Annotated in this window: 107 protein-coding genes and 1 riboswitch (2 of these 108 cut by a window edge); of the genes, 50 read left to right on the forward strand and 57 right to left on the reverse strand. The window is 67.7% G+C overall.

Annotated features, from left to right (window positions below):
- On the forward strand, nucleotides 1-404 hold the final stretch of the coding sequence (locus ASE75_RS01900; protein ID WP_055929230.1) for a hypothetical protein. It extends 751 nt beyond the left edge of the window; only the last 404 of its 1155 coding nucleotides appear in the window; its start codon lies beyond the left edge, outside the window; it ends in the stop codon at nucleotides 402-404.
- A 52-nt stretch (nucleotides 405-456) separates the two neighbouring features.
- Here the strand turns inward: ASE75_RS01900 and ASE75_RS01905 are convergent, their stop codons facing one another.
- The 7 genes from ASE75_RS01905 to ASE75_RS01935 all read right to left on the reverse strand — a co-directional run bounded on the left by ASE75_RS01905 (nucleotide 457) and on the right by ASE75_RS01935 (nucleotide 7199).
- On the reverse strand, nucleotides 457-768 hold the full coding sequence (locus ASE75_RS01905) for a hypothetical protein (RefSeq protein WP_055927963.1): 312 nt from the start codon (nucleotides 766-768) through the stop codon (nucleotides 457-459).
- 171 nt (nucleotides 769-939) lie between these two features.
- Nucleotides 940-1743, reverse strand: a complete 804-nt coding sequence (locus tag ASE75_RS01910; RefSeq protein ID WP_235512473.1) for a transporter — start codon at nucleotides 1741-1743, stop codon at nucleotides 940-942.
- Entirely contained in the window at nucleotides 1740-2510 is a 771-nt protein-coding gene (gene xth, locus ASE75_RS01915; RefSeq protein WP_055927967.1) for an exodeoxyribonuclease III, read from the reverse strand. Before xth ends, ASE75_RS01910 begins: the two co-directional genes overlap by 4 nt.
- A gap of 1 nt (nucleotide 2511) precedes the next feature.
- Nucleotides 2512-2850, reverse strand: coding sequence for an iron-sulfur cluster insertion protein ErpA (gene erpA / locus ASE75_RS01920; protein WP_055927969.1), 339 nt, complete (start codon nucleotides 2848-2850; stop codon nucleotides 2512-2514).
- A gap of 58 nt (nucleotides 2851-2908) precedes the next feature.
- The gene (locus ASE75_RS01925; RefSeq protein WP_443025281.1) at nucleotides 2909-3736 is read right to left on the reverse strand and encodes a M23 family metallopeptidase; all 828 of its coding nucleotides are present in this window, start codon (nucleotides 3734-3736) and stop codon (nucleotides 2909-2911) included.
- Nucleotides 3737-4071: 335 nt separating this feature from the next.
- Entirely contained in the window at nucleotides 4072-4530 is a 459-nt protein-coding gene (locus tag ASE75_RS01930) for a peroxiredoxin (protein ID WP_200922305.1), read from the reverse strand.
- Nucleotides 4527-7199 (reverse strand): bifunctional [glutamine synthetase] adenylyltransferase/[glutamine synthetase]-adenylyl-L-tyrosine phosphorylase, encoded by a 2673-nt coding sequence (locus ASE75_RS01935; RefSeq protein ID WP_055927972.1) that lies wholly within the window; start codon nucleotides 7197-7199, stop codon nucleotides 4527-4529. Before ASE75_RS01935 ends, ASE75_RS01930 begins: the two co-directional genes overlap by 4 nt.
- Before the next feature lie 80 nt (nucleotides 7200-7279).
- Here ASE75_RS01935 and ASE75_RS15315 point away from each other — a divergent pair, with 80 nt between their 5' ends.
- Nucleotides 7280-7462 carry a hypothetical protein gene (locus ASE75_RS15315; protein ID WP_156340049.1) on the forward strand — a complete coding sequence of 61 codons (183 nt, stop codon included), beginning with the start codon at nucleotides 7280-7282 and terminating at the stop codon, nucleotides 7460-7462.
- Nucleotides 7463-7491: 29 nt separating this feature from the next.
- Here the strand turns inward: ASE75_RS15315 and ASE75_RS01940 are convergent, their stop codons facing one another.
- The 3 genes from ASE75_RS01940 to ASE75_RS01950 all read right to left on the reverse strand — a co-directional run bounded on the left by ASE75_RS01940 (nucleotide 7492) and on the right by ASE75_RS01950 (nucleotide 9214).
- Entirely contained in the window at nucleotides 7492-8127 is a 636-nt protein-coding gene (locus ASE75_RS01940) for a sigma-70 family RNA polymerase sigma factor (RefSeq protein WP_055927976.1), read from the reverse strand.
- A 99-nt stretch (nucleotides 8128-8226) separates the two neighbouring features.
- The gene (locus tag ASE75_RS15715) at nucleotides 8227-8364 is read right to left on the reverse strand and encodes a hypothetical protein (protein ID WP_055927979.1); all 138 of its coding nucleotides are present in this window, start codon (nucleotides 8362-8364) and stop codon (nucleotides 8227-8229) included.
- A gap of 46 nt (nucleotides 8365-8410) precedes the next feature.
- Complete coding sequence (locus ASE75_RS01950; protein WP_055927982.1) at nucleotides 8411-9214, reverse strand: response regulator; 804 nt, start codon at nucleotides 9212-9214, stop codon at nucleotides 8411-8413.
- Nucleotides 9215-9409: 195 nt separating this feature from the next.
- Between ASE75_RS01950 and ASE75_RS15815 the strand changes: the two genes are divergently transcribed.
- The 3 genes from ASE75_RS15815 (at nucleotide 9410) to ASE75_RS01965 (ending at nucleotide 11629) form a co-directional block, all read left to right on the forward strand.
- A complete protein-coding gene (locus tag ASE75_RS15815) occupies nucleotides 9410-9628 on the forward strand; it encodes a NepR family anti-sigma factor (protein ID WP_055927985.1) in 219 nt (72 codons plus the stop codon).
- An 11-nt stretch (nucleotides 9629-9639) separates the two neighbouring features.
- On the forward strand, nucleotides 9640-11223 hold the full coding sequence (locus ASE75_RS01960) for a sensor histidine kinase (RefSeq protein ID WP_055927988.1): 1584 nt from the start codon (nucleotides 9640-9642) through the stop codon (nucleotides 11221-11223).
- Nucleotides 11224-11494: 271 nt separating this feature from the next.
- Nucleotides 11495-11629 carry an entericidin A/B family lipoprotein gene (locus ASE75_RS01965; protein WP_055927992.1) on the forward strand — a complete coding sequence of 45 codons (135 nt, stop codon included), beginning with the start codon at nucleotides 11495-11497 and terminating at the stop codon, nucleotides 11627-11629.
- A 103-nt stretch (nucleotides 11630-11732) separates the two neighbouring features.
- Here ASE75_RS01965 and tatC read toward each other — a convergent pair whose 3' ends face one another.
- From tatC to ASE75_RS01990, 5 genes are all read right to left on the reverse strand, one after another.
- Nucleotides 11733-12500, reverse strand: coding sequence for a twin-arginine translocase subunit TatC (gene tatC / locus ASE75_RS01970; RefSeq protein WP_443025287.1), 768 nt, complete (start codon nucleotides 12498-12500; stop codon nucleotides 11733-11735).
- Nucleotides 12494-12898 (reverse strand): Sec-independent protein translocase protein TatB, encoded by a 405-nt coding sequence (tatB, locus tag ASE75_RS16095; RefSeq protein ID WP_055928003.1) that lies wholly within the window; start codon nucleotides 12896-12898, stop codon nucleotides 12494-12496. The genes tatC and tatB overlap by 7 nt, the downstream gene beginning before the upstream one ends.
- A 35-nt stretch (nucleotides 12899-12933) precedes the next feature.
- The gene (locus tag ASE75_RS01980; RefSeq protein ID WP_055928006.1) at nucleotides 12934-13170 is read right to left on the reverse strand and encodes a twin-arginine translocase TatA/TatE family subunit; all 237 of its coding nucleotides are present in this window, start codon (nucleotides 13168-13170) and stop codon (nucleotides 12934-12936) included.
- A 118-nt stretch (nucleotides 13171-13288) separates the two neighbouring features.
- Nucleotides 13289-13867, reverse strand: coding sequence for an SMC-Scp complex subunit ScpB (gene scpB / locus ASE75_RS01985; protein ID WP_055928011.1), 579 nt, complete (start codon nucleotides 13865-13867; stop codon nucleotides 13289-13291).
- On the reverse strand, nucleotides 13864-14589 hold the full coding sequence (locus ASE75_RS01990; protein ID WP_055928013.1) for a segregation and condensation protein A: 726 nt from the start codon (nucleotides 14587-14589) through the stop codon (nucleotides 13864-13866). Before ASE75_RS01990 ends, scpB begins: the two co-directional genes overlap by 4 nt.
- Nucleotides 14590-14796: 207 nt before the next feature.
- On the opposite strand from ASE75_RS01990, the gene ASE75_RS01995 reads away from it, so the two are divergent.
- Complete coding sequence (locus ASE75_RS01995) at nucleotides 14797-15105, forward strand: hypothetical protein (RefSeq protein WP_055928017.1); 309 nt, start codon at nucleotides 14797-14799, stop codon at nucleotides 15103-15105.
- A 127-nt stretch (nucleotides 15106-15232) separates the two neighbouring features.
- Here the strand turns inward: ASE75_RS01995 and ASE75_RS02000 are convergent, their stop codons facing one another.
- On the reverse strand, nucleotides 15233-16246 hold the full coding sequence (locus tag ASE75_RS02000) for a polyprenyl synthetase family protein (protein WP_055928020.1): 1014 nt from the start codon (nucleotides 16244-16246) through the stop codon (nucleotides 15233-15235).
- Between the two features lie 129 nt (nucleotides 16247-16375).
- Between ASE75_RS02000 and ASE75_RS02005 the strand changes: the two genes are divergently transcribed.
- Nucleotides 16376-16654, forward strand: a complete 279-nt coding sequence (locus tag ASE75_RS02005) for a chorismate mutase (RefSeq protein ID WP_055928023.1) — start codon at nucleotides 16376-16378, stop codon at nucleotides 16652-16654.
- 90 nt (nucleotides 16655-16744) lie between these two features.
- Here ASE75_RS02005 and ASE75_RS02010 read toward each other — a convergent pair whose 3' ends face one another.
- From ASE75_RS02010 to ASE75_RS02020, 3 genes are all read right to left on the reverse strand, one after another.
- A complete protein-coding gene (locus ASE75_RS02010) occupies nucleotides 16745-17419 on the reverse strand; it encodes a hypothetical protein (protein WP_055928026.1) in 675 nt (224 codons plus the stop codon).
- Between the two features lie 7 nt (nucleotides 17420-17426).
- The gene (locus ASE75_RS02015; protein WP_055928029.1) at nucleotides 17427-17753 is read right to left on the reverse strand and encodes a DUF6481 family protein; all 327 of its coding nucleotides are present in this window, start codon (nucleotides 17751-17753) and stop codon (nucleotides 17427-17429) included.
- Nucleotides 17754-17898: 145 nt separating this feature from the next.
- Nucleotides 17899-18627 carry an arylesterase gene (locus tag ASE75_RS02020; protein ID WP_235512474.1) on the reverse strand — a complete coding sequence of 243 codons (729 nt, stop codon included), beginning with the start codon at nucleotides 18625-18627 and terminating at the stop codon, nucleotides 17899-17901.
- A 43-nt stretch (nucleotides 18628-18670) separates the two neighbouring features.
- Between ASE75_RS02020 and ASE75_RS02025 the strand changes: the two genes are divergently transcribed.
- The 4 genes from ASE75_RS02025 (at nucleotide 18671) to metE (ending at nucleotide 25281) form a co-directional block, all read left to right on the forward strand.
- A complete protein-coding gene (locus tag ASE75_RS02025) occupies nucleotides 18671-19369 on the forward strand; it encodes an ABC transporter ATP-binding protein (protein WP_235512475.1) in 699 nt (232 codons plus the stop codon).
- Nucleotides 19366-21861: an ABC transporter permease gene (locus ASE75_RS02030; RefSeq protein WP_055928032.1), complete on the forward strand. Its 2496-nt coding sequence runs from the start codon at nucleotides 19366-19368 to the stop codon at nucleotides 21859-21861. Before ASE75_RS02025 ends, ASE75_RS02030 begins: the two co-directional genes overlap by 4 nt.
- Before the next feature lie 70 nt (nucleotides 21862-21931).
- A complete protein-coding gene (locus tag ASE75_RS02035) occupies nucleotides 21932-22546 on the forward strand; it encodes a class I SAM-dependent methyltransferase (RefSeq protein ID WP_055928035.1) in 615 nt (204 codons plus the stop codon).
- A gap of 52 nt (nucleotides 22547-22598) precedes the next feature.
- A riboswitch (cobalamin riboswitch) is annotated at nucleotides 22599-22833 on the forward strand.
- 117 nt (nucleotides 22834-22950) lie between these two features.
- The gene (gene metE / locus ASE75_RS02040; RefSeq protein ID WP_055928039.1) at nucleotides 22951-25281 is read left to right on the forward strand and encodes a 5-methyltetrahydropteroyltriglutamate--homocysteine S-methyltransferase; all 2331 of its coding nucleotides are present in this window, start codon (nucleotides 22951-22953) and stop codon (nucleotides 25279-25281) included.
- A gap of 61 nt (nucleotides 25282-25342) precedes the next feature.
- Here metE and ASE75_RS15990 read toward each other — a convergent pair whose 3' ends face one another.
- Nucleotides 25343-25756: a FecR/PupR family sigma factor regulator gene (locus tag ASE75_RS15990; protein WP_327196304.1), complete on the reverse strand. Its 414-nt coding sequence runs from the start codon at nucleotides 25754-25756 to the stop codon at nucleotides 25343-25345.
- A 180-nt stretch (nucleotides 25757-25936) separates the two neighbouring features.
- Nucleotides 25937-26566, reverse strand: a complete 630-nt coding sequence (locus ASE75_RS02050; protein WP_055929244.1) for a glutathione S-transferase — start codon at nucleotides 26564-26566, stop codon at nucleotides 25937-25939.
- A 154-nt stretch (nucleotides 26567-26720) separates the two neighbouring features.
- Here ASE75_RS02050 and ASE75_RS02055 point away from each other — a divergent pair, with 154 nt between their 5' ends.
- From ASE75_RS02055 to ASE75_RS02070, 4 genes are all read left to right on the forward strand, one after another.
- Complete coding sequence (locus ASE75_RS02055; RefSeq protein ID WP_200922294.1) at nucleotides 26721-28352, forward strand: Na+/H+ antiporter; 1632 nt, start codon at nucleotides 26721-26723, stop codon at nucleotides 28350-28352.
- A 106-nt stretch (nucleotides 28353-28458) separates the two neighbouring features.
- A complete protein-coding gene (locus ASE75_RS02060; protein WP_055929251.1) occupies nucleotides 28459-28881 on the forward strand; it encodes a VOC family protein in 423 nt (140 codons plus the stop codon).
- Nucleotides 28882-29017: 136 nt separating this feature from the next.
- Nucleotides 29018-29368 (forward strand): hypothetical protein, encoded by a 351-nt coding sequence (locus ASE75_RS02065; protein WP_055928044.1) that lies wholly within the window; start codon nucleotides 29018-29020, stop codon nucleotides 29366-29368.
- Between the two features lie 46 nt (nucleotides 29369-29414).
- The gene (locus tag ASE75_RS02070) at nucleotides 29415-30122 is read left to right on the forward strand and encodes an NAD-dependent deacylase (RefSeq protein ID WP_055928047.1); all 708 of its coding nucleotides are present in this window, start codon (nucleotides 29415-29417) and stop codon (nucleotides 30120-30122) included.
- Between the two features lie 265 nt (nucleotides 30123-30387).
- Here the strand turns inward: ASE75_RS02070 and era are convergent, their stop codons facing one another.
- The 3 genes from era to lepB form a co-directional block, all read right to left on the reverse strand.
- Nucleotides 30388-31284: a GTPase Era gene (gene era, locus ASE75_RS02075; RefSeq protein ID WP_055928050.1), complete on the reverse strand. Its 897-nt coding sequence runs from the start codon at nucleotides 31282-31284 to the stop codon at nucleotides 30388-30390.
- Between the two features lie 238 nt (nucleotides 31285-31522).
- A complete protein-coding gene (gene rnc, locus ASE75_RS02080; protein ID WP_055929254.1) occupies nucleotides 31523-32188 on the reverse strand; it encodes a ribonuclease III in 666 nt (221 codons plus the stop codon).
- Nucleotides 32185-32988, reverse strand: coding sequence for a signal peptidase I (lepB, locus tag ASE75_RS02085; RefSeq protein ID WP_055928054.1), 804 nt, complete (start codon nucleotides 32986-32988; stop codon nucleotides 32185-32187). The genes rnc and lepB overlap by 4 nt, the downstream gene beginning before the upstream one ends.
- Before the next feature lie 176 nt (nucleotides 32989-33164).
- Here lepB and pgi point away from each other — a divergent pair, with 176 nt between their 5' ends.
- The gene (pgi, locus tag ASE75_RS02090; protein ID WP_055928057.1) at nucleotides 33165-34655 is read left to right on the forward strand and encodes a glucose-6-phosphate isomerase; all 1491 of its coding nucleotides are present in this window, start codon (nucleotides 33165-33167) and stop codon (nucleotides 34653-34655) included.
- 322 nt (nucleotides 34656-34977) lie between these two features.
- Nucleotides 34978-36324, forward strand: coding sequence for a glutathione-disulfide reductase (gene gorA, locus ASE75_RS02095; RefSeq protein ID WP_055928060.1), 1347 nt, complete (start codon nucleotides 34978-34980; stop codon nucleotides 36322-36324).
- A gap of 205 nt (nucleotides 36325-36529) precedes the next feature.
- Here the strand turns inward: gorA and ASE75_RS02100 are convergent, their stop codons facing one another.
- A complete protein-coding gene (locus ASE75_RS02100) occupies nucleotides 36530-37300 on the reverse strand; it encodes an enoyl-CoA hydratase/isomerase family protein (RefSeq protein WP_055928062.1) in 771 nt (256 codons plus the stop codon).
- 268 nt (nucleotides 37301-37568) lie between these two features.
- Here ASE75_RS02100 and ASE75_RS02105 point away from each other — a divergent pair, with 268 nt between their 5' ends.
- The 6 genes from ASE75_RS02105 to ASE75_RS02130 all read left to right on the forward strand — a co-directional run bounded on the left by ASE75_RS02105 (nucleotide 37569) and on the right by ASE75_RS02130 (nucleotide 45893).
- A complete protein-coding gene (locus tag ASE75_RS02105) occupies nucleotides 37569-38639 on the forward strand; it encodes a LacI family DNA-binding transcriptional regulator (protein WP_082463799.1) in 1071 nt (356 codons plus the stop codon).
- The gene (locus ASE75_RS02110) at nucleotides 38636-41578 is read left to right on the forward strand and encodes a TonB-dependent receptor (RefSeq protein WP_235512476.1); all 2943 of its coding nucleotides are present in this window, start codon (nucleotides 38636-38638) and stop codon (nucleotides 41576-41578) included. The genes ASE75_RS02105 and ASE75_RS02110 overlap by 4 nt, the downstream gene beginning before the upstream one ends.
- 78 nt (nucleotides 41579-41656) lie before the next feature.
- Nucleotides 41657-43081 carry a glucoamylase family protein gene (locus ASE75_RS02115; RefSeq protein ID WP_055928065.1) on the forward strand — a complete coding sequence of 475 codons (1425 nt, stop codon included), beginning with the start codon at nucleotides 41657-41659 and terminating at the stop codon, nucleotides 43079-43081.
- Nucleotides 43078-43800 (forward strand): alpha/beta hydrolase-fold protein, encoded by a 723-nt coding sequence (locus ASE75_RS02120; protein WP_156340053.1) that lies wholly within the window; start codon nucleotides 43078-43080, stop codon nucleotides 43798-43800. Before ASE75_RS02115 ends, ASE75_RS02120 begins: the two co-directional genes overlap by 4 nt.
- Nucleotides 43801-43872: 72 nt before the next feature.
- Nucleotides 43873-45069 (forward strand): acetyl-CoA C-acyltransferase, encoded by a 1197-nt coding sequence (locus tag ASE75_RS02125; protein ID WP_055928072.1) that lies wholly within the window; start codon nucleotides 43873-43875, stop codon nucleotides 45067-45069.
- A 44-nt stretch (nucleotides 45070-45113) separates the two neighbouring features.
- Nucleotides 45114-45893: an SDR family NAD(P)-dependent oxidoreductase gene (locus tag ASE75_RS02130; RefSeq protein ID WP_055928074.1), complete on the forward strand. Its 780-nt coding sequence runs from the start codon at nucleotides 45114-45116 to the stop codon at nucleotides 45891-45893.
- Between the two features lie 3 nt (nucleotides 45894-45896).
- On the opposite strand, the gene ASE75_RS02135 is transcribed toward ASE75_RS02130, so the two are convergent.
- From ASE75_RS02135 to ASE75_RS02150, 4 genes are all read right to left on the reverse strand, one after another.
- Nucleotides 45897-48293 (reverse strand): hypothetical protein, encoded by a 2397-nt coding sequence (locus ASE75_RS02135; RefSeq protein ID WP_055928077.1) that lies wholly within the window; start codon nucleotides 48291-48293, stop codon nucleotides 45897-45899.
- A 68-nt stretch (nucleotides 48294-48361) separates the two neighbouring features.
- Nucleotides 48362-49744: a dihydrolipoamide acetyltransferase family protein gene (locus tag ASE75_RS02140; RefSeq protein ID WP_055928080.1), complete on the reverse strand. Its 1383-nt coding sequence runs from the start codon at nucleotides 49742-49744 to the stop codon at nucleotides 48362-48364.
- On the reverse strand, nucleotides 49744-50751 hold the full coding sequence (locus ASE75_RS02145; protein ID WP_055929260.1) for an alpha-ketoacid dehydrogenase subunit beta: 1008 nt from the start codon (nucleotides 50749-50751) through the stop codon (nucleotides 49744-49746). The genes ASE75_RS02140 and ASE75_RS02145 overlap by 1 nt, the downstream gene beginning before the upstream one ends.
- A 62-nt stretch (nucleotides 50752-50813) precedes the next feature.
- The gene (locus tag ASE75_RS02150; RefSeq protein ID WP_055928083.1) at nucleotides 50814-52115 is read right to left on the reverse strand and encodes a thiamine pyrophosphate-dependent enzyme; all 1302 of its coding nucleotides are present in this window, start codon (nucleotides 52113-52115) and stop codon (nucleotides 50814-50816) included.
- A gap of 209 nt (nucleotides 52116-52324) precedes the next feature.
- Between ASE75_RS02150 and ASE75_RS02155 the strand changes: the two genes are divergently transcribed.
- Together ASE75_RS02155 and ASE75_RS02160 are read left to right on the forward strand one after the other, a co-directional pair.
- Nucleotides 52325-52741, forward strand: coding sequence for a GtrA family protein (locus ASE75_RS02155; protein ID WP_162233697.1), 417 nt, complete (start codon nucleotides 52325-52327; stop codon nucleotides 52739-52741).
- 51 nt (nucleotides 52742-52792) lie between these two features.
- Nucleotides 52793-53515 carry an ImuA family protein gene (locus ASE75_RS02160; protein ID WP_055928088.1) on the forward strand — a complete coding sequence of 241 codons (723 nt, stop codon included), beginning with the start codon at nucleotides 52793-52795 and terminating at the stop codon, nucleotides 53513-53515.
- Nucleotides 53516-53800: 285 nt separating this feature from the next.
- Here ASE75_RS02160 and treF read toward each other — a convergent pair whose 3' ends face one another.
- From treF to ASE75_RS02175, 3 genes are all read right to left on the reverse strand, one after another.
- Entirely contained in the window at nucleotides 53801-55405 is a 1605-nt protein-coding gene (gene treF, locus ASE75_RS02165; RefSeq protein WP_082463736.1) for an alpha,alpha-trehalase TreF, read from the reverse strand.
- Nucleotides 55402-56409, reverse strand: a complete 1008-nt coding sequence (locus ASE75_RS02170; protein ID WP_055928091.1) for a fumarylacetoacetate hydrolase family protein — start codon at nucleotides 56407-56409, stop codon at nucleotides 55402-55404. Before ASE75_RS02170 ends, treF begins: the two co-directional genes overlap by 4 nt.
- A gap of 215 nt (nucleotides 56410-56624) precedes the next feature.
- The gene (locus ASE75_RS02175) at nucleotides 56625-57107 is read right to left on the reverse strand and encodes a hypothetical protein (protein WP_055928092.1); all 483 of its coding nucleotides are present in this window, start codon (nucleotides 57105-57107) and stop codon (nucleotides 56625-56627) included.
- Nucleotides 57108-57305: 198 nt separating this feature from the next.
- Here ASE75_RS02175 and purB point away from each other — a divergent pair, with 198 nt between their 5' ends.
- Nucleotides 57306-58622, forward strand: coding sequence for an adenylosuccinate lyase (purB, locus tag ASE75_RS02180; protein ID WP_055928093.1), 1317 nt, complete (start codon nucleotides 57306-57308; stop codon nucleotides 58620-58622).
- A 4-nt stretch (nucleotides 58623-58626) separates the two neighbouring features.
- Nucleotides 58627-59484: a formyltetrahydrofolate deformylase gene (gene purU, locus ASE75_RS02185; RefSeq protein ID WP_235512477.1), complete on the forward strand. Its 858-nt coding sequence runs from the start codon at nucleotides 58627-58629 to the stop codon at nucleotides 59482-59484.
- A gap of 11 nt (nucleotides 59485-59495) precedes the next feature.
- Here purU and ASE75_RS02190 read toward each other — a convergent pair whose 3' ends face one another.
- The 7 genes from ASE75_RS02190 to ASE75_RS02220 are packed head-to-tail and all read right to left on the reverse strand — an operon-like array spanning nucleotide 59496 to nucleotide 73468.
- Nucleotides 59496-62396 carry a PAS domain-containing protein gene (locus ASE75_RS02190; RefSeq protein ID WP_055928095.1) on the reverse strand — a complete coding sequence of 967 codons (2901 nt, stop codon included), beginning with the start codon at nucleotides 62394-62396 and terminating at the stop codon, nucleotides 59496-59498.
- 57 nt (nucleotides 62397-62453) lie between these two features.
- Nucleotides 62454-64343 carry a glycogen debranching protein GlgX gene (gene glgX / locus ASE75_RS02195; RefSeq protein ID WP_082463800.1) on the reverse strand — a complete coding sequence of 630 codons (1890 nt, stop codon included), beginning with the start codon at nucleotides 64341-64343 and terminating at the stop codon, nucleotides 62454-62456.
- 52 nt (nucleotides 64344-64395) lie between these two features.
- On the reverse strand, nucleotides 64396-66024 hold the full coding sequence (locus ASE75_RS02200; RefSeq protein WP_055928097.1) for an alpha-D-glucose phosphate-specific phosphoglucomutase: 1629 nt from the start codon (nucleotides 66022-66024) through the stop codon (nucleotides 64396-64398).
- The gene (gene glgA / locus ASE75_RS02205) at nucleotides 66021-67487 is read right to left on the reverse strand and encodes a glycogen synthase GlgA (RefSeq protein WP_055928101.1); all 1467 of its coding nucleotides are present in this window, start codon (nucleotides 67485-67487) and stop codon (nucleotides 66021-66023) included. The genes ASE75_RS02200 and glgA overlap by 4 nt, the downstream gene beginning before the upstream one ends.
- Entirely contained in the window at nucleotides 67484-68746 is a 1263-nt protein-coding gene (glgC, locus tag ASE75_RS02210; RefSeq protein ID WP_055928104.1) for a glucose-1-phosphate adenylyltransferase, read from the reverse strand. The genes glgA and glgC overlap by 4 nt, the downstream gene beginning before the upstream one ends.
- Nucleotides 68747-68780: 34 nt before the next feature.
- The gene (gene glgB, locus ASE75_RS02215) at nucleotides 68781-70949 is read right to left on the reverse strand and encodes a 1,4-alpha-glucan branching protein GlgB (protein WP_055928107.1); all 2169 of its coding nucleotides are present in this window, start codon (nucleotides 70947-70949) and stop codon (nucleotides 68781-68783) included.
- Nucleotides 70946-73468, reverse strand: a complete 2523-nt coding sequence (locus ASE75_RS02220; protein ID WP_235512478.1) for a glycogen/starch/alpha-glucan phosphorylase — start codon at nucleotides 73466-73468, stop codon at nucleotides 70946-70948. Before ASE75_RS02220 ends, glgB begins: the two co-directional genes overlap by 4 nt.
- Nucleotides 73469-73511: 43 nt before the next feature.
- Between ASE75_RS02220 and ASE75_RS02225 the strand changes: the two genes are divergently transcribed.
- The 4 genes from ASE75_RS02225 to ASE75_RS02240 all read left to right on the forward strand — a co-directional run bounded on the left by ASE75_RS02225 (nucleotide 73512) and on the right by ASE75_RS02240 (nucleotide 77640).
- Nucleotides 73512-74357: an HpcH/HpaI aldolase/citrate lyase family protein gene (locus ASE75_RS02225; protein ID WP_055928110.1), complete on the forward strand. Its 846-nt coding sequence runs from the start codon at nucleotides 73512-73514 to the stop codon at nucleotides 74355-74357.
- Between the two features lie 84 nt (nucleotides 74358-74441).
- Nucleotides 74442-75728 (forward strand): MFS transporter, encoded by a 1287-nt coding sequence (locus ASE75_RS02230; RefSeq protein ID WP_055928113.1) that lies wholly within the window; start codon nucleotides 74442-74444, stop codon nucleotides 75726-75728.
- A 70-nt stretch (nucleotides 75729-75798) separates the two neighbouring features.
- Nucleotides 75799-76662 (forward strand): SMP-30/gluconolactonase/LRE family protein, encoded by an 864-nt coding sequence (locus tag ASE75_RS02235; protein WP_055928116.1) that lies wholly within the window; start codon nucleotides 75799-75801, stop codon nucleotides 76660-76662.
- 45 nt (nucleotides 76663-76707) lie between these two features.
- Nucleotides 76708-77640: a glutaminase gene (locus ASE75_RS02240; protein WP_055928119.1), complete on the forward strand. Its 933-nt coding sequence runs from the start codon at nucleotides 76708-76710 to the stop codon at nucleotides 77638-77640.
- Between the two features lie 6 nt (nucleotides 77641-77646).
- On the opposite strand, the gene ASE75_RS02245 is transcribed toward ASE75_RS02240, so the two are convergent.
- The 7 genes from ASE75_RS02245 to ASE75_RS02275 form a co-directional block, all read right to left on the reverse strand.
- Nucleotides 77647-79740, reverse strand: a complete 2094-nt coding sequence (locus tag ASE75_RS02245) for an AsmA family protein (RefSeq protein ID WP_055929269.1) — start codon at nucleotides 79738-79740, stop codon at nucleotides 77647-77649.
- A gap of 112 nt (nucleotides 79741-79852) precedes the next feature.
- Nucleotides 79853-80824 (reverse strand): FAD:protein FMN transferase, encoded by a 972-nt coding sequence (locus ASE75_RS02250; protein ID WP_235512479.1) that lies wholly within the window; start codon nucleotides 80822-80824, stop codon nucleotides 79853-79855.
- 10 nt (nucleotides 80825-80834) lie between these two features.
- Complete coding sequence (locus tag ASE75_RS02255; protein ID WP_055928122.1) at nucleotides 80835-81674, reverse strand: DUF4198 domain-containing protein; 840 nt, start codon at nucleotides 81672-81674, stop codon at nucleotides 80835-80837.
- A gap of 11 nt (nucleotides 81675-81685) precedes the next feature.
- Nucleotides 81686-82180 carry a DUF2271 domain-containing protein gene (locus tag ASE75_RS02260; RefSeq protein ID WP_055928125.1) on the reverse strand — a complete coding sequence of 165 codons (495 nt, stop codon included), beginning with the start codon at nucleotides 82178-82180 and terminating at the stop codon, nucleotides 81686-81688.
- 14 nt (nucleotides 82181-82194) lie between these two features.
- The gene (locus ASE75_RS02265; protein ID WP_268796011.1) at nucleotides 82195-82845 is read right to left on the reverse strand and encodes a PepSY-associated TM helix domain-containing protein; all 651 of its coding nucleotides are present in this window, start codon (nucleotides 82843-82845) and stop codon (nucleotides 82195-82197) included.
- A 314-nt stretch (nucleotides 82846-83159) separates the two neighbouring features.
- A complete protein-coding gene (locus ASE75_RS02270) occupies nucleotides 83160-84113 on the reverse strand; it encodes an isopenicillin N synthase family dioxygenase (protein WP_055928128.1) in 954 nt (317 codons plus the stop codon).
- A 115-nt stretch (nucleotides 84114-84228) separates the two neighbouring features.
- Nucleotides 84229-84726 carry a hypothetical protein gene (locus tag ASE75_RS02275; protein WP_055928130.1) on the reverse strand — a complete coding sequence of 166 codons (498 nt, stop codon included), beginning with the start codon at nucleotides 84724-84726 and terminating at the stop codon, nucleotides 84229-84231.
- Nucleotides 84727-84838: 112 nt separating this feature from the next.
- On the opposite strand from ASE75_RS02275, the gene ASE75_RS02280 reads away from it, so the two are divergent.
- The 3 genes from ASE75_RS02280 (at nucleotide 84839) to ASE75_RS02290 (ending at nucleotide 87598) form a co-directional block, all read left to right on the forward strand.
- Entirely contained in the window at nucleotides 84839-86110 is a 1272-nt protein-coding gene (locus ASE75_RS02280) for a multidrug effflux MFS transporter (RefSeq protein ID WP_055929284.1), read from the forward strand.
- A gap of 78 nt (nucleotides 86111-86188) precedes the next feature.
- On the forward strand, nucleotides 86189-86530 hold the full coding sequence (locus tag ASE75_RS02285) for a hypothetical protein (protein ID WP_055929287.1): 342 nt from the start codon (nucleotides 86189-86191) through the stop codon (nucleotides 86528-86530).
- Nucleotides 86531-86998: 468 nt separating this feature from the next.
- Nucleotides 86999-87598 (forward strand): outer membrane protein, encoded by a 600-nt coding sequence (locus ASE75_RS02290; protein WP_055928133.1) that lies wholly within the window; start codon nucleotides 86999-87001, stop codon nucleotides 87596-87598.
- 102 nt (nucleotides 87599-87700) lie between these two features.
- On the opposite strand, the gene ASE75_RS02295 is transcribed toward ASE75_RS02290, so the two are convergent.
- The 8 genes from ASE75_RS02295 to ASE75_RS02325 form a co-directional block, all read right to left on the reverse strand.
- Nucleotides 87701-88054, reverse strand: a complete 354-nt coding sequence (locus ASE75_RS02295; protein ID WP_055928135.1) for a HesB/IscA family protein — start codon at nucleotides 88052-88054, stop codon at nucleotides 87701-87703.
- Nucleotides 88054-88515, reverse strand: a complete 462-nt coding sequence (locus ASE75_RS02300; RefSeq protein ID WP_055928138.1) for a DUF59 domain-containing protein — start codon at nucleotides 88513-88515, stop codon at nucleotides 88054-88056. Before ASE75_RS02300 ends, ASE75_RS02295 begins: the two co-directional genes overlap by 1 nt.
- The gene (locus ASE75_RS02305) at nucleotides 88512-89723 is read right to left on the reverse strand and encodes an aminotransferase class V-fold PLP-dependent enzyme (RefSeq protein WP_055928142.1); all 1212 of its coding nucleotides are present in this window, start codon (nucleotides 89721-89723) and stop codon (nucleotides 88512-88514) included. Before ASE75_RS02305 ends, ASE75_RS02300 begins: the two co-directional genes overlap by 4 nt.
- Before the next feature lie 172 nt (nucleotides 89724-89895).
- Nucleotides 89896-90990, reverse strand: coding sequence for a SufD family Fe-S cluster assembly protein (locus tag ASE75_RS02310; protein WP_055928145.1), 1095 nt, complete (start codon nucleotides 90988-90990; stop codon nucleotides 89896-89898).
- Nucleotides 90991-91133: 143 nt separating this feature from the next.
- A complete protein-coding gene (gene sufC / locus ASE75_RS02315) occupies nucleotides 91134-91877 on the reverse strand; it encodes a Fe-S cluster assembly ATPase SufC (protein ID WP_055928148.1) in 744 nt (247 codons plus the stop codon).
- 3 nt (nucleotides 91878-91880) lie between these two features.
- Nucleotides 91881-92204 carry a hypothetical protein gene (locus tag ASE75_RS15320; protein WP_156340057.1) on the reverse strand — a complete coding sequence of 108 codons (324 nt, stop codon included), beginning with the start codon at nucleotides 92202-92204 and terminating at the stop codon, nucleotides 91881-91883.
- Nucleotides 92201-93691, reverse strand: coding sequence for a Fe-S cluster assembly protein SufB (gene sufB / locus ASE75_RS02320; protein ID WP_055928151.1), 1491 nt, complete (start codon nucleotides 93689-93691; stop codon nucleotides 92201-92203). The genes ASE75_RS15320 and sufB overlap by 4 nt, the downstream gene beginning before the upstream one ends.
- Nucleotide 93692: 1 nt before the next feature.
- A complete protein-coding gene (locus tag ASE75_RS02325; protein ID WP_055928154.1) occupies nucleotides 93693-94172 on the reverse strand; it encodes an SUF system Fe-S cluster assembly regulator in 480 nt (159 codons plus the stop codon).
- Between the two features lie 275 nt (nucleotides 94173-94447).
- Here ASE75_RS02325 and ASE75_RS02330 point away from each other — a divergent pair, with 275 nt between their 5' ends.
- The 4 genes from ASE75_RS02330 to ASE75_RS02345 all read left to right on the forward strand — a co-directional run bounded on the left by ASE75_RS02330 (nucleotide 94448) and on the right by ASE75_RS02345 (nucleotide 99253).
- The gene (locus tag ASE75_RS02330) at nucleotides 94448-95494 is read left to right on the forward strand and encodes a quinone-dependent dihydroorotate dehydrogenase (RefSeq protein ID WP_055928158.1); all 1047 of its coding nucleotides are present in this window, start codon (nucleotides 94448-94450) and stop codon (nucleotides 95492-95494) included.
- 42 nt (nucleotides 95495-95536) lie between these two features.
- Entirely contained in the window at nucleotides 95537-97219 is a 1683-nt protein-coding gene (ggt, locus tag ASE75_RS02335; RefSeq protein ID WP_055928160.1) for a gamma-glutamyltransferase, read from the forward strand.
- A 68-nt stretch (nucleotides 97220-97287) separates the two neighbouring features.
- On the forward strand, nucleotides 97288-99069 hold the full coding sequence (locus ASE75_RS02340; protein ID WP_055928163.1) for an AMP-dependent synthetase/ligase: 1782 nt from the start codon (nucleotides 97288-97290) through the stop codon (nucleotides 99067-99069).
- Nucleotides 99062-99253: a hypothetical protein gene (locus ASE75_RS02345; RefSeq protein WP_055928165.1), complete on the forward strand. Its 192-nt coding sequence runs from the start codon at nucleotides 99062-99064 to the stop codon at nucleotides 99251-99253. The genes ASE75_RS02340 and ASE75_RS02345 overlap by 8 nt, the downstream gene beginning before the upstream one ends.
- A gap of 125 nt (nucleotides 99254-99378) precedes the next feature.
- Here ASE75_RS02345 and ASE75_RS02350 read toward each other — a convergent pair whose 3' ends face one another.
- Nucleotides 99379-102297, reverse strand: coding sequence for a M16 family metallopeptidase (locus tag ASE75_RS02350; RefSeq protein WP_055928168.1), 2919 nt, complete (start codon nucleotides 102295-102297; stop codon nucleotides 99379-99381).
- A gap of 167 nt (nucleotides 102298-102464) precedes the next feature.
- On the opposite strand from ASE75_RS02350, the gene ASE75_RS02355 reads away from it, so the two are divergent.
- From ASE75_RS02355 to miaB, 8 genes are all read left to right on the forward strand, one after another.
- The gene (locus tag ASE75_RS02355; RefSeq protein ID WP_235512480.1) at nucleotides 102465-103322 is read left to right on the forward strand and encodes an aspartyl/asparaginyl beta-hydroxylase domain-containing protein; all 858 of its coding nucleotides are present in this window, start codon (nucleotides 102465-102467) and stop codon (nucleotides 103320-103322) included.
- A 99-nt stretch (nucleotides 103323-103421) separates the two neighbouring features.
- Nucleotides 103422-103997 (forward strand): NifU family protein, encoded by a 576-nt coding sequence (locus ASE75_RS02360; protein WP_055929290.1) that lies wholly within the window; start codon nucleotides 103422-103424, stop codon nucleotides 103995-103997.
- Entirely contained in the window at nucleotides 103997-104590 is a 594-nt protein-coding gene (locus ASE75_RS02365) for a malonic semialdehyde reductase (protein WP_055928172.1), read from the forward strand. The genes ASE75_RS02360 and ASE75_RS02365 overlap by 1 nt, the downstream gene beginning before the upstream one ends.
- A 44-nt stretch (nucleotides 104591-104634) precedes the next feature.
- Nucleotides 104635-105258 carry a tRNA (adenosine(37)-N6)-threonylcarbamoyltransferase complex dimerization subunit type 1 TsaB gene (tsaB, locus tag ASE75_RS02370; protein ID WP_055928175.1) on the forward strand — a complete coding sequence of 208 codons (624 nt, stop codon included), beginning with the start codon at nucleotides 104635-104637 and terminating at the stop codon, nucleotides 105256-105258.
- A 17-nt stretch (nucleotides 105259-105275) separates the two neighbouring features.
- Complete coding sequence (locus ASE75_RS02375) at nucleotides 105276-105728, forward strand: GNAT family N-acetyltransferase (RefSeq protein ID WP_235512481.1); 453 nt, start codon at nucleotides 105276-105278, stop codon at nucleotides 105726-105728.
- Nucleotides 105729-105827: 99 nt separating this feature from the next.
- Nucleotides 105828-106250 (forward strand): Fur family transcriptional regulator, encoded by a 423-nt coding sequence (locus ASE75_RS02380; RefSeq protein ID WP_055928181.1) that lies wholly within the window; start codon nucleotides 105828-105830, stop codon nucleotides 106248-106250.
- A 214-nt stretch (nucleotides 106251-106464) separates the two neighbouring features.
- Entirely contained in the window at nucleotides 106465-107181 is a 717-nt protein-coding gene (locus ASE75_RS02385; RefSeq protein ID WP_055928183.1) for a lysophospholipid acyltransferase family protein, read from the forward strand.
- Nucleotides 107182-107202: 21 nt separating this feature from the next.
- Nucleotides 107203-108540: a tRNA (N6-isopentenyl adenosine(37)-C2)-methylthiotransferase MiaB gene (gene miaB / locus ASE75_RS02390; RefSeq protein ID WP_200922307.1), complete on the forward strand. Its 1338-nt coding sequence runs from the start codon at nucleotides 107203-107205 to the stop codon at nucleotides 108538-108540.
- 19 nt (nucleotides 108541-108559) lie between these two features.
- On the opposite strand, the gene ASE75_RS02395 is transcribed toward miaB, so the two are convergent.
- Entirely contained in the window at nucleotides 108560-108748 is a 189-nt protein-coding gene (locus tag ASE75_RS02395) for a hypothetical protein (protein ID WP_055928185.1), read from the reverse strand.
- 160 nt (nucleotides 108749-108908) lie between these two features.
- Here ASE75_RS02395 and ASE75_RS02400 point away from each other — a divergent pair, with 160 nt between their 5' ends.
- The 4 genes from ASE75_RS02400 (at nucleotide 108909) to ASE75_RS02415 (ending at nucleotide 112797) form a co-directional block, all read left to right on the forward strand.
- Nucleotides 108909-109910, forward strand: coding sequence for a PhoH family protein (locus tag ASE75_RS02400; RefSeq protein WP_055928188.1), 1002 nt, complete (start codon nucleotides 108909-108911; stop codon nucleotides 109908-109910).
- A gap of 52 nt (nucleotides 109911-109962) precedes the next feature.
- Nucleotides 109963-110472 carry an rRNA maturation RNase YbeY gene (ybeY, locus tag ASE75_RS02405; protein WP_055929297.1) on the forward strand — a complete coding sequence of 170 codons (510 nt, stop codon included), beginning with the start codon at nucleotides 109963-109965 and terminating at the stop codon, nucleotides 110470-110472.
- Nucleotides 110473-110480: 8 nt separating this feature from the next.
- On the forward strand, nucleotides 110481-111389 hold the full coding sequence (locus tag ASE75_RS02410) for a hemolysin family protein (protein WP_055928191.1): 909 nt from the start codon (nucleotides 110481-110483) through the stop codon (nucleotides 111387-111389).
- A 79-nt stretch (nucleotides 111390-111468) separates the two neighbouring features.
- On the forward strand, nucleotides 111469-112797 hold the full coding sequence (locus ASE75_RS02415) for a PQQ-dependent sugar dehydrogenase (RefSeq protein WP_055928199.1): 1329 nt from the start codon (nucleotides 111469-111471) through the stop codon (nucleotides 112795-112797).
- A gap of 147 nt (nucleotides 112798-112944) precedes the next feature.
- Here ASE75_RS02415 and ASE75_RS02420 read toward each other — a convergent pair whose 3' ends face one another.
- A protein-coding gene (locus ASE75_RS02420) for an SspB family protein (RefSeq protein WP_055928202.1) crosses the window boundary here: on the reverse strand, nucleotides 112945-113037 show its 3' portion. The gene runs 393 nt beyond the window's last position; the window shows 93 of its 486 coding nt (coding positions 394-486); its start codon lies off the right edge, out of view; its stop codon occupies nucleotides 112945-112947.

The following is a 113037-nucleotide window of genomic DNA, read 5'->3' on the forward strand; positions in this document are numbered from 1 at the left end:
AGCCGATCGTGTTCAACGACCTGATCCGCATCGCCGAGCTGGACGGGCGTCCGGTCGCGTTCATGATTACCCTGCCCGACCTGAACGAGGCGATCGCGCCGCTGAAGGGCAGCCTGTTGCCGTTCGGCTGGGCGAAATTGCTGTTGTGGCTGCGCAAGCCGAAGGTGCGGACGGTGCGCGTGCCGCTGATGGGCGTGGTGAAGGACTTGCAGGCCTCGCGGATGGCGAGCCAACTGGCCTTCATGCTGATCGAATCGATCCGGGTGAACTCGAACGTGCATTATGGCGCCACCCGCGCCGAAATCGGCTGGATCCTCGATGACAACCAGGGGATGCGCTCGATCGCCGACACGATCGATAGCCGGCGGAACAAGGTCTACACGATCTACGGTCGCGATCTGTGATCGGGCGGGGTGTGTCGGCACGGATGCCGATACGCCCCGCCACCGGCCACGGTCAGCGTGCGTCGTCCACGATCGCGAGGCGCGATCCGGTCACCGCGCGGCGGAACTTGCTGGCATAATCGTTCGGCTCGACACCCAGCCGCCGCCATTCGGCCCCGGTCTTGCAGCTCTTGCCCGTGATGTACGTGCCGGTCGCAGTCGTTTGGAAACAATAGCGTACAGGCTTGGCAGCGATGCTGGCGGTAGCGACCTCGGGCTTCACGACCGTCTCGGCGGATGCCCCGGTGGCGGCGAAGACAGCGACGGCCGCACCGATCGAGAGGATCGAGGCGCGGGCGGCTTGGGCGACGAACGACTTGGCCATGATGGAAATCCTTTGCTGTAGCACCGGACATCAACGTCCGTATCCTGGCTACTGCATTAGTCGTGCCATACAGTCGGATCGTGCAATATCAATGACTTGGCAAATCGCGTCGTGGGAAATGGCACCGAATCCCATGGCCCTGCACCAGAATGTGGCGCATCTTGCCAGCCGTCAGAACCGGCGGGCGATCCCGGCATAGATCCGCGCATCCGGCGTGTCGTCGTTCAGGCCGGTTGCCCCGCCGATATCGAACTGGAGATCGGGGCCGGCCTTCCAGCCGAACGACAGCGCCGCCTGCGTCATGGTCGCCGGCTCGACCGGGTCGTCGTCGCGCGCCACCGCCAGTTCCAGTTCGACGTCCACGCTGCGCGTCAGGTCGATGTCGATCCCCGCCACGCCGCCATAGGCCAGATGCCGACCGCGCCCGCCGCTGTTGGCCGCCGCGTCCACCTCTGACGTGAATTGCAGGTTCACCGCCTCCGACAGATCGTAGGTGACCGGCACGAGCACCCCCGTGCTCCACGTTCCGTTGCCCGGCGGCCGCCGCCCGATCGGCAGGCCGACATAGGGCAGGACCGCGATCGACAGCCCCTCGCCATCCGGCGCGCGCAGGCTGGCCTTCAGCCCCAGCCGTGCATCGCCGACACCAGCGGTCGCATCGACCTTGCCGGCCTTGCGATCGCGTTGCCGGACGAAGGGCGACCATGTCACCTGCGCCTCGACCCGGTCGGTCAGGCCCAGCCGGACCCCGGTCGTGCCGAACATCAGCGTGTCGCTGCGGGTGCCGTCGCCATCGTCGCGGGTCCAGTCGGCAAGGCCGGTTTCGACCGATACCCGCCCCGGCGCGATCGTGCAGGCGGGCGTACCCAGACCGGGTCGTTCCGGGCAATAGTCGCGGTCCTGCGCCAGACACGGCGTCGCCAGTCCCGCGGTCGCGATCACCGCAAGCCGCAACCAGCGACCCGCCTTGGTCACCGCAGACGGACCCAGGTCGGCGCGTGGTCGCTCGCCTTTTCGCGCCCCCGGTGCGCCTTGTCGACACCGGCATCGGCCATCCGGTCGGCCGCCTGCGGACTGAGCAGCAGATGGTCGATGCGGAACCCCGCATCACGCTGCCACGCCCCCGCCTGATAATCCCAGAACGTCCAGACGCCGCCGGTCGGGTAGCGCGTGCGCAGCGCATCGGTCCACCCCTGCGCCACCAGCCGGCGATAGCCCTGACGGCTTTCGGGCTGCATCAGCGCGTCGTCCTGCATCGCGCGCACCGAATAGGTGTCGTCGTCGTTCGGGATGACGTTGTAGTCGCCGGCCAGCACCACCGGCACTTCCTCCTCCAGCAGGACGGCCGCCCGCGCGCGCAGCCGGTCGATCCAGCGCAGCTTGTAATCGAACTTCGGCCCGGGTTGCGGATTGCCGTTGGGCAGATAGATCGAGGCGACGACCAGGCCGTCGACCTCGGCCTCCAGATAGCGGCTGTGCTCGTCCTCCGGCTCGCCGGCAAGGCCGCGCTGGCGCTCGACCGGATCGGTGCCCCGCGCCAGTACCGCGACGCCGTTGAACCCCTTCTGCCCATGCCACAGCGCGCCATAGCCGGCAGCGCGGATATCGGCTTCGGGAAAGGTTTCGTCGCTGGATTTCAGTTCCTGGAGACAGACGATATCCGGCTGTTCCTCGGTCAGATATTCCAGCAGCCGGGGCAGGCGCGCCTTGATGCCGTTGACGTTGTAGCTGACGATCTTCACGTCAGACCGCGAAGCTGGAGCCACAGCCACACCCGCTGGCCGCATTCGGGTTTTCGACCTTGAACGCCGCGCCGCCGAGCGATTCGACGTAATCGACCGCACATCCCCGCACCAGATCCAGGCTGATGCTGTCGACGACCAGACGGACGCCATCGGTTTCGGCGACGCTGTCGTCGGCGTCCACCGCATCGGCGAACCCGAACTTGTACTGGAAGCCGGAACAACCGCCGCCGTCGACGGACAGGCGCAGGATGGCGGGCTTACCCTGCTTTACCGCGATCGCGGCGACGCGCGCCGCGGCGGACGGAGTCAGGGTGATGTCGGATGCTGATGTGGCCATGACTGAAGATAGGCGCGCGCGCCGTGCTGGGCAACCGTGCGCATGGTGTTCCCGGCCGTCAGTCCTGCGATGCCTCGGTGGAAATCGGGATCGTCCGCAGCGTGCGGTCCTGCGCGGCCAGCAGATAGTCGGCGGTGGTCAGGAAGGGGATCGGGTTCACGGCATGGCCGTCGATCCGGACTTCATAATGCAGGTGGCTTCCGGTCGAACGGCCAGTGGACCCCATCAGGCCGATCAGCTGCCCGCGCTTGACGCGGGTGTTGGGCTGGACCAGCAGCTTGGACATGTGGCCGTAGCGGGTGGCGATACCCTTGCCATGGTTGATCTCGACCATATTGCCGTACCCGCCGCGACGGCCGGATTCGGCGATGATCCCGTCGGCGGTGGCATAGATCGGCGTGCCGACCGGACCGGGAATGTCGACGCCGGCATGCATCGCGGCAGTGCCGCGGAACGGGTCGGACCGGATGCCGAAATTGCTGGTGAACTTCATCGCGTTGACCGGCTGCACCGACGGAATGGCAATGACGCCCTTCTGCAGGGAATCCAGCTTTTTCCAGGTCATGAACAGCGACCGGAACTGCTCGTCGGCGCGCAGGTCGACCTCTGTCGCGGAACCGGCCGTCGCCGCGCTGGTCGCGGCCTCGAACGGACCACCGATCGCCCTGGCTGCCGGCGAATGGCCGTCGCCGACGGTCTTTCCGGTCCGCGCATGGACATCATCGGCGACCGGGGTCAGGCGACCGTCGGCCGTCGGGCGGACGGGGGCGGCAATCCCGCCGCGCACGTCGTCGGCGGCCTGGGCGGCACCGCCCATCGACAATCCGACCATCGCGATACCGGCGGCAACCGCCAGCCGCTTCCCGATCGACGAACCGGACCGCAAGGCCCTGGCTTCAGGTCCGGTCGAAGCGTCGTCAGTCGGAAACAAGGCGCGGATGGCAGAAGCGGTGTGCGTGAAAATGACCATGGATCCCCGGCAAAATCGTCGCGCCGCACGATCCGATCGACCGTGCGCCACCAGAAAAGTCGGTCTTGAGTAGCAGCCCCACCGCATCCCAGACGTTGTCAGACTAATGGCCAGATCGGGTGGCATCCCGCAACCCGTGGCGGCGTGTCCCGCGCTGGACCGCCTGCCAGCCGCGCCGAGCCGTTTAACCATGGCTGAACACGGGATCACCGCGCGCGCAGGCCGGCATCCGAATCGTTTGCAGGCACCGGTCAGGCGGCGGTCGCGTGGTCCAGCACGGCCTGCGCGTGGCCCGGCACCTTCACCTTGCGCCAGGCCCTGGTGCACACGCCGTCGACGAACAGGAACGTCGCCCGCTCGATCCCCATATAGGTCTTGCCGTACATCGACTTCTCAACCCAGACGCCGAACGCGTCGCAGGCCGCGCCACTCTCGTCGCTGAGCAGTTCGACCGACAGGTCGTGCTTGGCGGAAAACTTCGCGTGCGCGCGCGGCGGATCCTTCGACACGCCGACGACGCGGATGCCGGCGGCGGCGAAATCCGCGGCCAGTGCGGTGAAATCCAGCGCCTCGCGGGTGCAGCCGCTGGTGTCGTCCTTCGGATAGAAATACACCACCGTCCGGCCGGTGCCGAGCGCCGCTGTATCGAACGCCGCGCCGTCGGCCGTCGCGACCTGCACCGCCGGCATGTGCTCACCCTCGATCATCATGGTCCCCTTGCCACCATCGCCCATATTCGCGACACCTCCTGCCGCGTCGATTCCAGCGTGGCAACCACCGCGTCCCAATCGGCCAGTCCCAGCGCGCGCGCGATCAGGACGCGGGTGGCGGGCGTCGGCGGCTGCGCATCGGGTGCGACGAGGCGCAGCGTCACCAGCAGCCGGGTCAGCACCGCATGGGCGGCCACCAGCGTCGGCGGCAGCAGCCCGGCCGACACCAGCGCGTCGATCGCCCGGCCCAGATGCGGGTCGAAGCCGGCGCGATGCGTCAGCTGGACGACATGGACCGCGAACTCCAGGTCGACCAGACCACCGGGCAACAGCTTGGCATCGAGGCTGCCGAGCGGCGGCTTGTGCGCGGCCATCTCCGCCCGCATCGCCGCCGCCTCGGCCGCAACATCCCGTGCCGGTCGCGCACCGCCCAGCACGTCGTCGACGATCGCCGCCACCGCGCCCCGCGCGGCCGGCGTCCCGAACACCGGCCGCGCGCGCGTCAGCGCCATATGCTCCCACGTCCAGGCATCCGCGCGCTGATACCGCGCAAAGGAATCGAGCGACACGACCAGCGGACCTTGCGTGCCCGACGGGCGCAGCCGCGTGTCGATGTCGTAGAGCGGCCCGGCGGCGGTCGCGACCGACAATGCCGCCGTCACCCGCTGCGCCAGCCGGTTATAGTAGAGCGTCGCGCCAAGCGGCTTGGCCCCGTCCGATTCACACGCGAAATCGCCGGTGAACAGATAGATGAGATCAAGGTCCGACGCATGGCTGAGCGCCGCGCCGCCCATCCGTCCCAGCGCCAGGATCACGAACTCGCTGTCCAGCACCCGTCCATGGACCGCGGCGAAATCGTCAATCGTTGCCTGCACCAGCACCGCGATCGCCGCCTCGGCCAGCCTCGCATAGCCGCCGGCCACGTCCAGCGGGTCGGCCGTGCCGGCGACGATCTGCACGCCCAGTGCAAAGCGTTTTTCCGCCACCACGCGACGGACATGGTCGAGCAACGTCTCATAGGATTGACCGGCGTCGCCCTGCCGCATGTCCGCCGCCAGCCGCTCGACCGAAGCGACGGGGTCGAAGGCGCTGGCGTCGATCAGTCCGTCGAGCAACGCGGGGCGTCGCCCGAGCAGGTCGGCCAGCGGCGGCGCATGGCTCAGGATCGCCGCCAGGATCGTCGCCAGCCCGGGCCGTGCCTCCAGCAGGCGCAGGACGTTGATCGCGCTCGGCAACCGCTCCAGCACCCGGTCCAGCCGCACCAGCGCGGCCGCCGGGTCGGCCGCACCGCCAAGCGCGGTCATCAGATCGGGCAACACCGCCTCCAGCGCCTCCTGCGCCGCGACGCTGCGCAGCGCGGGATAGCGCCCGGTCCGCCACGCCGCGACCCGCTGACCCGCGCCTGGCGCGTCGGCAAATCCGGCGGCGGCCAGCGTCGCCTCCAGCTGCACCGGATCGCGCGACAGGCCCGGCCGCTCCTCCCCGTCCAGCGCGTCGTAGATCCGCCCGGTCGCGGTCACATGCGGTTCAAGCACTGCGAGCAGCGCGGGACCATCCGTCAGCCCGTGCAGCCGCGCCACCCGGTCGAGCGCGGCCCCCGTCGGCAGCGCGTGCGTCTGACGATCGTCGATCATCTGCACCCGGTGCTCGATCGTTCGCAACAGGGTGTAGGCATCGGTCAGCGCCGCCGAATCGTCCGGCGCGATCCGCCCCGCCGCCGCCAGCCGCATCAGCGCGTCGCGGGTCGCGGGCGCGCGCAGCGCCACGTCGCGGCCACCATGGATCAACTGGTGGATCTGCGCATAGAATTCGACCTCGCGGATCCCGCCGCGTCCGCGCTTCAGGTCGTAGCCCGGTCCGAACACCTGCCCCTGCGCGTGGTGGTCGCGAATCCGGCGCGATATGCCGCGAATCTCGCGCACCGCCCCGAAATCCAGCGCACGACGCCAGACGAACGGGCGCACCGCGTCAAGGAACCCCTGCCCCAGCGTGCGGTCGCCGGCGGCGGCGCGGGCGCGGATGAACGCCGCGCGTTCCCATGGCAGCGCCTGCGATTCATAATAGCTGATCGCCGCGTCCACCGGCAGCACGATCGGCGTGATTTCGGGCGAGGGCCGCAGCCGCAGGTCGACGCGCAGCACATAGCCGTCACCGTCGCGCGCCTGCAGCAGTTCGACGACCCGCTTGCCGATACGAACCGCCGCCGCCTCCGGCTCCTCGCGCGGGCGGCGCGGCAGCGTGGCCGGGTCGAACACAAGGATCGGGTCGATATCCGACGAATAATTCAGTTCGCCGCTGCCCTGTTTGCCCAGCGCGATCGCGGCAAATCCCGTCGCATCGGCATCCGGCGTCCGTTCGGCGATCGCCGCGCGGATGGCCATGTCGAGCGCGGTATCGGCAAAGTCGGTCAGTGCGGCGGTGACCTGCGTCAGGTCCAGCAGCCCCGCCAGATCGCCGATCGCGACCGTGAGCGCGACCCGCCGACGCGCCAGCCGCAGGCGGCGACCAACGGGGGCATCGGCCAGTGCCGGATCGAATATCGCAACCGCCTGCCCGGCCAGCATCGCCGTGGCGACATCCGGTTCCCGGTCGAGCAGCGTCGCGAGAAACGGAGCCTCCGCCCGCGTGCGGCGGATCGCGTCGGCGATCAGCGGATCGGGGCGTGTCATCGAACCCGATTCCGGGCGAGCGCGGAACTTATGTCAAGTCGAAACTGCAACATTTGCCGCGCTCGGCCGTTCTGACCGGTATGACGACGTGCCCGCCTTCTCCGACCCGCAGCCCCGGCAAGGAAAGCTATGTCGTGCGTCGGCCACAGGTGGGCGACCTGCTCGGCGCGACGCTCTGCAATGCCTATGTCGCGGTCGAGGGACTGCCCGAGGACATGGCGCGTGCGATAGCCAGGCTGGACCGTCTCCCCGCTCGACACTGACGGCGGAGCTGTACCTGAAGCACCCGCGATCAACGTTCCCGGCTGAGATGCTCGACTTCACCCATGATCGTGTCGAGCACGCTGCGACTCTTGTCTACCTCATGGCTGCGACGTGACGGCAGCGAGCCGTCATTCATCAGGGTTTCCAGCGCGACCCGCCCCCGGGCGACCCGGCTCTTGATCGTGCCGACCGCCACGTTGCAGATTTCCGCCGCCTCCTCATAGGCGAAGCCACCGGCACCAACCAGAATCAACGCCTCGCGCTGTGGCTGCGGCAGATGCATCAGCGCGCGCTGCATATCGCCCAGTTCGACGTGCCGGTCCTGGCTCGCCGGCGCGGCCAGAATCCGGTCGGCGACCAGATCGTCCCACTCGCCCTTGAACCGCGCCCGGCGCATCTGCGACAGGTACAGGTTGCGCAGGATGATGAAGGTCCAGGCCCGCATGTTGGTGCCGGCCTGAAACCGCTTGCGCGCGGCCCATGCCTTCAACAACGTTTCCTGCACCAGATCATCGGCAAGATCGCGGCTGCCCGACAACGAGCGGCCGAACGCGCGCAGGTGCGGAATGACCTGTGCGAGCTGTGTCTTGAATTCGGGATCGGACAGCGAGACATGCTCGGGCACCTCGGTGCGCTCGCCGTCTTCTTGCTCCAGTTCAGTCATGTAAATCCGATCAACCGGGACGGTACAAGACGCGTTGCGTCCGGTCGCTGCATACGCGCGACCGGACGAAAGCGCCAGCTTCGACGTCCCTTCAGAAACTTACCGGAGCAGCAGTACCGCGAAGATCGCGATCACGAGCACCAGCGAGATGGGCAGGATATAACGGGTCACATGGGTAGATGCCCCTGCACGCGCATCCTTGCCGTCGACATGGACGGGTGGTTCTGAGTTTGCCATTTCTGCTCAACCCCTGAAAAGCCGTTATGGGTCCGTCATTATCGCATCACACAGCCGGAACGGTCGCCTGATCGAAGAACAACGCCTGGCTGATCGCCGCCTTCACCGTCGACCGCTGGAACGGCTTGGTGATGAGGAAGGTCGGCTCGGGCCGCTCGCCGGTCAGCAGTCGTTCCGGGAAGGCGGTGATGAAGATCACCGGCACTTCGAACTTGGCGAGGATGTCCTTCACGGCATCGATGCCCGAGCTGTCGTCGGCCAGCTGGATGTCGGCCAGCACCAGACCGGGGCGGTCCTCCATGGCCAGCGCAACCGCTTCGTCGCGGGTCACCGCCACGCCGGTCACGTCATGGCCAAGGTCACGGACGATCGTCTCGATGTCCATCGCGATGATCGGCTCGTCCTCGATGATGAGGACACGGGCGCGGGTCTGGTTCTCGATTTCCGACAGGGCCTCGGTCACCAGTTGCTCGACTTCCTGCGAATCGACCTCGATCAGATACGCGGCGTCCTCCGGCGTGAAACCCTCCATCGCCGTCAGCAGCAGCGCCTGCCGCGACAACGGCGTCATCCGTGCCAGCCGTGCGCGGGCAACAGCCTCCTGCCCCTCGGCCGTGCCGTCGTCGTCCTGCGCGGTTTCGTCGTAATTCGCGGAAGTCCAGATCGCCTGGAACATCCGGTACAGGCCAAGCCGCGGATCGACATCGCGCGGAAACTCCTCCGGCGCGGCCACGATCGCCTCAAGCGTCGCCCGGACATACCGGTCACCCTGCGTCTGGCTGCCGGTCAGCGCGCGGGCGTACCGCCGCAGGAAAGGGAGATGTGGTGCGAGTTTCTGTCCAAGCGACATGACGTACGGAGACTCCCTGGGATGTTCTTGACGACCATGTGCGCGGCACCGGCCGTGGTTTCAATGCGTTTGCAGAAAAACCGACCCCGGCATGGACCGGTGCGGATTTTTCATGTGATGCCGGAACCAACGAGACGCTTTTTGGTTTCACCTGCATAATTTTGTGCAACAGACGCGCAGATCACAGGTGTTTTATTGTTTGCCGTCGTGGGCCGCCGGATCGGCGGCAGCGACGCCAGGGGGATTACCAGTTTGGTTCAGCAATCGACGGACCGGGCGAAGACGGGCACCAGGCCCGCAAAGGTCCAGAGCAAGGATCGCGACATGGGCGCGGCCTTGCGATCCATCTATGAAAAGACCGTCGACGAAACCGTCCCCGCCGAAATGCTCGACCTCCTGGGCAAGCTCGATTAACCCTTCCCGTCATGACCAGTGACGCCGAACCGGGCCGTACGCCAGCCGTACCGCCGACGCTACTTGCGCGACTGCCCACCGGCGCAAAACTCTTCCTGATCCTCAGCGCCGCGCTACTGCCGCTGGCGCTGATCGCCATCGTCGCGACGTTCCAGACCAGCCGGGTCGCCGATGCCGAGGCGCGCGCCCGCCTGCGCGTCGCCGCCGACGAGAGCGCACGCGCGATAGCCATTGAACTGATCGGCGACATGACCTCACTGCGATCGGCCGTGAAGGCGCTGACCGCCGACCGGGGTGACGCCCCGAGTTGCGCGCGCGTTCAGGGCGTGTTCGCGCAGCAGGCGGCAACCGGCACCCGTTTCGTCATCACCGACGCCACCGGACGCGCGCTATGCGGCACCCCGCTGCCCGTCAACGTGAACCTGCCAGATGAAGCACATCCGATCGTCGGCACCATTGCCGAGGACGACGGACTGGTACTGGGCCTCACCGGCCCGCCCGGCGCACCGCGCGCCCGTGCGTTTTTCCCGCGGTCGTTCCTTGCCAGGCTGGGCGCGCCGAGCAGCCGGGCCATCGTCTACAGCCAGACCCTGACGCTGGGCGAGAACACGCTGGTGCTGGAGGATATTCCGGGCGTCCAGCCGTTCGATCGCATGGAAACGATGCAGACCGAGATCGGCATCGCCGGCCTGACCCTGCGCACCAGCATCCGCAGCGCGCCGATCACCTCCTCGCTGGTCGTCGCGATGCTGCTGCCACTGCTGATGTGGGCCGCCGCCGTCGGGATCGGATGGTTCGTCGTCGACCACCTGCTCATCCGTCCGCTTCGCCGCCTGCGCACCGATGTCGCCAACTACACACCGGGCGAAGTGATCGACCCCGGCAAGGGTGGCGCGCTGCCGGCGCACGAGATCCGCGAACTGGGCGATACCTTTCGCGCGATCAGCCACACCGTCGCCCTGCACGAGGCGGGTCTGGCCGAGGGACTGATCCGCCAGACCAAGCTGACGCGCGAAGTGCATCACCGCGTGAAGAACAACCTCCAGGTCATTTCCAGCCTCATCAATTTTCACTCGCGCGGCGCCCCCACGCCGGAGGCGGTCGCTGCCTATGCCTCGATCCAGCGGCGTGTCGACGCGCTGGCGGTCGTGCACCGCAACCATTTCGCCGAGATGGAGGACAATCGCGGCCTCAACCTGCGGTCGGTGCTGGGCGAACTGGCCTCCAACATCCGCGCGACCGCGCCCGACGAGGCGCACGGCCTTGGCATCGTCCTCGATGTCGAACCCTATATGGTCAACCAGGATGTCGCGGTCGCCGTCGCATTCCTCGTGACCGAGACGATCGAACTGGCGATGAGCTGCGATCCCACCGCGCAGATCCGCGTGGCGGTGAAAAGCGGCGATGTCGAGGGTCGGGCGCTGTTGCGGGTCATATCGCGCTCGCTGGTCGAAAGCGACTCGCTGCGCGATTTCGTCCAGCGTCGCTATGGTCGCGTCATGGAGGGGCTGTCCCGCCAGTTGCGATCCAAACTGCACCACGATCCGCTGACCGGGGCCTATGAAATCTCGGTCGCCGTCGTCGGCCACGCCTGATCGCCGAAAATGCGTAGCGCGATGGAACCGACTTCAACATGCGACGTTTGATACTTCGGATAGCGACCTTATGCCCCCCCGCTCCGCTATCCGCTCATAAGGCTCGGAAGCGCTGACCCTCCCCCCCCCCGGTGGCGCTTCCGGGCCTTTCACGTTTCAGACAGGTGTATGCGACGATCCGTGTGGCCGCGAACAGCGGAACCATCTCGGATACGGATCATTCTGTCCGGGACTGTTCGTCATCGTGACCGAACGTGTTCAGGAGGTTCTCATGCGTAAACTGGTAGCTATCGCCGTCGTCACCGGTGCCCTGTTGGTCAGCGCCTGCAACACCGTCGAGGGTGTCGGCAAGGACGTGAAGTCGGCTGGTGACACCGTCGCCAAGACCGCAGGCGACGCCAAGTAAGACGCAAGGCTGAAAGGCCAAGGAAAAGGGCACCAGTCGAAAGACCGGTGCCCTTTTTCATGTCTGCGAACGTGCAAAGAAGACGTTTGTCGCCGATGCCAAATTATTCAACGATCTCAAGCGCCTTGATCCTGGCGCGCTTGCGCTCGGTGAACCAGATCCCGACCAGCGCCAGTTCGTAGAGGATGCACAACGGGATCGCGAGCAGCAGCTGCGACCCGATATCCGGCGGCGTCAGCACAGCGGCGATCGCGAATGCGCCGACGATGGCATAGCGACGCGCACCGATCAGCTGTTTCCGCGTGACGATACCCGCGCGCTCCAGCAGCATCAGCAGCACCGGCAGCAGGAACGCCGCGCCGAAGCCGAACAGGAACTGCATGATGAAATCGAGATAGTTGCCGACACCGGGCAATGCCTCGCGCTTCACGCCGCCGACCATGCCGTCGAAGCCGAGCAGGAAGTGCAGCGCCATCGGCACCGCAACGAAATACGCCATCGCCGCCCCCATCCCGAACAGCACCGGCGTGGCAAACAGGAACGGCAGCACCGCCCGCTTTTCCTGACGGTACAGGCCGGGGGCGACGAACTGCCACAATTGCGTGGCGATGACCGGAAACGCGATCATCATCGCCGCGAAGAACGCGACCTTCACCTGCACGAAGAACGCTTCGAAAATCTGGGTATAGATCAGCGTTCCTTGCCCCGCGGCCAGCAGCGGCTGGACGAGGAACCCGAAAATCTGTTCGGAAAACGTCATCGCCACCGCGAACGCGACGACCAGCGCGGCCAGCGAGAACAGCAGGCGCTTGCGCAGTTCGATCAGGTGATCGAGGAGCGGCGCGCGGCTTTCGTCGAGTTCGCTCACGATGCGGCCCCTTCGCCGGGATGGGGAGTGGAGGCCGCCGCGGCGGTCACGACCGGCTTTTCGACCATGACCGGCGTGCCGGTGCCGGCCGTGTCGCTGGCCGGATCATCCGCCTTTTCCAGCGAAACCTTCGTTGCCGCACCATCAGCGGCGACACCGTCGGACGGCGCGTGTTCGGCCATGATCCGGGCATTTTCGGCGGCCCAGCGCTTTTCCATTTCCTCCAGCTCGGCCTCGCGCACCATGGCGTCGAAGCCGGAACGGAACTGGTGCGACACCGCCCGTGCCTTCCCCACCCAATAGCCGACGACCCGCATCGCCTTGGGCAGATCCTTCGGCCCGATCACGAGCAGGGCGATGACGGCGACGAGCAACAGCTCGGACGGCGCGATATTGAACATTCAGGCGAGCCGGTCAGCCGTTACCGAACCGTCGCTCAGCGATCGTCGCGGACGCGGTTGCCGTCGCGATCGAACGCCGGATCGGCCGTCTTCTGCGCCTCGATCCGCGATGCCGGCTTGGTCGTGTCGTCGTCGTGCTCGGCCATGCCCTTCTTGAAGTTCTTCACGCCCTTGGCGACATCGCCCATCAGGCTGGAGAAACGACCGCCGCCAAGCAACAGGATCGCGACGACGGCGAGGACGAGCAGATGGATGGGGCTGAAACCGCCCATGGCAATTCTCCTGATTATGCGTCCTATCTAGGGCACGCACCGATGACCGGCAATGGTCGTCATGTCCCGCAGATACGCGGACGCGACCGCTTTGGACGTCGCAGTTTACAGTTCGGCGTCACCGTGCGTCATCATCGTCCGCCGCCAGCGCCGCCTGCTCCAGCGAGAGGTCGACCGGATCGAGCAGCCCGGCGGCGCGCAGGTCGTCGATGCCGGGCAGATCGCGACGGCTGGCCAGCCCGAAATGGTCGAGAAACGCCGGCGCGGTCGCGTAGGTCAGCGGCCGCCCCGGCAGTTCGCGGCGACCGGCGGGGCGGATCCATCCCGCCTCCATCAGCACGTCCAGCGTCCCCCTGGCCACCGCGACGCCGCGAATGGCCTCGATCTCGGCGCGGGTGACGGGTTCGTGATAGGCGATGATCGCCAGCGTCTCGATCCCCGCACGGCTCAGGCGGCGCACCTCCTCGCGATCGCGGCGCAGGATGTGGGCCATGTCGGGCGCGGTCTGGAAATGCCAGCGATCGCCGCGCCGGACGAGCTGGATCCCGCGCGGGCCATAATCGCGCGCCAGCACGTCCAGCGCCGCGCGGATGTCACCATCCCCTACATGGGCGCGGATCGTTTCGATCGTCGCCGGTTCGGCGGCGGCGAACACGACGGCCTCGACCGCACGAACGAAAGGGTCGGGCGGCGTCACGGCAAGGCACGCAGATACAGCGGCGCGAACGGTCCCGCCTGCCGCAATTCGACCCGCCCCTGCCGCGCCAGTTCCAGTGCGGCCAGAAAGCTCGACGCCAGCGCCGATGTCCGCAGGGCCGCGGCACCATCCGGCAGGAAGGTCGCGATCACGGCCCAGTCGATCGTCGTCTCCAGCAACGCCGACACCCGCTCCAGCGCGGTTTCCAGCGTCATGACCTGTCGGTCGCGGACCAGATGCATGACCGGCCGCGTCCGTGCGCTGACCCGGCCATAGGCGGCGATCAGGTCATAGATTTCGGCGGTCCACGTCACCTGCCGCACCATGCGCAACCCCTCCGCCGCCCCGCGCGGGAAGACGTCGCGCCCGGTGCGGTCGCGCGCCATCAGACGCGCCCCCGCCTCGCGCATCGCCGCCAGCCGTTCGAGCCGGTGCTGCAACCGCAACGCCAGATCCTCGGGGTCCGGCTCCTGTAGCGGATCGCGCGGCAACAGCAGCGCAGACTTCAGATAGGCGAGCCACGCCGCCATCACCAGGTAATCCGCCGCCAGTTCCAGCCGCAACGCCGCCGCCCGTTCGACATAGGCGAGATATTGTTCGACCAGTTGCAGGATCGAGATCGCACGCAGATCGACCTTCTGCCCGCGCGCCAGGGCCAGCAGCAGGTCGAGCGGCCCTTCCCACCCATCCAGGTCCAGCGTCAGCGTTTCCGGCTCGGTCATGCCCGGATCATAGCAGCGGCGGCGGCAGCGTCACGCCCCGTAGGCGACGCCGCACGCATCCGCCGGCCGCAAGCCCCCGGCGGATGCGTGCGGCGCAATCACCGTCGCCTCCTTTGCAATTGCCGCATATGCTGCACCGCAATAAGTATACAAACGAAGTTCGGCACGGCCGGGCCACCGCACCTTTATCCGATCCGGAGAACGACCATGCGCAAGACCCTGACCCTTCTCGCTACCGCAGCAGCCGCCCTGACCTCGACCATCGGCATGGCCCAGTCGACCTCGGATCAGACGGCCCCGAAGCAGTTCGTGCATGAGGGCAAGACCTATGTCTACACGACCGCGATGAAGGACGGCCGCACCGTGATCGACGGCCATCGCCTGCCGGATCGCGCCCCCTTCCACCTGGTCGTTCGCAACAACCGCGTCAGCGGCATGTCGGGTGGCATCCCCGTGTCGTTCCCGGTCGCGCAGGCCAAGGGTGCCGCCAGCGGCGTGGCGACCATCGCCAACTGATCCCGGGCGCGGGGCAGGCCCCACCCGGACGGGTGGTGCCTGCCCCGACCTGTGACGGCAGATACGGAAAAAGCCGGCCTTGCAAGAGGCCGGCTTTTTCGTGTTCGCCTGCGCTGCGTCGAAAAAGTCAGTAAGCCCGGGCGACCGCGAACTCCACCGCCTCGATCATCGCGTCCTTGGCCTTGCCATTGGCAAAGCCGGCGATCGCGTCGATCGCGCGCGCGCCATAGTGCCGGGCGCGGGCCAGCGTGTCGGCGACCGAGTGCGTCGCCTGCACCAGCGTGATCGCGTGGGCGAAATCGGCATCGGAATCACGCCGTCCCTCGACCGCGTCCTTCCAGAACTGGCGATCCTCGGCGTTGCCGCGCGCATAGGCGAGAATGACGGGCAGCGTCATCTTGCCCTCGCGGAAGTCGTCGCCGGCGTCCTTGCCCATCGTACCCGCGTCCGACACATAGTCGATCGCATCGTCGACCAGCTGGAACGCGATGCCCAGATTGCGGCCATAGGCGTCGAGCGCGGCTTCCTCCGATTCGGGCCGCTCGGCGACGACCGCGGCAATGCGGCAGGCGGCGGCGAACAGCGCGGCGGTCTTGGCGCCGATGATGTCGAGATAGCGATCCTCGTGCAGGTCGATCCGGCGCGCGGCGGTCAGCTGGTTGACCTCGCCCTCCGCGATCACGGCCGATGCGTTCGACAGGATCTTCAGCACCTTGTTGCTGCCGTCCTCGACCATCAGTTCGAAGCTGCGGCTGAACAGGAAGTCGCCGACCAGCACGCTGGCCGGATTGCCCCATATGATGTTGGCGGTGCGCTTGCCTCGGCGCAGGTCGGATCCGTCGACCACGTCGTCGTGCAACAGCGTGGCGGTGTGGATGAACTCGACCGAGGCGGCGAGCCGGTGGTGGCGCGTGCCGGTATAGCCCAGCAGCCGCGCGCTCGCGAGCGTCAGCATCGGCCGCATCCGCTTGCCCCCGCCGGCAATCAGGTGACCGGCCAGTTCGGGAATCAACGGGATCTGCGACTGCATGCGGTCGAGGATGACCGCATTGACCATGTTCATGTCGCCGGCGACAAGCTGCACCATCGGCTCAAGCGACGGTTGCGGCCGGGGATCTATGCGGTGGACGGTGGCGGTCATCTCGTGGGCGGCTCTGGCCGCAAGTGCCGCCAAACGCAAGCCTCGGGCTTGCCGATCCGACGTTACGGCATCAAAAGACCGCCGACGCGCGCCGAAGACCGGCCGAACGACGAGTGAGGAACCCGCGCCATGGCCGACGATGTGCTCAAGGGATATCGGCAGAGCATCGACAATATCGACGCCGCGCTCGTGTTCCTGCTGGCCGAACGGTTCAAGGTGACGCAGGCGGTCGGGCGTCACAAGGCGCAGTCGGGCCTGCCGCCCGCCGACCCCAATCGCGAGGAAAACCAGATCGCCCGCCTCCGCAAGCTGGCCGAGGATGCCGATCTGGACCCGGAGTTCTCGGAAAAATTTCTGCGCTTCATCATCGACGAGGTGATTCGCCACCACGAAAAGCTGCGGGAATAGCGGCGGTCCGTCACCCGGATTCGAGCGACCCCCGTTTTTCCGCGCGGGGATATTCCGCATGCGTGATGGCAGGGTCCTGCGACCCCGGTGTTACTCAGGCTTCGTCGCGAACCACAGGATGTGTCGTTGCCCGGTTCCCTTGCCGCTGGACCGCACCACGACCTCTTCGACCGCGAACCCGGCATCGCCCAGCCGGCGCGTGAAGGCCGCATCCGCGCCGGCCGACCAGATCGCCAGCACACCCCCCGGCCGCAACGCGCGTCGCGCCGCCGCCAGTCCGGCCAGCCCGTACAGCCGGTTGTTGGCCGTCTGGGTCAGGCCGTCGGGGCCGTTGTCGACATCCAGCAGGATCGCGTCATAGGCCAATGCCGACGCGGCGATCGTCGCCCGCACATCCTCGACCCGGATCGCGACGCGGGGGTCGTCGAGACAGCCGGCGAACACCGCCGCCATCGGCCCGCGCCCCCAGTCGACGACCTGCGGCACGAGTTCGGCGACGGTCACCGCCGCCCCCTGCCCCAGCCCGGCCAGCGCGGCGCGCAGGGTAAAGCCCATGCCAAGCCCGCCGATCAGCATCGCTGGATCGGAACGGGCCGGCATCCGGTCGATGGCCATGGTGGCCAATGCCTCCTCGGACCCGCGCACCCGGCTGTTCATCAGCTCGTTCGCGCCCAGCATGATCGAGAATTCGGCCCCCCGCTGGATCAGCCGGAGCGAACCGCCGCCGGGAAGGTCGGCGGTGTCGATCAGGACGCGCGGGACCATCGGCCGCTTACTTGCGCTTCTTGCGCGCCGCGTACTTGGCGTCGCGAATCGCCTTCTTCTCGGCCTCGGTCAGCTCGGGCTTCATCGCCGCCTTCTTGGCTTCCTCGGCGGCGATCGCGGCGGCCTTCTTCTCCGCCTTGGCGGTTTCCTCGGCCTCGCGCTTGGCGCGACGCTTCTCGATCTCGGCGGCCTCGCGCGCCTCCTTGGCGGCCAGACGCTCGGCGGCGACGGCCGGGTCGATCTGCGGCTTGGCCTTCAGCTTTTCCAGCGCCTTCTGCTTGGCCTGTGCGGCGAGGGCAGCGCGTTCCTGAAACGTGGGATCCTTGAAGCTCATCTTGGCGTAACAACTCCTGGCGAACGGTGCGCCGCCGCGACCCAGTGTCACAGGCAATCCGTCGTTCGCAAATGATGGAAGAGCGGCGCGTATAGCCGAACCGGCGCAAAACCGCAAAGGCGGCGCACACCGGCCGCCACGCCCGCTACATCGTGGGCATACCCCCGCCAAGCGGCGCGGCGGTCGCCAGCCTCGGCGCCAGCAATGGCGTGACCCGGTCCGCGATCCGCGCCGCGCCGGTCGCGTTGGGATGGACCCGGTCGGCCTGCATCAGCGCGGGATTGCCGATCACCCCCTCCAGCACGAACGGGTACAGCGCGGCGTCGTAGCGTTTCGCGAGGTCCGGCCAGATCGAATCGAACGCGGCGGTATAGTCCGCGCCCAGATTGGGCGGCGCGCGCATGCCCGTCAGCACCACCGGAATCCCCCGCGCCTTCAGCACGTCCAGCATCGCGGTCATGTTCGCGCGTGTCTCGGCCGGCGATATCTGGCGCAGCACGTCGTTGCCGCCAAGACCCAGCAGGACGAGGTCGGGCTTGCGCGTCATGTTGTCGAGCGTGAAGGCCAGCCGCTGGCGACCGGCGGCGCTGGTATCGCCCGACACGCCGGCGTTGACGACCGTGGCGTTCACGCCCCCACGCCGCAACCGGTCCTGAATCGCGTCGGGCAGGCTGGCACCGGGCGCAAGGCCGTAACCGGCATACAGGCTGTCCCCGAACGCCAGCACCAGCCGCTCGGGCGCGCGCGGACGCGCCGCGCGGGGTGTGGTCGATCCGGCAGCGGCGTTCGTCGTCGGCGCGGCCTCCGGCGGGGCGATCGACGGCGCGCGATTGCACGCCGCCAGCAACACCGCTTGGAGAAGCGTCGCCGCCACCACATATCGCATCGGTCCACGCTCCAACGATTGCATCCTCATCATGGTCGATTCCGTTTCCGGCGATATGGTCATCGCCGCCCGTAATGTCACGCTGACGCTGGGGACCGGTCCGTCGCCGACCACGATCCTGAAGGGGATCGACCTGGATATCGCGCGCGGCACCAGCGTCGCGCTGCTCGGGGCCTCGGGGTCGGGCAAATCGTCGCTGATGGCGGTTCTGTCGGGACTTGAACAGGCCAGCGGCGGCAGCGTGATGGTCACCGGTCTCGATTTCGGCACCCTGGACGAGGACGCGCTGGCCCGCGCGCGGCGCGGCCGGATCGGCATCGTGCTGCAGGCCTTTCACCTGTTGCCGACGATGACCGCGCGCGAAAATGTCGCGGTGCCGATGGAACTGGCCGGCATGGCCGACGCCTTCGCGCGCGCAGACGCCGAGCTGGAATCGGTGGGCCTCGGCCACCGCCTGAATCACTATCCCTCGCAACTGTCGGGCGGCGAGCAGCAGCGCGTGGCCATCGCCCGCGCACTTGGCCCGCGCCCGGCCCTGGTCTTCGCCGACGAGCCGACCGGCAATCTTGATGCCGCCACCGGCGCGGCGGTGATGGACCTGCTGTTCGACCGGCGCGCGGCCACGGGCGCGACGCTGGTCGTCATCACCCACGACCCGTCGCTGGCCGCGCGCTGCGACCGGGTGGTGACGCTGGGCGATGGCGTGATCGTGTCGGATACGCCCTCGTGAGCGGTTGGCGGCTGGCCTGGGTGCTGGCGCGGCGTGAATTGTCACTGCGGTTCCGGGGCCTGCGGCTCCTGCTCGCCTGCCTGTTCCTCGGCGTTGGCGCGCTGGCGGTGATCGGCAGCCTGACCGACGCGATCGGCGGCGAGCTGGCCGCGCGGGGCCGCAGCCTGCTGGGCGGCGATGTCGAGTTCGCAGCATCGCAGCGCCCCGCCGACGCGGCCGAACGCGCGGCGATGGCGCGGCTCGGCACCGTGTCCGAAACCGTGCGGATGCAGGCGATGGCTGTTGGCTCCACGGGCCAGACCGTGCCGATCACGCTGAAGGGCGTCGACGCCGCCTATCCGCTCTACGGCGCGCTGACGCTGGCCGATGGCCGGACGGTGCGCGCGCCCGATGCGGCGACGGCGTGGATTGCGCCCGCGCTGTCCGAACGGCTTGCCGTCCGCCCCGGTCAGTCGATCCGCATCGGCACTGCGACCTTCCAGATCGGCGGGATCATCGCGGGCGAACCCGACCGGCTGAGCGAGGGCTTCTCGCTTGGTCCCGTTGCGATCCTCTCTCTGCCCGGCATCGCCCGCACCGGCCTGATCCAGCCCGGCAGCCTGTACGAGAGCAAATACCGCATCCACACCGCGTACACCCCCGACAGCGCGGTCGACGCGATCAAGGCCGCCTTCCCCGCCGGCGGATGGGAAACCAGGACTCGCGACCGCGCCTCCCCCGCCGCGGCGCGCTTTATAGACCGGATAGGCCAATTCCTGCTGCTGGTCGGCCTGTCCGCGCTGGTCATCGCCGGGATCGGCGTCGGCAACGGCGTGTCGTCCTATCTCGCCGCGCGCCGTCAGAGCATCGCCGCGCTCAAGGTGCTGGGCGCGACCTCGGGCCTGATCGCGCGGGTCTATATCCTCCAGATCGGCGTCGTCGCGCTGCTCGGCATCGCCGCCGGGCTGGTCGCGGGTGCGATGGCGGTGCCGCTGATCGTGACGCTCGCGGGCGATGTCCTGCCGGTGGCGCCGTCCTTCGCGGTGCAGCCGGTGCCGTTGCTGCTCGCGGCGGTCTACGGCCTGCTGATCGCGCTGGCCTTCACCGCACCCGCACTGGTCGCGGCGGGGCATGTGCCCGCCGCCGGGCTGCTGCGTGGCGGGTTCGACCGGGTGCAGGCCCCGTGGCGACGCACCGCGCCATGGGTCGGCGGCGCTGGCATGGCGATCGTCGCGCTGGCGCTGGCCACCGCGCCACAGCCGTTGCTGAGCGCGGGGTTCCTTGCTGCCGTCGCCGGCGTCCTCGCGCTGCTCGCCGGGTTCGGCTGGGTCGTGCGGAAAACCGCCGCCAGCGTCCCCCGCCCCCGCGCGCCGTTGCTGCGCCTCGCGGTCGCGGCCCTACACCGGCCGGGCGCGCGGACGGGGACTTTGGTCGTGGCGCTCGGCCTCGGTCTCACACTGTTCGTGCTGCTGGCCGGCATCCGCACCAGCATCGACGCGAACATCGCCCGGACGGTACCAGCCCGCGCGCCCGCGCTGTTCGCGCTCGACGTGCCACCCCAGCGCGAGGCGGAGTTTCGCCGTACCGTCACGGGCATCGTCCCGCAGGCGGTGGTCCGCACCGTCCCCGCGATGCGCGGCACCATCACCGGCTACGGCACCACCCGCGTCGCCGACCTGAAGGTGCTGCCCGAGGGCGCATGGGCGCTGCGCGGCGAGCGCGGCCTGACCTATTCGGCCACCCTGCCAGAGGGCAGCGAGATCGCCGCCGGCCGCTGGTGGCCGCAGGGCTATGCCGGCCCGCCCCTGGTGTCGATCGACGAGAAGCTGGCTCAGGCGCTCGACCTGAAAATCGGCGATCCGCTCCGCTACAGCCTGCTTGGTATCGAGCGAACCGCGCGGATCGCGTCGTTCCGGCGGATCAAGTGGGACACGCTGGGCTTCAACTTCGTCATGGTGTTCTCGCCCAACGCGATCCGCGACGCGCCGCACAATCTGGCCGCGACGATAGACCTTCCAAAAGGCCGCGAAGGCGCGGTGATGCGCGCGCTGCTGCCGCGCTTCCCGTCCGTGTCCGTCATCGAGGTTCGCGGCGTGATCGGCCAGATCCGCGATATCGTCAGCCAGATGGCGACCGCGATCACCGCCGCCGCCTCGGTCGCGATCCTGGCGGGCATCGCGGTGCTGATCGGCGCGCTGGCGGCGGCGCGCGAGGCACGGACCTATGACGGCGTCATCCTGCGCACGCTGGGCGCAACACGCGCGCAGGTGCTGGGCGTGCATATGCTCGAATACGCCTTCCTCAGCCTTGCACTCGCGATACTGGCGCTGGTGCTGGGCCTCGGCGGCGCATGGTACGTCGTGACCGCCCTGTTCCAGTTCGAATGGCTGCCCGACTACGCCGTCGTCTTCGCCACGCTGGCCGCCGGAGCCAGCCTGACCCTGGTCATCGGCCTGATCGGCGCCTGGCCGATCCTCTCGGCCCGCCCGGCGCGTGCCCTGCGGCAGTTGTAGGCGCGTCGGCAACTCGTCGTTAACCATCCCCTGCCACAGTCGCCTCCGACAGTTCAGGAGCATTGCCGACATGACCGTGCCCGTAAATCCTGCCGATTTCACCGGGGCGGCGAGTCCGATCGGCGACGACGAGGCCGTAAATGCGGCGTTGCGCCTGCTGGCGTCCGGCTTCACCCGACGAGACGATGTCGCCACGCTGATCCGGGCGGGTGGCGTCGGAATAGAGCTGGGCGTCGCGGCCGGTGACTTTTCCGAACGTATCCTCAACCGGTCGCAGATCAGGTATCTCTACAGTATCGATATGTGGGCCGGCGATCGGGGACACGGCGTCGACCAGTACAAGGAGGCGGTCCGCCGACTTCACCCGCACCGGGATCGCAACGCCCTGCTCCGGATGCGGTTCGACGAGGCTCTGGACCTGTTCGACGGCCAATCGCTCGATTTCATCTATGTTGACGGCTATGCCCATACCGGTGAGGAAAACGGCCGGACATTTGACGACTGGTATCCCAAGCTGAAGCATGGCGGGATTATCGCCGGCGACGATTATCACAGCGACTGGCCGCTGGTCATGGCCGCGGTCAACGAATTTATCCGCCGGAACGAACTCGTCCTCCACGTCATCCAGTGCCAGGAAAATGCATGGAACTCGATGTATCCGACATGGTTCGCGATGAAGCCGTGACCGTCATATAAAGAAATCTTTATATCTCGCTTGACCCGCCCCGGCCTTTGCGCGACGTATGCGTCGTCGAGGTTCTCCGGGCGTATCAACGCGCGGAGCTAAGACGGGAAGCCGGTGCGGCCGCAGCCTCTTTCAGGGGCGTCGGGCCAAGGCCGGCGCTGCCCCCGCAACTGTATGCGGCGAGCGGCGGCCGATACGTGTCACTGGTGGCGGAAACGCTGCCGGGAAGGCCAGGCCGACCGCACCGACCCGTGAGCCAGGAGACCTGCCCCGACAGATACCGTCCTTCCGGCGGGGTGCCCGGTCTTGGTCGTCTGTTCGTCGTCGCGTACCCCTTGCAGCGTCCGCGCGATCGCTGGCGCTCGGGCCTGGTCGTCCCGCCCCATTCATCGGGGTAATGAACAATGACCGTCACCGTCGCCACACTGGGTTTCCCGCGCATCGGCCCGCGCCGCGAACTCAAGCACGCCCTCGAACGCTATTGGGCCGGCACCACCGCGCAGGCCGATCTGCTCGCCACCGCCGCCGACCTGCGCGCCGCCAACTGGGCGCGGCAGCAGGCGCTGGGCGCGGACTGGTTGCCATCGGCCGATTTCTCGCTGTACGACCACGTCCTCGACACCAGCCTGATGCTGGGCGCCATCCCCGACCGCTATGCCGCCGCCGATGGTCAGGCCGGTCTCGACACCTATTTCGCGATGGCGCGCGGGTCGTCGCGTGGCGGGGACACGTCCTGCGCCCATGGCGCGTCGGGCACCACCGCGCTGGAAATGACCAAGTGGTTCGACACCAACTATCACTACATGGTCCCCGAACTGGTCGCGGGGCAGCGACTGGCGTTGACGTCCGAAAAGATCGTCGATGCGTACCGCGAGGCGAAGGCGCTGGGGCATGAGACGCGCCCCGTCCTGCTCGGCCCGGTCACCTGGCTGACGCTGGCCAAGGGGCGCGACGTCGATCCGTTCGATTTCCTCGATTCCGTCCTGGGCATCTACGCCGCCGTGCTGGGGCAGCTTGCCCATGCCGGCGCGCAATGGGTGCAGATCGACGAACCCTGCCTCGTCCTCGACCTCGACGATCGCCAGCGCGCGGCGCTCGAACTGGCCTATGAGCGCCTGTCGCGCGGTGGCCCCAAGCTGATGCTGACGACCTATTTCGGGCCGCTCGCCGACAATCTGTCGCTCGCGCTCGGCCTGCCGGTTGCGGGGCTGCACGTCGATCTGGTGCGCGGTGCCGACCAGCTCGACGCGGTGCTGGCCGCCGCCCCTGCCGACCTGCTGCTGTCGCTGGGCGTGATCGACGGTCGCAACGTCTGGCGCGCCGACCTGCCCGCGCTGCTCGACCGGCTGGAGCCGGTGGCGGCGACCCGCGACATCGTGCTCGCGCCGTCCTGCTCGCTGCTGCATGTGCCGGTCGACCTCGCGCTCGACACCGCGATCGACCCGGAGGTGACGCAGTGGCTGGCGTTCGCGGTGCAGAAGATCGCCGAACTCGCCACGCTGAGGCAGGCGCTGAACGACGGCCGCGACAGCGTCGCCGATACGCTCGCCGCATCCGCCACCGCCGCCGCCAACCGGCGCACCGCCGCCCGCATCCATGATCCGGCGGTCGCCGCCCGCCTCGCCGCGACCACGCCGGCGATGCGCGACCGGGGTGCGAGCCACGCCACGCGGCAGGCGGCGCAAGCCGTCGCACTCGGCCTGCCCGCCTTCCCGACCACCACGATTGGCTCCTTCCCGCAGACGGCCGAGGTCCGCCGCGCGCGCGCCGATCACGCCGCCGGCCGGATCGACGATGCCGCCTATGCCGCCTTCCTGCGCGCCGAAACCGCCCGCGCGGTCGCGTGGCAGGAGGAGGCCGGCCTCGACATGCTGGTGCACGGCGAGTTCGAGCGCAACGACATGGTCCAGTATTTCGGCGAACAGCTGTCGGGCTTCGTCTTCACCCGCGCCGGCTGGGTCCAGTCCTATGGCTCGCGCTGCGTCCGGCCGCCGATCCTGTACGGCGACGTGTCGCGGCCTGCGCCCATGACGGTCGACTGGTGGCGTTATGCACAGGGGCTGACCGACCGGCCGATGAAGGGGATGCTGACCGGCCCGGTCACGATCCTGAACTGGTCGTTCGTGCGCGACGACCAGCCACGCGAGGACAGCTGTCGCCAGATCGCGCTGGCGATCCGCGACGAGGTGCGCGACCTGGAGGCTGCCGGCGCGCGCGCGATCCAGATCGACGAGGCGGCACTCCGCGAGGGGCTGCCGCTGAGTCACCGCGACTGGCAGGCGTATCTCGACTGGGCGGTCGACTGTTTCCGGCTGTGCGCCGCCGGGGTCGGCCATGCGACCCAGATCCACACCCACATGTGCTATTCGGAGTTCAACGCCATCCTGCCGTCGATCGGCGCGATGGATGCCGACGTCATCTCGATCGAAACCGCCCGGTCGCAGATGGAACTGCTCGCCGCGTTCGCCGGCTATCGCTACCCAAGCGCGGTTGGTCCGGGCGTCTACGACATCCATTCGGCGCGCGTGCCGGGGGTCGAGGAAATGGTCCGGCTGCTGACGCTGGCGCAGGCGCATCTGTCGCCCGACCAGATCTGGGTGAACCCCGATTGCGGGCTGAAGACGCGGCGGTGGGCGGAGGTGCGCCCCGCGATCGCGGCGATGGTGGAGGCTGCGCGGACCCTGCGCGGCCGGACGGCGAAGGCGACATGGCAACCCGCCGAAACGGTCGCCTGAACACCGAACGGGGGCCGGCCACGCGGTCGGCTCCCGTTTCAGAACGCCGCCAGGGCCGGATTTACCCCGCGCGGGTCGTGGTGTCGGTCCGGTCCACGGCCCGATCCATGGCCCGATCCATGGCGACCGGTCGCGCAGAGCCAGTACCGATCAGCCCGACCGCCGCCGCCGCGACCGCCATCGCCACGGCGGCGGCGGCGGCGACCACGGCGAAGCGGGGGCGATCGGTCGCCAACCGCCGCCGCACCGCCGCCCGCACCGCCTGAACCGCCGGATCGTCCCGGTCGCCGCAGTCCCGCTCCAGCCCGGTCGACGCCCGCGAAATGGTCTTCCACGCGCGCGCATGACGGGGGTCGGCGGCCTCCCACCGGGCGAAGGCCAGCCGATCTTCCGGTGTCACGTCCTCGACATGGAGCCGCGCATACCAGTCCGCCGCAGCCATCGTCACCGCCGTATCGTCCGCTGCGGGGGTCACGCGATCGGCCGCACGAGGGGATTTGGTAACCGTCATGATGATGGATTCAGCCGCGCTGGGATGGTGGGGCCACGATCGAGCGCCACGGGTCGGGCGTGCGTGTCTGAAGAGCGGGGAGAACGACGGGCCGTCGCATCCGTTCCGCATCGCCCCGTCCTTGTCGACCTCGCCCCGCCCGCATCAATCCGCCGGAAACAGCCGGGGCGCGTCGCCGGGTTGCCATGGCGGCACGCGGACCATGATCCGGGCGAAGGCGTCGGACGCCACGAACCGGGCGAGCCAGCCCTGTACGCCCGCCAGCGCCTGCGCGCCGAACCACGCCGGGTCGACCCCGGCGAACTGCCGCACGAACGGCAGGATGGCCGCATCGGCCAGCCCCGGCCGGTCACCGCCCAGATGTGGCGCCCCGCGCAACCGGTCGTCGACCGGCGCGAGCAGGTCCAGCGCCGCCTGCCGATGGACCACCGCGTCGACGCCGTACCGGTCGGCATATTTATACCGGTCGAGGTGATGCTTGAACGCGCCATCGTTCGCCGCGACCGCCGCCGGATCGTCGCACCGCAGCCAGCCCGCCGGATCGCCCTGCGCCAGCGCCCAGCGCATGATCGCCAGGCTCTGGTCGATCACATATCCATCGGGCAGCACCAGCACCGGCACCGTCGCCTTGGGGGACGCCGCCAGCATCGCCGCGGGCTTGGCGCGCAGGACGACCTCGCGCCATTCCACGCGCACGCCGCTCGCCAGCACGGCCAGTCGCGCGCGCATCGCATAGGGGCACCGACGAAACGAATAGAGGACCGGAAGCGTCATGGCCGGTCCCCTATCAAATCCGGTCCGGCTTCGCGCGGTCGATGCACGATGCGACGAGCCATGATTGCGCGAAAAACCGGCCCCGCCGGTCGACGGATCGACCCCCGCCATGCAAATACCCCCGCCTGCCCACCGGACCGGAGACACGAACGCCTTGGAATCCCTCTCGATCGTCCTCGTCCTGTTGCTGGCCGTCGTCGTCAGCGGGGCCGTCTCGCGCATGTTGCCGGTCGGCGTGCCGACACCGCTGGTGCAGATCGCGCTTGGCGCGGGTCTGGGCCTCGCCGCCGACCTGCGCGTCGAACTTGATCCCGAACTGTTCCTGCTGCTGTTCCTGCCGCCGCTGCTGTTCCTCGACGGGTGGCGGATCCCGAAGGACGAGTTGCTCAAGGACGTGTCGACGGTCGTTGAACTGGCGCTCGGGCTTGTCCTGCTCACGGTGGTGGGCATGGGCCTGTTCATCCACTGGATGATCCCGGCGATGCCGCTGGCGGTCGCCTTCGCGCTCGCCGCCGTCGTCTCCCCGACCGACCCGATCGCGGTGTCGGCCATCGCCGCGCGCGTGCCGATCCCCAAGCGGATGATGCACATCCTGGAGGGCGAATCGCTGCTCAACGACGCATCCGGCCTTGTCTGCCTGCGGTTTGCGATCGCGGCGGCGCTGACCGGCAGTTTCTCGCTGGCGCAGGCCGGGCTGACCTTTGCCTGGCTGGCGATCGGCGGGCTGCTGGTCGGCATTGCCGTCACGCTGACCATCACCCGGATCAAGGCGTGGGTGTCGCGCCGCTTCGGCGAGGATACGGGGTCGCAGATCCTCATCAGCCTGCTGATCCCGTTCGCCGCCTATATCCTGGCCGAACACCTCCGCTGTTCAGGCATCCTCGCGGCGGTCGCCGCTGGCGTGACGATGACCTATGCCGAGATTTCGCGGCAGGCGCTGGCCGCCACCCGGATGCGCCGCAATTCGGTGTGGGACACGATCCAGTTCGCGCTGAACGGCATCATCTTCGTGCTGCTCGGCGAACAGCTGCCCGCGATCCTGCTGGTCGCCAGGGACACGGTCAAGCTGACCAACCACGTCAGTCCGTGGTGGCTGGGTGTCTATGTGCTGGCGATCACCGCCGCGCTCGCGCTGCTGCGCTTCGTCTGGGTGTGGGTGTCGTTCCGCCTGACCCTGCTGCGCGGGCGGGAAGATATACCCCTGCGCCGCCCCGACCTGCGGCTGGTCGGGGCGATGTCGTTCGCCGGCGTGCGCGGCGCGATCACGCTGGCGGGCGTGCTGACGATCCCGCTGACACTGGCCGACGGCACGCCGTTTCCCGCGCGCGACCTGGCCATCGCGCTGGCCGCCGGCGTCATCATCGTGTCGCTGGTCGCCGCCAGCATCGGCCTGCCGCTGCTGCTGCGCGGGCTGACCATGCCGGCCGAACCGTCGCGACAGGCGGAGGAGGATCAGGCGCGCATCGCCACCGCCCGCGCCGGTATCCAGGCGGTCGAGCGGGCGCAGCACGACCGCGCGGAGCGCCGCGACGACGCCGACATGGTCGAGGCCGCCGCCGCCCGGATCACCGACCTGTACCGCGAACGCATCGAAAGCCGGAACCCCGACGGCAGCGCCCGCACCGCCCGCCGCCACGACCAGATCGAGCGCGACCTGCGCCTCGCCGGCGTCCGCGCCGAACGCAACGCCCTGTTCGCCATGCTGCGCGACCGCCAGATCGGCAGCGCGATCGCCCAGAAAATGATCCGCGAACTCGATCTGCTGGAGACGCGGTACCGGGGGTGAGGGGTGCGATCGTCGACCCATGGGGATGACGGAAAACGCCGAAGCGCGCATGATCGGCAACACCGGCCGAATCGGCCGCCGCCGTCATGCCGCGAGGAGCACGTCGATGCCCAAGAGGATCTTCATCAACCTGCCGGTCGCCGACGTCGCTGCATCGACGGCCTTTTACGAAGCGATCGGCTTCGAAAGGAACGACCGGTTCAGCAACGAGCAGGCATCCTCGATGGTCTGGTCGGATTCGATCCACGTCATGCTGCTCGCCAAGCCCTTTTTCGCAACATTCACCGAAAAGACGATCGTCAATGCGACGACGAGCACAACCGGACATTATGCGCTGTCATTCGACAGTCGCGACGCGGTGGATGCGATCGCATCGGCGGCGGTCGCAGCGGGCGGACGAGAGGTGCACGGGCCTCAGGATCTGGGGTTCATGTACAGCCGGGCCTTCGAGGATCCCGATGGTCACGGCTTCGGCCCGTTCTGGATGGACCCTGCTGCCGCGCATGGCGGCCCGCCGGACCAGGGCTAAGGCGATACCCCGCCGAAACAACGTCCGGCCACCCACCCCATCCTCTCATCCGACACCATCGTCATCCTCGCCGGGGCGGGCATTTCAGCCTGGTGGCGGACGTTGACATGGTTCGATTGTTTCAGTCTGATGCGGCATGGCCGGGGGACTGAATTCCAAGCGCAAGAAGCGCACGATAGCGGGCGCCGTGACGGTGGATGGCGTGGCACTCGACTGGACATTGGTCAGCGAGCCACAGTGGAGCAACAGCGGCGATGGCTACAAGGGGTTGTGTATCGCGGTAAGGGTAGCCGCCGAGGCTCGCCGGGAACTTGTGATCGAATATCCTTATCCCACCGACCGCGATGGCCGTCCGCTGCCCGTGCCACAGCGTCCGACCGTGACCCCGAAACTGGTCGAGAAGGACATACGGTTAGCCCTCGAAGAAGGCTGGGATCTTTCGTCTCGTGGAAAAGCGTTCATCTTTTACCCCGGGAACGCCCGCTAACCCACCGCCACTTCCGTGCGATCCGCAAATCCACTAACCCTCCCCAATGCGTGACATCGAAAATATCGTCGTCCTCACCGGGGCCGGCATTTCCGCCGAAAGCGGTCTTGCGACCTTCCGGGGACCGGACGGGTTGTGGGAGGGGCACCGGGTCGAGGACGTGTGCACGCCTGAGGCGTTGGCGGCCAATCCGGCGCTGGTTCACCGCTTCTACGACGCCCGGCGCGCGGCGCTGGCGCAGGTTCGGCCGAACGCCGCGCATGACGCGCTGGCCCGGCTCGACCGCGTCTGGACGGGCGACCTGCTGATCGTCACGCAGAATGTCGACGATCTGCACGAGCGCGCCGGGGCCACGCGGATGCTGCACATGCACGGCGAATTGCTGTCGGCGCTGTGCGCGGCGTGCGGCACGCGGATGCCGTGGGCGGGCGACATGCACGACCGGCTGACCTGTCCCGCCTGCGCGGCCCCGGCGCTGCGGCCCGACATCGTGTTCTTCGGCGAAATGCCGTACCAGATGGAGCGGATCGACGCCGCCATCGCGACGTGCGACCTGTTCGTGTCGATCGGCACGTCGGGCGCGGTCTATCCGGCGGCGGGGTTCGTGCGGACCGCGCGGCATCATGGCGCGGCGACGCTGGAACTGAACCTCGATCCCTCGGCCAGCAGTATCTATTTCGACCGCACCCGGATCGGCCCGGCCGGCACGCTGGTGCCGGCGTGGGTGAATGAGATGCTGGGCGGAATAGCGTGACATGCCCCCCGTCATTGCGAGCACAAGCGAAGCAATCCAGAGCCACGGGCAAGACGCCCTGGATTGCTTCGCTTGTGCTCGCAATGACGGGTAAGGCGGATAAGCGCTGGCAATGTTGGAAATCGCGCGGCAGACCCATTGACTATGACGCCCGCGCCAGCCCTTTACCGCTCCACCAACGCCCGCATCACCCATCCCCGTCCCGAAGTTGACGAAACGACACCGTCTCTGATGCAGGTCGTCAACTTCGCGCCCGCAAACGCCCTCAGTCGACCCAGTCCAGCCCGATATCGCGGAACACCTGACGGTCCTCGTCCCAGCCGGGCTTCACCTTCACATGCAGGTACAGGTGCACCGGCCGGTCCATCAGCGCGGTCAGCTGCGCCCGCGCGCGCGCGCCGATTTCGCGGATCCGCGCGCCGCCCTTGCCCAGGATGATCGCGCGCTGGGTCGGCCGCTCGACCAGGATCTGCTGGTGGATCTCGACCGATCCGTCCTGCCGCTCGGCATAGGATTCGGTTTCGACCGTGCTGGCATAAGGCAGTTCGGCGTGCAGTTGCAGATAGATCTGCTCGCGCGTCACTTCGGCGGCCATGCTGCGTTCGGTCGCGTCGGACACCTGATCCTCGGGATAGTGCCACGGGCCGACCGGCATCTGGTCGGCCAGCGCGCGCTTCAGCTCGGGCAGGCCGTCGCCGGTGTGCGCGCTGACGAACCACGTCTCGACGAACGGGACCAGCGCGTTCAGCCGCTCGGCATGGAGCAGCAATTTGGCCTTGTCGGCCAGGTCGACCTTGTTCAGGATCAGGTGCTTCGGCTCGGGCCGGTCCTTCAGCGACTCGGCGATGTCGGTGACCTTCGCGCCAAGCCCGCCCTTGGCATCGACCACCAGCGCCAGCACATCGGCCCCTTCCGCCCCGCCCCACGCGGCGGCGACCATGGCGCGGTCCAGCCGGCGCTTCGGCTCGAAGATACCGGGCGTATCGACCAGCAGCAACTGGGTGTCGCCCTCGATCGCGACACCCATCAGGCGGACCCGCGTCGTCTGCGCCTTGGGACTGACGATCGCCACCTTCTGGCCGACCAGCGCGTTGACGAGGGTGGACTTGCCAGCGTTGGGCGCACCGACGATCGCGACAAGGCCGCATTTCTGTTCGTTCATGGGCAAAGGCGATGGCGGATTATGGGGGGAAGGACAAGGGTGCGGGGGGTGTGGGCAGCCTCCCGTTCGTCCTGAGTAGGGGCTGAGCGCAGTCGAAGCCCCGTATCGAAGGACAGGTTGGGACGGACAGGCCGCCCATACTCCCCATCCTTCGATACGCCGTATCGATACGCGGCTGCGCCGCTACTCAACGGCTACTCAGGACGAACGGGGTGAAGGAACCCGGAAGCTGGAGGAACTACCCCTCCAGCTTCGCCAGCAGCGCCTTCGCCGCCGCCGTCTCCGCCTCCTGCTTGCTCGCCCCCGTCGCCTGCGCCTCGGCCTGCTTGCCGATCGTCACCGCGACCGTGAAGCGTGGCGCATGATGCGGGCCCGACCGTTCGATGATCGCATATTCGGGCGGGCGGCGGTTGTGCGACGCTGCCCATTCCTGCAACGCCGACTTGGGATGCTGCGGGGCCTTGCCGCCCTTCTTCACCCGGTCGCCCCAGCGCGCGCGGACGAAGGCGCGGGCCGCGTCCAGCCCCGCCTCGCGGTACCACGCGCCGATCAGCGCCTCCATCACGTCACCCAGCACATTGTCGCTGTTCGACGCGCCGTCGTCGCGCGCCTGCTTGCCCAGCCGCAGGTGCACCGGCACGCCGACCTCGCGCGCGATCTCGGCACAGACCGCCCCGGTGACCAGCGCGTTGAAGCGTTTGGACAACTGCCCCTCCGGCTCGTCGCCGAACGTCTCGTACAGCCATTCGGCGACGATCAACCCCAGCACCCGGTCGCCCAGAAACTCCAGCCGTTCATAGGTCTCGACCGCCTGGCTGCCATGCGTCAGCGCGCGGGCATAGGGGGCAAGGTCGGCGGGCGTCCGGCCGAACAGGCCGGTCAGCCATGTCGAAAGATCGCTCAGAACCCCTCTCCGATCCGGCTCCACCGCGCGGCACTGAACCACGTCCACGGCAACAGCCCCGCGCTGCCGTCGGTCGAGAAGAAATTGACGACCGCCTTGCCCTCCAGATGGTCCATCGGCACCATGCCCATGCCGGCGGGCGGCGCGAACCGGCTGTCGCCGCTGTCGTCGCGGTTGTCACCCATCACGAATACATGTCCCGCCGGCACGGTATAGATTTCGGTGTCGTCGCGGTCGGGCAGCTCGGCCTGATCGAGCACGAAATAGCTGCGCCCGTTCGGCAACGTCTCCCGGAACCGCGGATAGCGGCAGATGGCGACGCCCGCAGCATCCACGTCCTGAAACGGCGCGACGCACAATTTGGCATCAAAATTGGGGGTGAGCGGCAGGGTGAAATCGGCGACCCGCTGTTTCGGAATGGCCTTGCCGTTCAGGAACACCTGCCCCTGCCGCATCTGCACCGTATCGCCGGGCAGGCCGATCACCCGCTTGATGACGTCATGGTCCTGCACGACGGGCGCGCGGAACACGACCACGTCGCCCGGCGTCGGGTCGCGCCCCAAAATCCGGCCGGGGATCAGCGGCACCCCCCAGGGCAGCGACCAGCGCGAATAGCCGTAATTCCATTTCGACACGAACAGGTAGTCGCCGATCAGCAGGCGCGGCAGCATCGATTCGGACGGGATGCTGAACGGCGCGAACACGAAGCTGCGCAGGACGAAGATGAACAGCGCCAGCTTCAGCAGGAAGCGCAGAGTTTCCGACGTCTCGGACCGGGCGGGCGATTTGGATCTGGCCATGATCGCGCGGTTTGCTGGGGCGCGGGTCCGGCGTCAAGCAGGGGCTGAAATGCGCCCGATCGTGCCGGCCCTGTGCAACATTGTTACGAGCCGACGTGTTGACGCCTGCGTAAAGTGGCAATTCCCTGCCCGCCTCGCTAACGCGCGAGCGGAACGCCTTCCCCGGAGACACGCGCATGACCGCCGACTGGACCGCCATCGAAGCCCTGCCCGCCACCAAGCTGGTCGACCTGTTCGACCAGGACAGCAATCGCCTGTCGATGCTCAGCCTCGACGTCGCGGGCATCCATTTCGACTGGTCGAAGACGCATCTGACGAAGGACGCCGTGACCGCGTTCGAGGCGCTGGCCAAGGCGCAGGGGCTGGCGGCCAAGCGCGAGGCGCTGTTCTCCGGCGCGCACATCAACGTGACCGAGGATCGCGCGGTCGAACACACCGCCGAACGCGGTGAGGGCGCACCCGACAGCGTGGCCCGCGCGCGCGCCTTCCATCAGCGGATGCGCACGCTGATCGACGCGATCGAGGCCGAGGCGCTTGGGCCGATCCGCCACATCCTGCACGTCGGCATCGGCGGATCGGCGCTTGGCCCCGACCTGCTGATCGACGCGCTGGGTCGCGAGGACAAACGCTACGACGTGGCGATCGTCGCCAATATCGACGGCGTCGCGCTGGAGGATGCGTTCGCGCGCTTCGATCCCGCCGCCACGTTGCTGGTGGTCGCGTCCAAGACCTTCACCACGACCGAGACGATCCTGAACGCGACGTCGGCGCTGCAATGGATGACCGAGCACGGCGTCGAGGATCCGTATGGCAAGGTCATCGCGCTGACCGCCGCGCCCGACAAGGCAGTCGAATGGGGCGTCGACGAAACCCGCGTCCTGCCTTTTTCCGAAAGCGTCGGCGGGCGCTATTCGCTCTGGTCGTCGATCGGTTTCCCGGCCGCCTTGGCGCTCGGCTGGGACGCGTTCGAGGAACTGCTGGAGGGTGCGGGCGAAATGGATCGCCATTTCCGCCTGACCGCGCTGCACGAGAACGCGCCCGCGCTCGCCGCCTTCGCCGACCTTTACTATACGCAGGTTCGGCACGCCGAGACGCGCGCGACCTTCGCCTATGACCAGCGGCTGAAGCTGCTGCCGAGCTATCTGCAACAGCTGGAAATGGAATCGAACGGCAAGGGCGTGACCGTCGACGGCGATCCCGTCGGTCGCCCGACCGCGCCGATCACCTGGGGCGGCGTCGGGACCGAGGCGCAGCACGCGGTGTTCCAGCTGCTGCATCAGGGCACGCACCTGGTCCCCGTCGAGTTCGTCGCGGTGATCGAGGGCGGCGACACGCTGGCCGAGGAGCATCACCGCCAGCTGCTGCTGAACGCGTTCGCGCAAGGCGCGGCGCTGATGAAGGGCAAGCAGGTCAGCGATCCGGCGCGCAGCTATACCGGCGACCGCCCGTCGTCGACCTTGCTGCTCGACCAGCTTGACCCCCGCACGCTGGGCGCGCTCATCGCCTTCTACGAACAGCGCACCTTCGTCAGCGCGGTCCTGCTCGGCATCAACGCGTTCGACCAGTTCGGCGTCGAGCTGGGCAAGGAAATGGCCAAGGCGGCGGGCGAAGGCGGCCAGTCCTTCGACCCGTCCACCGAGGATCTGATCGCCCGCGCCTTCGGGTAGGAGCTTTTCCGCTTCCCACCCCAGGCACTTCCCCGGCGAAGGCCGGGGTCCATTCGGGGTCCATTTGGGAGACGTTGCGTAACGACGGACATAGCGCCGTTACATCTGCATTCCCAATTGGACCCCGGCCTCCGCCGGGGAGGTAACTAGAGACGCATCCTCCACGTTTCCCCGCGCAGGCGGGAGAACAGACAAAGCTTACGTCAGCTTCCCATCCGATCACACTGATCGAAGCCCCGGCCTTGTCCCGCCCCGCCCCCTGCCCCAAATGGCGCACCTATGACGGGGCACCATGACCCCACCGACACCGGGATAGCGACACATGACCTATGACTATGACCTGTTCGTCATCGGTGCCGGCTCCGGCGGCACCCGCGCGGCGCGCGTCTCTGCCGCGTACGGCGCGCGTGTTGCGGTGGCGGAGGAATACCGGGTCGGCGGCACCTGCGTCATTCGCGGCTGCGTGCCCAAGAAGCTGCTCATCTATGGCGCGCATTTCGCCGAGGATCTGAAGGACGCCAAGCGGTTCGGCTGGAACGTGCCCGAACAGCCCGATTTCAGCTGGTCCGTCCTGCGCGACAATGTGATGGAGGAGGTCGACCGGATCAATGGGGCCTACACCAACACCCTGAACAGCAACGGCGTCGACATCATCCTGTCGCGCGCGGTCGTCACCGGCCCCAACGAGGTCACGCTGAGCGACGGGCGGAAAGTCACCGCCGAGCGCATCCTGATCGCGGTCGGCGCGCATCCCGCCATCCCCGACTGCCCGGGGGCCGAACACGGCATCACCTCGAACGAGGTGTTCCATCTCGACACCATCCCGAAGCGGATCCTGATCGCCGGTGCCGGCTATATCGCCAACGAGTTCGCCGGCATCTTTCACCAGTTCGGCGCGCACGTCATCCTCATCAACCGGACCGACGTGATCCTGCGCGGCTATGACGAGAGCATCCGCGACCGCCTGCTCCAGATCTCGATGACCAAGGGGCTGGAGTTCCGCTTCAACGCCGGGTTCGAGGGGATCGACAAGGGCGAGGACGGGTGCCTGACCGTCCGCATGAAGGGGCATGAGCCGGCGGTCGTCGACATGGTGATGTTCGCCACCGGCCGCATCCCCAACACCACCGGCCTGGGGCTGGACAGCGCCGGCGTCGAACTGGACGCGAACGGCGCGGTCATCGTCAACGAAGACAACCAGTCGACCTGCCCCAGCATCTATGCTGTCGGCGACGTGACCAACCGGGTGCAGCTCACGCCCGTGGCGATCCGCGAGGGACAGGCGTTCGCCGACAACACCTATGGCGGCAAGTCGGTGCGGGTCGATTACGACAACATCCCCGCCGCCGTCTTCAGCCACCCGCCGATGGCCGGCGTCGGCATGACCGAGGCGCAGGCGCGCCAGACGCTGGGGTCGGTGAAGGTCTATACCAGCGACTTCCGCCCGATGAAGAACGTGCTGGCGGGGCGCAACGAACGCGCGTTGTACAAGATGATCTGCGACGGCGACACCGACCGGATCGTCGGCCTGCACATGATCGGCCCCGACGTGCCCGAAATCCTCCAGGCCGCCGCCATCGCGGTCAAGGCGCGGCTGACCAAGGCCGATTTCGACGCGACCATCGCGCTGCACCCGACGATGGCCGAGGAACTGGTGCTGATGCGGTGAGGGGAAGCCCCCTCACCCGTTCATCCTGAGCAGGGGCTTGAGCGAAGGCAAAGCCCGTCCTGAGCGCCTGCCTTGGCAGGCAGTCGAAGGAACCCGTATCGAAGGACAGGCCCAGCGCAACAACCTGTCCTTCGATACGCCGCTTCGACAAGCTCGGCAGCTATTCAGGACGAACGGACTGTGCGGCAGCACCCCAAATCCCCCCTCACCGCCCGACGAACCGCCCCGGCCGCCGTTCCGCTACCGCGCGCACCCCTTCGGCAAAATCCTCGGTCGTCTGCAACCACGCCTGCTCCGCCAGTTCGTGGTCGGTCTGCGCCAGCACCAGCGCGTGCAGGTCGCCACGCATCGTCGCGCGCGTCGACCCCACCGCCAGTGGCGCGCCGGCCGCGATCTCGCGCGCCAGCCCCAACGCGGTATCGTATAGCGCATCCGCGTCCACGACCGCGTCGGCCAGCCCCCAGGCCGCCGCCTCATCGCCACGGATCCGCCGCGCGGTCAGCGCCATCAGCAGCGCGCGCTGCCGGCCGATCACGCGCTCCAGCACCGCCGAAATGCCAAAGCCGGGGTGGAAGCCGATCTGCACGAAGTTCGCCACGAAGCGCGCCGCCGGCGTCGCCACGCGAAAATCGGCGACCAGCGCCAGTCCGAGGCCCGCCCCCACCGCCGCGCCCTGTACGGCCGCCACCACCGGCGTCTTCACCGCGAACAGCCGCGCGGCGGCGACATAGAAGGGGTTGCGCGCGCCCGGCACCACGCCGTCCTCCACCGGGTTCGCGTTGACCAGATCGGCCCCCGCGCAGAACACCCGCCCCTCCGACCGCAGCAGGATCGCGCGCACCGCCGGGTCGGCATCGGCCGCATCGAACGCCGCGCCGATCGCCGCGATCATCGCCAGCGTCGCGTGATTGTGGGCCGGGTTCGCAAAGGTGACGATCGCCACATGCCCGTCGATCATGGTGGTAACGCTGTGCATGGCGGCTCCCGGTTCGTTCCCGCCACCCGGCGGGGGTCGCCGCCGACCCTGCCGAAAAGCCCGACGCCCGGAAAGCGGCAAAACCGTTGCAGGCGAGCAACGCTGCTCATCAAAGTGACAGGATGCCGCATTTTCGGGCTTGGCGCGCGGCCATGGAACCGGTTACGCAGACTCCATGGAAACGGTTACACACGCAACCCAGCGTGAGGCCCGGATCCATCACCGCGCGAAAAAATGCGGTGTCAGGAGAGGGATGCAGGACGCGGCCATGGCCACCGCCACGATCAGAGATGTCGCGCGCCACGCCGCCGTTTCGGTCGCGTCGGCCAGCCGCGCGCTGAACGGCCACGCCAGCGTCGCGCCGGGCACCCGCGACCGGGTGATCGCCGCCGCCACCGCGCTCGATTATGTCCCCCATCTCGGCGCGCGGAGCCTGTCGACCCGGCGATCCAATTCGATCGGCGTCGTCCTGCCCGACCTGTTCGGCGAGTTTTTTTCCGAGGTCATTCGCGGTCTCGACTTCGCCGCGCACCGGCGCGGGCTGCAATTGCTGCTGTCCAACATGCACGGCGCGACCGATGAGACCGCCACCGCGATCCGGGCGATGCGCGGCCGGGTCGACGGACTCATCATCATGTCGCCAGAGGCCGATGGCGCGTTCCTGGACCGCCACCTGCCGCTCGGCCTGCCCACCGTCGTCCTGAACGGACGCGGCGGCACCACGGGCCAGCCCGGCGGCCATGCCGGTATCGGCATTGACGGGCGGGCGGGGGCGGCGGCCGCCGCGCGGCATCTGGTCGCGCAGGGCTGCACCCGGCTGGCCCATGTCCGCGGACCGCACGGCAATGCCGATGCCGACGACCGCGCCGACGCCTTCCGCGCGACCGTCGCCGCCCTGTTGCCGACACCCGTGCGCGTGTTCGACGGCGATTTCGGCGAACAGTCGGGCATCGACGCGGCCGAAGCGATCGTGGCTGCGCGCGGCGGCGGCGAGGTGATCGACGGCATCTTCTGCGCCAACGACATCATGGCGATCGGCTGCATGAGCACGCTGGTGCGCGCCGGCGTATCGGTGCCGCATGACATCGCCATCGTCGGCTTCGACGACGTGCCGGTCGCGCATTACGTCACGCCCGGCCTGACATCGCTTGGCGTCGACATGGCGGCGCTGGGCGAACGTACGCTCGACCTGCTGGTCGCCGCGATCACGCAGGCGACGCCGATCGCGGCCACGCCGGAGCTACTAATTCCATCGCTCGTCGTTCGCGCCTCCAGCGCTCGGCGACCGGAAGACATGACGACACATCCGGGCCACCGGGAAAAGGGGAGACTGAAATGAAGACCTTCGGCACCATGGGCTTGCGCGCCGCGCTGGCCGCGACGACCATTCTTGGCGGCACCGCGCTGCTCAGCACCCCCGTACAGGCCCAGACCACCACCGCGTCGATCCGCGGTCAGGTGCGCGACGCCGCCGGGGCCGCCGTCTCGGGCGCGGCCGTCACGGCGGTCAACGCCGGCACCAACCAGACGGTGCGCGCGACGACCGACGCCAGCGGTCGTTACACGCTGAACGGCGTGCGCCCGGCGCAATACACCATCACCATCACCGGTCCAGGCGGCGAAACCTTTTCGAAGGCGATCGTGGTCGGCATCGGCCAGTCCGCCAGCCTCGACGCGACGCTGGGGGTAGCCGAGCCGACGACGACGGCGGCGACCGATGGCGGCGTGGCCGCGGACGAAGGCGGCGACATCGTCGTCACCGGCAGCCGCCTGGTCGAAACCAAGACCTCCGAAATCGCCACCAACGTCAGCCAGGCGCAGATCCGCAGCCTGCCGCAGACCGACCGCAACTTCCTGTCGTTCGCAGCACTCGCCCCCGGCGTGCGCTACAATGACAGCGAGACGGACAAGAGCTTTTCGGCCGGCGCTTCTTCTGCATCGCAGGTCAACGTCTTCGTCGACGGCGTCTCCCTGAAGAACAAGCTGCGCGAGGGCGGCGTCGCCGGCCAGCAGAACAGCCGCGGCAACCCGTTCGGCCAGCTGGCCGTGCAGGAGTTCCGCGTCCTGACGCAGAACTACAAGGCTGAATACGAGCAGGCCGGCTCCGCAATCATCACCTCGGTCACCAAGTCGGGCACCAACGAGTTCCACGGAGAAGTCTTCGGTCAGTATACCGACAAGAGCCTGACCCAGAAGGCGTATTTCGACAAGCAACTCAACCGCCCGGAGCCGGCGTTCGAGCGCAAGCAGTACGGCATCGCGCTGGGTGGCCCGATCATCAAGGACAAGCTGTTTTTCTTCGGCACCTATGAGGGCAACGATCAGGATCGTGCGTTCAACGTGCAGTCCAACGCGACCGCCGCACAGCGCGCCAATTTCGCCACCATCACCGGCCGCCAGATCAGCGACTATGAAGGCGCGTTCGTCAGCCCGTTCCGCGGCGATTTCTACTTCGGCAAGCTGACCTTCACGCCGGATTCGAACCAGGTGTTCGACCTGTCGTACAGCCGCCGCACCGAAACCGACATTCAGGGTTTCGGCGGCGAAACCGCCTATTCGGCGGCCGAAAACAAGATCAACACGGTCGACACCTATCTGTTCAAGTGGACCTACACCGGCACCGATTTCGTCAACGAGGTCAACGTCAACTATCTGAACTACAAGTTCAATCCGACGTCGTTGAACCCCGATCTGCCGGCGTTTGCCTATCAGGGTCTCATCACCTTCGGCGGCAAGGATTCGACCCGTCGCGAGGTGCAGCAGAGCTACACGCTGCGCGACGACGTGACCTGGACGAAGTTCGATGGCCACACGATCAAGGTCGGCGCGCGTGTCGAGGTGACCGACATCGAGTTCAACAACCAGTCCTATATCCAGCCACGCTACGATTTCCGTACCGAGGTCGACAACAACCTGACCATCGCCTTCCCGGCGGAGGCGCGTCTGGGCCTTGGCAACGGCCGCATCTTCGGATCGAACACCCAGCTTGGCTTCTATGCGCAGGATGACTGGGACGCGACCGACAAGCTGCAGCTGAACATCGGTCTGCGCTATGACTATGAGTTCAACGGCTTCAACAACGACTACGTCACGCCGCCAGCCGCGGCGGCAACGCTGCGGTCGCTGCCCTCGACCTATTATTTCAACCCGGAAGACTATATCTCGACCGGCAAGAACCGGTCACCGTTCAAATACGCCTTCGCACCGCGCTTCGGCTTTTCGTATGATCTGAATGACGATCAGCGCACCGTGATCTTCGGCGGTCTGGGACGCTATTACGACCGCAACAACTTCAACAACACGGTCGACGAACTGAGTCGCACGATCAACCCGATCGGCGTGTTCCGCTTCTCGGCGAACGGCGCACCGCGCAGCGGCCTGCCGACGGTCGCGTGGAACCCCAGCTACCTGACCCGCGACGGCCTGCTGGCACTGGCCTCCACCTCGACGCAGGGGCTGCCCGAACTGTTCGCGGTGAAGAACGACGCGAAGCCCCCGGTCAACGATCAGGTCAGCCTCGGCATCCGTCAGAAGGTCGGCATGTTCCAAGCGGCACTGACCGCATCCTACCAGCGTGGTCGCAACGGCTATACCAACATCTTCGCCACCCGGCAGAACAACGGACTTGGCAATTGCTGCAACACCGCCAGCGCGGTCGCCAACGGGTATTCCAACGTCATCGTCGGCTATGACGGCCTCGATACCCGCTACAAGGCGATCTACTTCACGCTGGACAAGAACTACACCCAGTCGAGCGGCTGGGGCATGAACATCGCCTATACCTTCGGCAAGGCGGAGAAGAATGGCGGCGACCTGTTCAGCCTCGATGGCCTCACGCCGGACGCCTATGGCTGGCGGCCAAGCCCCGGCGACGAGCGTCACCGGGTCGTGTTCTCCGGCATCGTCGACCTGCCGGCCAACTTCCAGCTGTCGACGCTAACCACGCTGGGGTCGGGTGCGGCCTATGCCGTGACCGATGCCACCGCCGGCTTCGACGCCGGCCAGCTCCGTCAGACCAGCGCCTATCCGCTGAAGAACTGCATCAAGGGCCTGTTCGCCTTCTGCGAAGTCAACGTAACGCTGGCCAACAAGACCAAGATCTTCGGCAACCACGAGGTCGAGCTGGCGGTCGACGTGCTGAACGCGTTCAACAACAAGAACTTCAGCGGCTTCGATGGCTTCTTCAGCGCTACCGACCCGCTGGTCCGCAGCGAGATTGGCACCAGCACGATCACCCTGCCCCGCCGCATCCAGTTCCGCGCCGGGTACCGCTTCTAGTCCGCGTTTTGGGGCGGGCAGGCTTCGGCCCGCCCGCCCCTTTTTTGTTCTGCGTAAATCCCAAGGAGCCAGCCCGCCATGACCGATCATGCGACCAGCCGGCGTCGATTTCTCTCTACCACCGCCCTCGGCCTCGCCACGCTCGCCAGTGGCTGCGCGACCACGCGCACGACCCCGGCCGGCCAAGCCACCACCCCCGACCTGATGACCGACATTCAGGAGCGCGCGTTCCGCTTTTTCTGGGACACTACCGACCCCGAGATGGGTCTGGCGCTCGATCGCTGGCCCACCCCCAGCTTTTCCTCGATCGCCGCGATCGGCTTCGCGCTCACCGCCTATCCGATCGGCGTCACCCACGGCTGGATCACCCGCGATCAGGCCCGCGCCCGGACGCTGACCACGCTGCGTTTCCTCGGCACCGCACCGATGGGCGATGGCGCGACCGGGTTCAGCGGCTACAAGGGCTTCTTCTACCACTTCCTCGGCGTGACCAAGGGCCAGCGGTTCGCGCGCTGCGAACTGTCGACCATCGACACCACGCTGTTGCTGGGCGGCGTCCTGTTCGCGCAAAGCTGGTTCGACGGCGCGGACGCGGGCGAGGCGGAGATCCGCGCGATCGCCGAACGGCTGTACGCTGCGGTCGAATGGGACTGGGCCGTGCCGCGGCCGCCGTTCGTCTCGATGGGCTGGCACCCCGAAACCGGCTTCATCAAGAGCGACTGGAATATCTACAACGAGGGGATGCTGCTCTACATCCTGGCGCTGGCCTCGCCGACGCACCCGCTGCCGCCGTCGACCTGGCGCGCGCTGACGCAGGCGTTCGAGCAGAGCTGGTCGACCACATGGGGCGAACCCCACCTCGCCTTCGCACCGATGTTCGGTCACCAGTACAGCCATTTGTGGCTAGATTTCAAAGGCATCCGCGATCCCTATATCGCGTCCAAGGGCATCGACTATTTCGAGAATACTCGTCGCGCGACCCATGCCCAGCGCGCCTATGCCATCGCCAATCCCGGCGGCTGGCGCGATTACGGGCAGGACATCTGGGGCTTGACCGCCTGCGACGGTCCCGGTGACTTCAAGGAGATGATCGGCGGCAAGGAACGATCGTTCTTCAGCTATTCCGCGCGCGGCCCCGGCGAGCGCGACGACGGCACCATCGCGCCGACCGCCGCGCTTGGCTCGATCGCCTTCGCCCCCGACATCGTCGAACCGGCGGCGAAGGCGATGCACGCGCGCTATGGCCAGGGCATCTACGGCAAATACGGGTTCTTCGACGCGTTCAACCCGACGCTGACCGCCACTACCGATCCCTTGCGCCACGGCAGGATCGTCCCCGGCGTCGGCTGGGTCGACACGGACTATCTCGGCATCGACCAGGGGCCGATCGTCTGCGGGATCGAGAACTGGCGCACGGGGCTGGTGTGGAAGACGATGCGGAAGAACCCGCACATCCGCCGCGGCCTCGAACGCGCGGGCTTCACCGGCGGGTGGTTGTCATGAGGACCATGCTGGCGCTCGCCCTCGCCCTCTCGACGCCGGCCGCCGCACAAAGCACGGAAGGGACGCAGACCGCGCAAGCCCCCGTGCGGGCCGGCGACTATGCCTACCAGCTGTTCGTGCCGCGCGGATACGCCGCGATGCCCCGGCAGCAATGGCCGCTGGTCATCTTCCTCCACGGCTCCGGCGAGCGCGGGTCGGACATCGAGAAGGTCAAGGTCAACGGCCCGCCGAAGATCATCGCGCGGCACCCCGGCGCGCCCTTCCTGATGATTGCCCCGCAACTGGAGGAGGGTGGTGACTGGGATCAGGTGAAGCTCGAACGCCTGCTGACCCGCATCCGCAAGGACTACCGCGTCGACGCGTCCCGCATCTACCTGACCGGCCTGTCGCGCGGCGGCCATGGCAGCTGGGCCTGGGCCACCGCCCGCCCCGACCTGTTCGCGGCCGTCGTGCCGGTTGCGGGGCGCGGCGATCCGGCCAGGGCCTGCGCGCTGAAGGACATGCCCGTCTGGGCGCTGCACGGCGACAATGACGATATCGTGCGGCCGGTCGGTAGCTTTGCGATGGTCGAGGCGATCCGCGCCTGCCCCGGCCTGACCGTCCAGCCGCGCCTGACGCTGTACCCGGCCACCAACCACGGGTCGTGGGAACCGGCCTATGACGAGGATGCGCTCTGGCGCTGGCTGCTGGAACAGCGGCGGGCGGTGCCGGCGCGGTAAGCACACCCCCTATCCTCCGCCTACCCACCACGCTACAGGCATAGCCATACCCGATTTTCGAAAGGCCATGTCATGCGTGAAGCCGCCATCGTGTCCACCGCCCGTACCGCTATCGGCAAGGCGTATCGCGGCGCGTTCAACGCGACCGAAGCTCCGGTGCTCGCCGGCCATGTCATGAACGCCGCAGTCGACCGGGCCGGCATCGACCCCGCGCGCATCGACGAGGTGTTCTGGGGCGTCGGCAACCAGTGGGGGACGCAAGGGGGCAATGCCGGCCGCATGGCGGTGTTCGCGGGCGCGCTGCCGCAATCGGTGCCCGCCTTCACGCTTGATCGCAAATGCGGGTCCGGCCTGACCGCGATCGCGATGGCCGCGCGCTCGATCATTTGCGACGAGGTCGACGTGGCGCTGGCCGGTGGGATGGAGTCGATCAGCTATACCGTCACGAAAGATGCGCCGCGCTACGTCAACCAGAGCGTCCTGGCGCACGAACCCGCCGCCTATATCCCGATGATCGAAACGGCGGAGATCGTCGCCGATCGCTATGGCATCACCCGCGAGGCGCAGGACGCCTATGCCGCGACCAGCCAGCAACGCGCCGCCGCCGGCCTCGCCAACGGGGCGTTCGCCGAGGAAATCGTGCCCATCACCGTCGAGCGGGCGCTGTTCGACAAGGCCGGCACCCGCACCGGCTGCGAAACCCTGACGCTGACTGAGGACGAGGGCATCCGCGCCGGCACCACGGTCGAGGGACTCGCCGGCCTGAAGACCGTCTGGCCCGGCGGCGACTTCACCACCGCCGGCCGCCACGTCACCGCCGGCAACGCCAGCCAGTTGTCGGACGGGGCGTCGGCTCAGATCCTGATGGACCGCGCCACGGCGGAGGCCGAAGGCAAGGATATCCTCGGCATCTATCGCGGGTTCCAGGCGGCCGGTTGCGCACCCGACGAAATGGGCATCGGCCCGGTCTTTGCTATCCCGAAGCTGCTTGCCCGCGCCGGCCTGTCGGTCGCCGATATCGGCCTGTGGGAACTGAACGAAGCGTTCGCGTCGCAATGCCTCTATTGCCGCGACCATCTCGGCATCGACCCCGAGACATACAACGTCAACGGCGGCGCGATCGCGGTCGGCCACCCGTTCGGCATGACCGGCAGCCGGCTGGTCGGCCATGCGCTGATCGAGGGGCGCAAGCGCGGCGTCCGCTATGTCGTGGTGTCGATGTGCACCGCCGGCGGCATGGGCGCGGCGGGGCTGTTCGAGATCGTATAGCACGGCGCATTGCCAGTCCGCGACCATCGGCGCAGGGTGACGCGATGACCACGACCCTCATCACCGGTGCCTCGGCCGGCCTTGGCGAAGGCTTCGCGACCACGTTAGCCGCACGCGGCGACACGCTGATCCTCACCGCCCGCCGCGCCGACCGGCTGGAGGTGCTGGCCGCCCGGCTGCGCGCGACCCACGGCGTGTCGGTGACGGTCATCCCCACCGACCTGGCTGATCCCGCCGCGCCCGCCGACCTGACGGCCGCCATCGCCGCCGCCGGCCTGTCGGTCGACCTGCTCGTCAACAACGCCGGCTATGGCGCGCGCGGGGATTTCGCCGATCTGGACGGCGCGATGCAGACGGGGATGATCGACCTCAACTGCCGCGCGCTGGTCGCCCTGTCGCATGCGGTCCTGCCGGCGATGATCGCGAAGCGGGCCGGCGGCATCCTGAACGTCGCGTCGATCGCCGCGTTTCAGCCGGGGCCGTGGATGAGCGTCTATTACGCGACCAAGGCGTTCGTCCTCAGCTTTTCCGAGGGATTGCACGAGGAGGTGAAGCACCACGGCGTCCACGTCTCCGCGCTCTGCCCCGGCCCCACCCGCACCGAATTCGCCGACGTCGCGGGCATGGCCGACAGCGCCCTGTTCCAGCGCTTCGCCAGCGACAGCGACGCGGTGGTGCGCGACGGCCTGGCCGCCATCGCCGCAAACCGCGCGGTGGCGGTGTCAGGCCGGATGAACGCGCTGACGGCCGGTGGTGTGCGCTTCATGCCTCGCGGTGTCGCGCGGCGTCTGGCCGGACGGTTGCAGCGCGCCCGCCAGCGTTAGGGTTCAGGCCGCCCGTCGCGCTGGCGCGGCCGACGCCACACCGGCCGCCGCGCCATGCCGCAACACCAGCGGTCGGAACACCATCACCAACGCCAGCGGATCAGGGGCGGGCGGTGGCGGCACCATCACCAGCGCGCCCTCGCCCGCCCGGAACACACCGGTGCCGACCTCGTCCATCTCGTCCAGCACCGGCCGGGTCTCGTCTGCCCGCCACGTCGTCGCGGTGTCGATATCAGCCACCCGCTGGAACGCGATCGACTCGATCTGCACCATCTCGCAGACCGCGCCAAGCTGGACGCCGGGCACGAACTGCCCCGCCCCCACCGGCACGACCAGCCGGTAATAGCCGTCGATCGTCGGCCATGCCGTCATTGGCACCACACCCTGATCGTTGCTCCCCAGCAACAGGACCGGCACCTCAAACCCGCCGACCTCGAAATCCTCGCCGCGCAGATCCAGTCCGAAGCGCAGGCTGGACAGCATCATCATCGACAGCGGCAACCCCTTCCCCTGGATTTCGCCGGCGACATACATCCGCCGCTCCTCATCGACATAGCCGATCCCGCGCCGGCGCAGGCCCGCCTCCGCAACTGTCGGGTCGAACAGCCGGCTGACCTGATCGGTGCCCAGATTGGCGTCGTAATCGAACGTCTCGAACAGTTTGAGCTCGTCCGCGCCCGGCAGAAAGAACAGGCGCGCCAGCGTGGCCGATGCCGCCTGAACGCGCGCGTCCAGCGTGTCCGACCGCGCCGGCCAGTGGATGCCGTCCGTCGCCGTCCGCACATAATCCATGCACGCCGCCTGTACCGCCTCGCGCACCGCGCTGGTCCGTCCCTTGCCGTCGACCGCCTCGCGCAGCGGCGTGCCGTCGGCCGCGAAGTCGGTGGTCGACCCTTGCGCCACGTTGCACAATTGTTCGAGGATCACGACCGCCGACGACATCGCGTGCAGCACCCGACATTCGTGATGGCGGGTATCGAGCATGCCGCGCTTGTCCAGACCCGTGACCTGCTCTTCACGCAACAGCAGATACCGGCCCGACACGTCCAGACCGAACCGGTCGTGCAGCACGGGGGTCAGCAGGTTCTGCGCCGATCCGTTGTACCCCAGGTCGACGAGCATGATCGCATCGCCCTCGGCCACGCCGGCGCGACGCAGATGCGCCATCAACCGGTCGCCCGCCTGACGACTGCGCTTCAGGATCTTCGCCCGCGTCTCGCCGCGGGCGATGAAGCGGGTAAACGCGATACGATCGGCGGCCAGATCGCTACCCTTGACGACCTTGGCGATTTCCGGCGCGAACAGGGAGACCTGCCGGGCAAGCGCCGAAAGCGGCATCACCTCCAGCCGCTCCTGCACGAACGCCTCCAACGCGGCGGCATCCTGAATACCCGCCCTCGCCGCGACCAGCCGGCTGATCTCGACCGGCCGCGCGCCCGCATCGGGGAACAGCGCATCGAACGCCAGGAACGGCAGATATCCGTCGCGCATCATGAACAGCGGACGGACCGGCTTCCCCAGCCGCGCCGACAGCGTATCGACCTCTTGTTTCAGCCATAGCGCGAAGCTGTGCATCGCCGGCCCGAGCACGTCATGGCCCAGCACATAGGCCGGGTCGTCATCAACACGCAGCGCGATGGCGGATCGGTGCGGCTGACAGGTCGGCACATCCTGTTGCACGCGCGCATTCGTCATCACCGCGACCGCCGCTTCCTGCCGCAGCCGCGTCATGACACCGGGTGCGAACTGCCGGAAATGCACTGCGTTCAGCCCGTGCGCCGATGCCGCGTCATGATCCGCCGCGCGGTTGTCGCCGATGTGCAGGACCGCTTGCGGTGCGACACCCACCACGTCCAGCACGATATCGAACAGGCCGCTCCCCTTGGCGACGCCGTGCGCGGCCGACACGAAGACATGGTCGATCATCGCCAGCACATCGGCCCCGGCCGCGGCGGCGATATGCGCGCGCAATTGTGCCTCGGTCATGTACATGTCGCTGACGATGATGATCGTCAGCCCGCGCCGCTTCGCCTCCGTCATCAGCGCGACGACCGGCGTGAAGGCAAAGGCGTGATCGGCCTCATGCGCCAGTTCGCGCGCCACCAGCGCGTCGATCGCGGCCGCGTCGACGCGCGGGTGCAGGCGGCGATAGATGTCGGACAGCAGCACTTCGCCGCGCCCGCGCGCCGCCTGCTGCTTTGCCGCCGCCTCTTCCGCCCACATCCGCGGCTGCATCGCGCCGCCGGGATGGTCGATACAGGCAAAGACGTCGCGCGGCGCGTGGGTCGTCCGCCAGATCAGCGTGTCGAAACAGTCGAGCGACAGGACGCGCAGGCCCGGCGGCGCGCGGTCCAGCAGGGTGGCGATCTCAGCCCCACCCACCGTCAGTTTCATCGCCATCCCGCGTCGTCCCGGTTCGTTAGTCCGAACCGGGTATCAACGAGATTGGTTAGCCGATGGTTAAAGCATCAATCGGCAAACAGCAGCACAGGGGTTTCCAGATAGCGTTTCAACGCCTGGACGAAACTTGCCGCATCCCAGCCATCGACGACCCGGTGATCGCAGCTGATCGACAGGTTCATCAGCTTGGCGCGGCGGATCTCGTCGCCCCGCCCGGTAAATACCGGCCGCTCGATGATCCGGTTCGGGCCGATGATCGCGACTTCGGGGCGGTTGATGACCGGCGTCGTCGCGATCCCGCCCAGCGGCCCCAGCGAGGTGATGGTCAGCGTGGACCCCGACAGTTCGGCGCTGGTCGCCTTGCCGGTCCGCGCGGCCTCCGCCAGTCGGCCGATCTCGGTCGCGAGCTGCCAGACGTTGCGGTCCTGCGCGTCGCGGATCACCGGCACCATCAGCCCGGCATCGGTCTGCGTCGCCATGCCCAGATGGATGCTGCCGGCCCGGGTCACCACGCCAGCCTCGTCATCGTAGCGCGCGTTCAGCATTGGGAAGTCGGGGATCGTCCTGCAGATTGCGGCGATCAGCAGCGGCAGCATCGTCAGCTTCGGCCGCGCGCCCCGGTGATCGTTCAGGTCGGCGCGCATCGCCTCCAGCGCGGTGACGTCGATCTCGTCGACATAGGTGAAATGCGGGATCGCCCGCTTCGACGCGGCCATGTTCTCGGCGATCCGCCGCCGCATGCCGATGACCCGCACCGGCTCATCCGGGCGCGCGCGCGACGTTTGCGGCGCGTGATACCCTTGCGCCGATCCATAGCGCAGATACGCATCCAGATCGGCATGCCGCACCCGCTCGCCATCGGTCTTCACCGTGGCCAGGTCGATCCCCAGGTCGCGCGCACGGGCACGAACGGCGGGCGAAGCGAGCACCTTAAGTTCCTCCCCGGCACGGGGAGGGGGACCATCCGCAGGATGGTGGAGGGGCGCTTCCACAGGGGCTTTCGTTTGTGCTGCATGCTCGGGCACAGCGATAGGGGGAACAGCCTGTGGCTCCCCCCCTCCACCACCAGCTTCGCTGGCGGTCCCCCTCCCCGTGCCGGGGAGGATCTGCGCCTCCTCGACCCCAGGGTTCTCCGCCTCATACTGCTCGGCCGTCTCGGCCTGCGCATCCGTCGGCGGCGCGGCGATCACCTCGCCCGACCCGGCATCGGCATCCGTCTCGATCACGACCAGCGCGGCACCGATCGACACCTGGTCGCCGACCTCGCCCGCCAGTTCGACCACCACGCCCGACACCGGCGACTCCATCTCGACGGTCGCCTTGTCGGTCATCATGTCCGCGATCTGCTGGTCTTCCTCGACGCGGTCGCCGACGGCCACATGCCACGCGACGATCTCGGCCTCGGAAATGCCCTCGCCAATGTCGGGCAGCTTGAAGGTGAAGCGAGCCATTATGCGTCCTTCATCAATGTCTTGAGGGCCTCGCCGATGCGGACCGGCCCGGGAAAATATGCCCATTCCAGGCTGTGCGGATACGGCGTGTCGAACCCGGTCACGCGCGCGATCGGGGCCTCCAGATGATAGAAGCACCGCTCCTGCACCAGCGCCGACAGCTCGGCGCCGAACCCGCCGGTCCGCGTCGCCTCGTGCACGATCATGCAGCGGCCGGTCTTCTTCACCGACGCCTCGATCGTCTCGATGTCCAGCGGCACCAGCGTGCGCAGGTCGATGATTTCGGCATCGACGCCCGAGTCCTCGACCACCGCCGCGCAGACATGGACCATCGTCCCGTATGCCAGGATCGTCACCGCATCCCCGGCCCGGACGATGTTCGCCTTGCCCAGCTCGATCCGGTAATACCCCTCCGGCACCGCACCGCCCGGATGCTTCGACCAGTTCTGCGCCGGCCGGTCCCAATGCCCGTCGAACGGCCCGTTGTAGATCCGCTTCGGCTCGAAAAACAGAACCGGGTCATTGTCCTCGATCGACGCGATCAGCAGGCCCTTGGCGTCGTAGGGTGTCGCCGGGATGACCGTCTTGACGCCCGATACATGGGTGAAGATCCCCTCCGGCGACTGGCTGTGCGTCTGCCCGCCAAAGATACCGCCGCCGAACGGCGACCGCACCGTCAGCGGCGCGGTGAACTCGCCCGCCGAGCGATAGCGCAGCCGCGCCGCCTCCGACACCAACTGGTCGAGTGCCGGATAGATGTAATCGGCGAACTGGATTTCCGGCACCGGGCGCAGGCCGTATGCGCCCATGCCGACCGCCACGCCGATGATCCCGCATTCGGTGATCGGCGTGTCGAACACGCGGGTCTTGCCGTATTTCGCCTGCAGGCCGGCGGTGGCGCGGAACACGCCGCCGAAAAAGCCGACATCCTCGCCCATCACGATCATGGCCGGGTCGCGCGCCATCATGACGTCCATCGCCGAATTGATCGCCTGGATCATCGTCATGCGGGTGGTGGGTTGGGTCTCGGGTTGCATGTCTGTCGTCTCGCTCATCGTCCCCACCGCGTTCATGCTTTTCGATCCCACGGCCGACCGCTCGCGGTTTCCTCGGCCAGCATCTGCGCCTGCTGCTCGCGCAAGTGCCACGGCATTTCCTCGAACACGCCGTCGAACAGCGTGTCGAGCGGCTGATGCAGCCCGTGGCCGAGGATGCCGTTCTTCTCGGCCTCCTTCTGCGCCGCCTTGACCTGCTCGGCGCACTCGCGGTCCTGCGCGGCGTGGGCGGCCTCGTCCCACTCACGACACGCGACCAGATGATCCTTCAACCGCTTGATCGGGTCGCCCAGCGGCCACGCCGTCGCCTCGTTCGCGCTGCGATATTGCGACGGATCATCCGACGTGGAATGCCCCTCCGCGCGGTAGGTGAAATGCTCGATCAGCGTCGGCCCCTGGTTGGTCCGCGCGCGTTCCGCCGCCCACTGCGTCGCGGCATAGACCGCCAGCGCATCATTGCCGTCGACCCTGAGGCCGGCGATCCCATAACCGATCGCCCGCGCGGCAAAGGTCGTCGCCTCCGCGCCGGCGAACCCTGAAAAGCTGGAAATCGCCCACTGGTTGTTGACGACGTTCATGATTACCGGCGCGCGGTAGACGCTGGCGAAGGTGCAGGCGGAGTGAAAATCGCCTTCCGCGGTCGATCCCTCGCCGCACCACACGGCGGCGATCCGCGTATCGCCCTTGGCCGCGCTGGCCATCGCCCAGCCCACGGCTTGCGGATATTGCGTCGTCAGATTGCCCGAGATCGAGAAGAACCCCGCCTCGCGCACCGAATACATGATCGGCAGCTGCTTGCCCTGCAACCGGTCGGCGCTGTTCGAATAGATCTGGTTCATCATGTCGACCAGGCTCCAGTTGCGTGCGATCAGCAGCCCCTGCTGGCGGTAACTGGGGAAGCACATGTCCTCGTAATCCAGCGCATGCGCGGCGGCGACCGCCACCGCCTCCTCGCCCGTGGCCTTCATGTAGAAGCTGGTTTTGCCCTGGCGCTGTGCCCGGAACATCCGCTCATCGAACGCGCGCAGCAGCACCATCGAGCGCAGCATCCGCCGCATCAGATCCGGCGACAGTTTCGGATCCCACGCGCCGACCGCCTGGTTCGCGTCATCGAGCACCCGGATCAGGCCATAGGACAGGTCGTGAAAGTCGGCGGCCGGTTCGGCGGTGTCGGGCCGGCGCGACAGGCCGGCGGCCGGCACCTCGACCGCGACGAAGTCCGCCTCGTCGCCGGGGCGGAAGCGCGGTTCGGGGACGTGCAGCGTCAGCGGCTGCAGATTCGATCGGGGGTGGTCGCTCGCCACGCATCTCTCCATATCCGGCCCGCTTGTCCGGCCCGCCCGTAGGGAAGGCGCCGGAGCACGGACTCGACTGTTTCAAACCCTTGTTATTATATTTCAACGGCCATGGCGAGAGGGTCCGTGGCCCGGATCGACGTATTGCGGCTTGCGACGACCCCGGTCCACCGCGTAGGCGCGAACGCGATGTCAACCGGAACCCACCCCTGATGCCCGCGCGCACCCGCATGACGATCGCCGCACTGCGCCCGCTGCTGGCGAACGAGGCGTTCCTGCAACTGGTGCGCTACGGCATCGGCGGGCTTGGCGTCACGCTGTTCGCGGCCGGCGTCTACCTGCTGTTCGCCGCCGTGCTGCATGTCCCGCCGCTGATCGCCAACACCATCAGCACCGCGTTCGGCGTCGGCATCGGCTATCTGGTCCACAGCCGCTGGAGTTTTCGCGCCGAGCCGGGGCGCGAGGGCGCGATGATTACCAAGTTCGTCGTCGCCTCCGCCATCGCCTTTGCGCTCAACAGCTTCTGGGTCTGGCTGGCGACCCACGCCTGGGGCCTGCCGGTCTGGACGCCCGTCGTCGCGACGGTCGGCGTGACCCCGTTCGTCAGCTTCCTGCTGTTCCGATACTGGACGTTTGCAAAAGACTGAGCCGACGGGCAAAGAGAACGGACCATGAACGATAGTCCGTGATCGCAACCTGTGTCGAGTCGTACCCTTGCCGCATTGCAGGCCGCGCTGGGCGACCTGACGCGCGACGGTTTCAGCCGCCGACCGGAAATGCCGTTCGGCGTGGCGGACGTCGATTCCCGGCTGGCCGATGACGGCCTGCGGCTGGACGCGCTGCACGAGGTGACCGCCGCCACGCCGACGCTCGACGACGAGATCGCGACCACGCTGTTCCTCGCCGGCCTCGCCGCACGCTGCTGGGGACCGGTCCTGTGGATCGCCAGCCGACAGGATCTGTTTGCGCCCGACCCTACCGCCGTGGGCCTCGCACCCGGTCGCCTGATCCGGGTGGCGGCATCGGACGACGCCGACGTGGCCCGGCTGATGGAGGCGGGATTGCTCCATCGCGGCCTGGGCGCGGTCATCGGCGAGGCTGCCCGCATCGGCCCCGCCGCCCTCGCCCGCGTCTGCGTCGCGGCGGCGGGTGGCCAGACGATCGCACTCCTCCACCGGCGTCACGGCAGCGATGATCCGCTGGTCGCCCCGTCCCCCGCGCGCACCCGCTGGCGCGTCGGCGCCATGCGCGCGCCCCGACCCGGCCGCGCCCGCTGGACCCTTGATTGCGCGCATCAGGTGGACGGTCCGCCGTTCACGGCCTCTGTTCGCGCCTGCGACGAAACCGGGCGGCTGGCGGGACTGCCGCGTGCCGTGGATCGCGTCCCGACCGTACGCGAATGTCACCGCGAGGCGGCGTAGACGCATGGAAACCAGCTCATAAAAACCGCTGTCCTATTGGCGGCCGATATGAAACGATCGCATCGTCATTAACGCTTGAGATATCAAAGCCTGATCCGTCACCCGCGAGCGTGGCGAAGCAATCCAGGACCACGCCTCCGACGCTCTGGATTGCTTCGCCACGCTCGCCGGTGACGGGTGGATCAATGTCACGGTGTTGTAGTCGGGGCATATCCTGGAAACACTACCCCCCCCCCGCTGCGGGTATAACCTTTGTAACCTTCCAGCCCCCGATTGCCGCGCCGGTCACTGCACCGGATACGCCACCTGAAACGCCCGCACGACGCCGTTGGTCCAGCCAAAGCCATCCTGCGTCGGATATTCCCCGCCACCGCCGGCACGGCTTTCCTCGACGTCGTATTTCTCCAGCATCTTGCCGCTGCGCCGATATTCCCGCTCCGCCGTCATCAGGAAGCGGGTCGCCACCAGTTGCGCGGTCACGCTGTCGCCGGCCGCGCGCAACGCCTCATGCCCCACCCATTGCAGCGGTGCCCAGCCATTGGGCGTATCCCATTGCTGCCCGGTCCGCACCGTCGTCGTCCGCAGGCCGCCGGGGGCCAGCAACGTGCCGGCGATCGTCCGCGCCACCGCCTTCGCGCGATCGGGCGCGGCAAGGCCGGTGAACAGCGGATAGGCGGTCGCGGCGCTCAGGCCCGTGCGGACCATGCCCGCCTGCCAGTCATAATCGCCGTAGCGCGCCTGCCCGGGCACCCACAGCCATCGCTCGACCGCCGCCCGCCGCCGCGCGGCCTGCCCGTCGAAGTCCCGCGCGCAGATCGCGTCGGCCAGCGCCCTGCACGCCGCCGCGATAGCCCGTTCCTGACCATAGAGCAGTGCGTTCAGGTCGACCGGCACGATCGCCGTGGTACGAATGGTCTTCAGCGTCCGCCCGTCGCCCAACCAGCGTGACGAATAATCCCATCCGCTCTCCGCGCCCGCGCGCAGGTCGCGGTACACCTCTGCCGCCGCCCGACCACTGGCCCGCCCGCTGGCCTGCGCGGTCAGCACGTCCTCGCGGTAGCTTTCGTCGCGCGGGGTGTCGCGGTCGTCATAATAACGGTTCAACACCGCCCCGTCGGGCATCCGCACCACCCGCGCCGCCGCCGGAACCTTCGCCGACACGGTCGCCACGCCGCGCATCCAGTACGCATGTTCGGCCCTGAGCGCCGCCAGCCGCCGCCGCCTGACCGCTGGCGCACGCTGCTCGGACAGGCCCATCATCAGGTATAGGAACGGCGGCTGCGACCGGCTGACATAATAGGTCCGCGCACCATTGGGGACGTGCCCGTATCGTTCGACCAGCGACACGAAGTCGTCGATCATCCCGTCGATCAGGTCGTCGCGCCCATCCGCCTTCAGGCCCAGCATCGTGAAATAGCTGTCCCAGTAATAGGGTTCACGAAACCGCCCGCCCGGCACGACATAGGGGGCCGGCAACGCCAGCGCCGACGACCCCGCCGCCGGCGACAGCGGCGGCCGGGCAAGGTCGCGCCACAGGCCGGTGATATGCGCCGCCATCGTCGGCCGCGCCGCGCTGGACGCCACCACCGGCGCGTCGGACGGCACATCGAAATGCGCGAGGACGAAGCGTTTCAGCGCCGCGTCGTCCGCCGGCTTCTCCCGCCGGTACGCGGCCAGAATGACCGCCGCCGGCCGCTTCGCCACCGCATCGACAAAGGTCTTTCCGTCCGGGAATATCCGCCGCATCTGCACGTCGTGGAACAGCGGCCCGTACAGGTCGGCCGGCGTCCGCACGCCCTGCGCCGGCACCATGCGCGCCGGCACACCCCGCGCGCCCGCCGCCGTCGTCGCGCAGGCAAGCAGCAACAGCGCGGGCGCGATGATCCTCATGCAGCGACCACCGTCTGTTCGATCACGCCGAAGATCGGGTGATGCCGGTCGTCCTCGGCCCAGATCCGCACGGTATCGCCCGCCTTCAGGAACGGCGTCGTCGCCGCGCCGGTGGTGATCGTCTCGACCGTGCGGACCTCGGCGAGGCAGGAATAGCCGACGCCGCCGTCCGCCACCGGCTTGCCCGGCCCGCCATCGGTGCCCCAGTTCGACACCGTGCCCGACCCGATGATCGTGCCCGCGCCCAGTTTGCGCGTCCGGGCGGCATGCGCGATCAACGTCCCGAAATCGAAGGTCATGTCCTTGCCCGCATCGGCCCGGCCAAGCGGCTGGCCGTTCAGGTCGACCATCAGCTTGCGGTGCAGCTTGCCCTCCTGCCACCAGTCGCCAAGCGCATCGGGCGTCACGAACACCGGCGAGAAGGCGGAGGCCGGCTTGGACTGGAAGAACCCGAACCCCTTGGCCAGTTCGCCCGGAATCAGCCCGCGCAGCGACACGTCGTTGGTCAGACCGACCAGCCGCACCGCCGCCAGCGCCTCCTCGCGGGTGGCTCCCATGGCCACGTCGCCGGTCACGACGACCACCTCGCCCTCCATGTCGCAGCCCCAGGCCGGATCACCCAGCGGAATGGCGTCGCGCGGCCCCAGGAACCCGTCCGACCCGCCCTGATACATCAGCGGATCGTGCCAGAACGTCTCGGGCATCTCGGCTCCGCGCGCCTGCCGCACCAGCGCGACATGGTTCACATACGCCGATCCGTCGGCCCACTGATACGCGCGCGGCAGCGGTGCCGCGGCGTCATGCTCATGAAAGCGTTCGCGCGGGATGGCCGCATGTTCCAGGTCGGTGGCCAGATTTTCCAGGTCGACCGACACCCGGTCCCAGTCGTCGAGCGCGGCCTGCAACGTGCCGACGATGTGCCCCGCGTCCGCATACCAGGCCAGATCGTTGGAAACGACGACGAGCCGACCGTCGCGGCCGTGCTTCAGGCTTGCCAGTTTCATGGATCGTCTCTCCTGCCGGTTGCGCCCGGTAGAACCGGGTCTGGGGGTGGCCAGTGTAGACCGCCCCCGCCGCCCCTGTCACCCGGGAAGGCAGGCGTCCGACCGAAGATTTCCGCCCCTCGCAAGGCCGAAAGCCAGTAGAAAAAGGGCCGCCGGATCGCTCCGGCGGCCCCTTTGTCACCTCCCCGGCCGACGCCGGGTCAGCGCGGCGTCGTTCAGGATGCGCCCTGCGACAGGAACCCGGTCAACTCGGTCTTGGTGACCGTCTTGCTCTTGTCCTTGTCGGCCTGGGCAAAGGCCCCCTTCAGCCAGGTCTTGGTCTCCGCGCTGTCCGCCTTCATGCTCGGGTCGCTGGCGCTGCGCAGCGTGACCATCCAGCCGCTGAACTCGGACTGGTTCAGGCCGCCATTGGCGTCCTTGTCATAGGTCGCGAACTCCTTGTCGACGATTCCGGCCACCTGGTCGCCCGATGCCGGCTGTGCGGTCGTCGACGCGGTCGTATCGCCCGTTGCCGCCGGGTCCGACGTCGGTGCCGGCGTGGTTGTCGCCGGATCGGTCGCAGGCATTGCTGGCTCGGGCGAAGTCGTCGCCGGTGCCGTCGTCTGCGGCGTTGCGGTCTGCGGTGCCGGGGTCATGGTCTGGGCTGCAACCGGTGCAGCAACGATCATCGAACCGGCGAGAAAAGCGTACTTCAGCATGGTTGTTCTCCTATGCTCGTTGTGACGGATACTGGACGATCGGCCAGTCGACCTGTCGAAACTCTGCCCAATATCTTTCGTCGATGCAGGATATAGGACCGATGCCGCCGGATTTGTAGGTTCGGCCCACCCCTGCTAATGCCCGCCACGCCGTGCGCCGTGCGGTGAACCGTGCAGACTCCACGATCGAGGTTATCAATGGTCCCCCGTTATTCCCGCGCCCCCATGACCGCGATCTGGGACGCCCAGGCCCGCTTCCGCATCTGGTTCGAGATCGAGGCCCACGCCACCGACGCGCTCGCCGAACTGGGCGTCGTCCCGCGCGAGGCCGCGACCCGCATCTGGGAGGCCGACAAGGCAGCCGGCGACTTCGACATCGCCCGCATCGACGCGATCGAGGCGGAAACCAAGCACGACGTCATCGCCTTCCTGACGCATGTCAGCGAGCGCACAGGGCCGGAGGCGCGCTTCCTGCATCAGGGCATGACCTCGTCCGACGTGCTCGATACCGCGCTGGCGGTGCAGCTGGCGCGCGCCGCCGACATCCTGATCGCCGATATCGACGCGCTGCTGGTCGTGCTCGAACGCCGCGCGCGCGAACACAAGATGACGCCGACGATCGGCCGCAGCCACGGCATCCACGCCGAACCCGTCACCTTCGGCCTGAAGCTGGCACAGGCGCATGCCGAGTTCGCGCGCAACCGCGCCCGCCTGGTCGCCGCCCGCGCCGACGTCGCCACCTGCGCGATCTCGGGCGCGGTCGGCACCTTCGCCAACATCGACCCGTTCGTGGAAGAATATGTCGCCGCCAAGCTGGGCCTCAGCGTCGAACCCGTCTCGACCCAGGTCATCCCGCGTGATCGCCACGCGATGTTCTTTGCGACCCTTGGCGTCATCGCCAGCTCGATCGAGCGGCTCGCGACCGAAGTCCGCCATCTCCAGCGGACCGAAGTGCTGGAGGCGGAGGAATATTTCTCGCCCGGCCAGAAGGGGTCGTCGGCGATGCCGCACAAGCGCAATCCGGTCCTGACCGAAAACCTGACCGGCCTTGCCCGCATGGTCCGCGGCTATGTCACGCCGGCGCTGGAAAACGTCGCGCTGTGGCATGAGCGCGACATTTCGCACTCGTCGGTCGAACGCTATATCGGCCCCGACGCGACGATCACGCTCGACTTCGCGCTCGCCCGCCTGACCGGGGTGATGGACAAGCTGGTCGTGTACCCCGCGCGGATGGCGAAGAACCTGAACAAGATGGGCGGCCTCGTCCATTCGCAGCGCGTCCTGCTCGCGCTGACCCAGGCCGGCGTCAACCGCGAGGACAGCTATCGGCTGGTTCAACGCAACGCGATGAAGGTATGGGAATCGGACGGCGAGCTGTCGCTGCTGGACCTGCTGAAGGCCGACCCCGACGTCACCGCCGCGCTGTCGGTGGAGGAGATCGAGTCCAAGTTCGACCTTGGCTATCACCTGAAGCATGTCGACACGATCTTCGCGCGCGTGTTCGGCGCGGCCTGATCCCGTGACGACCGGACCCGCCCGCCACATCCTGCTGCTCCGTTGCCCGGACCGTCGGGGCGTGGTCGCGGCGGTGTCCGGCTTCCTTGCCGACAACCATGCGTCGATCGAGGAATCGAACCACTTCAACGACGCGGTCGCCGATCGCTTCTACATGCGCACCGTCTTTCGCGCCGACGACGCGGCGATGCCCTCGGTGGACGTTTTGCGCGCCGGCCTGACGCCCATCGCCGAGCGGTTCGGCATGGACTGGTCGCTGCACGACGGCACGACCAAGCCCCGTATCCTGATCGCGGTGTCGAGGTTCGGGCATTGCCTGTTCGACCTGCTCCACCGCTGGCGCGCCGGCCTTCTGCCGGTCGAGATTGCCGGCGTCGTCTCCAACCATGACGACATGCGGTCGTTCGTCGAATGGAACGGCCTGCCCTATCATCTGCTGCCCGCCGGCAGGGAGGCGCGAGACGCCGCGTTCATGGACCACGTCGCCACCACCGACCCCGATCTGGTCGTGCTGGCGCGCTACATGCAGATCCTGTCGCCGGCGCTGTGCGAGGCGCTGGCCGGGCGCTGCATCAACATCCATCACAGCTTCCTGCCAAGCTTCAAGGGCGCGAAACCCTATCATCAGGCCTATGCGCGCGGCGTGAAGATCATCGGCGCCACCGCGCATTACGTCACCACCGACCTCGACGAAGGGCCGATCATCGAACAGGGTGTCGAACGCGTCAGCCACGCGCAGACGCCGGACGACCTGGTGGCGATCGGCCGCGACATCGAATGTCGCGTACTGGCCCGCGCGGTCGGCTGGCATGTCGAACGGCGGATACTGGTCAACGGCAACAAGACGGTGGTGTTCGGGTAACCGGGCCGCCGCTATCCCGCGATCAGCCCCCGGATCCGGTCGGCCAGCGCGTCCATGCCGAACGGCTTGGTCATGACGTGCATCCCCGCCTCAAGCTGGCCGTTGCCCAGCACCGCATTCTCGGCATAGCCGGTGATGAACAGCACCGGCAGGTCGGGCCGGTCGACCCGTGCCGCGTCCACCATCTGGCGACCGTTCATCCCGCCGGGCAGGCCGACATCGGTCACGAGCAGGTCGATCCGCGCGTCCGATCGCAGGATCTCCAGCCCGGCCGCGCCGTCCCCCGCCTCCAGCGCGGCATAGCCCAGTTCCTCCAGCACCTCGACCACCAGCATCCGCACGGTCGGCTCGTCATCGACGACCAGCACCGTTTCGCCGGTGGTCGCCTGCGGCTCGATCGTGCGCGTCTGATCCTCGCCTATCGCATCGGCCGGCCCGTTGTGACGCGGCAGGTAGACGCAGATGTTCGACCCCTCCCCCACCTCGGAATAGATCCGCACCTGACCGCCCGACTGGCGCGCAAAGCCATAGATCATCGACAGGCCAAGCCCGGTGCCAAGGCCGATCGGCTTGGTCGTGAAGAACGGGTCGAACGCCTTGGCGATCACGTCCGGCGTCATGCCGGTGCCGGTGTCGGACACGCAGATCGACACATATTGGCCGGGCGGCAGTTCGCGCCCCAGCGCGCCGCGTTCGTCCAGCCAGCGATTGGCTGTCTCGATCGTCAGGCGGCCACCACCCGGCATCGCGTCGCGCGCGTTGATGCACAGGTTGAGCAGCGCGTTCTCCAACTGGTTGGGATCGACCAATGTCGGCCACAGGCCGCCCGCCGCGACGACCTCGACCGTCACCTGCGGCCCGACCGTCCGCCGCACCATATCCTCCAGCCCCGCGATCAGCCGGTTGACGTCGGTCGGTCGCGGATCGAGCGTCTGCCGGCGTGAAAACGCGAGCAGCCGGTGGGTCAGCGCCGCCGCCCGCCGCGCCGCGCCCTGTGCCGCCAGCGAATAGCGTTCGACATCGGCCAGCCGCCCCTGCGCCATGCGGATGCCCAGCAGTTCCAGGCTGCCCAGCACGCCCGTCAGCAGGTTGTTGAAGTCATGCGCCAGACCGCCGGTCAGCTGGCCGACCGCCTCCATCTTCTGGCTCTGTCGCAGCGCTTCTTCGGCCGCCATCAGCTCGCGCGTCCGTTCCGCGACCTGATCCTCCAGCGTCGCGTTCAGGCGGGCGAGTTCGGCGGATTGCCGGCGACGCTCGTCGATGTCGGTGTTGGCCCCCATCCAGCGCAGGATCGTGCCGTCGACATCGCGCAATGCCTCCGCCCGCACCAGGAACCAGCGATACCCGCCATCCGCGGCCCGGATCCGCATTTCCGTCGCATAGGTTGTCCCGGTCTCCAGCGCCTGCGCCCACGCCGCGCCGGCCGCGGGCAAGTCGTCGGGATGCACCACGACCCCCCAGGCGTTCGTACCGACCAGATCGTCCAGCGGCCGGCCGCAATAGGTCAGCAGCCGGTCGCTGAACCAGTAGATATAGCCGTCCGGCCGCGCCATCCAGAGATGGTCGGGCAGCGTCTGCGCGAACATGCGAAACTGTTCGTCGCTCTGCCAGCGCGCCTGCTCGGCCCGCACCCGCTCGGACGCCACATGCACCCGCTCGGCAACCTCGCGGATCAGCAGGATGTCATCGTCGGTCCAGACGCGCGGCCGCTCGTGATTGGCATAGATCAGCGCGACGAACCGGCCATGTTCGACCAGCGGCATGTTGACGAAGGACCAGGCGCTGATCCGCTTCAGCGCATCGGCCGACGCGCCGGGGGTGCGCGGATCCTCGTCCGCGTTGCTGACGATCGCGGTCCGCCCCGTTTTCAGATCTTCGATATAGGTTCCGAAGTCGCGAAAGTGCAGCACGCCGGCGATCGTCGTGATGCCCGGCGCGTTCCAGTCGCGCGCGATGGTGATCGTCTCGGCCACCTTGTCGATGATGCCATAGCCGACCCGGCTGACGCGCAGCGCCTGCCCGAGGATTTCGGACGCGGCATAGGCGATCTCGTCCGGGTCGGTCAGGTCGCGCAGCCGGTCGCTGAGGGCCAGCAGCGCAGCCTGCCGGATCTCGGCCGATTTCCGGTCGGTAATGTCGAACACCATGCCGGGGAAGTCGGTCGGACGGCCCGTCGCGTCATAATTGCATCGCCCCTGCGCCAGCACCCAGCGGATGTTGCCGTCGGCGGTCAGCAGCCGGTATTCCTGCGAATAGGGCGCGCCGGTTTCGACCGAGGCCGCGATCGCCGCCTCGACCCGCGGGCGGTCGGCGGGGTCCATCGCATCGGTGAACACCGACAGCGGCGCGCCGCGCAACGCCTCTTCGGGGTCGACCCGGTAGAGTTTGGCAAACTGGGCGTCCGCCACGACCCGATCGCTGGCGGTATGCCACTTCCACGTCCCCACGCCCTTGCCGACCGACAGGGCCTGGCGCAGCCGCTCCTCGCTTTCGCGCAATGCCCGTTCGCCGTGCCGGCGAAGCGATATGTCCTCGAACAGGATGGCGACCTCGTTCGACCCCGGCCCGCCGACCCGCAACGCCTGCACCTCGAACCAGCGGTCCATCGCCGCCGATCCGTTCTCGAACCGGACCGTCTCGCCGGTCCGCGCGACCATGCCATAGATGTCGAACCAATGCTGCTCCAGATCGGGCACCAGTTCGTTGGCCAACCGCCCGACCGGGTCCACCAGCCCGGTCTGCCGCTCGAATGCCGCGTTGACCTCGACAAAGCGATAGTCGCGCGCCGTGTCGCCATCGAACACCATCTCGACGATGCAGAATCCGGTTTCGACCGCATCGAACAGCGATCGGTATCGTGATTCCGTCGAGGCGGGGGAATGGTCGGTCGGGGCGTCGTCACGGAAAGTCATGTCGCACGATCCGTTAGCACGGGGTCGACGCCGAACGCCACAGCGGCTGCTCCGACGTCAGGATACGATGGCCGTGACGCTGGACAGGACGCACGACCGCGCGGCCCGGTCGATCCGCACCGATACATGGCGACCCGGACCGTCCGGCAACCGCAGCTCGAACCCGGCCGTGTCCGCCGCCTGCCAGTCGGCCACGCTCATCGGCATACCGTCCAGCCGCAACCACGTCGCGTCCGCCGGATAGCACGGATCGGACAGCACGGGGTGGTCGGCCCGGAACGCCGCCAGCGCCACGGCAAAATCCTCCAGATCGCGGTCGCGTCCATCCCAGTCGATCCAGGTGACGGGATTGTCCTGCGCATAGGCGTTGTTGTTGCCGCCCTGCGTCCGGCCGAATTCGTCGCCCGCGCTCAGCTGGATCGTGCCGCGCGTCGCGAACAGCGTGGCGAGCAGCGCGCGCAGGTCGCCACGCCGCCGCGCAAGGACCGCCGGGTCATCGCTCGGCCCCTCGACCCCGGCATTCCACGACAGGTTCTGGCCATGCCCGTCGCGATTATCCTCGCCATTCGCGTGATTGTGCCGCTGTTCATAGGCGACGACATCGGCCAGCGCGAACCCGTCATGCGCGGCGATGAAGCCGACACTGCGCGTCGCCGGACCGGGAAATACGTCCGACGACCCCGTCAGCCGGGTCGCCAGCGCCCCCGCCATCGCGGCATCCCCGCGCCAGAACCGGCGGACGTCGTCGCGGTAGCGATCGTTCCATTCCAGCCAGTCGTCGGGAAACGCGCCCAGTTGATAGCCGCCCGGCCCGATGTCCCATGGTTCGGCGATCATCACCCGGTCGGCCAGCAGCGGATCGGCGGCGATCGCGGCGAAGATCGGCGCGCGTGGGTCGAACCCCGGCGACCGCGCGAGAACCGGCGCAAGGTCGAACCGGAAGCCGTCGACGCCCAGCGCGGCGAAATGCCGCAGGCTGGCGAGCATGAGGTCGCGAACGACAGGCTCGCCGGCATTCAGCGTGTTGCCGGTGCCCGTATCGTTGACCAGCGCACCACCGGCCGCGTGCGTATAATACAGCCGGTTATCCAGCCCGCGCATCGACAAAGTCGGCCCCTGCACGTCGCTTTCGCCGCTGTGGTTGAAGACCAGATCGAGAATGACGCCAATCCCCGCCGCCCGCAGCGCCGCGACCGTCGCCTGCAACTCGGCGACGCCGCCGGGTGCCAGCCCCGGATCCAGCGCCATCGGCACGACCGGATTATACCCCCAGGCGTTGGTCAGCCCCAGCGGCGGCAGATGCCGTTCGTCGATCCATGCGACGATCGGCATCAACTCTACCGCCGAAACTCCAAGCCGTTGCAGATGCGCGATGACCGCCGGATGCGCCAGCGCGGCGATGGTCCCGCGCTGCGCCGCCGGAACGTCCGGGTGCCGCATGGTGAACCCGCGCACGTTCAGTTCGTAGATCAGTCCGCCGGGGACGAATACCGGCGGCGGTGCCGGCGTGACTGCCCGCACCGCCGGGACAATCGCCTTGGGGACCAACGCGGCGGTGTCGATGCCATATTCCGCCAACCGGAGATCCGCCGTGAACCGCCCGTCCAGTTCCACCGCATAGGGATCGACCAGCAGCTTGGCCGGATCGAACCACAGCCCCTCGTCCGGTGCATATCGGCCGTGCGCGCGATACCCATAACGCTGCCCGGGACCGATATCCGGCACGGTTACGCCATGCCGGTCACCGTCGCGCGCCATCGGCACCCGCGTTTCGGTGAGGCCGTCGAACAGGCAGAGCGTCAGCGCCTCGGCATCGCGTGACACAACGGAAAAGTTTACAGCCTTGCCCGTAACCACCGCGCCGGATTCCTCCCCGGAACGGGGAGGGGGACCGCCGCCCTCCTGGGCGGTGATGGAGGGGGCCGTACCACGAAGAGGCTCGCCCATGGCGCTCCCCTTCATCATTCTGCGGATAATGCCCGGTTTGAGGTCGGACTGGTCACGTCACGACATCCGGCGCGGTCCGACCCGTGTACCGCGCAATGCCCGCGATCGCCTCGGCCGCCGCGATCAGGTCGACCAGCATGTCCGGCGTCTCCCGGTCCAGATCGCCCCGAACCGGCTCATACCGCTCCAGGTACACGCGCAAGGTCGCGCCGCTGGTGCCAGTGCCCGACAGGCGGAACACGACGCGGCTGCCGCCCGTGAACAGCACCCGCACGCCCTGCCTGTTGCTGACCGAACCATCGACCGGATCGGTGTAGGCGAAGTCGTCCGCCGTCTCGACCGTCAGCGGCCCGAAAGTCGTTCCCGGCAACGTCGGCAACGACGCGCGCAGGGCGGTCATCAACGCGTCCGCGCGGTCGGTATCGACGCCCTCGTAATCGTGGCGCGCGTAATAGTTGCGGCCGTAAATGCCCCAATGCTCGCGCGCCAGCGTATCGACCGAAACCCGGCGCACCGCCAGGATGTTCAGCCACAGCAGCACGGCCCACAGCCCGTCCTTTTCGCGGACATGGTCGGACCCGGTGCCAGCACTCTCCTCGCCGCAGATCGTCGCCATTCCGGCGTCGAGCAGCGTGCCGAAGAACTTCCACCCCGTCGGCGTCTCGAACGCCGGGATACCCAGCTTCGCCGCGACCCGGTCGGCCGCCGCGCTCGTCGGCATCGACCGGGCGATCCCTTTCAGCCCGCCGGCATAGCCCTTGGCCAGATGCGCGTTCGCCGCCAGCATCGCCAGACTGTCCGACGGCGTGACGAACCGGTGGCGGCCGATGATGAGGTTCCGGTCGCCGTCCCCGTCCGACGCCGCGCCGAAATCGGGCGCGTCGGCCGCCATCATGGTTTCGTACAGCGCGTGCGCATGGACGAGGTTGGGGTCGGGATGATGGCCGCCGAAATCCTCCAGCGGGATGCCGTTGCGTACCGTGCCGGTCGCAAAGCCAAGCCGCCGTTCCAGGATCTCGGTCGCATACGGACCCGTAACCGCGCTCATCGCGTCGAACGCCATCGTGAATCCGCCGGCGACCGCGCCCCGGATCGCGTCAAAATCGAACAGCGTCTCCATCAGCGCCGCGTAGTCGGCAACGCTATCGACCACCTCGACCGTCATGCCGCCGACCGACACCTCGCCCAGCGTATCAAGGTCGACGTCGTCGGCATCGACCGTCAGGTAGCGCGAGATCGCCAGCGTGCCCGCGTGGATCGCGTCGGTGACCTTTTCCGGTGCCGGTCCGCCATTGGCGATGTTGTACTTGATCCCGAAATCCTCGTCCGGGCCACCGGGATTGTGGCTGGCCGACAGGACGAGGCCGCCGATCGCGCCGCGCTGGCGGATCAGGTTGCTGGCCGCCGGCGTCGACAGGATACCGCCCTGCCCCACCACGACGCGGCCAAAGCCGTTGGCGGCGGCCATGCGGATCGCGGTTTGGATGACGTCGCGGTTCAGATAGCGGCCGTCGCCACCGATCACCAGCGTCGCGCCGTCCTTGTCCGTCACCGCGTCGAACGTCGCCTGGATGAAGTTCTCGGCATAATGCGGCTGCTGGAACACGCGCACTTTCTTGCGCAGGCCCGACGTGCCGGGCTTCTGGTCGCCGAACGGCGTGGTCGTGACGGTCCGTATCATGCTTCGATCAACCCCGAGTACAGGTCGGCATAGAGACGCCCGCTGCGCCGCCATGAAAAATCCGCCTTCATTCCCTGTCGTTGCAGCCCCGACCACACCGACGGCGAATCGTATAAGTCGACCGCGCGGCGCAGCGCCAGCCCCAAAGAGTCCGGGGTCACGTCGCCGAACTGGATGCCGGTGGCGACCCCCGCCCCCAGCGCCGCCGCGTTCGCGTCGATGATCGTATCCGCCAGTCCGCCGGTCCGCGCGACGACCGGCACGCAGCCATAGGCCAGCCCGTACAGCTGGGTCAGGCCGCACGGCTCGAACCGCGACGGCACCAGGATCGCGTCCGCCCCGCCCTGCAACAGGTGCGAAAGCGGCTCGTCATAGCCGATGATGACGCCGATCCGGCCGGGATGCCGGTCGGCGGCGGCCAGGAACGCGGCTTCCAGCTCGGCATCGCCCGATCCGAGCAGCGCCAGCCGCCCACCAAGCGCCACCAGCAGGTCGAGGCAGTCGGCCAGCACGTCCATGCCCTTCTGCCAGGTCAGCCGGCTGATGACGGTGAAGATCGGCCCGTCGCCGGTATCCAGCCCGAACCGCGTCTCGACCGCGCGCTTGTTGATCCGCCGCTTCGCCAGGATCCGAGCGGTATAGCGCACGGGCAGCGCCGCATCGGTCGCCGGATCCCATACCGCGGGGTCGATGCCGTTGACGATGCCCCGCACCCGGTCGGCGCGCGTGGCGATCAACCCTTCCAGCCCCATGCCGTATTCGCCGTGCCGGATTTCCTGCGCATAGGTCGGGCTGACCGTCGCGATCGCGTCCGCCGCCTCCAGCCCCGCCTTCAGGAAGCCGACACCGCCATAATATTCCACCCCGTCCAGCGCGAACGCGCCCGCCGGCAGGCCGAGATCGGCAAAGACGCTGGCATCGAACCGCCCCTGAAACGCGATATTGTGGATCGTCACCACGCTTTTCGCCGCCACGCCCGGCCCGGGAGCATAACGCAGATAGGCCGCCGTCATCGCCGCCTGCCAGTCATGGGCATGGGCGATATCGAACGCGTATCCGGGGATCGCGCCGGACGCCAGATCCGCCCCCGCCCGCCCAAGCGCCGCGAACCGCCGCCAGTTGTCGGGCCAGTCCTTGCCCCCGCGATCGCCGTACAGGCCGCCGACCCGCGCGAACAGATCCGGCGCGTCCAGCACCAGCAGCGGATGACCCGCGATCTCGCCCGCCAGCAACCGCGCCTCGACACCCAGCAGATCGTCATAGACATGCACGACCCGCGCCTGTTCCCCCGACCTCCCCTGCCAAAGCGTATCGGCCAGCGCGGGATAGCCCGGGATCAGCGTGGTCACCGCCACGTCGTGAATGGCCAGCGCAGCTGGCAATGCGCCGACGACATCGGCCAGCCCGCCGGTCTTGACCAGCGGATACGCCTCCGACGCGACCGACAGGACGGTGGTCGTCATGCCTGCAACCGGTCGATCATCGGCTGGGTGATGAGGCAGATGCCCTTGTCGGTCCGGCGGAACCGCGTCGCGTCCAGCGCGGGATCATCGCCGACCACCAGCCCGTCGGGGATCACCACACCGCGATCGACCACCACCCGGCGCAACCGCGATCCCCGCCCGATGTGACAGCCGGGCAGCACGACCGCTTCGTCCAGCATGGCAAAGCTGTGGGTACGGACGCCGGTGAACAACAGGCTGCGGTGAATGCTCGATCCCGACACGATGCAATCGCCCGACACCAGGCTGGCGACCGCCGATCCGCGCCGGCCGTCGATGTCATGGACGAACTTGGCCGGCGGTGTGATTTCCGAATAGGTCCACAGCGGCCAGTTGCGCTCGTACAGGTCCAGTTGCGGCACGACGTCGGTCAGATCGATATTCGCCTCCCAATAGGCGTCGACCGTGCCGACGTCGCGCCAATAGGATTCCGCCTCGCCCGGCGACCGCACGCACGAGGCGGAGAAGCGATGGGCGATCGCCTTGCCGTTGGCGACGAGGTACGGGATCAGATCCTTCCCGAAATCGCGGCTCGACCCCTCTTCGGCGGCGTCGCGACGCAGCTGGTCGAACAGGACGCGGGTGTGGAAGACGTAAATGCCAAGGCTGGCCAGCGCGACATCGGGCTGACCGGGAATCGACGGCGGATCGGCGGGCTTCTCGACGAAATCAATGATCCGGTCGTCGGCATCGACATGCATCACGCCGAACCCGACCGCCTCCATCCGCGGCACCTCCATGCAGGCAACGGTGACGTCCGCGCCGCTGTCGACATGCTGCTGGAGCATGAGTTCGTAATCCATCTTGTAGATATGATCGCCGGCCAGGATGACCATATATTCCGGCGCATAGCTCTCGATGATGTCGATATTCTGGTACACCGCGTCGGCGGTCCCCTCATACCATTGGAACTCGCTGATCCGCTGGCTGGCGGGCAGGATGTCGAAGCTTTCGTTGCGTTCGGGGCGCAGGAAGTTCCAGCCGCGTTGCAGGTGCCGGATCAGGCTGTGTGCCTTGTACTGGGTCGCGACCCCGATCCGGCGGATGCCCGAATTGATCGCGTTCGACAGCGCGAAGTCGATGATCCGCGCCTTGCCGCCGAAATACACCGCCGGTTTGGCGCGTGTATCGGTCAGTTCCGCCAGCCGGCTGCCACGTCCACCCGCCAGCACATAGGCCATCGCGTCGCGTGCCAGTGGTTGTCCTCGCCTGTCGACCATGTCCGTCTCCTGTTCGTGCGGCCTTTGCGACCGTTTACTGATTGTCGAGTTGCAGCATGATCGTGGCCAGCGGCGGCAACGTGATCCACGCCGCGCCGTCCTTCGCCTCGACCGCGCCCATATTGCCAAGGCCGCTGCCCCAATAGTCATGCGCGTCGCTGTTGAAGACTTCGCGCCACACCCCGTTGGCGGGCATCGGCACCCGGTAGGGCGCGCGCGCGATCGGCGTCATGTTGGCGATCACCACAACGGGTGCCGCCCCCGGGGCCTTGCGCACCCAGGCAAAGACGGAATTGGCCGCGTCGTCGCCGATCAGCCAGTCAAACCCGTCCGCCTCGCAATCGCGGGCGTGCAGCGCGGGCGTGGCGCGGTACAGCCGGTTCAGGTCGCGCACCAGCTTGCGCACGCCCTCATGCGCCGCCGACACGCGCAAATCCCAGTCAAGCGGCCGATCCTCGCTCCATTCGCGCCGCTGCGCGAACTCCTGTCCCATGAACAGCAGCTTCTTGCCGGGATGGCCCCACATCAGCGCATAATACGCCCGCAGGTTCGCAAACTGCTGCCAGTCGTCGCCGGCCATCTTGGTCAGCAGCGATCCCTTGCCGTGCACCACCTCGTCATGGCTCAGCGGGAGTACGAAGTTCTCGCTGAAGGCATAGGCAAGGCCGAACGTGATCTCGCCATGGTGATGTTTCCGATGCACCGGCTCGCGTGCCATGTACTGGAGCGTGTCGTGCATGAAACCCATGTTCCACTTGAACCCGAAGCCTAGGTTGGTGCGCGGCCCCTCCACCAGCGCAGGCGCGGATACGCCGGGCCAGGCGGTCGATTCCTCGGCGACGGTAAACACGCCGGGAAAGCGGCCATAGACCTCGCGGTTGACGCTGCGCAGGAAGTCGACCGCCTCCCAATTCTCGCGCCCACCTTCGGCATTGGCGATCCATTCGCCGGGTTGCCGCGAATAATCGCGGTACAGCATCGACGCGACCGCATCCACGCGCAGCCCGTCGATGTGATAGCGTTCGGCCCAGAACAACGCATTGTTGACCAGGAACGCCGCCACCTCGCGCCGCCCGAAATTGTAGATCGCGGTATTCCAGTCCGGGTGGAACCCCAGGCGCGGATCCTCATGCTCGTACAGCGCGGTGCCGTCGAAATGGGCAAGGCCGTGCGCGTCGGTCGGGAAATGCGCCGGCACCCAGTCGACCAGCACACCAAGCCCCGCGCGGTGCGCGCCATCGACGAAGCGCGCGAACCCGTCGACATCGCCGAACCGCGCGGACGGCGCATACAGGCCGGTCGTCTGATATCCCCAGCTTGGGTCGTACGGATGCTCGGCGACCGGCATGAACTCGATATGGGTGAAACCCATGTCGACGACGTACGGGATCAGCCGCTCGGCCAGCGCGTCCCAGGACAGATACCAGCCGCTGGCATCGCGGTCCCACGACCCGGCATGGACCTCGTAGATGCTGATCGCCTCGCGGCGCTGATCGACCGAAGCCCAGTGCGCGCGGTGCGCGTCGTCGCCCCAGACATGACCGCACGGACCGGCGGTGACGGACGCGGTAGCGGGGCGAAGCTCGGTCGCGACCGCGAACGGATCGGCCTTTTGCGGCTGGACCTGACCGTCTGCTCCCACGATCTCGAACTTGTAGGCGCGACCGGTGCCGATATCGGGCAGGAAGATCTCCCACACGCCGATGGCTCCGCGCCGGCGCATCGGATGCCGTCGCCCATCCCAGTCATTGAAGTCCCCGACGACCGACACCCGCCGCGCATTGGGCGCCCAGACCGCGAAGTGCATGCCGTCGGCACCCTCGTGGTGGATCGGGTGTGCGCCCAGCTTGTCGTACAGCCGGAAATGCGTGCCCTGCGCCATCAGCAGATCGTCGACCGGCCCCAGCACGGGGCCGAAACTGTACGGATCGGTCACGTCCCACGTCGCGCCGCCACCGGTCGCGCGGTAGCGGATCGGCCGAGGATCGCCCGTCACCAGCCCCTCGAACAGCCCGGCGTCGTCCACCCGGTCCAGCACGCCGAGCGACACGCCGGTCAGGTCATGCGCCTCCGCCGTTTCCGCCCCCGGCAACCAGACCCGCGCGAAACTGCCCTGCGGGCTGTCGAACACGCCGAGCAGCGAAAAAGGATCGTCGTGACGCCCATCGAGCAGCGCCCGGATCGCGTCACGCGGCGGCGTCACATCACGCCCCAGATGTCGCGCGCATATTCGGCGATCGTGCGGTCGGACGAGAACCAGCCCACGCCCGCCACGTTGCGGATCGCGCTGGCGGCCCAGCCGTCCTTGTCCGCCCAGCGCCGGTCGATCTCGCGCTGCGCCGATGCATAGGCATCGAAATCGGCGGCGACCATGAACCAGTCGTGCGCGTACAGCCCGTCCATCAACCCGGCATAGCGGCCGTGATCGTCGGGCGAGAACACGCCGGAACTGATCGCGTTCACCGCCTGGCGCAGTTCGGGCGATCCTTCGATCACGCTGCGCGGTTCATACCCGCTCGCACGGCGATCCGCGACCTCGTCGGCGGTCATGCCGAAGATGACGATGTCGTCCGCGCCGACATGATCGCGGATCTCGACGTTCGCGCCGTCCAGCGTGCCGATCGTCAGCGCACCGTTCAGCGCGAACTTCATGTTGCCGGTGCCCGACGCCTCCATACCGGCGGTCGAGATCTGTTCGGACAGGTCGGCGGCCGGCACGATCTTCTCGGCCAGCGACACATTGTAGTTCGGCACGAACGCGATGCGCAGCAGCCCGCCGACGCTGGGGTCCGCATTGACCCGCCGCGCGACGTCATTCGCCAGTTTGATGATGAGTTTAGCGTTATGATAGCTCGACGCGGCCTTGCCCGCGAACAACTTCACGCGCGGGGTCCAGTCGCGTTCGGGGTGGCTGCGGATCTGGTCGTACAGCGCGACCGTCTCGACGATGTTCAGCAACTGGCGCTTGTATTCGTGGATCCGCTTGATCTGCACGTCGAACAGCGCATCCGGGTCGACCCGAAGCCCCATGCTCTCGCGAAGATGCGCTGCCAGTGCCACCTTGTTAGAACGCTTCACCGCCATGAACCGCTCCCGGAAACCGGCATCCCCGGCAAACGGGCGCAGGTCGGTCAGCCTAGTCAGGTCGTCGAGAAAGCCGTCGCCGATCGCCTCGCGGATCAGCGCGGTCAGGCCGGGGTTGCATTCCTGCAACCAGCGGCGCGGCGTGATGCCGTTGGTCTTGTTGTTGATCCGCGTCGGATACAGCCTGTGGAAATCGGCAAACACCGTCTGCTTCATCAGGTCGGTGTGCAGTGCGGCCACGCCATTCACGCTGTGCGCGCCCGCGAACGCCAGATTGGCCATCCGCACCCGCCGCTCACCGCCCTCGTCGATCAGGCTGATCGCCGCGATCGCGCGGTCGTCCATGCCCGCGACCGCCCGCGCCTCGCGCAGCAGCTTCGCGTTGATCGCATAGACGATCTGCATGTGGCGCGGCAGAAGCCGCTCGAACAGCGGCAGCGGCCAGCTTTCCAGTGCCTCGGGCAGCAGCGTGTGGTTGGTGTAGCCGAACGTCGCCTTGGTGATGCCCCACGCCTCCTCAAACCCCAGGTCGTGGTGGTCGGTCAGCAGGCGCATCAGTTCGGCGACCGACACCGCCGGATGCGTGTCGTTCAGCTGGATCGCCGCCTTCTCGGCCAGCGTGCGGATGTCGCCGAAATACTGGACATGCCGCCGGACGATGTCCTGGATCGAGGCGGAGGAGAAGAAATATTCCTGCCGCAGCCGAAGCTCCTGCCCGGCCGCCGACGAATCCGACGGGTACAGCACCCGCACCAGCGATTCCGCCCGCGCCTGCCCCGCCAGCGCGCCGATATGGTCGCCCGCGTTGAACGCATCCAGCCGGATCGGGTCGAACGCCCGCGCGGTCCACAGCCGCAGCGTGTTGACCCGCTTGCCGCGCCATCCGACGACCGGGGTGTCGACCGCCAGCGCCTCCAGCGCCTCGGCCGGTTTCCAGTGGATCGACCCGTCCTCGTGGCCGACGACCTCGCCGCCGAAGCCGATGAAATACGCGCTCTCGCGCCGCTCGAACTCCCACGGATTACCGTGCGACAGCCAGTTTTCGGGCAGCTCGACCTGCCAGCCATCGTCGATCCGCTGACGGAACATGCCGTTCACATAACGGATGCCATAGCCGTAGGCCGGCAGGTCGAGGCTCGCGAGGCTTTCCATAAAGCACGCCGCCAGCCGCCCGAGGCCGCCATTGCCGAGTGCGGCGTCCGGCTCGATCTCCTCCAGCGCGGCCAGCTCGACGCCAAGCGATGCCAATGCCTCGGTCACTTCGCCGGTCCGGTCCAGATTGGCGATCGCATCGCGCAGCAACCGGCCGATCAGGAACTCCAGACTCAGATAATAGACCCGCTTGGCCCCGGCCGCATGCGCCGCCTTGGTCGACGTCATCCAGCGTTCGATGATGTCGTTGCGGATCGTCAGGATCGTCGCGGCCAGCCAGTCGTGCGGGCGCGCGGCCTGTGCATCCTTGCCGATGCGGTGGACCAGCGTGTCGAGGATCGCCTCCGCCAGCGGGGTCGGCGTTGGCGATCCAGTCGTCTGGGGCGGTGGCGACAGGGGTGCGGTCGGCGAGGAAGCGATGGTTGTCACGAGAATCCCGGCATCGTTGATCTGACCAGACCTTAACGGCGGCATCGGACTTGTCATGCGCTGTTTCCCCGTCGGGGCGGATCAGGCTATATTTTCGGGCATGACCGCTTTTTTCCGCCACCGCAGCGCGCTGTTCATGCCCGCCTCCAACCCCCGCGCCATCGCCAAGGCGCGCACGCTGCCGTGCGACATCGTGATCCTCGACCTGGAGGACGCGGTGGCGCCGGATCAAAAGGCACAGGCCCGTACCGCCGCGCGCGCCGCGATCGCGGACGGCGGGTTCGGCGACCGTCCGGTCGTCCTGCGGGTCAACGCGCTCGACACCGAATGGTCGTTCGAGGATCTGGATGCCGCCCGCACGAGCGGGGTCGACGCGGTGCTGGTGCCCAAGGCGACGCCCGCTGCGTTGCGGGACGCCCGCGCGGCGCTGGGGCCGGACGGGCCACCGTTGTGGGCGATGATCGAGACTTGCGGCGCGATGCTCGACCTGCGCGATATCGTCCGCGCCGCGCCAACGCTGAACCTGACCACGCTGGTGGCCGGCACCAATGATCTGGCCAAGGACATGCGCTGCCGCCCCGATGCCGCGCGCACGCCGCTGTTGCCCGCGCTTGCCGCGATCGTCACCGCCGCCCGCGCGGGTGGGTTGGTCGCGCTGGACGGTGTCTGCAACGCGATCGACGATGCCGACCGGCTGGCCGCCGAATGTCGGCAGGGCGCGGACTTCGGCTGCGACGGCAAGACGCTGATCCACCCCGCACAGATCGCTGCCGCCAACGCCGCCTTCGCCCCCGACGCCGCGACGCTCGACTGGGCAACGCGCGTCGTCGCCGCCTTCGACAACCCCGCCACCGCCAATCGTGGGGCGATCCGCCTGGATGGCGCGATGGTCGAGCGGCTGCATCTGGACGAGGCCCGCCGGATTCTGGCCAGCGCTACCGAATGACCCCATGCGGCGGGGGTCGCACAACGGTGAATGGCGGCGTAAGACGCTAACCCATGTAAACCGCCAACCGGGAGAGACGGCGCGATGATCGAGACAAAGCGGATCAAATCGATCATCGGCGGGGCGGCCGGCAATCTGGTCGAATGGTATGACTGGTACGCCTATTCGGCGTTCACGCTGTACTTCGCGCCCGTATTCTTCCCCTCGGACGACCCCACCGCGCAGTTGCTGAGCACGGCGGCGGTCTTCGCCGTCGGCTTCCTGATGCGCCCGATCGGCGCGTGGGTGATGGGCATCTATGCCGACCGGCGCGGACGCAAGGCGGGGCTTACGCTGTCGGTCACGCTGATGTGCCTCGGCTCGCTCATCATCGCGGTCTGTCCGGGCTATGCCACCATCGGCGTCGCCGCGCCGATCCTGCTGGTTGTCGCGCGGATGATCCAGGGTCTGAGCGTCGGCGGCGAATATGGCGCGTCGGCGACCTATCTCAGCGAGATGGCGGGCAAGACGAACCGCGGCTTCTTCTCCAGCTTCCAGTATGTCACGCTGATCGCCGGCCAGCTGATCGCGCTGGCCGTCCTGCTGCTGCTCCAGGCGGTGATGCCCGAGGCGGCGCTGGAGGCGTGGGGCTGGCGCATCCCGTTCGCGGTCGGGGCCGCACTGGCGCTGGTCGTATTCCGCATCCGCCGTGGCCTTGCCGAGACGCAGGCCTATCAGAATGCCGACAAGGAAAGCACCGCCACCGGCGCACCGAAATCGTCGGGCTGGATGCTGTTCAGCAAATACCCGAAGGAGGCGTTCACGGTCGTCATGATGACCGCCGGCGGGACGCTCGCCTTCTACGCCTACACGACCTACATGCAGAAATACCTCGTCAACTCGGCCGGGTTCGACAAGGTGACCGGCACGCGGATCGTCGCTGCCGCCACCTTCCTCTACATGCTGCTGCAACCGGCCGCCGGCGCACTGTCGGACCGGATCGGCCGGCGGCCGCTGATGATCGCGTTCGGCGTGCTGGGCATGATCTTCACCGTGCCGATCTTCTCGGGCATCGCCGCCGTGGGCACGCCGTTCGGCGCGTTCCTGCTCGTGACCGCCGCGCTGGTGATCGTCACCGGCTATACCGCGATCAACGCGGTGGTGAAGGCGGAGCTGTTTCCGGCGCACATCCGCGCGCTGGGCGTCGCCCTGCCCTATGCCATCGCCAACACGCTGTTCGGCGGTACCGCCGAATATGTCGCGCTGTGGCTGAAGTCGAAGGGGGTGGAACAGTATTTCTTCTGGTACGTCACGGCGATGATCGGCGTCTCCCTGATCGCCTTCATCAAGATGCGCGACAGCCAGAAGCACAGCCGGATCGTCGAGGACTGAACGCCACTTTCCGGCTTCCGCCCGCTCAAATGTCCGACTAATCGACGGCAAGGATCGTAGGAGAGACAGGATGGAAAGCCGGATCGTTTGGCCGCTGGCCGCGCAGCTTGGCGAAGGACCGCTCTGGGTCGCTGAAGACGCGGCACTGTGGTTCGTCGATATCAAGGGGCATGCGATCCACCGGTTCGATCCAGCGACGCAGGCGGGCACCAGCTATCCGGTCGACGGTCCCGCCAGCTTCCTGGTGCTGGCGGCCGATGGCGGATTGCTGGTCGGCATCCGGGGGCACCTGCACCGCTTCCGCGACGGCATGCTCTCGGCCCCGATCGCGGCGATCGACATGCCCGCGCACAACCGGACCAACGACGCCACCGTCGATGCGCGCGGACGCCTGTGGTTCGGGACGATGGACGACAACGAGACGCTGGCGACCGGCGCGGTCCATGTCTTCGACGGTCGCGACATTAGCGCGGTCGGCGGCCAATGCGTCATCACCAACGGTCCCGCGACCAGTCCCGACGGCCGGTTCCTGTATCATGTCGATACGCTGGGCCGCACCGTCACCCGCTTCGATATTTCGGCCGGTGACCTGCTGCGCGACGGCGAACCCTTCATCGCGATCGAGGACGGGGCTGGTCATCCCGACGGGGTCAGCGTCGATTCCGAGGGCTGCGTCTGGGTCGCGCTCTGGGGCGGCTGGGGCGTGCGGCGCTACGCCCCCGACGGCACGTTGCTGGCGACCGTTGCGTTGCCCGTGCCGAATGTCACCAAGGTCGCGTTTGGCGGCCCCGACCTGCGGACCGCCTATGCGACGACCGCCTGGAAGGGCCTGTCCGACGCCGAGCGCGCGGCCGCGCCACTGGCCGGCGGTCTGTTCGCCTTCGATGCCCCTGCCCCCGGACTGCCCGCCAATGCGGTAACGATGGCGGTTTAGGTTCAGCCGGCTGGCGTCGGCGCGGATCGGCGCTAGTCTACCCAAATGGATTCCCTTGCCGCCATCGTCGCCGACATCGCCGCGGAAATGGCGGCCGCGCCCGATCGTGGTGCGGTCGCCGATTATATCCCGCCGCTGGCCACCGTGCCGCTGTCGCATTTCGGCATGGCGGTGGTGGAGGCGGACGGCACCTGCCATGTAGCCGGCGACGCCGACCAGACGTTCTCGATCCAGAGCATATCCAAGGTCTTCGCGCTGACGCTGGCGCTGGGCGCGGTCGGCGACCAGTTGTGGCGGCGGGTCGGCCGGGAGCCGTCGGGCAGCGCGTTCAATTCGATCGTCCAGCTGGAAACCGAACGCGGGGTGCCGCGCAACCCGTTCATCAACGCCGGTGCGATCGTCGTGTCCGACATGCTGCTGGCCGGCTATGCCCCGCGCGAGGCGATCGGCGAAATCCTGCGCTTCGTCCGCGCGCTGGCGAATGACGACGCGATCTTCATCGACGAGGCGGTGGCGCTGGCCGAAGCAGGATCAGGCTTTCGCAACATCGCGCTCGCCAATTACATCCGCGCGTTCGGCAATCTGCATCATCCGGTCGAACGGACGCTGGGGGTTTATTTCCATCAATGCGCGCTGGCGATGACGTGCCGCCAACTCGCCCACGCCGGGCGCTACCTGATGGCCGGGGGGATCAATCCCGCCACCGGCCGATCGGTCGTGTCGGCCCAGCGCGCGCGCCGCATCAACGCGGTCATGATGACCTGCGGCCATTATGACGGGTCGGGCGAGTTCGCCTACCGGGTCGGCCTGCCCGGCAAGTCCGGCGTGGGCGGCGGCATCCTGGCGATCGCGCCGGGCAAGGCCAGCATCGCGGTCTGGTCGCCCGGCCTGAACGCGCGCGGCAATTCCCAGCTCGGCACGCTGGCGCTGGAGCGGCTGGTGCAGCGGACCGGCTGGTCGGTGTTCGACCCCGACTGAGGCGTTTCAGAACAACCCCAGAAACTTCTTTTTCTTCGGCGCCTTGCTCGTCGTGCCATTGCCGACGTCCGACCGCGCGTCCCCCTCGTCGGTACGCTGCGCCTTCGCCCGCGCGCCAGCCAGCACCGGACCGCAGGCCGCCGCCTTTGCATCGCCGACATCGACAAACGCCAGGATCGCCGCCGGCGGCGTCGCCAGCAGGCCAAGGCCCAGACCGACACCGGCGCGGCTCAGCAACTGCGGGCTGATGACCGACAGCGACGGCCGCGAGAAATAGCCGCCAAGCCCGACCGGCGACTGGCCCGACAACAGGCTGAACTTCTTGCCGTCGGCACGGAACGCCAGGTCCATACGCTCGGTCCGGAAACTGAACCCGCCGCGACCGGTGATGACGCTCTTGGCCGTGTCGATCAGGATCGGGTCGGCCGCCGCGATGCCGTTTCGCACGGTAAAGCCGATCAGCCCGCAATTGATCTGGACCGGCTCCTTCAGCCGCCCCTGGAACATCTTTTGCGCAAACGTCCCGATGTCCAGCTCGGCCAACTGGACGTTGCCGGTCGACAGCGTGCCGCGCGGCATCGTCGCCGCGATCCGGCCATCGGCAGTGGACAGCGAATCGTGGATCGTGTCGCCATCCCCCTCAAGCTGCGCCCGCCCCTTGATGAGGCCGGTCGTCCCCGCCTCGGTCACGCCGAATCCGGCGAGCAACCGGCCCATCGGCGTCGGGGCGAGACGAATGTCGTAACTGGTATGCGCCGGCCGCTTGCGCGTATCGACCGTCACGTCGGCAGCGATATTGCCCCGCGCCATCGACAGGGTCAGCGGCGACAACGTCATGACGCCGTTCTTCAGCGCCAGCGTCAGCGCGATGTCGGACAGGGGTATCTTGCGCGACCGGACCTTGTCGACGGTGTACCGGACGTCGGCATCGAACTGGCGCATCGCGGCCACCCGCAACGGCGCATCGGGCAGCATGAGCGCCGGCGGGGCACCCGTCGCCCGCGCCGCCGCCTGGAACCCGCGCGTGGCGACGATATCGGGATTATAGCCGATGAAGGGCGCGACATCGACGATATCGAGCGTCCGCGTGGCGAGCGTCGCGGCGATGTGCACACGCGGCCCGCCATTGTTCACGGTGAAGCGGCCGGCGATGTCGCTGTCACCAAACCGGCCGATCAGCCGGCGGAAGCGATATTCGTCGCCCTTTTTCACCAGCTGCGCGGTCATCCGGTAGGCGCGCGTTTCCGGCACGACCACGCCGATGATACCCAGCAACTCGTCGACATTGCGTCCGCGCGCCGCCACAGCCAGCGGCACGCCCTCGATATCGGCGACCGAGGGCAGCACGCCGGCCACGCCGATCACGTTGTTCGCCGCCACCGCGCGCAGCTTCAGCCGGTTGCGCCCGCGCGCCACCGTCTCGTCGGGCGACAGCAGCGCCCCGGTCACGGTGAAGGGCGTATCGCGAACGACCCCCTTGCCATCAAACGATACGGAACGGCCGATCCGGGTATCGGCGGACCGGACCGTGTCGAACGCGATATCGGCCAGAAGGCGCATCCGCGGGTCGCGGTAACGCAGGGTCGTTCCGCTGACGACGGCCCGGTCGATGGTCGGAAACTCCAGCGGAGCACCGCCCTTTTTTTCGCTGAACGTCCAGCTGTTGGTGGTGTGGGCCGCATTCCATTCCAGATCGACCGCGCCCTTGTCCATGGTCAGCGCGTACAGCCGCCGCCGCCCGAAGATCAGCGACAGCGGAGCGATCCGCGCGTCCAGCCGGTCGGCGGTGAACAGCATCGGCTTCGTCGCCCAGGCGGGATTGCCGATCGCCAGCCCGTCCGCGACCAGTTTCAACTGGAACGGCGCGAAATACAGCTGGAAATCGCCCCGCACGGTGACGCTGCGGTGCGTGAGACCGCCGACCAGCCGCTCGAACGGGTGGCGCAGGAACCGACCCTTCGTGATGTACAGGACCAGCCAGCACAGCAGCAGCGCCGCGACTGCTCCCAACACTATCCGGTACAGGACAACGCGCCGCCATCGCCGGGTGGTGGAGATTTCGTAATCGGTCGTCATTCCTGCGGTCGTCGCATCCGTCATCATGCTTCCCAACGATCGCCAGACATTGCGCCGGTCCTGGCTCAGAATCCTGTTGGCACCACCAACGCATCGGCCGATGATTCGAGCCGATCGGCTGTTTCGTGACGACGGTTCAGGGATCCGCCAGCATCGCCGCCATGCCCGGCGTCAGATATTCATGCGTTACGCCCCCGACCACCGTCACGATGCGCGCGGCGATTCCGTGCGCGGTGGCCATCGCCACGCCCGCCTCCGCACCCGCCACGGTCAACGCCGTCGCCCAGGCATCGGCGGCCAGTGCGGTCGCATGGACCACGCTGGCCGACACCACCCCGTTGGCGACCGGCCTGCCCGAGCGGGGATCCAGCGTGTGGGCACCGCGCACATAGTCGCCCGATGTCGCCACGGCGATACCGTGCAGCGCGATCCGCAGCGGTGCGACATCGGCACCCGGCGGCACCTCCAGATCGACCCACCATGGCTGGCCATCGGGGCGAACGCCCATCCCCGCCAGTTCGCCGCCGATTTCGACCAGCGCATGATCGACGCCCAGATCGCGCAGGAGCACCGCGACCGCATCGACCGCTTGGCCCTTGGCGATGCCCGACAGGTCGAGCGCCAGCTCACCCGGCTGCCGCAAATGTCCGTCGCGCAACGCCAGCCGCCGCCAGCCCGATGCCGCCAGCGCCCCCGCAATCGTCGCCGGCGTCGGTGGTGCCGCCACCGCGACCGGGCCAAAGCCCCAGAGATCGACCAGACGGCCGATCGCCGGATCGAACGCGCCATCGGTCTTCGCCGCGATCGCCAGCCCCTCGGCCATGACCTGCGCGAAATCGGCGGGCAGCGCGGCCCAGTGTCCCGCCGGGGACCGGTTGAAACGCGCCAGATCCGACGTCTGCGACCAGTGGCTCATCTGCGCGACCAGATCGTCGAGCCGCGCGACGATCGCCGCCGCGATGGCGTCCGCCGCCTGCCCTGACGGCAAGGCCAGCCGGACGGACCATCGCGTGCCCATCGTCTCCCCGTCAAGACCGACAACGGCGGCGGCCGGGTCACGCCGCGCCAGCGCGTCGACGGCGATGACCGGCGGCAGTGCGATCCTCACCCGGCCTGGCTCACGGCGTCAGGACTTCCAGCGTCGTGACATAGTTCATCCGCCGCTCGGTCGCGCGCGGCGTGGTCGTCTTCGCATCGGTCGCCGTCGCGTTCAGCCAGTACATGCCGGCCGTTGGCCAGGTCACGCTGAACCCGCCGTCAGCGCCGGTCTTCAGGGTCATCGCCCCCTCGTCGTTGCGATACCGCTTGCCGCCGGGGATTACCGTGACGGTCAGCCCCGCCGCCGGCTGGCCGTCGATCAGGAAGCGGAACCTGGCCGCCTCGCCAGCCACCAGCTCGTCCGGGTGCGTGACGGGCGCGAACTCCAGCCCCTTGCCCGTGGGCGTCAGGACGGTGGTGGTCGGCGCGCCGGCGGTCACGAACACCTCGTTGCGCGACGACGTCTCGGTCAGCTTCACGTTGGTCGCGTTGGCCGGGATATCGGCGACCGTCAGCGGCGCGGGCTGGCCGGGACGCGGCGGGCCACCGCGCCCGCCGACGCGCTTTTCAACGCCATCGACGGTAAAGCTGCCCATCACGCCGGACATCTGCGCGCCGATCTTCCATGTACCGGGCTTGTCGAGCTGGACATCGAACACCGAGCGATAGCGGCCGGTCGCGCCATTCTGCAGCGCGCCCGGCGTTCCGTCGGGCTGCCAGACCTTCACCCCGTCGAGCCGCATCGGCTGGTGATCGAAGAAGAACAGGTCGTTGGACACCGCCGCGTCGATCGTCACCCAGGCGTCGGTGCCCGAAAAGACGGTCCCCGACGGCAGCATCCACATCCGGTGTGCCGAGGCGATGGCGGGGACCGCAAGCAGCGCGGCGGCGGCGATCAGGCGGACGGCAAATGGCTTCATGGCAGGGTTCCTCAACGGGCGGACAGGGTGATGGCACCAAGTTCGGATTTGCCGGACCCGCGCGCATTGGGATTGGGCACGCTCAGCGGCAGCGTCACCAGTTCGCGACCGCCGGTTTCCCGCGCGGCCTCCACGTTCAGGACATATTGGCCGGGCTTGATGTTGGCGGGCAGCGCGATGGTGTATTGCCCCGGCGCGCGGGTCGCGCCGCTGATGCCGTCGGCCGGCACGGTCATCGCCCGGCCGCCCTTGCGCCACCACGCGCGCAGATCGGCCAGATACTTGGTCCCGGCTTCCTTGCCGACCTTCTTCGTCTCGTACCACAGCGCGATCGTGCGGGCCGGGCCGCCGCCAACCGGCTCAAGCCAGATCGCGACATAGGGCTTGTGATATTCGGCGACCGGCTGACGCGGGATGGTGACGGTCACGGTCCCGGCAATGGCGGGCGCGGCGACACCGCCGGCCAGCAACGCGAACAGGGGAAGAGCGAACGGGGATGGTCGCATGGCAACGGGCCTCCTCAATGGACGAACAGGATCAACAGGATGATCGGAATGACGGCACCCGCCGCCACGATGGGCCAGGTCAGCCGCCGGTGGCGTGCATGCAGATGCAGCAGCAGCAGACCCGTCAGCGTGAACAGGATGCAGACGCCGGCGAACAGGTCGATGAACCACGCCCACGCCCCGCCGGCATTGCGGCCCTTGTGCAGGTCGTTCAGGTACGCGATCCAGCCGCGATCGGTATCCTCCGCCGTGATCCGCCCGCTGGCGCGATCAATGCTGACCCAGGCGTCGCCACCGGGGCGCGGCAGGGCGACATAGACGTCGGTGTCGGACCACTCCCCGGCCTTGCCCGCCGGGTCCAGCCCGACCGATCGTTCGACCGCCGCCGACATCGATGGCGGCAATGGTCCTTCGCTGGTCGACGGGGTCGCGATCAACGCGCGCAACGGCGGCGGCAACACGCCTGCGCGCTCCTGCACCACCGGCGTCGCGCCGATCATGGCCGCATGATTGAGGGTGATGCCCGTGGCCGCGAACAGCAGCATGCCGATCAACGCGACCGCCGCGCTCATCCAATGCCACATGTGCAGTTGCTTGAGCCACCAGCCGCGCCATTTGCGCTTGGTCTGGCGGACTGGAGTCGGGATCGGGTCGGTTCGGGTCACCCCGTCCGCCTAGCGGGCTATCCCGAGAAGTTCAACATTATTGCGAATGCCTCGCATAAGCCGAAAGCGCATCATGCCCGGATCCTCTGCGCCGAACCGTCGGGTGCGAAAATGGCCCAGCGATCCGGTGTCCGCTGGGCCAGTTTTCGGTCCGTTCCGGGAGCTTCACATCACGAGAACGGCCCCCGGACCATAATGCCTATTATTTTAATGGGAATAGGTTCCGGCCGCCCGTGCGCCCAGCCGACACCATGGTGCGACGGCAGGTGGTCGGGATCCCTGCGGGACCGCCACCCTGTCGCCCGGTCAGGCCATCAGGCCTTGATAAGACCGATCTCGACCAGCCGCTCGTGCAGATAATCATGCGCGGTGATCGGCGTCGGATAGCGGTTCGGATTCGTGTCGCTGACGCAGGACGGCAGGGTCTCGATCAGGAAATCGGGTGCGGGGTGCAGGAAGAAGGGCATCGAATAGCGCGAATGGCCACGGCGTTCGGGCGGCGGATTGACGACGCGGTGTGTGGTCGACGGCAGGACATGGTTGGTCAAACGCTGCAGCATGTCGCCGACGTTGACGACCATCGCACCCTCGGGCGGCTTGATCGCCAGCCAGCGTCCGTCCCGATCGAGCAGTTCGAGGCCCGCCTCCTCCGCGCCCAGCAACAGGGTGATGAGGTTGATATCCTCGTGCGCGCCCGCCCGCACCCCCGGGGCATCGGCCGGGATCGGCGGATAATGCAGCAGCCGCAGCACGCTGTTGCCATCCTTGACCGCCGGGTCGAACCAGTCGGGGGCCAGCCCCAGATGCCGCGCGATCGCCGACAGCAGACGGTCACCCGCCCGGTCGAAGGCGGCGAACAGCTCGACGAAGGTTTCGCGGAAACCCTCGGGGCGTGCCGGCCAGACATTGGCGGCCATGCGATCGGCATATGGATGGCCGGCGGGCAACTCGCGCCCGACATGCCAGAACTCCTTCAGGTCGACGACGTCGGCCCCCTTGGCGATCTCGGTCCTGAACGGCGTGTAGCCGCGCGCGCCACCGCTGCCGGCCAGATGGTGGCGGCGCTTCTCGTCCTCGTCCAGCGCGAACAGCGCCTGCGTCTGCGCCCAGGCGCGCGCGATCAGATCCTCCGAAATGCCGTGGTCGGCGATGACAGCGAAACCATAGCGTTCGAACGATCCGCCGAATGCAGCAGCGAAACCGTCCGGATCGCGGTCGGCATCGGCGAGGGAAAGCGTCGGCACCTGGGCCGAGGGCGTATCGAGCATGGCAAATCGTCCCGGATCACAACGGAAACGTCAACGATAGCGTATGGCGGCGGGGTGGGACAAGCGGTGTGGCTCCGGGCCGGACCAAGCCCCCGCCCCGCGCGGCGACGGTCGGTCAGCCGCCGACGACCAGCGTGCCCCTGGCCTTGTCCGCGCCCTCCGGTGCCAGATCGAGCGTGAAGGCCTTTTTATCGTCGGTCGTACCGCGCAGGCTGTTGCCGTCGGCAGCCACGGTGAAGCCGGTCTTTTCCATTCTGGCCACGAACCAGTCGCGCACGACCTGCGGCGTGGCCGGGCTGGTGAAGGACAGGCGGACGCCCTCATTACCCTTCCCGTCACCACCCTGGATATTCATCCCCTGGATGGAGGAACCGGGGTAGAGATGAACGCCGTTCATGTCGAAATTGTCGGCGTTCAGCGTCATCCTGGGCAGGGCCAGTTCGCCCTTGAACCCGGGAATGTCCACCTTCAGCGCGCCGGTCCTGCCGTCGATCCCGCCCGTCATGGCACCGCCATCGGCATTGATCGCGATCGTCGTTCCCTCCTCCGGCTGGTTGCACGCCGCCGTCAGCAGCATCAGTGCGAGCGAAACGATGACAGGCGATCGCGACATGGAGAACCTCGTGGTGCGTTGGTTGGGCAATACACGTAATACGTATGCACCGGGGCAGCAAGCCGGGTCGCGGGTGGCGAACGGCCGACCGATTGCCTATGTGCGTGCGTTCATGACATCCGCACACACCGAAATCGCGCCGGTCACGGCCGCCGAACCCCTGCCCGACGCCCTGCCCGAACCGGCGGGCGCGCCGATCGGCTTTGCCGAGTTCGTCGCGCTGATCGCCGCGCTGATGGCTTTGGGTGCGCTTGGCATCGATTCGATGCTGCCCGCCCTGCCCGCGATCGGCGACGCGCTGGGGGTCACGCTGGAAAACTCGCGGCAGCTGGTCATCACCGCGTTCGTCATCGGCTTCGGCGTGGCGCAGCTGGCCCATGGTCCGCTGGCCGATCGCTACGGCCGCCGCACGGTGCTGATCTGGGCACTGGTCGCCTATGCGGTCGCCAATGTCGCCGCGGCGCTGGCTGGCAGTTTTGCCCTGCTGCTCGTGGTGCGTGCGCTTGGCGGTGCCGCGGTGGCGGCGACCCGTGTCGCAACCGTCGCGATCGTGCGAGACTGCTATCACGGCCGGGCCATGGCCAAGGTCATGTCGATCGCGTTCATGGTGTTCATGGTCGTACCCGTGCTGGCCCCCACGTTCGGGCAGGCGGTGCTGCTGTTCGGTGACTGGCGGCTGATCTTCTGGATGGTCGCTGCGCTGACGCTGGCCGTGCTGACGTGGTTCATCCTGCGGATGCCCGAAACGCTGGCCGCCGCTGATCGCCAGCCCATTTCGGCCGCGCGTATCCTGTCGGGATGGCGCACGACGCTGACGAACCGCTGGTCGCTGGGCTACACGCTGGCCACCACGGCGCTGATGAGCGCGCTGTATGGCTATATCAATTCGATCCAGCAGATCATGTTCGACACGTTCCGCCTGCCGGCAATGCTGGTGTTCGTATTCGCCGGAACCGCCGCGACAATGGCGCTGGCGAACCTGCTAAATTCGCGGATCGTGATGCGGATCGGCACCCGCCGCATCAGTCACAGCGCGATGACGGCGCTGACCGTCCTGGCCGCCGTCCACCTCGCGCTGATCCTCGGCGGGATGGAGAGCATCTACGTCTTCTCGGTATTGCAGGCGCTGACCATGGCCTGTTTCGGTCTGGCGACGTCGAACTTCTCGGCGATGGCGATGGAGGACATGGGCCGGATCGCCGGGACCGCCTCCAGCGTGCAGGGGTTTCTGAGCGTCACGCTGGGCGCGATCTTCGGCGCGATCATCGGCCAGTCTTTCGACGGGACGACCGCGCCGATGGTCACCGGCTTCCTGGTGGCGGGTCTGTGCGCGCTGGCGTTCGTCACCGTCACCGAACGCGGGCGCCTGTTCCGGTCGCATTGATCCGCCGCTCGTCGCAGGCGCACGGAACCCGCCGCGCCACCCGCCCGTTTCCAGACCATCACAGCGATGGAGGCGATCATGGGCGGACATCAGGTACGCGGCACGGGCACCGGCGACGACGGGTATGACGAGGACGGCTATGACGAGAGTCAGCGTGCGGAAATACTGGAGGCCACTCGTGACGGACCAAGCGACGGCAATCTCCTGACCGATCTTGCCCCCGACCTGGGTGACGACGACATGGAGGACGAGGCGATCGACGACCTGGAAATGGATTCGCGGGCGGTCGGCGAAGCCGATTCCAGCGTCGACATGGACGAGGACGATCAGGACGAGGACGACGCACAGGATGCGTTCGACGGCCAGCGGAACGATACCGATCCATCGACCGATCGCGATGACGTTGCCTTGCGACCCTGACTACACGGCCTGATGCCGTCACCGGACGGAGACACGAATTCGTACGGCCACCGGCCGGTCACTCCCTGCACGGGGCGGCCGGCCTTTCTTGTTGCATCGCAATACGGCGCGGCGGGCACGGCCGGTCGCCCGCTGATTTGCGCAAACCGATTCGGCACGATTATACAGTGGACGATAGGTCGGATCGTATCCCCGGCTTTTCCCGACGTGACGGAAAATGACCGATCTCCATGATTGTGGCGGCCTTGCCTTGATCCCGCCGCACTCTTCCCGGGCCGGCCCCACCACCGACTTGGTTCGTTCATCCAAACGACAGAAACCGTTGCAGAAGGGCAACGGATTCAAAAGTTCCACGCTTTTGTACGGTTGCAGTGCAACGAATTGACGGGTGCGCGGTTATGACCTCGCTGCCAAAGACGGTCGATGCGACCCGGCAACATTTTTCAAGACGAGCAAGGAACTCTATTTATGCGTAACATCGTCCTCGCTGCCGCTGCGGCGGTAGCGTTCGCATCCGCACCTGCCCTCGCCCAGGACGCGCCGATGTCGGACTCGAGCGCACCGACCGCGCCCGACGGCACCAAGGCGTTCGGCATCGAGCCGTATTTCGGCATCATGGGCGGCTACGAAAACTTCGATCGCCAGGAAAACGCCGGGATCCCGTTTCGCTCGCGTGGCAACTTCGCCGGTTCGCTGGTGCAGGGCGTACTCGGCGTGAACGTGCCGCTTGGCCCGGTGTTCGTCGGCGCAGAGGGCAATGCGACCAAGGGCGTCAGCGGTGACATCGACTGGCAGTACGGCGCAGCCGGCCGGTTCGGTTTCCGCGCAGGCGAGAGCGGCCTGTTCTACGGCAAGGTCGGTTACCAGTGGGTCAATTTCGACGCGCTGGGCGACGACAGCCGTGACTTCCATGCCGTGACCTATGGCATCGGCGCAGAAGTCGGCCCGAAGGACATCGGCCTGGGCGGCATCACCGGCAACAGCGGCATCCGCTTCCGCGGCGAAGTCAGCACGTTCGGTGCAGCCAAGAGCATCCGTCCGATGGCTGGTATCATCGCGCACTTCTAAGCGCTGATGATCTGACCTGAAAAAACCACGGTGAGGGCAACCTCACCGTGGTTTTTTATTGCGGTGTTGCCGGGCCGGAAAACCGCCAGCGCGTCGTCCTGGTCAGACCGTGAAGCTCTCGCCGCAGCCACAGGCGCCCTTGGCGTTCGGATTGGCGAAGACAAAGCCGGCGGCAAAGTCGTCCTCGACCCAGTCCATCGTCGATCCGATGAGATACAGGATCGAGCCGCCATCGACGAACAGCGTGCCGCCGGGCGTGTCGATCCGTTCGTCGAACGCCTTGGCCTCGGTGACGTAGTCGACCGAATAGGCGAGGCCGGAACAGCCGCGACGCGGCGTCGACAGCTTCACTCCGATCGCTCCCGACGGCGCCCGTCCCATCAGATCGGCGATCCGGGCATGCGCCGATGGCGTCAGGTTCAGCGCCGCGGGACGTTCCCGCAAGGTCGTCGCCATTACAGCATCCCCAGTTCGAGTTTGGCATCGTCCGACATCTTCTGCGGATCCCAAGGCGGATCCCAGACGAGATTCACGTCGGCGGTCGCGATGCCCGGCACCGCGCTGACCCGCAGTTCGACCTCACCCGGCATCGATTCCGCGACCGGGCAATTCGGCGTCGTCAGCGTCATCGACACGACCGCGTGCGACCCGTCGATGTCGATGCCGTAGATCAGGCCGAGGTCGTAGATATTGACCGGAATTTCAGGATCGAAAATATCCTTCAGCGCGGCCAGCACGCCTTCATACAACTCGCCGCCCGGCTCGGTCGGGGACATGCCCGCCGGCTTCTGGGTCAGGAAGCCATCGAGATAGTCGCGCTTGCGTTCCGTGATCGGCTCCGGCGCGATGTCCTGCACACGGGCCTTGGGCGGTGCCGACACCGCCTCCACTTCTTCAACGACGAACCGGTCGCTCATCCAAAAATCCTTGTTACCCGGTCGATCCCGCGCACCAGCGCATCGACATCCTGCGGGCCGTTATAGACCCCGAAACTGGCGCGGGCGGTGGCCGGCACACCCAGCGCATCCATCAAAGGCTGCGCGCAGTGGTGGCCGGCGCGGATCGCGACTCGCTCCTCGTCCAATATGGTGCCGATATCATGGGGATGCACCCCTTCGATCGTGAAGCTGACGATGCCCGCCGAATCCGCCGGGCCATAGACGCGCACGCTATTGAGCGTCGACAGCGCCTCGCGCGTCCGGGTCACCAGCGCGGTTTCATGCGCGTGGATCGCATCGAGACCCAGCGACGTGACATAGTCGATGCCCGCCGCCAGCCCCAGCGCGCCGACGATGTGCGGTGTCCCCGCCTCAAACCGGCCCGGCGGCGGCGCATAGGTCGTCTTCTGGAACGTCACCCGGTCGATCATCGACCCGCCCCCCTGATAAGGCGGCATCGCCTCCAGCAGTTCGGGCCGCGCCCACAGGAAGCCGATCCCGGTCGGCCCGTAGAGCTTATGCCCCGACGCGACGTAGAAGTCGCAATCCAGCGCCGCCATGTCGACCGCGACACGCGGCACCGCCTGGCACCCGTCGAGCAGGATCTTCGCACCCACGCCGTGCGCGATATCGGCGGCGCGGCGGCCATCGAGGACCGATCCGAGGACGTTTGAGACGTGGCAGAGCGCGACCAGCTTGTGCCGGGGCGTCAGCATCGCCGCCATCGCGTCGAGGTCGATCCGGTGATCCCCGGTCAGCGGGATCACGTCGATCGCGACACCAAGGCGCTCGGCGACCATCTGCCACGGCACGATGTTGCTGTGATGCTCCAGCAGCGACAGGGCGATACGGTCGCCGGCCTTCAACTGAGTCCCGGCCCAGCATTGCGCGACCAGATTGATCCCCTCGGTCGCGCCGCGCACGAACACGATCTCGTTTTCGCTACCGGCGCCGATGAAGCGGGCGACGGTGCGACGCGCGGCTTCATAGGCCAAGGTCATGTCGGCCGAGCGCTGATACACGCCGCGATGCACGGTGGCGTAGGTTTCACCGTACGCGCGGGTGATCGCGTCGATGACCGCCTGCGGCTTCTGCGCGGTGGCGGCGGTGTCGAGATAGGCCCAGCCCTCGGGAATCGCCGGGAAGTCGGCGAGCGTGTCGAGCGGGCGAGTTTGAGTGGCGATCATGGCTGGTGGCCCGGGGTGAAGTTAGGGATGTTGTGGTTCGTGGAGATTTCCTGTTCCCCGGCGAAGGCCGGGGTCCAGTAACACCGCAGACGTGACGGCGGACGGCAATCCGCCACGACGGCGCGCCCGACTGGACCCCGGCCTTCGCCGGGAAACACGGAGGGAGCGTAGATCAAGCAGCCCCTGCCCCGCCCAACGCGCGGTCCAGCCATGCGTCGGCATCCGCCTCGAACGCCACCCGGACCGTCTCGTCTTCGATCCGGCTCAGCGCATCGCCGACGAAGGCGCGGGTCAGCAGCGCCTGTGCGCGGGCGGGAGCGATTCCGCGGCTCTGCATGTAGAACAGTGCCTTGGCATCGAGTTCGCCGACGGTCGCACCGTGCGCGCACTTCACGTCGTCGGCGAAGATTTCCAGCTCGGGCTTCAGGTTCACGGTCGCGGTGCGTTGCAGCAGCAGCAGGCCGCGCAAGCTCTGTTCACCGTCGGTCTTCTGCGCGTCGCGCGCGACCTCTACGGCGGCCGCTAGGCTGGCGGTCGAGCGATCGGCGGCGACCGCGCGCCAGAGCTGGTGCGACTGGCCGTTGGGCGCAGCATGGCGCACGCGGACGGCGCATTCCTGCTTCTGCTCGGCGCGGGTCAGCAGGGCACCGCCATATTCGGCGATCCCGGCATTGCCCGCCAGCGTGATCGCGGCGTCGACGCGGGTGCCGGCATCGCCCGCGCCGAGCATCGTCGTGACGAGGTTCGCATCCTCCGCCAGCGTCACTTCCTCCCGCAGCGACACGAAGCCTTCGGTCTGGAGCAACCGCACCGCGCGCATCAGACGCGCGCCCTTGCCCAGCGTCACGCGAGTCAGCCGGTTCGACCAGCCTGTGCCGACATAGGTTTCAACGACCTGCGCGGTCGCGCCGTCGCCCAGCACGATCCCGGCCGGCAGGTGGTTGCTGCCACCGGTCGCGACATGGACGACCTGCACGGGGTCGTTCGTGCTGCCCACCGCGACATCGAGCCGCCAGCCCGAGCCGGCCGCCTGCGCGCCAAGGACGTGGTCGCCACCGTCAAAGGTTACAAAGGTCACACCGGCAGCGGGGGGTAGCCCCTCCCTCTGCGGCACGCCGTCGATGACCAGCAGGCGGATGCCGGGCAGGTCGAGGAACAGCGCATCGGTGTCGGCCGCGGCGGTCGTGGGCAGGGCGGCGGCGGCGGTGATCGCCGCCGGATCGGCCCAGCGCCATGCTTCGACGCGGGTGTCGGGGAGTACGATCAATTCCTCCCCGGCACGGGGAGGGGGACCATCCGCAGGATGGTGGAGGGGGGTCGCCGCGAGGGGTGTCGCTTGTGGCGCACCCCCTCCACCACCGGCTGCGCCGGCGGTCCCCCTCCCCGTGCCGGGGAGGATTTGCGCGTCGTTCATGCCGCGATCCCCACATACCCGTCGGCTTCAAGCTGGGCGGCCAGTTCCGGCCCGCCCGAACGGATGATCCGTCCACCGCTGAGCACATGCACAAAATCGGGCTGCACATAATCGAGCAGGCGCTGGTAATGGGTGATGAGGATCACCGCCTTGTCGGGTGCGCGCATGATACGGTTGATGCCGTCGCCGACGATCCGCAGCGCGTCGATGTCGAGGCCGGAATCGGTTTCGTCGAGGATCGCCAGTTTCGGTGCGACGATGCCCATCTGGACCATCTCGTTCCGCTTCTTCTCGCCACCCGAAAAGCCGACATTCACCGGCCGCTTGAGCATGTCATACTCCATCGACAGCGATTCCGCCTGCGCGCGGGCGAGCTTCAGGAATTCGCCGCCCGACAACGGCTTTTCGCCGCGCTGGCCGCGCTGGGCGTTCAATGCCTCGCGCAGGAACTGGACATTCGACACGCCGGGGATCTCGACCGGATACTGGAAGCCGAGGAACAGGCCGGCGGCGGCGCGCTCGTTCGGAGCCATTTCCAGCAGATCCTGCCCCGCGAACTCGACCGACCCTTGCGTGACCTCGTACCCCGGCCGTCCGCCCAGCACATAGCCGAGCGTCGACTTGCCCGCGCCGTTCGGCCCCATGATCGCATGGACCTCGCCCGCGTTGACGGTGAGGGACAGGCCCTTGAGGATTTCCTTGCCGTCGATTTCGGCGTGAAGGTTATTGATTTTTAGCATTAACTATCTCGCAAGTGGGATATCACGAGCACGTCGTCGGCGCTCAATATCTTTTTCGACATTTGTAACGAAGACGCCTACGTAGTAATAGTAGTCGTCCTGATATTCCTTCAAAGCTACTGGATCACCGCTCGTTTCAGCGGACGGTTTATGATATTGTACTCTACACTCATCGAAGATTCGCAAAGCCAAATCCCTGGAATTAACCTTCAGATTTAGGTTTTTTTGAATCAAAGGCGTTGCACACTTCCAGCTATCCGCGAGATCATTGACGGTGCCAGCAGCAGTCACTTGAATAAAAAATAAGATGGCAAGCATCGAAGTCATCCGACCGAGCCTTCCAGCGAAATCCCCAGCAGCTTCTGCGCCTCGACCGCGAACTCCATCGGCAATTGCTGCAAGACCTCGCGGGCGAAGCCGTTGACGATCAGCGCGACGGCCGCTTCTGAATCCAGCCCGCGCTGCATCGCGTAGAACATCTGGTCCTCGGAAATCTTGGACGTCGTCGCCTCATGCTCGATCTGCGCGGACGGGTTGCGGACCTCGATATAGGGGACGGTGTGTGCGCCGCACTGGTCGCCGAGCAGCAGGCTGTCGCACTGGGTGAAGTTGCGGACGCCCTCCGCGGTCGGCGCGACGCGGACCAACCCGCGATAGGTGTTGTCGCTGCGGCCGGCGGAAATGCCCTTCGACACGATCGTGGACCGTGTATTCTTGCCGAGGTGGATCATCTTGGTGCCGGTGTCGGCCTGTTGCCGGTTGTTGGTAACCGCGACCGAATAGAATTCGCCGACCGACCCGTCGCCCGCCAGCACGCAGGACGGATATTTCCAGGTGATCGCGCTGCCGGTTTCGACCTGCGTCCACGACACCTTGGCGTTCTTGCCCGAACACAGCGCGCGCTTGGTGACGAAGTTGTAGATGCCGCCGACGCCATTCTCGTCGCCGGGATACCAGTTCTGCACGGTACTGTACTTGATCTCGGCATCGTCGAGGATGACCAGTTCGACCACGGCGGCGTGCAGCTGGTTCTCGTCGCGCATCGGCGCGGTGCAGCCTTCGAGATACGAGACGTAAGACCCCTTGTCGGCGACGATCAGCGTGCGTTCGAACTGGCCGGTGTTTTCGGCGTTGATACGGAAATAGGTCGACAGCTCCATCGGGCAGCGCACGCCTTCGGGGATGTAGACGAAGGTGCCGTCGGAGAAGACCGCGCTGTTCAGCGTGGCGAAGTAGTTGTCACGCTGCGGCACGACCTTGCCCAGCCATTTGCGGACCAGATCGGGATATTCCTTGATCGCCTCCGAGATCGAGCGGAAGATGACGCCGGCGGCCTCCAGCTCCTTGCGGAACGTGGTCGCGACCGACACGCTGTCGAACACCGCGTCGACCGCGACCCGGCGCTGCGGGATCACCACGCCGTTCTCATCGGTTTCCTCGACACCGGCGAGCATCTTCTGCTCGGCGATCGGGATGCCGAGCTTTTCGTAGACGCGCAGGATTTCCGGGTCGACCTCGTCCAGCGAACCGAGCTTGGGCTTTGCCTTGGGTTCGGCGTAGTAATACGCGTCCTGATAGTCGATCGGCGGCACGTTCAGCTTGGCCCAGTCGGGCGGCGTCATGGTCAGCCACAGGCGATACGCCTTCAGCCGCCAGTCGAGCATCCATTCCGGCTCGCCCTTCTTGGCGCTGATGAAGCGGACGGTGTCCTCGGACAGGCCCTTGGGCGCGAATTCCTGCTCTATGTCCGAATGGAAACCCCATTCGTACGTCTTGTTCGCGGCAGCATGGGCTTCGGCGTTGCGGGTGGCCATATTATCCTCGTGCTCCCGCGAGTGCGGGAGTCCTGTTCAGCGGGGAGAGCGCCGTGGGGGGCGGGGTCGGCGCATAGTCAGCGGCAAGCTGGGCGAGCGTGACGCCCGACAGGGCACCGCGCACCGCGTCATTGACCGCGTTCCAATGGGGTTTGACGCGGCAGGTCTGGTCGATGCAGCAGTCATGCGCCGCGCCGTCGACGCAAGACGTCAGCGCGATCGGCCCGTCGACCGCCTCGATGATGTCGGCGAGGCTGATCGTCGCGGGCGGACGAGCGAGGCGAATGCCGCCGCCGGTGCCGCGCGTGCTTTCGATCAGGCCGGCGGACGACAGGCGGCTGACCAGCTTCTGCGCGGTCGGCAACGGTACGCCGGTTTCGGTCGCCAGCAGCGTCGCGTTCAGGCGACCGGCGCCACCGCAATGGCGCGCGGCGGCGCTCATCATCACGACGGCATAGTCGGCTAGGCTGGACAGGCGCACTGGGTTCCAATCGGATGAATTCGATCCGATTGGCAGATGGTGGCTGGGGGGCGGCGCGTCAACCGGTAATCGGGGGGCGTCCGTGGAGGAGCCCCCCCCAACCATAAACACCACCCCGGCGGAGGCCGGGGTCTAAATGGGTTGGAGACGGGAACAACGTCGAGACGCTGACCCAATTGGGCCCCGGCCTCCGCCGGGGTGGAAGCATGAGCCAGCTGCAACGAGGCGAACAACCACCTTTGACGCACGCCCCGCAGGATGCGAATGGCATCCGCATGAGCTTTCCCCTTCGCCGCGCCCTGTTCGGGCTGGATGCCGAGCGCGCACATGCGCTGTCCATTTCGATGCTGTCGACATGGGGGCGGATGGGGACGCCGCTTGCGCCCGGGCCGGACCTGTCGGAACGGCTGGCGACCAGGGTGGCGGGAATCGACTTCGCCAATCCGCTGGGGCTGGCGGCGGGCGTCGACAAGGACGGGCATGCGATCGACGGATTCTTCGGTTTCGGTTTCGGCGCGGTCGAGATCGGGACGCTGACCCCCCTGCCCCAGAGCGGCAACCCGAAGCCGCGGCTGTTCCGGCTGGTCGAGGACCGGGCGGTGGTCAACCGGATGGGGTTCAACAATGGCGGTATCCGCGCCGCCCTGCCCCGCGCGATGGCGGCGAAGCGGGCAGGCGTGCTGGGCATCAACGTCGGCGCGAACAAGGACGCGGCGGACCGGACGCGCGATTACGAGACCGGGGTCGCGCTGGCCGCGCCGATCGCCGATTATGTGACGATCAACATCAGCTCGCCCAACACGCCGGGCCTGCGCGACCTGCAACACGGCGCGGCGCTGGCCGAATTGCTGGCGGCGGCGGACGGCGCGCGGCGGGCCGGGGGTGCGCGCACGCCGCTGTTCCTGAAGGTCGCGCCCGATCTCGACCGGGTGGCGATCGACGATATCGCCCGCGCGGCGATCGACCACGGCGTGGACGCGATCATCATCGGCAACACGACCATTACCCGGCCGGGTCTGCGATCAGCGAACGGCGCGGAGCCCGGCGGGCTGTCGGGTGCGCCGCTGGCGGTGCTGGCGCGCGCGCGGCTGGGCGATTTCGTGGCCGCGACCGGACGGCAACTGCCGCTGATCGCCGCCGGGGGAATCGACAGCGGGGCGGAAGCCTATGCGCGGATCCGGGCGGGCGCGTCGCTGGTCCAGCTGTACAGCGCGCTGGTGTATGAGGGACCGGGGCTGGCGCGGCGGATCCTGCACGATCTGGATGCGCTGCTGGCGCGCGATGGGTTCGCGCATGTCGGCGAGGCGGTCGGCGCGGGCTGAGCCATCTTGCCCGCGCGCCAAAGCGCGTTAGGGTTTGGCCCCATGAACAAGTTCCTTCTGGGCGTCGCCCTGCTCGTCCCCGCCGCGCCGATCGCCGCACGCGATACCGTCGTGGCGACGGGTACCGTAACCTCGGCCGATCCGCGCGCGACGCAGGCGGGGCAGGAAATCCTGCGTCAGGGCGGCAGCGCGACCGACGCGGCAATGGCGATGATGCTGGCGCTGACCGTGGTCGAGCCGCAGTCGAGCGGGATCGGCGGCGGTGGCTTCCTGGTCCACCACGACGGCAGGCGCGGCACGATCGACACGATCGACGGGCGTGAGACGGCCCCGGCCACGGCCACGCCGCAGCGGTTCGTCGGGCCGGACGGCCGCGCGCTGCCCTATCTGCTGTCGTTTCCCGGCGGCAAATCGGTCGGCGTGCCGGGCAATATCCGGCTGATGGCGATGGCCGAGAAGAAATGGGGCAAGCTGCCGTGGAAGGCGCTGTTCGCACCCGCGATCCGGCTGGCGGAGGGCGGCTATACCGTCACCCGGCCGATGAACGGCGCGATGGGCCTGACCGGGCCGTTGTGGGACAAGTTTCCCACGATCGCCGCGCAATACAGCGCGAACGGCCAGCCGCTGCCGATCGGCACGACCGTGAAGAATCCGGCACTCGCCCGCGCCCTGCGCGACATCGCCGCGCGCGGGCCGGACGCGTTCTACACCGGGGCCAACGCCGCCGCGATCCTTGCCGCCACGCGCGGCACCACGGTGGCACCCAGCGACATGACCGCCGCCGACCTGACCGGGTACAAGGCGAAGGAACGCGCCGCCGTCTGCGGCACCTATCGCGGGTACAAGGTCTGCGGCATGGGGCCGCCCTCGTCCGGCGCGACGACGGTGTTGCAGGTGCTGGGGATGCTCGAACGCTTCGACCTGCGCGCGATGGGCAAGGATTCGCCCGCCGCGTGGCATCTGATCGGCGAGGCGATGCAGCTGGCCTATGCCGATCGCGACAAATATCTCGGCGACCCCGATTTCGTCGCGGTGCCGGTCGCCGGGCTGATCGACAAGGGGTATCTGGCCAGCCGATCGGCGCTGATCCGCCCCGACGCCACCCTGCCCGCCTATGCCGCCGGCAATCCGCCGGGCGCACCGAGGCGGACGGCGGCGCTGTCGCCCGACGTACCGGGCACGACGCATTTCATCGCGGTCGACAAGGCCGGTGACATCGTGTCGATGACCTCGACCGTCGAGGGGCCGTTCGGCAGCCAGCTGCTCGCGAACGGCTATGTCCTGAACAACGAGCTGACCGACTTTACCGCGGCACCGGAAAAGGACGGGATGCCGGTCGCCAACCGGGTTCAGGGCGGCAAGCGGCCGCTGTCGTCAATGGCCCCGACGATCGTCTACGACGCGGGCGGCAAGCCGGTGTTCACGGTCGGCGCGGCCGGCGGCAAGACGATCATCATGCAGGTCGCCAAGGCCCTGATCGCGCATTTCGACTGGGGGCTGGACGCGAAGGCGTCGATCGGCCTGCCCCTGCTGTTCTTCAACGGCGACGGGCTGGTGATCGAACAGGGCACCGCGCTGGAGGCGATGAAGGCGCCGCTGGAGGCGCTGGGCCACCGGGTAACGATCGGCAAGCTGGGGCTGAAGGCCAATGCCGCGGAGCGGACAGCGACCGGCTGGGTCGGGGCGGCCGATCCGCGCAGCGTCGGCACCGCGCTGCAACCGTAACATTCCGCCTTCATGGGCCAGGCCGGCAACAGACCGTCATGCCCGTCACGCGCCACCGGAGAGCGACCATGCGGACGCTGGAACACTTCCCCAACCTCGTCACGATGTTCTTCACGCGCGCAGCGGAGAAGGGCGACGCGCCGTTCCTGTGGACCCGGACCGGTGGGACATGGGTGCCGATCAGCTGGGCGGAGGCCGCGCGACAGGTTGCGTCACTCGCGACCGCGCTGACCGCACTTGGCCTGAAACGGGGCGACCGGGTGATGCTGGTGTCGGAAAACCGGCCGGAATGGTGCATCAGTGATCTGGCGATCATGGCCGCCGGCTGTGTGACCGTGCCGACCTACACCACCAACACCGAACGCGACCACAGCCACATCATCGAGAACAGCGGCGCGCGCGCGGTGATCGTGTCGACCGCCAAGCTGGCGCGCACACTGATGCCCGCGATCTTCCGCGCCGCCAACGCGCAGATCGTGATCGGCATGGAGGAGGTGCGGATCGCGCAGTCCAGCGTCGACGTCCACCACTGGCACTCGCTGATCGCCCAGCATCCGGCCGACCCCGAACAGGTCGCGGCGCGGGCGGATTTCGTGCGCGAGGATCTGGCCTGCATCATCTACACCAGCGGCACCGGCGGGTCGCCGCGCGGGGTGAAGCAGCATCACGGCGCGATCCTGCACAATGTGAAGGGGTGCGCCGCGGTCATCGCGGAGGATTTCGGCTGGGACGACGAGGTGTTCCTGTCGTTCCTGCCGCTGTCCCACGCCTATGAACATTCCGGCGGCCAGCATTTTCCGATCGGTCTCGGCGGGCAGATCTATTACGCTGAAAGCCTCGACCGGCTGGCCGCCAATATCGAGGAGGTCGGCCCGACGATCATGTTCGTCGTGCCGCGCCTGTTCGAAGTGCTGCGGATGCGGATTTCCAAGGCGGTCGCCAAACAGGGCGGCATGGGCGCATGGCTGCTCGACCGCGCGCTCGACATCGGCGACCGGTCGTACAACGGCCGGCTGCGGCTGGTCGATCGGCCCGCGCAGCTGGCGGTGCGGACCCTGTTCAAGCCGAAGATTGCGAAGAAGTTCGGCGGGCGGCTGAAGGCGATGGTGTCGGGCGGCGCGCCGCTGAACCCGGAGGTCGCGCTGTTCTTCCAATCGCTGGGGGTCTGCATCCTGCAGGGCTATGGCCAGACCGAGGCGGGACCGGTCATTTCGTGCAATCGGCCATCGGCCGGGATCCGCACCGACAGCGTCGGCCCGCCGCTGCCCGACACCGAAATCCGAATCGCCGAGGACGGCGAACTGCTGATCCGGGGCGAACTGGTCATGCACGGATACTGGCGCAACGACGCCGAAACCGCGCGGGTGCTGAAGGACGGGTGGCTGCACAGCGGCGACATCGGCGAGATCGACGATCGCGGGCGGATCCGCATCACCGACCGCAAGAAGGACATCATCGTCAACGACAAGGGCGACAATGTCGCGCCGCAGAAGGTCGAGGGGATGCTGACCCTGCAACCCGAAATCGCGCAGGCGATGATCTATGGCGACCGCCGGCCGCACATGGTCGCGGTGATCGTGCCCGACCCCGACTGGACGCAGGAATGGGCCGCCAGGACGGGCGCGCACATGAAGGGGCTGAACGAAAACAGCACCTATCGCACCGCGATCGGCGCGGCGCTGGAGCGGGTGAACAAGGACCTGTCGGTCACCGAACGCGTTCGCCGTTTCGTGCTGGCGGACGAAGCGTTCACGATCGAGAACGAACAGCTGACCCCGTCGCTGAAGATCCGCCGGCATGTCCTGCGCGATGTGTACGGCGCGCGGCTGGAGGGGTTGTATCGTGGGTGAGTGGTGGGTGGTGACGGCGGTCGTCTGCGCGGCCGTCATCTACTGTTTCGCGCGGGGCTTGCGGGATTTGCGGGAGCGGCGGTTCGGCTGGGCCGCGCTGGGGCTGGCGAGCGCGGTCGGATTGCTGTGTGTGCCGCTGCCGATCACGACGCACGCGGTGACGGTAGATTTGCCGGTGCGGTGATTCCGGGCGGGCGCCGTTCCTGTCGTCATCCCAGCGAACGCTGGGATCCAGAGTCGTGGAGCATCGCCCTTGCGGCTCTGGATCCCGGATCAAGTCCGGGATGACGGACGGGGGATGGTTGCCCCCTATTTCTTCGCCTTTTCCGGCAGGACCGTCATCGTCCAGTCGGTGGTCGGCTTCAGATATTTCGCCGCCGTCGCCTGCAACTGTTCGGGCGTGATCGACACGAAATCCTGGGCGATGGTTTCGGTCGCGGCGACGCGGCGGGGATCGTAGGCGGCACCCGCCAGCTGCCCCATCCAGAACTGGTTGCCGGTCGACGCGCGCAGGATCTGCTGCCCCATCGGCCGCATGATCCGCTTCAGCTCGTCGTCGGCCAGCGGCCTGGCGACCAGATCGGCGGCGATCTCGCGCGCCATCCTGTAGAAGAAGTCGACCTTTTCCGGCGCGACCTGACCGACCGCGATCAGGCGACCGCCGCCGTCCAGACCGATTGGCCACTGGCTGGCGACCGACGGACTGTAGCTGGCCCCCGCCTCCGACCGGAGCCGCTCGAACAGGCGGTCGCTGAACACCTGCGCCAGCACGTCGAGGCGGCGGCTGTCCTTGATGCCGTCGATACCGCCGCCGGTCGGCCAGGCGATGACCGCCGCTGCCTGATTGTCCGGCCCCTTGTGGGTGCGGACAACGGGCGTGGTATTGTGCGCGGGGAAGCGGATCGGCGGGCCGTCGGCGGAGGCCGCCTTTCGCGCCGGCATCGCGCCGAACGTCCTGGCGACCATCGCGATGGTTTCATCCGCCTTCACGTCGCCGAACACCGACACCTCGATGGGTCCGCTGGCGAGGATCGGTTCCCACAATTTGCGAAATGCCTGCGGGGTCAGCGCCTGGATCTGCTTCGGGGTCGGCGTGGCCCAGCGCGCGTCGCCGTCGTGCAGCAGGCCCTCCAGATCACGCTGCAACACGCTGTCGGGTGAGGCGTCCTGCCCGGCGGTGGCGGCCATCGCGACCGCGCGGGCGCGGGCGACGGGGGCGGGATCCCAGCCGGGATTGGTCAGCTTGGCCGCCATCAGCCGCAACTGGTCACCGACATCGGCCGGCGAGGTCATCGCCGCCAGCGCGAAGGCGTCGCTTTCGATGCCGAAGTCCAGACCGATCCGCCGCCCGGCGCTCAACTGGTCGAGATCGCCCTGATCGAGCGTACCGATCCCGCCCTGCACCAGCGCGAGATCCCCGGCCCAGGCGGGCGCGTTGCCCTTGGCCGGGAGCGCGTTGTAGCCGGTGCCGAAACGGGCGCGGACATAAACGCGGCCGGTTTCACTGGGGTTGGCGAACAGCAGCAGGCGGACGCCGTTCGAGAAGACGACCTTCTCGACGCCGATGTCGCCGACCTTTTCGCGCGATACGACCGTGGCGGGCGCGCCGAGGGCCGGCAGTTTCGAGAAATCGACCGCGCCCTGCGTCCGGCGCGTGCCGGCAAGGCCGGTGACGTCGGCCTTCAGCGCGGTGGCGAGCTTGGCGGCGATACCGGGGTCGGCGACGCGGGTATTGATGATCGCGCGGGTGGCGGTGCCCTCGAAGATGCGCTTCGTCGACGCCTGGATCGCGGCCGGGGTGAACATCCCCTTCTTCTTCGCATCGGTCAGGATCATGTACGACCCCTCCGGCGAGGCGACCGTTTCACGAATGTCGAGCGCCTGCACCATATCGTCGGCCTGGCGCGCGCCGGCCTCGACCCGCGCGGTTTCGACCTGGGTGCGAAGCGCGGTGTCGAGGTCGGCATATTCGCGGTCGATTTCGGCCTGCGTCGGCAGCGTGGTGGTCGCGTCGGCGATGACCGCGCGCACGTCCTTCAGCGCCGGCTCCCATGCGTCACCGACCGGCACGATGCTGACGAAAGTGCCGTTGGCCGACCGGGAAATGTCGTCGAGCGTGACGTTGGCCTGCAGGAAGCTGCCCCCCGCCCGCGCCCGCGTTTCAAGTCGGCGGTTGATGAGCAGGGCGGCCAGCGTGTCGACCATCCGCTTCTGGTTGAACAGGATCGTGTCGTCGCGGTACTCCCACGGGCGCAGCACGGCCATCTGGACGATCGGCGGGATACCGGGTTCGACGGTCGCAGCCGATACCGGCTTCGACGGATCGGGCTTGCCGAAATCGGGGGTGGGCGCGGGCGTGCCGGCGGCCTTCCAGTCGGCGAAATGCTTCACGACCAGCCGGCCGAACAGCGCCGGGTCCATGTCACCGGAAATGATGACGACCGTGTTTTCGGGCCGGTACCAGCGGCTGTGGAAGCCCGCGACCCCTTCCGCCGTGGCGGCCTCCAGCGTCTTGACCGTGCCAATCGGCGAACGGTCCGCCAGCGGCTGTCCGGCGAAGAACAGTCCGCGAATCGCGTCGCCGATCCGCACCTGCGGTCCGGGCTGTTCGCGCTGTTCAGCCAGCACGACCGGGCGTTCGGCGTTGAGCGCGGCGGCGGTCAGCGTCGGCTTTTCGATCATGCCCGACAGGATCTTCAGGCTTTCATCCAGCCCGGCCTCGGTCGCGGCCGGCAGGTCGAGCTTGTACACCGTCTGGGTCGGCGTGGTCTGGGCGTTGGTGTCCGACCCGAAGCTGGCACCGAACCGCTGCCACACGCGCTTGGCCTCGCCATCGGGGACATATTCGGAGCCGCGGAACGACAGATGCTCGATCATGTGCGCAAACCCGCGTTCGTCGTCGCGCTCGTTCAGCGACCCCGCATCGACGCGCACGCGGATCGACACCTGACCCGGTGGAACGCCGTTCTTGCGCACCGCATAGCGCAGGCCGTTGGGAAGCGTGCCGAACGACCAGGCCGCGTCCTGCGGAATGTCGCTGCCCTGGTAGAGCCACGGCGTGGTGTCGACAGCCGGAGCCGGGGCTGCGGGTGCGGCGACCGCGGGCTTTACCCGCTGGGGCAGGGACTGTTGGGCCTGGGACTGTTGGGACTGCACGATCGCCGGGATCGAGATCCCGATGAGAAGCGACAGGACGGAGACGCGGAACGCGCGCGAGAAAAACGCCATTCCCCCCATCTAGCGCCGCCAATCTCCCGCCGCCAGCGCCGCGTCGCCATCATTTGGTCCAACATCGTGGGTAAGGGCGGTTTTTCAGGACAGGTCGGGAGAACAACGGCACCGGGCAACGGGTCGGTGACCGTTACCCGTGGCCGGTCCACAGCAATGGCGAGCGCATGACGACCAGCAGTCGAAGGACCGAACAGCGGCCCGCACCACGGCGGGATTCGGGGCGAACCCATCTCAGGCGGTCGGGCCGGGCGACGCCGTCGCCCGTACCGGCGGCGGCACCGGCGATGCGGGCCGAACGCGGGCGGCCGCTGATCCTGCGCGTCGGCAAGCATCTGCGCGGCGTGTTCGACCGGCTGATCGCCGCGTCCTCGCTGGTGTCGAACGCGCCTGTGCTGGACGTCCGCGACTTCGCCTGGACCGCGGCGTTACGCGATGAATGGCCGGCGATTCGTGACGAGGCGATGGCGGTCGCGCTGCGCGGACAGGCCGCACCCAGCCTCGCGACGATCTCGCCCGATCACCGCGCGATTGCCGAGGTGGACAAGTGGCGGTCGTTCTTCCTGTGGGGCTATGGCTACCGGATCGACGACAATCTGGCGCGCTGCCCCCGGACGGCGGCGGCCGTGGCGCGGATTCCGGGACTGAACAGCGCGTTCTTCTCGATCCTGGCCCCCGGCACTCACATCCCCGCGCATCGCGGCGTGACCAAGGGGCTGATAACCTGCCATCTGGGGCTGATCGTCCCGCAGGACGGCGACGTGCGGATGCGGGTCGCCAACCGCATCGTCCGCTGGTCGGAGGGGGAAACGCTGGTATTCGACGACACCTATGACCACGAGGTCTGGAACGACACGTCCGCCACGCGGGTCGTCCTGCTGATCCAGTTCGCGCGGCCCCTGCGCAATCCGGGGCGCTGGATTGCCGATCGTTTCCTGGCCGTCGTCCGCCGATCCGCGTTCGTGCAGGAGGCGCGGGCGAATATCGGGGCGTGGAACGCGGCGGTGAAGCAGATGGACGTCTGAGCAGCGAACAGTCCGGGCGGCTCGACGTGCCGGGATCGCAACGCAGTGTTTCGACGCAGGCGGGTTGATCCGCACCCCTGCCCGCGCCACATGGCGGAGATGTTGATCGAAACCGAACCCACCCCGAATCCGGCCACGCTGAAGTTCCTGCCCGGCCGCGCCGTGATGCCCGCCGGCACGCGCGATTTCGCCGACCCCGAGGATGCCGAGGCCAGCCCGCTGGCCGAGGCGATCTTCGCGCTGGGCGACGTAACCGGCGTGTTCTTCGGGCACGACTTCATTTCCGTCACGGCCGCGCCCGGCACCGACTGGTCGAGCCTGAAGCCCGACGTGCTGGCAATCCTGCTCGACCATTTCTCCGCCAACATGCCGCTGTTCCGGCAGCAGGGGTCGGCCGGATTCTCGGTCCCGGCCGAGAACGAGGATTTCGGCGACGACCCCGCCGATGCCGACATCGTCGCGCAGATCCGCGAGCTGATCGACACGCGGGTCCGCCCGGCGGTCGCCAACGACGGCGGCGACATCGTCTATCGCGGGTTCGACAAGGGCAAGGTGTTCCTGCGGATGCAGGGGGCCTGCGCCGGCTGCCCGTCGTCGACCGCGACGCTGAAGAACGGCATCGAGCAGTTGCTGCGCCACTATGTTCCCGAAGTCACCGAAGTGAGGGCTGTCTGATGGGCGAACGACTGACCGATGCCGCGCTCGATACGCTGTTTCGCACCGCGCGCAGTTACAACGGCTATACCGACCAGCCGGTCGATGAGGCTGATCTGCGCGCGATCTGGGATCTGATGAAGATGGGGCCGACATCGGCCAACCAGTTGCCCGCGCGGATGGTGTGGTGCACCAGCGACGACGCCAAGCAGAAACTGGCGGACTGCGCCAGCGAGGGCAACCGGCAGAAGATCCTCGACGCGCCGGTCACCGTCATCATCGGCATGGACATCGACTTTCACGAACACCTGCCCGAGCTGTTCCCGCACACCGATGCCAAGTCGTGGTTCGACGGCAATACACCACTGCGCGAAACGTCGGCGATGCGGAACAGCAGCTTGCAGGGCGGGTATCTGATCCTCGCCGCGCGCGCGCTGGGGCTGGATACCGGGCCGATGTCGGGCTTCGACAATGGCAAGGTCGATGCGGCGTTCTTTGCGGACACCCCGTCGGTCCGGTCGAACTTCATCACCACCCTTGGCCATGGCGATGCATCGACCGTCCACCCCCGGTCGCCGCGTCCCGACTTCGAACGGTTCAACACGGTCGCGTGACGACGTTGCGTTCCGTCTTCAGACGACCCGCACGCGGCTGACCGATGCGGACGCTTGTCATCGAAACCGCGACGGCGGCCTGTTCGGTCGCCATCATCGAGGACGGTCACGTCATCGCCGGCGCGCATGACGTGGTCGGTCGCGGCCACGCCGAACGGCTGGTGCCGATGATTGCTGCGCTGCCGGACGGCGGGCGGGCGGACCGGATCCTGGTCGATTGCGGGCCGGGCAGCTTCACCGGTGTCCGCGTCGGCATCGCCGCCGCGCGTGGCCTTGGCCTCGGCTGGGGCGTGCCGGTGGCCGGGTTCTCGTCGCTGATGCTGGTCGCCGCCGCCGCCCTCGCCGCGATACCCGATCTGGAACGGGTCGCGGTCGTGCTGGAGGGTGGCCATGGCGAGGTGTTCGTGCAGATCTTCACGCCGTCGCTTGAGGCCGAGACGGACCTCGCCTCGCTGACCCCGGCGGATGCGCTGGTCGTGATCGGGGCGATCCATGCGGTCGGATCGGGGCTGACGCGGCTGCATCCGCTGGTCGAGCCTGCCACTGCCGGACTGCCCGATGCGGCCGACGCGCATCTGTTGCCCGACGCTGGCACCGCCCTGCCCCCGCGCCCGATCTATGGTCGCGCGCCCGACGCCAAACCCAACCCCTCCAAGCGCAATCCCTGATGCCGGCGCGCGGCCTGATGATCCGCACCGCCGTTGTCCGCGATATCGCCGAGGTCGATGCGATCATGGCCGCGGCGTTCGACCCGCGCTTCGGCGAGGCGTGGACCCGCAGCCAGTGCGTCGGCATCCTGGCGATGCCGGGCGTATCGCTGATGCTGGCGGAAACCGATGACGGTCCCGCCGGATTCGCGCTGGTGCGGCGGATCCTGGACGAGGCGGAATTGCTGCTGCTGGCGGTCGCGCCGCCCCATCGCGGCAAGGGCATCGGCGCGGCGTTGCTGCGCGCGGTCATCAACGATTGCCGGATGATGGACACAGCGATGCTGCATCTGGAAGTGCGGTCGGGCAATCCGGCGGTGCGGCTGTATGGCAGCCACGGGTTCGTTCAGGTCGGTCACCGTCGCGGATATTACCGCAGTCGCGACGGGCTGGCGTTCGACGCGCTAACCTATCGCCTGATGCTGCGCTGACCACCCGCCATCGACGTGCTGCTTATTGCGAGTCGGTATTTCTTTTCGCAAACACGAACCGTCCCTATGGTGAACGTCGGACAAGGGAATACAGACGTCATGGCGCGCAAGATCGACCTAGAAGCCCTGTGCAACCAGAAAGGGTTGCGCATCACCGAACAGCGCCGCGTGATCGCGCGCGTGCTGTCGGAAGCGGAGGATCATCCCGACGTCGAGAAGGTATATGCCCGCGCCTCGGCGATCGACCCGGGCATCTCGATCGCCACCGTGTACCGCACGGTGCGGCTGTTCGAGGAGGCGGGGATCCTCGACCGGCACGATTTCGGCGACGGCCGTGCGCGCTACGAGCCGGCGCCCGAGGCGCATCACGACCATCTGATCGACGTCGAGACCGGCAAGGTCATCGAATTCGTCGACCCCGAGCTGGAACAGCTGCAAAAGGCGATCGCGGAGAAACTGGGCTTCCGGCTGGTCGATCACCGGATGGAATTGTACGGCGTGGCATTGGACCGCAAGGTCTGAGGCATGGATGCCGGACGTTGCGTTCTGACGTCGGATTGCGCTGACCGGTGGCCGTTGCCCATACCGTTTCCCGGCGAAGGCCGGGGCCCAGTTACGACGGTTTTCGTGGCGATGCTGTGAACGCCGTTACCCCGTCCGTGGCAACTGGACCCCGGCCTTCGCCGGGGAACAGGATCGTGATGAACCGCCGACAGTCGTCGAACCGGACCGGGTAATGCCTGCCATCCGCCTCTACACCCGCCTCGCTGCGCTGCTGCTGACCCTGATCGCCGCGCTGATCGTTCACGGCCTGTGGCGACTGGTCCGCCTGCCCTCGCCGTGGCCGCGCCTGTTTCTCGGCACGGTCGCGCGGATCGTCGGTGCGCGGGTGCGGGTGGTCGGCGTGCCATTGCGGCGCGACGTGGTGTTCGTCGCCAACCATCTCAGCTGGATCGACATTCTGGCGCTGGCCGGCGCGACCGGCAGCGCGTTCGTCGCCAAGGCCGAACTGCGCGGCGTGCCGCTGGTCGGGTGGCTGTGCATGCTGAACGATACGATCTTCGTATCGCGCGAGGATCGGCTGGGCGTCGTGGCGCAGATCGCGCAGATCCGCGCGGCGGTGGCCACGGGGCGGCCGGTGACGATCTTTCCCGAAGGCACGACGGGTGACGGCCACGCGGTGCTGCCGTTCAAGGCGGCATTGCTGGGTGCGCTGGATCCGCCCGCACCGACCGGCGTCCGGGTGCAGCCGGTGCGGATTGATTACGGCGCGGCGACCGACGACCTAGCCTGGGTCGGCGACGAACCCGGTGGCGACCATGCGCGGCGGGTGCTGACGCGGCGCGGCAGCTTTGTCGCGACGCTGCATTTCCTGCCGCCCTTCGCCCCCGCGGACATCGGCGGACGCAAAGCGATCGCGGCGGAGGCCCGGCGGCGGATCGTCGAAGCCTAGCCCGCCGGCTTCGTTGGCGGTATAGGCAGCCCGATGACATCCCCCCCGAAAACCTTCCACGTCAAGTCGTTCGGCTGCCAGATGAACGTCTATGACGGGGAGCGGATGGCCGAGCTGATGACCGCCGACGGCCTGACCGCGACCGACGATGCCAGCGCCGCCGACCTGGTGGTGCTGAACACCTGCCACATCCGCGAGAAGGCGACCGAGAAGGTCTATTCGGACATCGGCCGATTGCGCAAGGATGCGATGAAGGCGCGGGGGGCCGCGCCGATGATCGCGGTCGCCGGCTGCGTCGCGCAGGCCGAAGGGGCGGAGATCGTTCGTCGTGCCAAGGTCGACGTGGTGGTCGGCCCGCAGGCGTATCACAACCTGCCCGGACTGGTCGCCAAGGCGGCGGGGGGCACGGCCGCGCTCGACACCGACATGCCGCTGCTGTCCAAGTTCGGCCACCTGCCGGCGCGGCGCAAGGTCGGGCCGAGCGCGTTCCTGACGGTGCAGGAGGGGTGCGACAAGTTCTGCACCTATTGCGTCGTCCCCTACACGCGCGGGGCCGAGATCAGCCGGCCGTTCGACGGCATCGTCGCGGAGGCGCGGGGGTTGGTCGAGGCCGGTGCGCGCGAGATCACGCTGCTGGGCCAGAACGTGAATGCGTGGAACGACGACCAGGACCGGGGCCTGCACGGCCTGATCCGCGCGCTGGACCGGATCCCCGGCCTCGCGCGGATCCGTTACATGACCAGTCATCCGAACGACATGACGCAGGGGCTGATCGACGCGCATGGCGATGTCGAATCGCTGATGCCGTTCCTGCACCTGCCGGTCCAGTCGGGCAGCGACCGGGTGCTGAAGGCGATGAACCGCGCGCACACCGCCGACGGCTATCTGCGGCTGCTCGACCGGGTGCGCGCGGTGCGGCCCGACATTGCGCTGTCGGGCGATTTTATCGTCGGCTTTCCGGGCGAAACCGAGGCCGAGTTCGCCGAGACGCTGCGGCTGGTCGACGCGGTCGGCTATGCGCAGGCGTTCAGTTTCAAATACAGCCCCCGCCCCGGCACGCCCGCCGCCGACATGACCGACCAGATCGCGCCCGAAGTGATGGACGAACGGCTGCAACGGTTGCAGGCCGCGCTGAACCGCGATCAGCAGGCGTTCAACGCCGCCACGGTCGGGCGGACCTGCACCGTGCTGCTGGAGCGCAAGGGCAAGCTGCCGGGCCAGTTGCTTGGCAAGTCACCCTGGCTGAACTCGGTCCACGTCATCGGCCCGCACGCGATCGGCGATTTGGTCGAGGTCGATATCGTTGCCGCCGGCCCCAATGCGGTCACTGGCGAGGTGCGCGCGCGAGTCGCGGCCTGAACGCTCAAATCCTGAACGCTCAATCCTTGATGGCGGACGCCAGCACGGACAGGTCGACGTCGTTGACGGGTTCGCCGGTTGCGTCGACGCGGTTGGTCGTCACGTCCGAGGTGCCGTTGGAGTCCGCGACGTCGACGGCCGTCCACAGGATGCCGCCGGCCCAGAGCAGGGCGGCCCACCGGCTGCGGAAAAGTTTGGCGAACGGCATGGTCCCCGTTTACGAGCGCGGGGCTTAAGCGACCGCTTGCAGGCGGGGTTAACGTGCTGGAGACGCTGTTTGTGCGGGCGTGCCTTGGGGTGACTTGTCAAACACCTTCGGGCGTATCACCTTGGAGCCACATCGCGCCCCCGCGGTGCGAAAGGACCGCATGAGCCGCAAGCCCGTCCCCGCCCAATCCGGTGAACGCAGCCGGATCGAACTGCTGTTCGACAAGCCGCAGATCCTGCCGCAGCTGTTCGGACAATATGATCGCAACCTCGTCGCGCTGGAAAGCCGGCTGGGGGTTTATATTACCGCGCGCGGCAACAAGGTCGGGGTCGAGGGCGCGGCCGAGCAGGTGGCGATGGCCCGCGACGTGCTGAACGACCTGTACAAGCGGATCCTGCGCGGGGAGGATGTCGACACCGGGCTGGTCGACGCGTCGATCGCGATGGCGGCCGAACCGGTGCTGGACGGCATCGTCCGCGCCGACGTGGGCGAGCGCGCGCCGCCGATCATGATCCGCACGCGCAAGAAGACCATCGTGCCGCGCACCCCGGCACAGGCGCATTACATGCGCGAACTGACCACCAACGACATGATCTTCGCGCTGGGCCCGGCCGGCACCGGCAAGACCTATATCGCGGTGGCGCAGGCGGTATCGCAGCTTATCACTGGCAGCGTTCAGCGGCTGATCCTGTCGCGTCCGGCGGTGGAAGCCGGCGAGAAGCTGGGTTTCCTGCCGGGCGACATGAAGGAGAAGGTCGATCCCTATCTCCGCCCGCTCTACGACGCGCTGCACGATTGCCTGCCCGCCGAGCAGGTCGAGCGGCGGATCGCCAGCGGCGAGATCGAGATCGCGCCTATCGCGTTCATGCGGGGCCGCACGCTGGCCGATGCGTTCATCATCCTGGACGAGGCGCAGAACACGACGCCCGCGCAGATGAAGATGTTCCTGACCAGGTTTGGCGAGAACAGCCGGATGGTGATCTGCGGCGACCCCAACCAGGTCGACATTCCGGGTGGCGTCACCGCATCGGGCCTGGCCGACGCGGTCCGTCGGCTGGAGGGGATCGAGGCGATCTCGATGAGCCGTTTCACCTCGGCCGACATCGTCCGCCACCCGATCGTCGGCCGCGTGGTCGAGGCGTATGAGGGGCCGGGCGTATGACGGCGTCGCTTGGCGCTGGCTCGTCGGCACCAAGCCGGGTATCGGCGCGGCCATGATCGAAATTGCTCTTTCCACCGACGGTCCCTGGCCCGATTCCGACTGGGAGGCGCTGGCCACCCGCGCCGCGACCGCCGCGATTCGGCGGACGCCGCACGGCGCGCTGCTGACGACCGATGCGGTGGTCGAGATTTCGGTCCGGCTGACCAGCGATGACGAGGTTCACACGCTGAACCGCCAGTACCGGCAGAAGGACAAGCCGACCAACGTCCTGTCCTTTCCGATGGTGCAGGCCGATCTGCTCGACACCGTCACGCAGAACAGCGACGACGGCGAGGTTCTGCTGGGCGATATCGTGCTGGCGCACGGTGTCTGCGTGGCCGAGGCGGCGGAGCGCGGGATCAGCGTTGCCGATCATGCGACGCATTTGATCGTGCACGGGACGTTGCATCTGCTAGGCTATGACCACATGGTCGACCACGAGGCCGAGGCGATGGAAGCGATCGAAACCGATGCGCTTGCTGAACTGGGCATCACCGACCCCTATCTGGTACGCGAGGACTGACGACCCCGATGGCCGACGGCCCGACTAGCACCGCCCCCGGAGACAGTACCGAAAACGGTATCTGGCGCGGGTTGAAGACCCTGATCTTCGGCAATGGCCCCGACGAGTCGCTGCGCGACCAGTTGGAGGACGCGATCGACCGGCATGAGGGCGATCCCGCCCCCGATGCGGTCGGCGACCTCAGCCCGCTGGAGCGGCAGATGGTGCGCAACCTGCTGCATTTCGGCGAACGCGATGCCGGCGACGTCGGCGTGCCGCGTGCGGATATCGTCGCGGTCGAGGAACAGACCAGTTTCGCGCATCTGGTCCAGATCTTCGCGGAGGCCGGGCACAGCCGCCTGCCGGTCTACCGCGAGAAGCTGGATACGATCATCGGCATGGTCCACATCAAGGACGTGTTCAACATCCTGGCGACCGGGGCCGCGCACCCCGACAGTCTCGCCGGACTGATTCGCGAACCATTATATGTGCCAATGTCGCGCGGCGCGCTCGACCTGCTGGCCGACATGCGGACCAAGCGGGTGCATCTGGCGGTCGTGCTCGACGAATATTTCGGGACCGAGGGGCTGGTCACGATCGAGGACCTGATCGAGGAAATCGTCGGCGACATCGAGGACGAGCATGACGACGCACCGCAGGCGTTGCTGATCCCGCTGGACGGCGGCGCGTGGGAGGCGGATGCGCGCGTCGAACTGGAGGATGTCGGCACCGCGGTCGATGCGCGGCTGGCCGATGTCGACAGCGACGTCGATACGCTGGGTGGGCTGGCGGCGGTGCTCGCCGGCTGCGTGCCGCCGGCGGGAACCTGTGTCGACCATCCCAGCGGCTGGCGGATCGAGGTCGTCGAATCGGACGAGCGCCGCATCCACCGCGTCCGCCTGCATCCGCCGAAACCGGAGCCGGAAGACGGCGAATAGGACCGGGCGGGTCGGGCGACGAACGCGCCCACCCGTTTCCCCCTTCCCCCCGCCCCTCGCGCCGCCTATTTCACGGGGTATGCGCAAACATATCCTGATCGTCCTCGTCCTGATCGGCCTCGTCGTGGCCGGGACCGTCGCCTATCTCGCCTGGCCCGACACCGCGGAAATCCCGATCGAGCAGGTACAGGGCGCGCGACCCAATATCACCGCGCCCCGGGAACAGACCTTGCCGACGGTCAAGGTGGCCGATGTCGTGGGCTGGCAGAACGGCGCGAAGCCGGTTCCGGCGGCCGGGTTGCAGGTGCAGCCGTTCGCGGCCGGGCTGGACCATCCGCGCTGGATGTACCGCCTGCCCAATGGCGACGTGCTGGTCGCCGAAAGCAATTCGCCGCCGCGCGAGGGTGGCGGCATCACCGGCTGGGTGATGGGCAAGCTGATGGCCAAGGCCGGGGCCGGCGTCCCGTCCGCCAACCGCATCACCTTGTTGCGCGACGCGAATGGCGACGGCGTCGCCGAAACGCGCACGACCTTCATGACCGGGCTGACCTCGCCGTTCGGCATGACGCTGATGAACGGGCAATTGTACATCGGCAATACCGACGCCTTGGTGCGCGTGCCCTATACCGAGGGTGCGACGACGATCACCGCGACGCCCGAACTGGTCGTGAAACTGCCCGGCGGCGGCAACCACTGGGCGCGCAACGTCATCGCCGCGCCCGACGGCAAGACGCTGTTCGTCAGCGTCGGGTCGGCGTCGAACATCGCCGAGAACGGGCTGGCGGCGGAAAAGAACCGCGCGACGATCTGGCAGGTGTGGCCGGGCGACAAGAACTGGCGCGTCTATGCCTCGGGCCTGCGCAACGCGAACGGCATGGCGATCAACCCGACCAGCGGCAACCTGTGGACGGTCGTCAACGAACGCGACATGCTGGGGTCCGACATCGTGCCGGATTACCTGACGCAGGTGTCGTTCGGCGACCAGTTCGGCTGGCCGTGGTATTATTGGGGCGGTTATACCGATACGCGGGTGCAGCCGACCAATCCGGCGTTGCAGCAATATTCCAAGCGCCCCGACTATGCGCTGGGGCCGCATGTCGCCGCCCTGGGGCTGACCTTTGCCAACGAGGTGAAGCTGGGTGACCGGTTCGCGCAAGGCGCCTTCATCGGCGAGCACGGATCGTGGAACCGCAAGCCGGTGTCCGGTTACAAGGTGGTGTTCGTACCGTTTGCCGATGGCGGGTTCCCGGCGGCAAAGTCGAAGCCGGTCGATGTGCTGACCGGGTTCCTGAACGCGGACGGCGACGCGCAGGGGCGGCCGGTCGGTGTCATCGCCGACAAGACCGGCGGGCTGCTGGTCGCCGACGACGTCGGCAACGTGATCTGGCGGGTGAGTGCGGCGCGGTAGGTTCAGGGTGGTGCCCCCTCACCCGCCGACTCCGTCGTTGCGCGCATAGCGTAGCAAGGACGGGTCGGGTCGGATCTTTTCGCTGCACCAATCAGGCGCGTCACTCGGACGGGCGTGCCGATGCCGTCCCGGCCGAAGCCGAACCCGTTACTTCTTCCGCTTGAAATCCACCGCGACGACGTTCGATCCGTCCTCGATCGACGTGGCGGTCGGGCCGTCGTTTTCGGCGGCGTCGTGCGG

The sequence above is a fragment of the Sphingomonas sp. Leaf17 genome (assembly GCF_001421505.1).
In the GTDB taxonomy this organism is placed as follows: domain Bacteria; phylum Pseudomonadota; class Alphaproteobacteria; order Sphingomonadales; family Sphingomonadaceae; genus Sphingomonas.

What these genes read in the sequence shown, in the direction of transcription:
- ASE75_RS01995 (WP_055928017.1), top strand. Translation starts at nt 14,797, where the DNA reads ATGCGCAAGACCCTGACCCTTCTCGCTACCGCAGCAGCCGCCCTGACC.
- ASE75_RS02350 (WP_055928168.1), bottom strand. Translation starts at nt 102,297, where the DNA reads ATGGCGTTTTTCTCGCGCGCGTTCCGCGTCTCCGTCCTGTCGCTTCTC.
- ASE75_RS01940 (WP_055927976.1), bottom strand. Translation starts at nt 8,127, where the DNA reads ATGACTGAACTGGAGCAAGAAGACGGCGAGCGCACCGAGGTGCCCGAG.
- ASE75_RS02410 (WP_055928191.1), top strand. Translation starts at nt 110,481, where the DNA reads ATGGCCGACGGCCCGACTAGCACCGCCCCCGGAGACAGTACCGAAAAC.
- ASE75_RS02005 (WP_055928023.1), top strand. Translation starts at nt 16,376, where the DNA reads ATGGCCGACGATGTGCTCAAGGGATATCGGCAGAGCATCGACAATATC.
- glgC (WP_055928104.1), bottom strand. Translation starts at nt 68,746, where the DNA reads ATGGTCGACAGGCGAGGACAACCACTGGCACGCGACGCGATGGCCTAT.
- sufC (WP_055928148.1), bottom strand. Translation starts at nt 91,877, where the DNA reads ATGCTAAAAATCAATAACCTTCACGCCGAAATCGACGGCAAGGAAATC.
- ASE75_RS01930 (WP_200922305.1), bottom strand. Translation starts at nt 4,530, where the DNA reads ATGATGATCGAGGGTGAGCACATGCCGGCGGTGCAGGTCGCGACGGCC.
- ASE75_RS02220 (WP_235512478.1), bottom strand. Translation starts at nt 73,468, where the DNA reads ATGACAAGTCCGATGCCGCCGTTAAGGTCTGGTCAGATCAACGATGCC.
- ASE75_RS15715 (WP_055927979.1), bottom strand. Translation starts at nt 8,364, where the DNA reads ATGGCAAACTCAGAACCACCCGTCCATGTCGACGGCAAGGATGCGCGT.
- ASE75_RS01980 (WP_055928006.1), bottom strand. Translation starts at nt 13,170, where the DNA reads ATGGGCGGTTTCAGCCCCATCCATCTGCTCGTCCTCGCCGTCGTCGCG.
- treF (WP_082463736.1), bottom strand. Translation starts at nt 55,405, where the DNA reads ATGAGGATCATCGCGCCCGCGCTGTTGCTGCTTGCCTGCGCGACGACG.
- ASE75_RS02125 (WP_055928072.1), top strand. Translation starts at nt 43,873, where the DNA reads ATGCGTGAAGCCGCCATCGTGTCCACCGCCCGTACCGCTATCGGCAAG.
- ASE75_RS02070 (WP_055928047.1), top strand. Translation starts at nt 29,415, where the DNA reads ATGCGTGACATCGAAAATATCGTCGTCCTCACCGGGGCCGGCATTTCC.
- ASE75_RS02290 (WP_055928133.1), top strand. Translation starts at nt 86,999, where the DNA reads ATGCGTAACATCGTCCTCGCTGCCGCTGCGGCGGTAGCGTTCGCATCC.
- ASE75_RS02355 (WP_235512480.1), top strand. Translation starts at nt 102,465, where the DNA reads ATGACGACCAGCAGTCGAAGGACCGAACAGCGGCCCGCACCACGGCGG.
- ASE75_RS02245 (WP_055929269.1), bottom strand. Translation starts at nt 79,740, where the DNA reads ATGACGGATGCGACGACCGCAGGAATGACGACCGATTACGAAATCTCC.
- ASE75_RS01950 (WP_055927982.1), bottom strand. Translation starts at nt 9,214, where the DNA reads ATGTCGCTTGGACAGAAACTCGCACCACATCTCCCTTTCCTGCGGCGG.
- ASE75_RS02225 (WP_055928110.1), top strand. Translation starts at nt 73,512, where the DNA reads ATGACCGCTTTTTTCCGCCACCGCAGCGCGCTGTTCATGCCCGCCTCC.
- ASE75_RS02360 (WP_055929290.1), top strand. Translation starts at nt 103,422, where the DNA reads ATGTTGATCGAAACCGAACCCACCCCGAATCCGGCCACGCTGAAGTTC.
- ASE75_RS02155 (WP_162233697.1), top strand. Translation starts at nt 52,325, where the DNA reads ATGACGATCGCCGCACTGCGCCCGCTGCTGGCGAACGAGGCGTTCCTG.
- ASE75_RS01905 (WP_055927963.1), bottom strand. Translation starts at nt 768, where the DNA reads ATGGCCAAGTCGTTCGTCGCCCAAGCCGCCCGCGCCTCGATCCTCTCG.
- ASE75_RS02025 (WP_235512475.1), top strand. Translation starts at nt 18,671, where the DNA reads ATGGTCGATTCCGTTTCCGGCGATATGGTCATCGCCGCCCGTAATGTC.
- ASE75_RS02330 (WP_055928158.1), top strand. Translation starts at nt 94,448, where the DNA reads ATGAGCTTTCCCCTTCGCCGCGCCCTGTTCGGGCTGGATGCCGAGCGC.
- ASE75_RS02150 (WP_055928083.1), bottom strand. Translation starts at nt 52,115, where the DNA reads ATGGAGAGATGCGTGGCGAGCGACCACCCCCGATCGAATCTGCAGCCG.
- ASE75_RS15315 (WP_156340049.1), top strand. Translation starts at nt 7,280, where the DNA reads ATGACGACGTGCCCGCCTTCTCCGACCCGCAGCCCCGGCAAGGAAAGC.
- ASE75_RS02275 (WP_055928130.1), bottom strand. Translation starts at nt 84,726, where the DNA reads ATGTCGCGATCGCCTGTCATCGTTTCGCTCGCACTGATGCTGCTGACG.
- ASE75_RS02415 (WP_055928199.1), top strand. Translation starts at nt 111,469, where the DNA reads ATGCGCAAACATATCCTGATCGTCCTCGTCCTGATCGGCCTCGTCGTG.
- ASE75_RS02100 (WP_055928062.1), bottom strand. Translation starts at nt 37,300, where the DNA reads ATGCACAGCGTTACCACCATGATCGACGGGCATGTGGCGATCGTCACC.
- ASE75_RS02340 (WP_055928163.1), top strand. Translation starts at nt 97,288, where the DNA reads ATGCGGACGCTGGAACACTTCCCCAACCTCGTCACGATGTTCTTCACG.
- sufB (WP_055928151.1), bottom strand. Translation starts at nt 93,691, where the DNA reads ATGGCCACCCGCAACGCCGAAGCCCATGCTGCCGCGAACAAGACGTAC.
- ASE75_RS02065 (WP_055928044.1), top strand. Translation starts at nt 29,018, where the DNA reads ATGGCCGGGGGACTGAATTCCAAGCGCAAGAAGCGCACGATAGCGGGC.
- ASE75_RS02260 (WP_055928125.1), bottom strand. Translation starts at nt 82,180, where the DNA reads ATGCGACCATCCCCGTTCGCTCTTCCCCTGTTCGCGTTGCTGGCCGGC.
- ASE75_RS02140 (WP_055928080.1), bottom strand. Translation starts at nt 49,744, where the DNA reads ATGGCTCGCTTCACCTTCAAGCTGCCCGACATTGGCGAGGGCATTTCC.
- glgA (WP_055928101.1), bottom strand. Translation starts at nt 67,487, where the DNA reads ATGACGACCACCGTCCTGTCGGTCGCGTCGGAGGCGTATCCGCTGGTC.
- ASE75_RS02120 (WP_156340053.1), top strand. Translation starts at nt 43,078, where the DNA reads ATGAGGACCATGCTGGCGCTCGCCCTCGCCCTCTCGACGCCGGCCGCC.
- ASE75_RS02035 (WP_055928035.1), top strand. Translation starts at nt 21,932, where the DNA reads ATGACCGTGCCCGTAAATCCTGCCGATTTCACCGGGGCGGCGAGTCCG.
- ASE75_RS02050 (WP_055929244.1), bottom strand. Translation starts at nt 26,566, where the DNA reads ATGACGCTTCCGGTCCTCTATTCGTTTCGTCGGTGCCCCTATGCGATG.
- ASE75_RS02105 (WP_082463799.1), top strand. Translation starts at nt 37,569, where the DNA reads ATGGCCACCGCCACGATCAGAGATGTCGCGCGCCACGCCGCCGTTTCG.
- ASE75_RS01935 (WP_055927972.1), bottom strand. Translation starts at nt 7,199, where the DNA reads ATGACACGCCCCGATCCGCTGATCGCCGACGCGATCCGCCGCACGCGG.
- tatB (WP_055928003.1), bottom strand. Translation starts at nt 12,898, where the DNA reads ATGTTCAATATCGCGCCGTCCGAGCTGTTGCTCGTCGCCGTCATCGCC.
- ASE75_RS02175 (WP_055928092.1), bottom strand. Translation starts at nt 57,107, where the DNA reads ATGCTGAAGTACGCTTTTCTCGCCGGTTCGATGATCGTTGCTGCACCG.
- ASE75_RS01960 (WP_055927988.1), top strand. Translation starts at nt 9,640, where the DNA reads ATGACCAGTGACGCCGAACCGGGCCGTACGCCAGCCGTACCGCCGACG.
- ASE75_RS02375 (WP_235512481.1), top strand. Translation starts at nt 105,276, where the DNA reads ATGATCCGCACCGCCGTTGTCCGCGATATCGCCGAGGTCGATGCGATC.
- ASE75_RS02280 (WP_055929284.1), top strand. Translation starts at nt 84,839, where the DNA reads ATGACATCCGCACACACCGAAATCGCGCCGGTCACGGCCGCCGAACCC.
- ASE75_RS02230 (WP_055928113.1), top strand. Translation starts at nt 74,442, where the DNA reads ATGATCGAGACAAAGCGGATCAAATCGATCATCGGCGGGGCGGCCGGC.
- ASE75_RS02130 (WP_055928074.1), top strand. Translation starts at nt 45,114, where the DNA reads ATGACCACGACCCTCATCACCGGTGCCTCGGCCGGCCTTGGCGAAGGC.
- ASE75_RS02235 (WP_055928116.1), top strand. Translation starts at nt 75,799, where the DNA reads ATGGAAAGCCGGATCGTTTGGCCGCTGGCCGCGCAGCTTGGCGAAGGA.
- ASE75_RS02255 (WP_055928122.1), bottom strand. Translation starts at nt 81,674, where the DNA reads ATGAAGCCATTTGCCGTCCGCCTGATCGCCGCCGCCGCGCTGCTTGCG.
- pgi (WP_055928057.1), top strand. Translation starts at nt 33,165, where the DNA reads ATGACCGCCGACTGGACCGCCATCGAAGCCCTGCCCGCCACCAAGCTG.
- ASE75_RS02200 (WP_055928097.1), bottom strand. Translation starts at nt 66,024, where the DNA reads ATGATACGGACCGTCACGACCACGCCGTTCGGCGACCAGAAGCCCGGC.
- lepB (WP_055928054.1), bottom strand. Translation starts at nt 32,988, where the DNA reads ATGGCCAGATCCAAATCGCCCGCCCGGTCCGAGACGTCGGAAACTCTG.
- ASE75_RS02000 (WP_055928020.1), bottom strand. Translation starts at nt 16,246, where the DNA reads ATGACCGCCACCGTCCACCGCATAGATCCCCGGCCGCAACCGTCGCTT.
- tsaB (WP_055928175.1), top strand. Translation starts at nt 104,635, where the DNA reads ATGCGGACGCTTGTCATCGAAACCGCGACGGCGGCCTGTTCGGTCGCC.
- purB (WP_055928093.1), top strand. Translation starts at nt 57,306, where the DNA reads ATGGTCCCCCGTTATTCCCGCGCCCCCATGACCGCGATCTGGGACGCC.
- ASE75_RS02170 (WP_055928091.1), bottom strand. Translation starts at nt 56,409, where the DNA reads ATGAAACTGGCAAGCCTGAAGCACGGCCGCGACGGTCGGCTCGTCGTC.
- ASE75_RS02395 (WP_055928185.1), bottom strand. Translation starts at nt 108,748, where the DNA reads ATGCCGTTCGCCAAACTTTTCCGCAGCCGGTGGGCCGCCCTGCTCTGG.
- ASE75_RS02010 (WP_055928026.1), bottom strand. Translation starts at nt 17,419, where the DNA reads ATGGTCCCGCGCGTCCTGATCGACACCGCCGACCTTCCCGGCGGCGGT.
- ASE75_RS15320 (WP_156340057.1), bottom strand. Translation starts at nt 92,204, where the DNA reads ATGACTTCGATGCTTGCCATCTTATTTTTTATTCAAGTGACTGCTGCT.
- metE (WP_055928039.1), top strand. Translation starts at nt 22,951, where the DNA reads ATGACCGTCACCGTCGCCACACTGGGTTTCCCGCGCATCGGCCCGCGC.
- ggt (WP_055928160.1), top strand. Translation starts at nt 95,537, where the DNA reads ATGAACAAGTTCCTTCTGGGCGTCGCCCTGCTCGTCCCCGCCGCGCCG.
- ASE75_RS02110 (WP_235512476.1), top strand. Translation starts at nt 38,636, where the DNA reads ATGAAGACCTTCGGCACCATGGGCTTGCGCGCCGCGCTGGCCGCGACG.
- ASE75_RS02295 (WP_055928135.1), bottom strand. Translation starts at nt 88,054, where the DNA reads ATGGCGACGACCTTGCGGGAACGTCCCGCGGCGCTGAACCTGACGCCA.
- ASE75_RS02190 (WP_055928095.1), bottom strand. Translation starts at nt 62,396, where the DNA reads ATGACTTTCCGTGACGACGCCCCGACCGACCATTCCCCCGCCTCGACG.
- ASE75_RS01990 (WP_055928013.1), bottom strand. Translation starts at nt 14,589, where the DNA reads ATGACCGAGCCGGAAACGCTGACGCTGGACCTGGATGGGTGGGAAGGG.
- ASE75_RS02240 (WP_055928119.1), top strand. Translation starts at nt 76,708, where the DNA reads ATGGATTCCCTTGCCGCCATCGTCGCCGACATCGCCGCGGAAATGGCG.
- ASE75_RS02145 (WP_055929260.1), bottom strand. Translation starts at nt 50,751, where the DNA reads ATGACGATGATCCAGGCGATCAATTCGGCGATGGACGTCATGATGGCG.
- ASE75_RS02060 (WP_055929251.1), top strand. Translation starts at nt 28,459, where the DNA reads ATGCCCAAGAGGATCTTCATCAACCTGCCGGTCGCCGACGTCGCTGCA.
- ASE75_RS02015 (WP_055928029.1), bottom strand. Translation starts at nt 17,753, where the DNA reads ATGAGCTTCAAGGATCCCACGTTTCAGGAACGCGCTGCCCTCGCCGCA.
- glgX (WP_082463800.1), bottom strand. Translation starts at nt 64,343, where the DNA reads ATGGGCGAGCCTCTTCGTGGTACGGCCCCCTCCATCACCGCCCAGGAG.
- ASE75_RS02305 (WP_055928142.1), bottom strand. Translation starts at nt 89,723, where the DNA reads ATGATCGCCACTCAAACTCGCCCGCTCGACACGCTCGCCGACTTCCCG.
- ASE75_RS02300 (WP_055928138.1), bottom strand. Translation starts at nt 88,515, where the DNA reads ATGAGCGACCGGTTCGTCGTTGAAGAAGTGGAGGCGGTGTCGGCACCG.
- ybeY (WP_055929297.1), top strand. Translation starts at nt 109,963, where the DNA reads ATGATCGAAATTGCTCTTTCCACCGACGGTCCCTGGCCCGATTCCGAC.
- ASE75_RS02115 (WP_055928065.1), top strand. Translation starts at nt 41,657, where the DNA reads ATGACCGATCATGCGACCAGCCGGCGTCGATTTCTCTCTACCACCGCC.
- ASE75_RS02285 (WP_055929287.1), top strand. Translation starts at nt 86,189, where the DNA reads ATGGGCGGACATCAGGTACGCGGCACGGGCACCGGCGACGACGGGTAT.
- ASE75_RS02385 (WP_055928183.1), top strand. Translation starts at nt 106,465, where the DNA reads ATGCCTGCCATCCGCCTCTACACCCGCCTCGCTGCGCTGCTGCTGACC.
- ASE75_RS02380 (WP_055928181.1), top strand. Translation starts at nt 105,828, where the DNA reads ATGGCGCGCAAGATCGACCTAGAAGCCCTGTGCAACCAGAAAGGGTTG.
- ASE75_RS02270 (WP_055928128.1), bottom strand. Translation starts at nt 84,113, where the DNA reads ATGCTCGATACGCCCTCGGCCCAGGTGCCGACGCTTTCCCTCGCCGAT.
- era (WP_055928050.1), bottom strand. Translation starts at nt 31,284, where the DNA reads ATGAACGAACAGAAATGCGGCCTTGTCGCGATCGTCGGTGCGCCCAAC.
- gorA (WP_055928060.1), top strand. Translation starts at nt 34,978, where the DNA reads ATGACCTATGACTATGACCTGTTCGTCATCGGTGCCGGCTCCGGCGGC.
- ASE75_RS01965 (WP_055927992.1), top strand. Translation starts at nt 11,495, where the DNA reads ATGCGTAAACTGGTAGCTATCGCCGTCGTCACCGGTGCCCTGTTGGTC.
- ASE75_RS02400 (WP_055928188.1), top strand. Translation starts at nt 108,909, where the DNA reads ATGAGCCGCAAGCCCGTCCCCGCCCAATCCGGTGAACGCAGCCGGATC.
- ASE75_RS02365 (WP_055928172.1), top strand. Translation starts at nt 103,997, where the DNA reads ATGGGCGAACGACTGACCGATGCCGCGCTCGATACGCTGTTTCGCACC.
- ASE75_RS02135 (WP_055928077.1), bottom strand. Translation starts at nt 48,293, where the DNA reads ATGGCGATGAAACTGACGGTGGGTGGGGCTGAGATCGCCACCCTGCTG.
- erpA (WP_055927969.1), bottom strand. Translation starts at nt 2,850, where the DNA reads ATGGCCACATCAGCATCCGACATCACCCTGACTCCGTCCGCCGCGGCG.